General features: G+C 64.2%; 111 protein-coding genes, 5 tRNA genes and 4 pseudogenes (2 of these 120 cut by a window edge). 61 read left to right on the plus strand and 59 right to left on the minus strand.

Features of this window, described 5'->3' with window-relative positions:
- The 3 genes from ACSX1D_RS05510 to ccoM all read left to right on the plus strand — a co-directional run.
- Positions 1 to 5: the 3' end of an alpha-ketoglutarate-dependent dioxygenase AlkB family protein gene (locus ACSX1D_RS05510; RefSeq protein ID WP_439861323.1), read on the plus strand. The gene continues 598 nt to the left of window position 1, outside the view; only the last 5 of its 603 coding nucleotides appear in the window; its start codon lies off the left edge, out of view; its stop codon occupies positions 3 to 5.
- Positions 2 to 163 carry a hypothetical protein gene (locus tag ACSX1D_RS05515; RefSeq protein WP_439861324.1) on the plus strand — a complete coding sequence of 54 codons (162 nt, stop codon included), beginning with the start codon at positions 2 to 4 and terminating at the stop codon, positions 161 to 163. The genes ACSX1D_RS05510 and ACSX1D_RS05515 overlap by 4 nt, the downstream gene beginning before the upstream one ends.
- 153 nt (positions 164 to 316) lie before the next feature.
- Positions 317 to 433, plus strand: coding sequence for a cytochrome c oxidase subunit CcoM (ccoM, locus tag ACSX1D_RS05520; protein ID WP_305888806.1), 117 nt, complete (start codon positions 317 to 319; stop codon positions 431 to 433).
- 86 nt (positions 434 to 519) lie between these two features.
- On the opposite strand, the gene ACSX1D_RS05525 is transcribed toward ccoM, so the two are convergent.
- The 7 genes from ACSX1D_RS05525 to ACSX1D_RS05555 form a co-directional block, all read right to left on the minus strand.
- A complete protein-coding gene (locus tag ACSX1D_RS05525) occupies positions 520 to 1599 on the minus strand; it encodes an ABC transporter permease (protein WP_439861325.1) in 1080 nt (359 codons plus the stop codon).
- On the minus strand, positions 1596 to 2534 hold the full coding sequence (locus ACSX1D_RS05530) for an ABC transporter ATP-binding protein (protein ID WP_439861326.1): 939 nt from the start codon (positions 2532 to 2534) through the stop codon (positions 1596 to 1598). Before ACSX1D_RS05530 ends, ACSX1D_RS05525 begins: the two co-directional genes overlap by 4 nt.
- Positions 2527 to 3483 (minus strand): HlyD family secretion protein, encoded by a 957-nt coding sequence (locus ACSX1D_RS05535; RefSeq protein ID WP_439861327.1) that lies wholly within the window; start codon positions 3481 to 3483, stop codon positions 2527 to 2529. Before ACSX1D_RS05535 ends, ACSX1D_RS05530 begins: the two co-directional genes overlap by 8 nt.
- A gap of 1 nt (position 3484) precedes the next feature.
- Positions 3485 to 4117 (minus strand): TetR/AcrR family transcriptional regulator, encoded by a 633-nt coding sequence (locus ACSX1D_RS05540; RefSeq protein ID WP_208708858.1) that lies wholly within the window; start codon positions 4115 to 4117, stop codon positions 3485 to 3487.
- A 226-nt stretch (positions 4118 to 4343) separates the two neighbouring features.
- A complete protein-coding gene (locus tag ACSX1D_RS05545) occupies positions 4344 to 4850 on the minus strand; it encodes a DUF1993 domain-containing protein (RefSeq protein WP_439861328.1) in 507 nt (168 codons plus the stop codon).
- A gap of 117 nt (positions 4851 to 4967) precedes the next feature.
- Entirely contained in the window at positions 4968 to 5438 is a 471-nt protein-coding gene (locus ACSX1D_RS05550) for a MaoC family dehydratase (RefSeq protein ID WP_208708860.1), read from the minus strand.
- Positions 5435 to 6394 (minus strand): alpha/beta hydrolase, encoded by a 960-nt coding sequence (locus tag ACSX1D_RS05555; protein ID WP_439861329.1) that lies wholly within the window; start codon positions 6392 to 6394, stop codon positions 5435 to 5437. Before ACSX1D_RS05555 ends, ACSX1D_RS05550 begins: the two co-directional genes overlap by 4 nt.
- A gap of 224 nt (positions 6395 to 6618) precedes the next feature.
- On the opposite strand from ACSX1D_RS05555, the gene fadD2 reads away from it, so the two are divergent.
- Together fadD2 and fadD1 are read left to right on the plus strand one after the other, a co-directional pair.
- Entirely contained in the window at positions 6619 to 8307 is a 1689-nt protein-coding gene (gene fadD2 / locus ACSX1D_RS05560) for a long-chain-fatty-acid--CoA ligase FadD2 (RefSeq protein WP_439861330.1), read from the plus strand.
- A 392-nt stretch (positions 8308 to 8699) separates the two neighbouring features.
- Positions 8700 to 10391, plus strand: coding sequence for a long-chain-fatty-acid--CoA ligase FadD1 (gene fadD1, locus ACSX1D_RS05565; protein ID WP_439861331.1), 1692 nt, complete (start codon positions 8700 to 8702; stop codon positions 10389 to 10391).
- Between the two features lie 46 nt (positions 10392 to 10437).
- Here the strand turns inward: fadD1 and ACSX1D_RS05570 are convergent, their stop codons facing one another.
- Complete coding sequence (locus tag ACSX1D_RS05570) at positions 10438 to 11307, minus strand: LysR family transcriptional regulator (protein ID WP_439861332.1); 870 nt, start codon at positions 11305 to 11307, stop codon at positions 10438 to 10440.
- A gap of 135 nt (positions 11308 to 11442) precedes the next feature.
- Between ACSX1D_RS05570 and ACSX1D_RS05575 the strand changes: the two genes are divergently transcribed.
- From ACSX1D_RS05575 to ACSX1D_RS05600, 6 genes are all read left to right on the plus strand, one after another.
- Positions 11443 to 12495, plus strand: a complete 1053-nt coding sequence (locus tag ACSX1D_RS05575) for an agmatine deiminase family protein (protein ID WP_439861333.1) — start codon at positions 11443 to 11445, stop codon at positions 12493 to 12495.
- A gap of 5 nt (positions 12496 to 12500) precedes the next feature.
- Positions 12501 to 13448, plus strand: coding sequence for an N-carbamoylputrescine amidase (gene aguB, locus ACSX1D_RS05580; protein ID WP_439861334.1), 948 nt, complete (start codon positions 12501 to 12503; stop codon positions 13446 to 13448).
- Positions 13441 to 14541: an extracellular solute-binding protein gene (locus ACSX1D_RS05585; protein WP_439861335.1), complete on the plus strand. Its 1101-nt coding sequence runs from the start codon at positions 13441 to 13443 to the stop codon at positions 14539 to 14541. The genes aguB and ACSX1D_RS05585 overlap by 8 nt, the downstream gene beginning before the upstream one ends.
- 49 nt (positions 14542 to 14590) lie before the next feature.
- The gene (locus ACSX1D_RS05590) at positions 14591 to 16255 is read left to right on the plus strand and encodes an amidohydrolase (RefSeq protein ID WP_439861336.1); all 1665 of its coding nucleotides are present in this window, start codon (positions 14591 to 14593) and stop codon (positions 16253 to 16255) included.
- Positions 16256 to 16391: 136 nt separating this feature from the next.
- Positions 16392 to 20447, plus strand: a complete 4056-nt coding sequence (gene hrpA, locus ACSX1D_RS05595) for an ATP-dependent RNA helicase HrpA (RefSeq protein WP_439861337.1) — start codon at positions 16392 to 16394, stop codon at positions 20445 to 20447.
- Between the two features lie 18 nt (positions 20448 to 20465).
- Positions 20466 to 20990 carry a DUF3087 family protein gene (locus ACSX1D_RS05600; RefSeq protein ID WP_439861338.1) on the plus strand — a complete coding sequence of 175 codons (525 nt, stop codon included), beginning with the start codon at positions 20466 to 20468 and terminating at the stop codon, positions 20988 to 20990.
- A 580-nt stretch (positions 20991 to 21570) separates the two neighbouring features.
- Here ACSX1D_RS05600 and ACSX1D_RS05605 read toward each other — a convergent pair.
- The 3 genes from ACSX1D_RS05605 to ACSX1D_RS05615 form a co-directional block, all read right to left on the minus strand.
- Entirely contained in the window at positions 21571 to 22530 is a 960-nt protein-coding gene (locus tag ACSX1D_RS05605; protein ID WP_439861339.1) for an RnfABCDGE type electron transport complex subunit D, read from the minus strand.
- The gene (gene rsxC / locus ACSX1D_RS05610; protein WP_439861340.1) at positions 22527 to 23927 is read right to left on the minus strand and encodes an electron transport complex subunit RsxC; all 1401 of its coding nucleotides are present in this window, start codon (positions 23925 to 23927) and stop codon (positions 22527 to 22529) included. Before rsxC ends, ACSX1D_RS05605 begins: the two co-directional genes overlap by 4 nt.
- A gap of 413 nt (positions 23928 to 24340) precedes the next feature.
- On the minus strand, positions 24341 to 24805 hold the full coding sequence (locus ACSX1D_RS05615; protein WP_439861341.1) for an Lrp/AsnC family transcriptional regulator: 465 nt from the start codon (positions 24803 to 24805) through the stop codon (positions 24341 to 24343).
- 132 nt (positions 24806 to 24937) lie between these two features.
- On the opposite strand from ACSX1D_RS05615, the gene ACSX1D_RS05620 reads away from it, so the two are divergent.
- Entirely contained in the window at positions 24938 to 25837 is a 900-nt protein-coding gene (locus ACSX1D_RS05620; RefSeq protein WP_208708867.1) for a DMT family transporter, read from the plus strand.
- 24 nt (positions 25838 to 25861) lie between these two features.
- Here ACSX1D_RS05620 and ACSX1D_RS05625 read toward each other — a convergent pair whose 3' ends face one another.
- Together ACSX1D_RS05625 and ACSX1D_RS05630 are read right to left on the minus strand one after the other, a co-directional pair.
- The gene (locus tag ACSX1D_RS05625) at positions 25862 to 26434 is read right to left on the minus strand and encodes a hypothetical protein (RefSeq protein ID WP_439861342.1); all 573 of its coding nucleotides are present in this window, start codon (positions 26432 to 26434) and stop codon (positions 25862 to 25864) included.
- 84 nt (positions 26435 to 26518) lie between these two features.
- Positions 26519 to 27223: a glutathione S-transferase N-terminal domain-containing protein gene (locus ACSX1D_RS05630; RefSeq protein ID WP_439861343.1), complete on the minus strand. Its 705-nt coding sequence runs from the start codon at positions 27221 to 27223 to the stop codon at positions 26519 to 26521.
- A gap of 245 nt (positions 27224 to 27468) precedes the next feature.
- Between ACSX1D_RS05630 and ACSX1D_RS05635 the strand changes: the two genes are divergently transcribed.
- Positions 27469 to 27906 carry an HIT family protein gene (locus ACSX1D_RS05635; RefSeq protein WP_439861344.1) on the plus strand — a complete coding sequence of 146 codons (438 nt, stop codon included), beginning with the start codon at positions 27469 to 27471 and terminating at the stop codon, positions 27904 to 27906.
- A 54-nt stretch (positions 27907 to 27960) separates the two neighbouring features.
- On the opposite strand, the gene ACSX1D_RS05640 is transcribed toward ACSX1D_RS05635, so the two are convergent.
- The 5 genes and pseudogenes from ACSX1D_RS05640 to ACSX1D_RS05660 form a co-directional block, all read right to left on the minus strand.
- Positions 27961 to 31119, minus strand: a complete 3159-nt coding sequence (locus tag ACSX1D_RS05640; RefSeq protein WP_439861345.1) for a GAF domain-containing protein — start codon at positions 31117 to 31119, stop codon at positions 27961 to 27963.
- A 98-nt stretch (positions 31120 to 31217) separates the two neighbouring features.
- Positions 31218 to 31586, minus strand: coding sequence for a response regulator (locus tag ACSX1D_RS05645; RefSeq protein WP_208708872.1), 369 nt, complete (start codon positions 31584 to 31586; stop codon positions 31218 to 31220).
- Positions 31587 to 31670: 84 nt separating this feature from the next.
- Positions 31671 to 32663 (minus strand): hypothetical protein, encoded by a 993-nt coding sequence (locus ACSX1D_RS05650; RefSeq protein ID WP_439861346.1) that lies wholly within the window; start codon positions 32661 to 32663, stop codon positions 31671 to 31673.
- 155 nt (positions 32664 to 32818) lie between these two features.
- Positions 32819 to 33418 carry a hypothetical protein gene (locus ACSX1D_RS05655; protein WP_439861347.1) on the minus strand — a complete coding sequence of 200 codons (600 nt, stop codon included), beginning with the start codon at positions 33416 to 33418 and terminating at the stop codon, positions 32819 to 32821.
- Between the two features lie 167 nt (positions 33419 to 33585).
- Positions 33586 to 34194 (minus strand): annotated as a pseudogene (locus tag ACSX1D_RS05660) (methyl-accepting chemotaxis protein); the annotation flags it as partial.
- Between the two features lie 447 nt (positions 34195 to 34641).
- Here ACSX1D_RS05660 and ACSX1D_RS05665 point away from each other — a divergent pair.
- On the plus strand, positions 34642 to 35067 hold the full coding sequence (locus ACSX1D_RS05665; RefSeq protein ID WP_439861348.1) for a 3-isopropylmalate dehydratase: 426 nt from the start codon (positions 34642 to 34644) through the stop codon (positions 35065 to 35067).
- Positions 35068 to 35126: 59 nt separating this feature from the next.
- Positions 35127 to 36110: a 1-phosphofructokinase family hexose kinase gene (locus ACSX1D_RS05670; protein WP_439861349.1), complete on the plus strand. Its 984-nt coding sequence runs from the start codon at positions 35127 to 35129 to the stop codon at positions 36108 to 36110.
- Between the two features lie 61 nt (positions 36111 to 36171).
- Here ACSX1D_RS05670 and ACSX1D_RS05675 read toward each other — a convergent pair whose 3' ends face one another.
- Positions 36172 to 36588: a CBS domain-containing protein gene (locus tag ACSX1D_RS05675; RefSeq protein WP_439861350.1), complete on the minus strand. Its 417-nt coding sequence runs from the start codon at positions 36586 to 36588 to the stop codon at positions 36172 to 36174.
- 420 nt (positions 36589 to 37008) lie between these two features.
- Between ACSX1D_RS05675 and ACSX1D_RS05680 the strand changes: the two genes are divergently transcribed.
- Both ACSX1D_RS05680 and ACSX1D_RS05685 read left to right on the plus strand, forming a co-directional pair.
- On the plus strand, positions 37009 to 37257 hold the full coding sequence (locus tag ACSX1D_RS05680; RefSeq protein ID WP_439861351.1) for a hypothetical protein: 249 nt from the start codon (positions 37009 to 37011) through the stop codon (positions 37255 to 37257).
- Positions 37254 to 37544 (plus strand): annotated as a pseudogene (locus ACSX1D_RS05685) (cell division protein ZapA); the annotation flags it as partial. The gene ACSX1D_RS05680 and the pseudogene ACSX1D_RS05685, both read left to right, overlap by 4 nt.
- Positions 37545 to 37706: 162 nt before the next feature.
- Here the strand turns inward: ACSX1D_RS05685 and ACSX1D_RS05690 are convergent.
- Positions 37707 to 38021, minus strand: a complete 315-nt coding sequence (locus tag ACSX1D_RS05690) for a hypothetical protein (RefSeq protein ID WP_439861352.1) — start codon at positions 38019 to 38021, stop codon at positions 37707 to 37709.
- A 378-nt stretch (positions 38022 to 38399) separates the two neighbouring features.
- Positions 38400 to 38816 (minus strand): GFA family protein, encoded by a 417-nt coding sequence (locus ACSX1D_RS05695; protein WP_439861353.1) that lies wholly within the window; start codon positions 38814 to 38816, stop codon positions 38400 to 38402.
- 162 nt (positions 38817 to 38978) lie between these two features.
- Here ACSX1D_RS05695 and ACSX1D_RS05700 point away from each other — a divergent pair, with 162 nt between their 5' ends.
- The gene (locus ACSX1D_RS05700) at positions 38979 to 40022 is read left to right on the plus strand and encodes an IS110 family transposase (protein WP_439861354.1); all 1044 of its coding nucleotides are present in this window, start codon (positions 38979 to 38981) and stop codon (positions 40020 to 40022) included.
- A 279-nt stretch (positions 40023 to 40301) separates the two neighbouring features.
- On the opposite strand, the gene ACSX1D_RS05705 is transcribed toward ACSX1D_RS05700, so the two are convergent.
- Positions 40302 to 40793, minus strand: coding sequence for a hypothetical protein (locus ACSX1D_RS05705; protein ID WP_439861355.1), 492 nt, complete (start codon positions 40791 to 40793; stop codon positions 40302 to 40304).
- A 405-nt stretch (positions 40794 to 41198) separates the two neighbouring features.
- Between ACSX1D_RS05705 and ACSX1D_RS05710 the strand changes: the two genes are divergently transcribed.
- Positions 41199 to 42161, plus strand: coding sequence for an integron integrase (locus tag ACSX1D_RS05710; protein WP_439861356.1), 963 nt, complete (start codon positions 41199 to 41201; stop codon positions 42159 to 42161).
- Positions 42162 to 42303: 142 nt separating this feature from the next.
- Here the strand turns inward: ACSX1D_RS05710 and ACSX1D_RS05715 are convergent, their stop codons facing one another.
- A complete protein-coding gene (locus tag ACSX1D_RS05715; RefSeq protein WP_439861357.1) occupies positions 42304 to 42771 on the minus strand; it encodes a hotdog fold domain-containing protein in 468 nt (155 codons plus the stop codon).
- A gap of 56 nt (positions 42772 to 42827) precedes the next feature.
- Between ACSX1D_RS05715 and ACSX1D_RS05720 the strand changes: the two genes are divergently transcribed.
- A complete protein-coding gene (locus ACSX1D_RS05720; protein ID WP_439861358.1) occupies positions 42828 to 43472 on the plus strand; it encodes a TetR/AcrR family transcriptional regulator in 645 nt (214 codons plus the stop codon).
- 25 nt (positions 43473 to 43497) lie between these two features.
- On the opposite strand, the gene ACSX1D_RS05725 is transcribed toward ACSX1D_RS05720, so the two are convergent.
- The 6 genes and pseudogenes from ACSX1D_RS05725 to ACSX1D_RS05750 form a co-directional block, all read right to left on the minus strand.
- Positions 43498 to 43854, minus strand: a complete 357-nt coding sequence (locus ACSX1D_RS05725; protein WP_439861359.1) for a thiol-disulfide oxidoreductase DCC family protein — start codon at positions 43852 to 43854, stop codon at positions 43498 to 43500.
- Positions 43855 to 43942: 88 nt separating this feature from the next.
- Positions 43943 to 45265: a 30S ribosomal protein S12 methylthiotransferase RimO gene (gene rimO / locus ACSX1D_RS05730; protein WP_439861360.1), complete on the minus strand. Its 1323-nt coding sequence runs from the start codon at positions 45263 to 45265 to the stop codon at positions 43943 to 43945.
- Positions 45266 to 45414: 149 nt separating this feature from the next.
- A pseudogene (locus tag ACSX1D_RS05735) lies at positions 45415 to 45590 on the minus strand (cytochrome b); the annotation flags it as partial.
- A 142-nt stretch (positions 45591 to 45732) separates the two neighbouring features.
- Positions 45733 to 45809: transfer RNA gene (locus ACSX1D_RS05740), tRNA-Met, on the minus strand.
- Positions 45810 to 45932: 123 nt separating this feature from the next.
- Positions 45933 to 46009: transfer RNA gene (locus ACSX1D_RS05745), tRNA-Met, on the minus strand.
- 123 nt (positions 46010 to 46132) lie between these two features.
- Positions 46133 to 46209, minus strand: a tRNA-Met gene (locus ACSX1D_RS05750).
- Between the two features lie 310 nt (positions 46210 to 46519).
- Here ACSX1D_RS05750 and dinB point away from each other — a divergent pair.
- A complete protein-coding gene (dinB, locus tag ACSX1D_RS05755) occupies positions 46520 to 47575 on the plus strand; it encodes a DNA polymerase IV (RefSeq protein WP_439862270.1) in 1056 nt (351 codons plus the stop codon).
- A 54-nt stretch (positions 47576 to 47629) separates the two neighbouring features.
- On the opposite strand, the gene ACSX1D_RS05760 is transcribed toward dinB, so the two are convergent.
- From ACSX1D_RS05760 to ACSX1D_RS05775, 4 genes are read right to left on the minus strand one after another with little or no spacing between them, the layout of a single operon-like run.
- Entirely contained in the window at positions 47630 to 48034 is a 405-nt protein-coding gene (locus ACSX1D_RS05760; protein WP_439861361.1) for an META domain-containing protein, read from the minus strand.
- Between the two features lie 8 nt (positions 48035 to 48042).
- Complete coding sequence (locus ACSX1D_RS05765) at positions 48043 to 48468, minus strand: hypothetical protein (RefSeq protein ID WP_439861362.1); 426 nt, start codon at positions 48466 to 48468, stop codon at positions 48043 to 48045.
- A 28-nt stretch (positions 48469 to 48496) separates the two neighbouring features.
- Positions 48497 to 49492, minus strand: coding sequence for a 2-hydroxyacid dehydrogenase (locus tag ACSX1D_RS05770; RefSeq protein WP_439861363.1), 996 nt, complete (start codon positions 49490 to 49492; stop codon positions 48497 to 48499).
- A 40-nt stretch (positions 49493 to 49532) separates the two neighbouring features.
- On the minus strand, positions 49533 to 52289 hold the full coding sequence (locus ACSX1D_RS05775; RefSeq protein ID WP_439861364.1) for a response regulator: 2757 nt from the start codon (positions 52287 to 52289) through the stop codon (positions 49533 to 49535).
- A gap of 184 nt (positions 52290 to 52473) precedes the next feature.
- Between ACSX1D_RS05775 and cysM the strand changes: the two genes are divergently transcribed.
- The 7 genes from cysM to ACSX1D_RS05810 all read left to right on the plus strand — a co-directional run bounded on the left by cysM (position 52474) and on the right by ACSX1D_RS05810 (position 61447).
- Positions 52474 to 53379, plus strand: coding sequence for a cysteine synthase CysM (gene cysM, locus ACSX1D_RS05780; protein WP_439861365.1), 906 nt, complete (start codon positions 52474 to 52476; stop codon positions 53377 to 53379).
- Entirely contained in the window at positions 53379 to 54731 is a 1353-nt protein-coding gene (gene rlmD / locus ACSX1D_RS05785) for a 23S rRNA (uracil(1939)-C(5))-methyltransferase RlmD (protein ID WP_439861366.1), read from the plus strand. Before cysM ends, rlmD begins: the two co-directional genes overlap by 1 nt.
- A gap of 168 nt (positions 54732 to 54899) precedes the next feature.
- Positions 54900 to 57143 carry a GTP diphosphokinase gene (relA, locus tag ACSX1D_RS05790; RefSeq protein ID WP_208708896.1) on the plus strand — a complete coding sequence of 748 codons (2244 nt, stop codon included), beginning with the start codon at positions 54900 to 54902 and terminating at the stop codon, positions 57141 to 57143.
- Positions 57144 to 57254: 111 nt separating this feature from the next.
- Positions 57255 to 58091 carry a nucleoside triphosphate pyrophosphohydrolase gene (gene mazG / locus ACSX1D_RS05795; protein ID WP_439861367.1) on the plus strand — a complete coding sequence of 279 codons (837 nt, stop codon included), beginning with the start codon at positions 57255 to 57257 and terminating at the stop codon, positions 58089 to 58091.
- 54 nt (positions 58092 to 58145) lie between these two features.
- Positions 58146 to 58685 carry a DUF2058 domain-containing protein gene (locus tag ACSX1D_RS05800; protein WP_208708898.1) on the plus strand — a complete coding sequence of 180 codons (540 nt, stop codon included), beginning with the start codon at positions 58146 to 58148 and terminating at the stop codon, positions 58683 to 58685.
- Between the two features lie 80 nt (positions 58686 to 58765).
- Positions 58766 to 59041 carry a Rho-binding antiterminator gene (locus ACSX1D_RS05805; RefSeq protein WP_439861368.1) on the plus strand — a complete coding sequence of 92 codons (276 nt, stop codon included), beginning with the start codon at positions 58766 to 58768 and terminating at the stop codon, positions 59039 to 59041.
- 243 nt (positions 59042 to 59284) lie between these two features.
- On the plus strand, positions 59285 to 61447 hold the full coding sequence (locus ACSX1D_RS05810) for a YecA family protein (RefSeq protein WP_439861369.1): 2163 nt from the start codon (positions 59285 to 59287) through the stop codon (positions 61445 to 61447).
- 73 nt (positions 61448 to 61520) lie between these two features.
- On the opposite strand, the gene ACSX1D_RS05815 is transcribed toward ACSX1D_RS05810, so the two are convergent.
- Both ACSX1D_RS05815 and ACSX1D_RS05820 read right to left on the minus strand, forming a co-directional pair.
- Positions 61521 to 63047 (minus strand): hypothetical protein, encoded by a 1527-nt coding sequence (locus tag ACSX1D_RS05815; RefSeq protein WP_439861370.1) that lies wholly within the window; start codon positions 63045 to 63047, stop codon positions 61521 to 61523.
- Positions 63048 to 63306: 259 nt separating this feature from the next.
- The gene (locus ACSX1D_RS05820; RefSeq protein ID WP_439861371.1) at positions 63307 to 64017 is read right to left on the minus strand and encodes an endonuclease/exonuclease/phosphatase family protein; all 711 of its coding nucleotides are present in this window, start codon (positions 64015 to 64017) and stop codon (positions 63307 to 63309) included.
- A gap of 226 nt (positions 64018 to 64243) precedes the next feature.
- Here ACSX1D_RS05820 and ACSX1D_RS05825 point away from each other — a divergent pair, with 226 nt between their 5' ends.
- The gene (locus ACSX1D_RS05825; protein WP_439861372.1) at positions 64244 to 65293 is read left to right on the plus strand and encodes an IS1595 family transposase; all 1050 of its coding nucleotides are present in this window, start codon (positions 64244 to 64246) and stop codon (positions 65291 to 65293) included.
- Here ACSX1D_RS05825 and ACSX1D_RS05830 read toward each other — a convergent pair.
- The 4 genes from ACSX1D_RS05830 to purM all read right to left on the minus strand — a co-directional run bounded on the left by ACSX1D_RS05830 (position 65259) and on the right by purM (position 68294).
- On the minus strand, positions 65259 to 65753 hold the full coding sequence (locus ACSX1D_RS05830; protein WP_439861373.1) for a hypothetical protein: 495 nt from the start codon (positions 65751 to 65753) through the stop codon (positions 65259 to 65261). The two genes, ACSX1D_RS05825 and ACSX1D_RS05830, sit on opposite strands and share 35 nt — an antisense overlap.
- 107 nt (positions 65754 to 65860) lie before the next feature.
- Positions 65861 to 66577: a DUF3108 domain-containing protein gene (locus ACSX1D_RS05835; protein WP_439861374.1), complete on the minus strand. Its 717-nt coding sequence runs from the start codon at positions 66575 to 66577 to the stop codon at positions 65861 to 65863.
- A gap of 8 nt (positions 66578 to 66585) precedes the next feature.
- On the minus strand, positions 66586 to 67236 hold the full coding sequence (purN, locus tag ACSX1D_RS05840) for a phosphoribosylglycinamide formyltransferase (protein WP_439861375.1): 651 nt from the start codon (positions 67234 to 67236) through the stop codon (positions 66586 to 66588).
- Positions 67236 to 68294 (minus strand): phosphoribosylformylglycinamidine cyclo-ligase, encoded by a 1059-nt coding sequence (gene purM / locus ACSX1D_RS05845; RefSeq protein ID WP_208708901.1) that lies wholly within the window; start codon positions 68292 to 68294, stop codon positions 67236 to 67238. The genes purN and purM overlap by 1 nt, the downstream gene beginning before the upstream one ends.
- Positions 68295 to 68499: 205 nt before the next feature.
- On the opposite strand from purM, the gene ACSX1D_RS05850 reads away from it, so the two are divergent.
- From ACSX1D_RS05850 to hda, 3 genes are all read left to right on the plus strand, one after another.
- A complete protein-coding gene (locus tag ACSX1D_RS05850) occupies positions 68500 to 69534 on the plus strand; it encodes a DUF2066 domain-containing protein (RefSeq protein WP_439861376.1) in 1035 nt (344 codons plus the stop codon).
- Between the two features lie 145 nt (positions 69535 to 69679).
- Positions 69680 to 70771, plus strand: coding sequence for an AI-2E family transporter (locus tag ACSX1D_RS05855; RefSeq protein ID WP_439861377.1), 1092 nt, complete (start codon positions 69680 to 69682; stop codon positions 70769 to 70771).
- Entirely contained in the window at positions 70768 to 71472 is a 705-nt protein-coding gene (gene hda, locus ACSX1D_RS05860) for a DnaA regulatory inactivator Hda (RefSeq protein ID WP_439861378.1), read from the plus strand. Before ACSX1D_RS05855 ends, hda begins: the two co-directional genes overlap by 4 nt.
- A 62-nt stretch (positions 71473 to 71534) precedes the next feature.
- On the opposite strand, the gene ACSX1D_RS05865 is transcribed toward hda, so the two are convergent.
- From ACSX1D_RS05865 to arsC, 3 genes are read right to left on the minus strand one after another with little or no spacing between them, the layout of a single operon-like run.
- On the minus strand, positions 71535 to 71945 hold the full coding sequence (locus ACSX1D_RS05865; protein ID WP_439861379.1) for a DUF2069 domain-containing protein: 411 nt from the start codon (positions 71943 to 71945) through the stop codon (positions 71535 to 71537).
- Positions 71938 to 72543 (minus strand): NAD(P)H:quinone oxidoreductase, encoded by a 606-nt coding sequence (gene wrbA / locus ACSX1D_RS05870; RefSeq protein ID WP_439861380.1) that lies wholly within the window; start codon positions 72541 to 72543, stop codon positions 71938 to 71940. The genes ACSX1D_RS05865 and wrbA overlap by 8 nt, the downstream gene beginning before the upstream one ends.
- Complete coding sequence (gene arsC / locus ACSX1D_RS05875) at positions 72540 to 72893, minus strand: arsenate reductase (glutaredoxin) (protein ID WP_439861381.1); 354 nt, start codon at positions 72891 to 72893, stop codon at positions 72540 to 72542. Before arsC ends, wrbA begins: the two co-directional genes overlap by 4 nt.
- 119 nt (positions 72894 to 73012) lie before the next feature.
- Here arsC and ACSX1D_RS05880 point away from each other — a divergent pair, with 119 nt between their 5' ends.
- Entirely contained in the window at positions 73013 to 74230 is a 1218-nt protein-coding gene (locus ACSX1D_RS05880; RefSeq protein ID WP_439861382.1) for a virulence factor BrkB family protein, read from the plus strand.
- 144 nt (positions 74231 to 74374) lie between these two features.
- Positions 74375 to 74572: a hypothetical protein gene (locus ACSX1D_RS05885; RefSeq protein ID WP_439861383.1), complete on the plus strand. Its 198-nt coding sequence runs from the start codon at positions 74375 to 74377 to the stop codon at positions 74570 to 74572.
- Here ACSX1D_RS05885 and ACSX1D_RS05890 read toward each other — a convergent pair.
- Entirely contained in the window at positions 74569 to 74973 is a 405-nt protein-coding gene (locus tag ACSX1D_RS05890) for a hypothetical protein (protein WP_439861384.1), read from the minus strand. The genes ACSX1D_RS05885 and ACSX1D_RS05890 overlap by 4 nt on opposite strands.
- 125 nt (positions 74974 to 75098) lie before the next feature.
- Complete coding sequence (locus ACSX1D_RS05895) at positions 75099 to 76508, minus strand: PilZ domain-containing protein (protein WP_439861385.1); 1410 nt, start codon at positions 76506 to 76508, stop codon at positions 75099 to 75101.
- 30 nt (positions 76509 to 76538) lie between these two features.
- Here ACSX1D_RS05895 and ACSX1D_RS05900 point away from each other — a divergent pair, with 30 nt between their 5' ends.
- Both ACSX1D_RS05900 and ACSX1D_RS05905 read left to right on the plus strand, forming a co-directional pair.
- On the plus strand, positions 76539 to 77018 hold the full coding sequence (locus ACSX1D_RS05900; protein ID WP_439861386.1) for a TlpA disulfide reductase family protein: 480 nt from the start codon (positions 76539 to 76541) through the stop codon (positions 77016 to 77018).
- A gap of 3 nt (positions 77019 to 77021) precedes the next feature.
- Complete coding sequence (locus ACSX1D_RS05905) at positions 77022 to 77297, plus strand: acylphosphatase (protein WP_439861387.1); 276 nt, start codon at positions 77022 to 77024, stop codon at positions 77295 to 77297.
- Between the two features lie 36 nt (positions 77298 to 77333).
- Here the strand turns inward: ACSX1D_RS05905 and ACSX1D_RS05910 are convergent, their stop codons facing one another.
- From ACSX1D_RS05910 to ACSX1D_RS05920, 3 genes are read right to left on the minus strand one after another with little or no spacing between them, the layout of a single operon-like run.
- Positions 77334 to 77906 carry a lytic transglycosylase domain-containing protein gene (locus tag ACSX1D_RS05910; RefSeq protein WP_439861388.1) on the minus strand — a complete coding sequence of 191 codons (573 nt, stop codon included), beginning with the start codon at positions 77904 to 77906 and terminating at the stop codon, positions 77334 to 77336.
- 7 nt (positions 77907 to 77913) lie between these two features.
- Positions 77914 to 78867: a hypothetical protein gene (locus tag ACSX1D_RS05915; RefSeq protein WP_439861389.1), complete on the minus strand. Its 954-nt coding sequence runs from the start codon at positions 78865 to 78867 to the stop codon at positions 77914 to 77916.
- 24 nt (positions 78868 to 78891) lie between these two features.
- Positions 78892 to 80607 carry a proline--tRNA ligase gene (locus ACSX1D_RS05920; RefSeq protein ID WP_439861390.1) on the minus strand — a complete coding sequence of 572 codons (1716 nt, stop codon included), beginning with the start codon at positions 80605 to 80607 and terminating at the stop codon, positions 78892 to 78894.
- Between the two features lie 114 nt (positions 80608 to 80721).
- On the opposite strand from ACSX1D_RS05920, the gene ACSX1D_RS05925 reads away from it, so the two are divergent.
- Positions 80722 to 81132 carry a PaaI family thioesterase gene (locus tag ACSX1D_RS05925; protein ID WP_439862271.1) on the plus strand — a complete coding sequence of 137 codons (411 nt, stop codon included), beginning with the start codon at positions 80722 to 80724 and terminating at the stop codon, positions 81130 to 81132.
- 93 nt (positions 81133 to 81225) lie between these two features.
- On the opposite strand, the gene ACSX1D_RS05930 is transcribed toward ACSX1D_RS05925, so the two are convergent.
- On the minus strand, positions 81226 to 82488 hold the full coding sequence (locus ACSX1D_RS05930) for an OprD family porin (protein WP_439861391.1): 1263 nt from the start codon (positions 82486 to 82488) through the stop codon (positions 81226 to 81228).
- 727 nt (positions 82489 to 83215) lie between these two features.
- Between ACSX1D_RS05930 and ACSX1D_RS05935 the strand changes: the two genes are divergently transcribed.
- Both ACSX1D_RS05935 and ACSX1D_RS05940 read left to right on the plus strand, forming a co-directional pair.
- The gene (locus ACSX1D_RS05935; protein WP_439861392.1) at positions 83216 to 83638 is read left to right on the plus strand and encodes an HIT family protein; all 423 of its coding nucleotides are present in this window, start codon (positions 83216 to 83218) and stop codon (positions 83636 to 83638) included.
- A 3-nt stretch (positions 83639 to 83641) separates the two neighbouring features.
- Complete coding sequence (locus ACSX1D_RS05940) at positions 83642 to 83848, plus strand: SlyX family protein (protein WP_439861393.1); 207 nt, start codon at positions 83642 to 83644, stop codon at positions 83846 to 83848.
- 56 nt (positions 83849 to 83904) lie between these two features.
- On the opposite strand, the gene ACSX1D_RS05945 is transcribed toward ACSX1D_RS05940, so the two are convergent.
- The 5 genes and pseudogenes from ACSX1D_RS05945 to ACSX1D_RS05965 form a co-directional block, all read right to left on the minus strand.
- The gene (locus ACSX1D_RS05945; RefSeq protein ID WP_439862272.1) at positions 83905 to 84162 is read right to left on the minus strand and encodes a cold-shock protein; all 258 of its coding nucleotides are present in this window, start codon (positions 84160 to 84162) and stop codon (positions 83905 to 83907) included.
- A gap of 72 nt (positions 84163 to 84234) precedes the next feature.
- A pseudogene (locus ACSX1D_RS05950) lies at positions 84235 to 84507 on the minus strand (cold shock domain-containing protein membrane protein); the annotation flags it as partial.
- Between the two features lie 169 nt (positions 84508 to 84676).
- A complete protein-coding gene (locus ACSX1D_RS05955) occupies positions 84677 to 85744 on the minus strand; it encodes a diguanylate cyclase domain-containing protein (RefSeq protein WP_439861394.1) in 1068 nt (355 codons plus the stop codon).
- Between the two features lie 112 nt (positions 85745 to 85856).
- Positions 85857 to 86327: a Dps family protein gene (locus tag ACSX1D_RS05960; protein ID WP_439861395.1), complete on the minus strand. Its 471-nt coding sequence runs from the start codon at positions 86325 to 86327 to the stop codon at positions 85857 to 85859.
- 131 nt (positions 86328 to 86458) lie between these two features.
- Positions 86459 to 87577, minus strand: coding sequence for an HD domain-containing phosphohydrolase (locus ACSX1D_RS05965; protein WP_439861396.1), 1119 nt, complete (start codon positions 87575 to 87577; stop codon positions 86459 to 86461).
- A gap of 296 nt (positions 87578 to 87873) precedes the next feature.
- Here ACSX1D_RS05965 and aspS point away from each other — a divergent pair, with 296 nt between their 5' ends.
- The 16 genes from aspS (at position 87874) to nadA (ending at position 101092) form a co-directional block, all read left to right on the plus strand.
- Complete coding sequence (aspS, locus tag ACSX1D_RS05970; protein WP_439861397.1) at positions 87874 to 89649, plus strand: aspartate--tRNA ligase; 1776 nt, start codon at positions 87874 to 87876, stop codon at positions 89647 to 89649.
- Positions 89650 to 89731: 82 nt separating this feature from the next.
- Positions 89732 to 90481, plus strand: a complete 750-nt coding sequence (locus tag ACSX1D_RS05975) for a YebC/PmpR family DNA-binding transcriptional regulator (RefSeq protein ID WP_439861398.1) — start codon at positions 89732 to 89734, stop codon at positions 90479 to 90481.
- Positions 90482 to 90656: 175 nt separating this feature from the next.
- The gene (gene ruvC / locus ACSX1D_RS05980) at positions 90657 to 91181 is read left to right on the plus strand and encodes a crossover junction endodeoxyribonuclease RuvC (protein ID WP_439861399.1); all 525 of its coding nucleotides are present in this window, start codon (positions 90657 to 90659) and stop codon (positions 91179 to 91181) included.
- A gap of 21 nt (positions 91182 to 91202) precedes the next feature.
- Positions 91203 to 91808: a Holliday junction branch migration protein RuvA gene (gene ruvA, locus ACSX1D_RS05985; RefSeq protein WP_439861400.1), complete on the plus strand. Its 606-nt coding sequence runs from the start codon at positions 91203 to 91205 to the stop codon at positions 91806 to 91808.
- 150 nt (positions 91809 to 91958) lie between these two features.
- Positions 91959 to 93011, plus strand: coding sequence for a Holliday junction branch migration DNA helicase RuvB (gene ruvB / locus ACSX1D_RS05990; protein ID WP_439861401.1), 1053 nt, complete (start codon positions 91959 to 91961; stop codon positions 93009 to 93011).
- A 50-nt stretch (positions 93012 to 93061) separates the two neighbouring features.
- A complete protein-coding gene (gene ybgC / locus ACSX1D_RS05995) occupies positions 93062 to 93514 on the plus strand; it encodes a tol-pal system-associated acyl-CoA thioesterase (protein ID WP_439861402.1) in 453 nt (150 codons plus the stop codon).
- 2 nt (positions 93515 to 93516) lie between these two features.
- Positions 93517 to 94212: a protein TolQ gene (tolQ, locus tag ACSX1D_RS06000; protein WP_439861403.1), complete on the plus strand. Its 696-nt coding sequence runs from the start codon at positions 93517 to 93519 to the stop codon at positions 94210 to 94212.
- 30 nt (positions 94213 to 94242) lie between these two features.
- Positions 94243 to 94695, plus strand: a complete 453-nt coding sequence (gene tolR / locus ACSX1D_RS06005; RefSeq protein ID WP_439861404.1) for a protein TolR — start codon at positions 94243 to 94245, stop codon at positions 94693 to 94695.
- Positions 94692 to 95681: a cell envelope integrity protein TolA gene (gene tolA / locus ACSX1D_RS06010; protein WP_439862273.1), complete on the plus strand. Its 990-nt coding sequence runs from the start codon at positions 94692 to 94694 to the stop codon at positions 95679 to 95681. Before tolR ends, tolA begins: the two co-directional genes overlap by 4 nt.
- Positions 95678 to 96979: a Tol-Pal system beta propeller repeat protein TolB gene (tolB, locus tag ACSX1D_RS06015; protein WP_208708929.1), complete on the plus strand. Its 1302-nt coding sequence runs from the start codon at positions 95678 to 95680 to the stop codon at positions 96977 to 96979. The genes tolA and tolB overlap by 4 nt, the downstream gene beginning before the upstream one ends.
- 49 nt (positions 96980 to 97028) lie before the next feature.
- Positions 97029 to 97526, plus strand: coding sequence for a peptidoglycan-associated lipoprotein Pal (pal, locus tag ACSX1D_RS06020; RefSeq protein WP_208710192.1), 498 nt, complete (start codon positions 97029 to 97031; stop codon positions 97524 to 97526).
- Between the two features lie 6 nt (positions 97527 to 97532).
- Positions 97533 to 98345 carry a tol-pal system protein YbgF gene (ybgF, locus tag ACSX1D_RS06025; protein WP_439861405.1) on the plus strand — a complete coding sequence of 271 codons (813 nt, stop codon included), beginning with the start codon at positions 97533 to 97535 and terminating at the stop codon, positions 98343 to 98345.
- A gap of 118 nt (positions 98346 to 98463) precedes the next feature.
- Positions 98464 to 99111: a 7-carboxy-7-deazaguanine synthase QueE gene (queE, locus tag ACSX1D_RS06030; RefSeq protein ID WP_439861406.1), complete on the plus strand. Its 648-nt coding sequence runs from the start codon at positions 98464 to 98466 to the stop codon at positions 99109 to 99111.
- A 2-nt stretch (positions 99112 to 99113) separates the two neighbouring features.
- Complete coding sequence (gene queC, locus ACSX1D_RS06035) at positions 99114 to 99788, plus strand: 7-cyano-7-deazaguanine synthase QueC (protein ID WP_439861407.1); 675 nt, start codon at positions 99114 to 99116, stop codon at positions 99786 to 99788.
- 57 nt (positions 99789 to 99845) lie between these two features.
- A tRNA-Lys gene (locus tag ACSX1D_RS06040) sits at positions 99846 to 99921 on the plus strand.
- A gap of 112 nt (positions 99922 to 100033) precedes the next feature.
- Entirely contained in the window at positions 100034 to 101092 is a 1059-nt protein-coding gene (nadA, locus tag ACSX1D_RS06045) for a quinolinate synthase NadA (RefSeq protein WP_439861408.1), read from the plus strand.
- Positions 101093 to 101147: 55 nt separating this feature from the next.
- Here nadA and ACSX1D_RS06050 read toward each other — a convergent pair whose 3' ends face one another.
- A complete protein-coding gene (locus tag ACSX1D_RS06050) occupies positions 101148 to 102581 on the minus strand; it encodes a M48 family metalloprotease (RefSeq protein ID WP_439861409.1) in 1434 nt (477 codons plus the stop codon).
- A 106-nt stretch (positions 102582 to 102687) separates the two neighbouring features.
- Between ACSX1D_RS06050 and ACSX1D_RS06055 the strand changes: the two genes are divergently transcribed.
- The gene (locus ACSX1D_RS06055; protein WP_208708935.1) at positions 102688 to 102939 is read left to right on the plus strand and encodes a sulfurtransferase TusA family protein; all 252 of its coding nucleotides are present in this window, start codon (positions 102688 to 102690) and stop codon (positions 102937 to 102939) included.
- 40 nt (positions 102940 to 102979) lie between these two features.
- Positions 102980 to 104053, plus strand: a complete 1074-nt coding sequence (locus tag ACSX1D_RS06060) for an AI-2E family transporter (protein ID WP_439861410.1) — start codon at positions 102980 to 102982, stop codon at positions 104051 to 104053.
- A 46-nt stretch (positions 104054 to 104099) separates the two neighbouring features.
- Here ACSX1D_RS06060 and ACSX1D_RS06065 read toward each other — a convergent pair whose 3' ends face one another.
- A complete protein-coding gene (locus ACSX1D_RS06065; protein ID WP_439861411.1) occupies positions 104100 to 104573 on the minus strand; it encodes a peroxiredoxin in 474 nt (157 codons plus the stop codon).
- Positions 104574 to 104585: 12 nt separating this feature from the next.
- Entirely contained in the window at positions 104586 to 105143 is a 558-nt protein-coding gene (locus ACSX1D_RS06070; RefSeq protein WP_439861412.1) for a glycine cleavage system protein R, read from the minus strand.
- Between the two features lie 227 nt (positions 105144 to 105370).
- Between ACSX1D_RS06070 and dapA the strand changes: the two genes are divergently transcribed.
- From dapA to ACSX1D_RS06090, 4 genes are all read left to right on the plus strand, one after another.
- Positions 105371 to 106249, plus strand: a complete 879-nt coding sequence (gene dapA / locus ACSX1D_RS06075) for a 4-hydroxy-tetrahydrodipicolinate synthase (protein WP_439861413.1) — start codon at positions 105371 to 105373, stop codon at positions 106247 to 106249.
- Between the two features lie 17 nt (positions 106250 to 106266).
- Complete coding sequence (bamC, locus tag ACSX1D_RS06080; protein WP_439861414.1) at positions 106267 to 107385, plus strand: outer membrane protein assembly factor BamC; 1119 nt, start codon at positions 106267 to 106269, stop codon at positions 107383 to 107385.
- Between the two features lie 105 nt (positions 107386 to 107490).
- Positions 107491 to 108360: a phosphoribosylaminoimidazolesuccinocarboxamide synthase gene (locus ACSX1D_RS06085; RefSeq protein WP_439861415.1), complete on the plus strand. Its 870-nt coding sequence runs from the start codon at positions 107491 to 107493 to the stop codon at positions 108358 to 108360.
- Between the two features lie 193 nt (positions 108361 to 108553).
- Positions 108554 to 108643 (plus strand) — tRNA-Ser (locus ACSX1D_RS06090).
- Positions 108644 to 108856: 213 nt separating this feature from the next.
- Here the strand turns inward: ACSX1D_RS06090 and ACSX1D_RS06095 are convergent.
- The 3 genes in view from ACSX1D_RS06095 to ACSX1D_RS06105 are tightly spaced (at most 13 nt apart) and all read right to left on the minus strand, a layout consistent with a single transcriptional unit that may run on beyond the window.
- The gene (locus tag ACSX1D_RS06095) at positions 108857 to 109201 is read right to left on the minus strand and encodes a YdbL family protein (protein WP_208708942.1); all 345 of its coding nucleotides are present in this window, start codon (positions 109199 to 109201) and stop codon (positions 108857 to 108859) included.
- Between the two features lie 11 nt (positions 109202 to 109212).
- Positions 109213 to 109404: a YnbE family lipoprotein gene (locus ACSX1D_RS06100; protein ID WP_208708943.1), complete on the minus strand. Its 192-nt coding sequence runs from the start codon at positions 109402 to 109404 to the stop codon at positions 109213 to 109215.
- 13 nt (positions 109405 to 109417) lie between these two features.
- A protein-coding gene (locus ACSX1D_RS06105; protein WP_439861416.1) for an intermembrane phospholipid transport protein YdbH family protein crosses the window boundary here: on the minus strand, positions 109418 to 109555 show its 3' portion. 2472 nt of this gene lie beyond the right edge of the window; the window shows 138 of its 2610 coding nt (coding positions 2473-2610); the start codon falls outside the window, past its right edge; its stop codon occupies positions 109418 to 109420.

Consider the following 109555-nt stretch of genomic DNA (forward strand, 5'->3'; position numbering starts at 1 on the left):
CATGAGCAAAGACGAAAACCTGATCGATTTCAGCGCCGAGCGCGACAAGCGCATCCATGACCTGCACGACAAGCGCCTCGACGAGATGCGCCACAAGTTCGAGCAGGTGCTGCCCTTGGCCAAGGCCAGGAAGAAGGCCAAGGGCAAGCCGAAGAAGCGCTGAGGCGCCGCGTCAGCCAAGCCGATCCGTTGATCTGGATCAGCTTTTCCCCGCCTGTTGTTATCCCGCCTCACGGGCCCTTGACCTGGATCAAGGATCGCCCTGCTGCCCCTGCTAACTTGCCGTCATCGCGACAGGCCAAGACAGGAGGCCAGCATGTTCATCGATGTGGTAGTTCTCGCCGGAGTCGGCACCGTCGGCCTGATGCTGGCCTTCTTCGCCGGCGTCGGTTATTTCATCTGGAAGGATTCGCACGGGCGCAAGCAGGGCTAGTTGCGCCGAAGGGGCACAGGCACGCAAGGCAATTCGGGCGACTCAGGTCGCCCTTTTTTTGTTGCCGGGCAATGCCGGCTCTTCCGCTAGTCGAGGCGCTTGCTGACCCGCAGCACCGCGACGCCCAGCATCAGCACGGTGAATGCCAGCAGCGCCAGCATTTCCGGCCAGAGTTCCAGCAGGCCGGCGCTGCGCAGCATGATGCCGCGCGCCAGGCGCAGGAAGTGGGTCAGCGGCAGCAGCTCGGCGAACCACTGGGCGGCCCGGGGCATGCCGGCGAAGGGGAACATGAAGCCGGACAGCAGGATCTGCGGCAGGAAGGTGAAGAAGGCCATCTGCATGGCCTGGAACTGGGTGCGCGCCAGGGTCGAGAGGAACACCCCGAGGGCCAGGCTGGCGACGATAAACAGCAAGGCGGCGCCGTACAGCTGCAGCAGCGAACCGCGCACCGGCACGGCGAACAACAGGCCGCCGACCAGCAGGATCACCGTCACCTGAATCAGGCCGATGCCGACGAACGGCAGGACCTTGCCCAGGGTCAGTTCCCAGGGCGACAGCGGCGTGGCGATCAGCATCTCCAGGTTGCCGCGTTCGCGCTCGCGCACCAGGGCGATGGCGGTGAACATCACCAGGGTCATGGTGAGGATCACCCCGATCAGCCCCGGCACCGTATTCAGCGCGGCCCGCCGCTCGGGGTTGTAGAAGTTGACCACCTCCACCGCCTGGCGGTGGTCCCAGCCAGGCAGCGAATAGGCCGCCAGTTGCCGGGCCGAGGCCTGCACACTCTGGTCCGAACCGTCGACCAGCAGCTGCAGCGGCGCTCGCTCGCGGCGCTGCAGGCGGGTCTCGAAATCCGCCGGCAGCACCAGGGCGGCGCTGATCTTGCCCTGGCGCAGCAGGTCGTCCAGCTGCTGCGGGCTGTGGGCCCGATAGCGCAGCTCGAGCACCTGGCTGGAGCCGATCTCCGCCACCACCTCACGCGCGCGCGCCGTGCCGGCCTGGTCCAGCACGGCGGCGTCGATGCCGCGCACGTCCATGTTGATGGCATAGCCGAACAGCACCAGCTGCAGCAGGGGGATGCCGACGATCATGGCGAAGGTCAGGCGGTCGCGGCGCAGCTGGCGCAGCTCCTTGATGACGATCGCACTCAGCCGGCGCAGGTTCATCGGCGTGCCTGCACGGGTTGCTGGGTGACGCTGACGAAGACGTCCTCGAGGTTGGCCGGGGCCTCCTGCAGGCGGGCGTCGATCCGCGCGTCGTCCAGGCGCGCGGCAACCGCGGCGCGGGCGTCGGCGCTGGCCACCAGCACCCGCAGGCTGGCGCCGATCTGCGCCATGGCCAGCACCTGCGGACAGCCCTGCAGCGCGCGCTGGGCCTGGCGCGGCTGCGCGCACTGGATCAGCAGCGGCCGGCCTGGCAGGGCGTCGAGCAGCTCGCGCGGGCTGCCATCGGCGACCAGGCGGCCGTCGTCGAGGATACCCAGGCGGGTACAGCGCTCGGCCTCGTCCATGTAGTGGGTGGACACCAGCAGGGTGGTGCCGGCCTCGGCCAGCTCGAACAGCGAATCCCAGAACTCGCGGCGCGACTGCGGGTCGACCGCGCTGGTGGGCTCGTCCAGCAGCAGCAAGTCGGGCTGGTGCAGCACCGCGCCGGCCAGGGCCAGGCGCTGCTTCTGCCCGCCGCTGAGGGTGCCGGCCATCTGCCGGCGGCGGTCGGCCAGCCAGTAGCGCTCCAGCAGCTGCTCGATGCGCGGCCGTGCCGCAGCCTTGCTCAGGCCCTGGACGGCGGCGAGAAACTGCAGGTTCTCCAGCACGCTGAGGTCCTCGTACAGCGAGAACTTCTGGGTCATGTAGCCGATGCGCCGCTTCAGCGTCTCGGCGTCGCGGGGGATCTGGCAGCCGAGCACCTCGATCTCCCCGGCGCTGGGCAGCAACAGGCCGCAGAGCATGCGGATGGTGGTGGACTTGCCGGAACCGTTGGGGCCGAGGAAGCCGAACACCTCGGCGCGGCGCACCTCCAGGTCGAGCTGGTCGACCGCGCTCAGGGTGCCGAAGCGCTTGCTCAGGCCGCTGCAGCGGATCACCGCTTCGGCGCTACTCATGGTGCTGGCGCTCGGCGCGCAGGGGTAGGCCGGCCGGCAGGCGGCGTGCCGCCTCGCCCTGCAGGCGCAGTTCGGCGCGGTACATCAGGCGGCTGGCGTCGTCGCCGCTGAGGGCGAAGTAGGGGGTGAAGCTGGCCTCGCTGCGGATGCTGCCGACTATGGCGGTGAACGGCTGGGCGACGCCCTCGACCCGCACCTGCAGGCTGTCGCCCAGGGCGATGCCCGCGCGCTGGCTGGCGGGGATGTAGACCCGCGCGTAGGGCTGCTCGCCGACCAGCAGGCTGACCAGTTCGGCGCCACGCGGCGGCTGGTCGCCGGGCTTGAACGGCAGGGCGTCGACCCGGCCGGCGCGTGGCGCGTGCAGGCGCAGGCGCTGGGCCTCGAGCTGCTGCAGCTCCAGGCTGGCGCGGGTGCCCTGCAGGCGCGCGGCGGCCTGTTCCAGCTGTTCGGGGCGGGTGCCGTTGCTCAGTTCGCGCAGCTGGGCGTCGGCCGCACGGCTGGCCGCGCGGGCCTGGTCGCGGCTGGCGCGGGCGCGATCCAGCTCGGCATCGGCGAGCAGGCCGCGCCGGTGCAGGGTGGCGCTGCGCTGGAAGCTGCGTTCGGCATCGACCTGGGCGGCGCGGTTGCGCGCCAGGCTGGCCTGGGCCGCCTCGATGCTCTCCAGCCGCGCGCCATTGCTCAGCTCGCGCAGGCGGGCCTCGGCGCCGGCGACTTCGGCGCGGGCCTGGGCGATGCGCGCGTCCTGGCGCCGCGGGTCCAGCTCCAGCAGCAGCTGGCCGGCCGCGACCCGCTCGCCCTCGGCCACGTGCCAGCGCAGCACGGGTTCCGATAGCTCGGCCGGCAGGCCGATACGGTCCCATTCCAGGGTGCCGAGCAGCACCGTCTCGCCCGCGCGCTCGCAGCTGCCGAGGAGGGTGAGCAGCAGCAGGCCCGGCAGCAGTCTGGGCATTTCAGGCCTCCATCCCGCGTTCGAGCAGGGCCAGGGTGTGGGCGACCAGCGCCTCGTCACCGATCTGCGGGTTGGCGAAGATGCCGCGCCATAACGGCGCGGCGGCGTAGGGCAGCATGGTCAGGCCGATCAGCGAGACCACCAGCAGGCGCGGGTCCAGGTCCGGGTTGAGGGCGCCGCGGGCCTGGGCGGCGGCGAAGCGCTGGGCCAGCAGCAGGGGGATCAGCGGGGCGATGCGTTGGCTCAGCTGTTCGCGCAGCATGCCGCCCTCGCAGAGAATCTCGCGCACCCACAGCGGCGGAATCCACGGGTGCTCGATCACCATCTCGCTCATGCCGCGGACGAAACGCCCGACCAGCTCGCGAGGGTCGTCGCCAGCCTGTTGCAGGCCGCTGGCGACGCCGCGGATTAGCGGCAGGAAGCGCTCCTCGATCATCGCCTCGACCAGGCGCGTCTTGTTGCCGAAGTAGTAGTTGACCAGGGCCGGGGTGACCCCGGCCTGCTCGGCGATGCCGCGCAGGCTGGAGGCCTTGATGCCGGCATGGGCGAAGGCCTCCACGGCGGCATCGAGCAGGCGTTCGCGCTGCTGGGGGGCATCGCCGCTGGGCCGGCCGGGTGAGCGGGGGCGGGACATGCGCGGCTCCGGGGTCGCGGCGTTTATTTAAATATAAGTTTAATTAAACGCCGCAAACGGGCCGGGTCATCTGCCGAACGGCAGCCTGCGCGCCTTGGGCACGATCAGGCAGGGGAAGGGCAGGCGACTGGGCACCCCGCCAGAGGTGTCCAGCCGGGGGGGGCGCCCAGCCGGGGGCGCCTAGCCGGGGACGCCCAGTCGGGGACTAGGCGCCCCCGGGAACGACTCAGCGGGTGCCGAGGAAGTCGCGCTTGCCGACCGCGACGCCGTTGTGGCGCAGGATGGCGTAGGCGGTGGTGTAGTGGAAATAGAAGTTGGGCAGGACGTGGTCGAGGAGGAAGGCCTGGCCCTGGAAGTGGGTTTCCTTGTCGCGGCGCTTGAGGGTCACGGTGCGCTCTTCGCTGCCGTCGATCTGCTCGGGACTGACGGCCTGGAGGAACTCCAGGGTCTTGGCGATGCGCGCCTGCAACTCGGCCAGGGTGGTTTCGTCGTCGGCATGGCTCGGCGCTTCGACGCCGGCCAGCAGGGCGACGCCGGCCTTGGCGCCGTCGCAGGCGATCTGCACCTGGCGGCTCAGGGGAAACATGTCGGGCGCCAGGCGCGCGTTGAACAGCACGCTCGGGTCGAACTTGCGCGCCTCGGCGTCGGCCGCGGCGAGGCCGAGAATGGTCGACAGGTTGTTAAGCTGGCGGACGAAGACCGGGATGGACGCTTGGTACATGGACAGGGACATGGAGCTCTCCAGGGAGGTGCGTGGGATGCGGCGAGGAAGAAGACAGACCGCCGTTGTGGCGGTCTGTCGGCAGGTGTGCGGGTTAGACCGGGAAGTTTGCCCCGGGTTGCCCGCAGGCTAGCCGATGTGGATCGGCGGCAGTTCGGTCAGCTCCACGGTCTGCTGCTTGCGCGGGGCGAGAATCTCGGCCTCGCCATCGACCACCAGCTCGTCGCGCTGGTTGAACACCCGGGTGGCGATGCGCACGCGGAACTTCGGCAGTTTCTCGAGGATTTCCAGGCGCACGGTGAGGGTGTCGCCGAGTTTCACCGGCAGGGTGAAGCGCATGGTCTGGCCCAGGTAGATGGTGCCGGGGCCGGGCAGTTCGCAGGCCACCGCCGCGCTGATCAGGGCGCCACTGAACATGCCGTGGGCGATGCGCTCCTTGAACATGGTGCCGGCCGCGTACTCGGCATCCAGGTGCACCGGGTTGTGGTCGCCGGACATCGCGGCGAACAGCTGGATATCGCGCTCCTCGACGGTCTTGCTGTAGCTGGCGGTCTGGCCGACCTCGAGGGCTTCGTAGGGCGTGTTGCTGGTCTGGGTCATGAGATCTCCTTGGCTTTGCGTGTGCGGTGGCGGCTGTGGGTAAGGGCTTGGTCCAGCCAGCCGATCAGGTAGGCGGTCACCTCGTCGCGGTTGCGCTCGTTGAGCAACTCGTGGCGGGCGTCCGGGTAGGTTTTCAGCTGTACCCGCTTGAGGCCGGCCTGCCGCAGGGCTTCGGACAGGTCGTGCAGGCGCTTGCCGGCGCTGACCGGGTCGTGATCGCCGCCGATCACCAGCAGCGGCAGGTCGCTGTCGATCTGCTCGAGGTGCTGGGTCTGGCTGATGTGCTGCAGGCCGCCGAGCAGATCGAGCCAAAGCTGGTTGGTGCAGAGGAAGCCGCACAGCGGGTCGTCGATGTAGTTGTCGACCTCTCTGGGGTCGCGGCTCAGCCAGTCGAACGTCGTGCGGTTGGGCTTGAAGGCCTTGTTGAACGAGCCGAAGGACAGCAGGTCGATCAGCCTGCTGCGGCCATGGGCGCCCTGGCGCCAACGCTCGAAGCGCGCCACCAGGCGGGCCAGGCGATAGAGCCAGATCGGCTGGTAGTTGGAGCCCGAGAGTATGGCGCCCTGCAGGCTGCAGCTGTGGTGCATCAGGTAGGCCTGGCCGATGTAGCTGCCCATGCTGTGGCCGAGCAGGAAGATCGGCGTCTGCGGGTGGCGCTGGCGGATATGGTGGTTGAGGCAGGCCAGGTCGCCAATCACCAGGCTCCAGCCGTTGTCGTCGGCATAGTGGCCGAGGCGGCCGTGGCTGGCGGTCTGGCCATGGCCACGCTGGTCGTGGGCGAACAGCTCGTAGCCGGCCGCCGTCAGCGCGCCCCCCAGGCGGTCGTAGCGGCCGCTGTGCTCGGCCATGCCGTGGGCCAGCATGATCACGGCTTTGGGCGGCGCCTCCGGCGACCAGCGGTTCACGTACAGGGGCGTTGCATCGCTGCTGTTCAGCCAGAATGCTTCGTGGTGCATGGCGAATCCTTGAGCCTGCGGGAGTCGGCATTGTAGAGGCAGGCCCCGGGCTTTCCCAGCCGCACGAGCGGATCGAGGATTCACGCGATCTATGACGATCGTACCAGTCTTTCCGCGCCGTACTGGAACTGTTAAGTTCGACGCAGATCCTGGCGTGACTCGGCAAGTTCTTGCGCGGTCCCGCTTGGCAGGGGAAATCATCTCGAGGAAGAGGACAATAATAAATGCAGCCTGATTTCTGGAACGACAAGCGCCCGGCCGGCGTACCCAGCAATATCGATCTGGACGCCTACAAATCGGTGATCGAGGTGTTCGAGCGCTCCTGCAAGAAGTTCGCCGACCGCCCGGCCTTCACCAACATGGGCGTGACCCTGACCTATGCCGAGCTGGACCGTCTGTCCGCCGCCTTCGCCGGCTACCTGCAGAAGCACACCGACCTGCAGCCCGGCGACCGCATCGCCGTGCAGATGCCCAATATCCTGCAGTACCCGGTCGCCGTGTTCGGTGCCATGCGCGCCGGGCTGATCGTGGTCAACACCAACCCGCTGTACACCACCCGGGAGATGCGCCACCAGTTCAAGGACGCCGGCGTGCGCGCACTGGTCTACCTCAACCTGTTCGGCAAGCTGGTGCAGGAGGTGCTGGGCGATACCGAGATCGAGTACCTGATCGAGGCCAGGATGGGTGACCTGATGCCGAGCCTGAAGGGGTGGCTGGTCAATACCCTGGTGAAGAAGGTCAAGAAGATGGTGCCGGACTACCAGCTGCCCCAGGCCGTGCCGTTCAAGCAGGCGCTGGCCGAGGGGCACGGCTATGACATCAAGCCGGTGAAGGTCGGCCATGACGACATCGCGGTGCTGCAGTACACCGGCGGCACCACCGGGGTGGCCAAGGGCGCGATGCTGACCCACGGCAACCTGGTGGCCAACATGCTGCAGGTCAATGCCTGCATGTCGCAGCTTGGCGCTGACGGTGCGCCGCTGATGAAGCCGGCCCAGGAGGTGATGATCGCGCCGCTGCCGCTGTACCACATCTATGCCTTCACCGCGAACTGCATGTGCATGATGGTCAATGGCAACCATAACGTGCTGATCACCAACCCACGGGACATCGCCGGCTTCGTCAAGGAGCTGGGCAAGTGGAAATTCTCCGCGCTGCTGGGCCTCAACACCCTGTTCGTCGCCCTGATGGACCACCCGAAGTTCAAGGATCTGGATTTCTCCCACCTCAAGCTGACCAACTCCGGCGGCACCGCCCTGGTCAAGGCCACCGCCGAGCGCTGGCAGGCCATGACCGGCTGCGCCGTGACCGAGGGCTATGGCCTGACCGAGACCTCGCCGGTGGCCAGCGCCAATGGCTATGGCGACAAGGCGCGCCTGGGTACGGTCGGCGTGCCGGTGCCGGGCACGGCGTTCAAGACCATCGATGACGAGGGCAACGAAATGCCCATCGGCGAGCGCGGCGAGCTGTGCATCAAGGGGCCGCAGGTGATGAAGGGCTACTGGCAGCGCGAGGAAGCCACCGCCGAGGTGTTGGACGCCGACGGCTGGTTCAAGACCGGCGACATCGCGGTGATCGACCCGGACGGTTTCGTGCGCGTCGTCGACCGCAAGAAGGATATGATCATCGTCTCCGGCTTCAACGTATATCCGAACGAGATCGAGGACGTGGTCATGGCCCATCCCAAGGTCGCCAGTTGCGCGGCCATAGGCGTGCCCGACGAGAAGTCAGGCGAGGTGGTCAAGCTGTTCGTGGTGCCGCGCAGCGGCGACCTCAGCGTCGAGGAGCTCAAGGCCTACTGCAAGGAAAACTTCACCGGCTACAAGGTGCCCAAGCACATCGTCTTCAAGGACGCGCTGCCCATGACACCGGTCGGCAAGATCCTCCGTCGCGAACTGCGCGATATCGCCTGATCCCTCCCAGGCTGGCGCCACCTGCGGGCGGCGCCAGTTCACCCCCGTCCGCTTTCGTTGCGCCAAGTCTCGATCAGGTTGGTCGGCTCTGCCTGCCGCAAGCGTCTCGGCGCGAGCAGTCCGGTATTCGGCCGGCTGGGGATTCGTCCGGCCGGCATGGCGGACAGGGCGGCGATTGTCGGGCAATCTGGCAGTCTTCTCGAAAAGTGACTGAAATGCGTTAGCTTGGTCACTTATGGACCTCTCGGGCTGATTTCGGTGCTAGTCGGCCCCTGGTAAAGCTGCTACTCTCGGCTCGCCTTGAGGCCGCCTGCACGGCGGAAAGCAGGCCAAAACAACAAACAACCGCCTTCGCGCGGTGCAGATCAGCTGTCGCTTAGGAGTGGGCTTCCATGACCGAGAATTTTTGGAAGGATAAGTATCCCGTTGGCATCGCTGCCGAGATCGATCCCGACCAGTACCCGAACATTCAGGCGGTACTGCAACTGTCCTGCCAGCGCTTCGCCGACAAGCCCGCGTTCAGCAACCTCGGCAAGACCCTGACCTACGGCGAGCTGTACCAGCTGTCGGGCGCCTTCGCCGCCTACCTGCAGCAGCATACCGACCTCAAGCCGGGCGATCGCATCGCCGTGCAGCTACCCAACCTGCTGCAGTACCCGGTGGTGGTGTTCGGTGCCATCCGCGCCGGCCTGGTGGTGGTCAACACCAACCCGCTGTACACCGCGCGGGAAATGGAACACCAGTTCAACGACTCCGGCGCCAAGGCCCTGGTCTGCCTGGCTAACATGGCCCACCTGGCCGAGCAGGTAGTGCCCAAGACCGGGGTCAAGACGGTCATCGTCACCGAGGTCGGCGACATGCTGGCGCCGCTCAAGCGCCTGCTGACCAACAGCGTGGTCAAGTACGTGAAGAAGATGGTGCCGGCCTATAGCCTGCCCCACGCCGTCAAGCTCACCGACGCCCTGGCCAAGGGCCGGGGCCAGGCGGTCACGGAAGCCAACCCGGCCAGCGGCGAAGTCGCCGTGCTGCAGTACACCGGCGGCACCACCGGGGTGGCCAAGGGCGCCATGCTGACCCACCGCAACCTGGTGGCCAACATGCTGCAGGTCAAGGCGCTGCTGGGGGCCAACCTCGTCGAGGGCAACGAAGTGGTGATCGGGCCGCTGCCGCTGTACCACATCTATGCCTTCACCTTTCACTGCATGGTGTTGATGCTGACCGGCAACCACAACGTGCTGATCACCAACCCGCGGGACCTGCCGAGCATGGTCAAGGACCTGGCCAAGTACCGGTTCACTGCCTTCGTCGGCCTCAACACCCTGTTCGTCGCCCTGTGCAACAACGAGGCGTTCCGTGCCCTGGACTTCTCCGCCCTGAAGCTCACCGCATCCGGCGGCATGGCCCTGCAGCAGGCTGTCGCCGAGCGCTGGAAGGAGGTCACCGGTTGCTCGATCTGCGAAGGCTACGGCATGACCGAAACCAGCCCGGTGGCTTCGGTCAATCCGGCGGCCAACATCCAGATGGGCACCATCGGCATTCCGGTGCCCTCGACCCAGTGCAAGGTCATCGACGACGCCGGCAACGAACTGCCGCTCGGCTCGGTGGGCGAGTTGTGCGTCCAGGGGCCGCAGGTGATGAAGGGCTACTGGCAGCGCCAGGAGGCCACCGACGAGATCCTCGACGCCGAGGGCTGGCTCAAGACCGGCGATATCGCGCTGATCCAGGACGACGGCTACATGCGCATCGTCGACCGCAAGAAGGACATGATTCTGGTGTCCGGCTTCAACGTCTACCCGAACGAGCTGGAAGACGTGCTGGCGACCCTGCCGGGGGTGCTGCAGTGCGCGGCCATCGGCGTGCCGGATGAGAAGTCCGGCGAGGCGATCAAGCTGTTCGTGGTCGCCAAGCCAGGCGTGACCCTGACCAAGGAACAGGTGATGGAGCACATGCGCAGCAACGTCACCGGCTACAAAATGCCCCGGGCCGTGGAGTTCCGCGAGGTGCTGCCGACCACCAACGTCGGCAAGATCCTGCGTCGCGAACTGCGCGACGAGGAGCTGAAGAAGTTGAAACAGGCCAGCTGATCCGCCGCACCCTGCGCCGAACAACGCCACCTACGGGTGGCGTTTTTTATGCGTCGCTGTTTTCCCTCAGGGCGCCGCGCAGCCAGGCGCAGAAGACGAGGGTCAGCGGGCTGTGTTCGCTGTCGCGGTGAATCAGCCAGGCCCAGTTGGGGCCGCGCACTCGATGTTCGGCCAGGGGTTGCAACAGGCCGCCGGCTTGCGCCTGCGCGGCCAGCAACTGGCTGACCAGGGCTATGCCCAGGCCCTGGCAGGCGGCGTCCAGCAGCAGGCCGGGGTCGGAGAAGTTCAAACCGTGGCCCTGCTGGCCGACATCGATGCCGGCCTCCACCTCCCAGTGACTCCAGTCCATCTCCCGCTCGCCGTGCAGAGTGTTGCGCGCGGCCGTCGGCATTTCCAGCAGTCTGGGGTGGCAGGCCGGGTAGAGGCGATCGCGCAGCAGTACCTGGAAGCTGCACTCGGCCTGGGCGGCGATGTCGTCGCGCACGGCGATATCGATGGTCTGGCTGGCCATGTTCGGCGCCTCGTCGGTGGTGAACAGCCACAGATCGATCTCGGGATGGCGGCGCTGGAAATCGCCCAGGCGCGGCAGCAGCCAGTGGCGGGCGAAGGCCGGCGTGGTGTTGACCACCAGCTGGTTGGGCTTGCGGTACTGCTCCAGACGGCGAATGCCCACGGCCAGTTGTTGCAGCAACGACTGGGTGGTGCTGAGCAGGTCGTAGCCGGCGTCGGTCAGGCTGACGCTGCGGCCGCTGCGATGGAACAGCGGCTGTTCCAGATAACCTTCCAGGCTGCGGATCTGCTGGCTGATGGCCGACTGGGTGAGGTGCAGCTCCTCGGCGGCCCTGTGGAAGCTGCCCAGGCGGGCGGCGGCTTCGAAGCCGCGCAGGGCGTTCAGCGGTGGCCAGTGCTTGAGCATGTTTGATAAGTCCTGCTAATCATTTGTGGGCAAAATCCATCGTTTGTTCTGTGATTTTTAGAGGCCTAGCATGGGTGTCATGGCCGCTTTGGCGGTTTTCAGTGATAACAACTACTTAACTGAAAGGCACTCGTCATGCAACAGAACGACACGCAGCAGAACGCCTGGTACATGCCGGCCGAATGGGTTCGGCACGCCGCTACCTGGATGGTCTGGCCGCATAACCAGGCGCTCTGGGAGAACACCTGGGGGGTGACCCTGGGCCAGGTGCAGGAGGACTTCGCCCGGGTGGCCAACGCCATTGCCCGCTTCGAGCCGGTCAGGCTGGTGGTCGACCCCGGCGCCCTGGCGTCCGCCCGGACGCTGTGCGGGCCGGGTGTCGAACTGGTCGAGCTGGCGGTCAACGACAGCTGGTGCCGCGACAGCGGGCCGAGCTTCGTCTGCCATCCGCAGCTGGGCCTGGCCGGGGTCAGCTGGCGTTTCAATGCCTGGGGCGGCAAGTCGGCCCATGACCTGGACGAGAGCCTGGCCCGGCGCGTGCTCAACGGCCTGGGCCTGGAGTGCTTCGGCACGCCGCTGGCCAACGAGGGCGGCGCCATCCATGTGGACGGCGACGGGACCCTGATCACCACCGAGTCGGTGCTGCTCAATCCCAATCGCAATCCTGGCCTGAGCAAGGCCGAGATGGAGGCCATCTTCGCCCGCCTATTGGGCGTGCAGAAGACCATCTGGCTGCCGGGCGATCCCGACCATGTCACCGGCGACATGACCGACGGCCACGTCGACGGCGTCTGCGCCTTCGCCCGGCCCGGCGCGCTGCTGGTGGATGCCACCCATGACCAGTCCTCGACCTATGCCGAGGTGGTGCGCGAGAATCGCCGCGCCCTGGAGCTGGCCACCGATGCCCGCGGCCGGAAGTTCGAGCTGCTCGAGCTGTTTGATGCCAGCGATGCGCTGGACAGTGCGGCCGAGGTGTTCTGCGCCTCCTACACCAACTTCTACATCGCCAACGGCGCCGTGATAATGCCGGCCTACGGCATCGCCGCCGATCGGGTGGCCGGCGAGACCCTGGCCATGGCCTTCCCGGGGCGTGAAGTGGTGCCGGTGCGGATCGACCACCTGGCCCATGGCGGCGGCGGGGTGCACTGCATCACCCAGCAACAGCCGGCCTGGCCGCTGAAGGGGTGAGGGGCATGAGCAAACTGTGCATCGCCACCACTCAGTTCGCCTGCAGCTGGGAGCTCGGGCGCAATCTCGACCAGGCCGAGCAGCTGGTGCGCCAGGCGGCCGCCCAGGGCGCCCAGGTGATCCTGCTGCAGGAGCTGTTCGCCACGCCCTATTTCTGCATCGAGCAGGACCACAAGCACCTGGCGCTGGCCGAGGAATACGGCAACAGCCGGGTGCTCAAACGCTTCGCCGCCCTGGCCAGGGAACTGGGCGTGGTCTTGCCGCTGTCCTGGTTCGAGAAGGCCGGCAATGCCTATTTCAATTCTCTGAGCGTGGCCGACGCCGATGGTCGCTTGCTCGGTGTCTACCGCAAGACCCACATTCCCAACGCCATCGGCTATCAGGAGAAGGAGTATTTCAGCCCCGGCGATACCGGTTTCCGGGTCTGGGACACCGCCTTCGGTTGCCTCGGGGTGGGCATCTGCTGGGACCAGTGGTTCCCCGAGACCGCCCGTTGTCTGGCCCTGCAGGGCGCCGAGGTGCTGCTGTTCCCCACCGCCATCGGCTCCGAACCGGGCGTCGCTACGTCGGGGGCCGCGACGCCGGGCGTCGGTACGCTGGACTCGCGCGATCACTGGCAGATGTGCATGCGCGGCCATGCCGCCGCCAACATCCTGCCGGTGGTCGCCGCCAACCGCGTCGGCCGCGAGGTGGCGAGCAACGACCCCGAGCTGACGATGAGTTTCTACGGCTCGTCGTTCATCACCGATCACAAGGGCAAGAAGCTGGTCGAGGCCGACCGCGATTCGACCGGCGTACTGGTGCAGACCCTGGATCTGCCGGCCATGCGCGAAGAGCGCCTGACCTGGGGCATCTACCGCGATCGCCGCCCGGAGATGTACGGGCCCCTGCTGGGCCTGGACGGTCGTCAAACCCATGTGCGCTGGACGGCGCGAGGAGTTCACGATGAATGAGCACAGCAAACCACTGGCCGCGTTGGCCCTGGGCCTGGGGCTGCTGACCCAGCCGCTGCTGGCCGAGGAGAAGGTGCTGCACCTGTACAACTGGGCGGACTACTTCGCCGAGGACACCCTGACCAAGTTCACCGCCGAGACGGGTATTCGCGTGGTCTACGACGTGATGGACAGCAGCGAAACGCTGGAGGCCAAGATGATGTCCGGCGGCAGCGGCTACGACCTGATCTTCCCCGGCGACACCGTGGCCGAACGGCTGATGCGCGCCGGCGCCCTGCAGCCGCTGGACAAGGCCAGGCTGACCGAGCTGGACGACATCGAGCCGGGCCTGCGGGCGCTGCACGCGCAGTACCCCAACTCCTGCGATGCCACGGTGCCTTACACCTGGGGCACGGTCGGCCTGACCTACAACGCCGAGATGATCCGTCAGCGGGCGCCGGGCGCGCCGGTGAACAGTCTGGATATGTTGTTCAAGCCGGAGCTGGCGGCCAGGTTCGCCGACTGCGGGATCTCCCTGATCGACTCCCCCGACGAAGTGCTGGCGGTGGCGCTGCACTACCTGGGGCGCGACCCGTGCAGCGCCAAGCCTGAGGACCTGGATGCGGCGCAGGCCCTGCTGATGCGGCTGCGCCCCCATGTGACCAAGCTGCAGTCGCAGCCGGTCACCGACCTGGTCAACGGCAACCTCTGTCTGTCGCTCGGCTACAGCGGCGACATGACCCAGGCCCAACGCACGGCAGACGCCGCCGGCAAGCAGGTGGACTTCCAGTACCGCATCCCCAGCGAGGGCTCCGCGGTGTGGATGGACACCATGGCGATCCCCGTGGACGCCAAGCATCCGGAGTACGCCTACGCCTTCATCAACTTCGTCATGCGCCCAGAGAACATGGCGGCCATCTCCAACTTCACCGGCTACCCCACCTCCAACGCCAAGGCGCGTGCCGCCGTCGATCCGCAGATGCGCGACAACCCGGACATCTACCCGAGCGAGGCGAGTTACGCGCGGCTGTTCCCCGGCAAGGACATCCCGCAGCGCGACATGCGTGCGCGCATGCGCACCTGGACCAACTTCAAGACTGCCTCGGTGCAGTGACCGTTGGGCGGCCGGACTGGCCACCGCTATCTATCGACGAGGCTTTCGTATGCGTTTCTCCCTGACCCTCACCGGCCTGCTGATGCTGGCCAGTTGCGCCCTGCAGGCCGCCGAGCCGGCGGCCACGCTGTTGCACAACGGCAAGATCTACACGGTGAACGAGCAGCAGCCCTGGGCCAGCGCCCTGGCCATCGCCGAGGACGGGCGGATTCTCGCCGTGGGCGATGGCCAGGCGCTGCAGGCCTATGTCGACGCGCAGACCGAGCGGGTCGACCTGCAGGGGCGCCTGGTGCTGCCGGGCTTCCAGGATAGCCACGCCCATGTGCTGGATGCTTCCTCGGAGGCCCAGGGCGACTGCAGCCTCAGTCCCGGGGATGGGCTGGAGCAGTGGCTGGAGCAACTGGAGGTCTGCAATGCCGAGGACGAGGGTGACTGGCTGGTGGGTTGGGGCTTCGCCCTGCATGCCCTGCTGGAGGAGGACGAAGCCCCGCGCGACCTGCTCGACGCCGTGGTGGCGGACCGTCCGGTGATCCTGATGGAGCAGACCTCGCACGCCTACTGGCTCAACTCCATGGGCCTGGAGCTGGCCGGCCTCGATGCCGACACCCCCGATCCGGTCGGCGGCGTGATCGTGCGCGACGAGGACGGCCGGCCCGCCGGCCTGGTGCTGGACAATGCCGGCGACCTGGCGCTGGACCAGGCCCTGCCGCCGTCCAGGGCGCTCGCAGAGGTCTATTACCAGGCGGTGCTGGCCGGCCAGGACGAACTGGCGAAGAACGGCATCACCTCGGTGGCCGATGCCCGGGTGTTCTGGCGCCGGGGCCATCTCGAGGCCTGGCAGAAGGCCGCCGAACGCGACGAACTGAAGGCGCGCACTTCGCTGGGCCTGTGGGCCTACCCGTCGCTGGACGATGAGCAGCAGCTGGCCGAACTCAAGTCCCTGTATCGACCCGGCGACGAGCACAGCCTGCTGCGGGTCAACCAGATCAAGTTCTACGTCGACGGCATCATCCACAACACCACCGCCCGGCTGCAGCAGCCCTACCGCCAGAGCCTGCCGGGGGTCGAGCGCAAGGGGCTGTACTACTTCGGTCCCGAGCGGCTGCGGCGCTATGTCGGCGAGCTGTCCGAGGCAGGCTTCGATATGCATATCCATGCCATCGGCGATCAGGCGGTGGGCGATGCCCTGGACGCCATCGAGGCCGGCGGCGGCCAGGGGCGGCACCGCCTGACCCACGTCGAGCTGGTGGACCAGGCCGACCTGCCGCGTTTCCGGCAGCTGAACGTCACCGCAGATTTCCAGCCGAGTCGTTACTTCGCGCCGTCTTTGCTCAAGGACAACGAGCCGCTGATCGGTCAGCGCGCCTATCGACTGCTGCCGCTGGGCCAGCTGCATGACAGCGGCGCGCGGGTCACCCTGAGTTCCGACTGGGACGTCAACCCGCTGTCGCCCCTGGGCATCATGCACAATGCCCTGAGCCTGGGCGAGCGCAGCCTGCCCAGCCTGGAGGCGGCGGTACGCGCCTACACCCTGGATGCCGCCTACAGCCTGCGCCAGGAGCAGGACACCGGTTCGCTGGAGGCGGGCAAGCAGGCCGACCTGGTGGTGCTGGACCGTGACATCTTCCAGCTGCCGCTCGCGCAACTCGGCAAGACCCGGGTGCTCTGGACCCTGCTCGGTGGCGAGGAGGTCTACCGCGCCCGGGGCTTCTGACGGCCTGAGGTCTTGGCCGGGGCGGTGTCGGCCCGGGCGCATGCGGCGGGGAAATCTGCGACAATCGCCGGCTAATTTTCCCGCTGGGAGTGGGCGCCGTTCGCGCCCACTCCGGCATGACTGCATCACGGCCCCGATGACCGACCAGACTCCCGCCTTCGACCTCCTGCTGAAAAACCTCGATCAGGCGCTGATCGCCGATCGCCATCGCCTGCGCCGCCAATTGCATGAGTTGCGCAAGCAGGCGCAGCCGGACCAGGCCAGGCTGGCGCAGTGGCTCGAACGCTTCCAGGCCTCCGCCGCCAAGGTCGAGGCGCGCCGCCTCAGCGTGCCGAGCATGCGCTACGACGAGGCGCTGCCGATCGCCGCCAAGCGCGAGGAGATCAAGGCCGCCATCGCCGCGCATCAGGTGGTGGTGATCGCCGGCGAGACCGGTTCGGGCAAGACCACCCAGCTGCCGAAGATCTGCCTGGAGCTGGGCCGCGGCACTCACGGGCTGATCGGTCACACCCAGCCGCGGCGCCTGGCGGCGCGCAGCGTGGCGACGCGGGTGGCCGAGGAGATCGGCACCAAGCTGGGCGAGCTGGTCGGCTACCAGGTGCGCTTCGAGGACCAGAGCAACGAGCGCAGCCTGATCAAGCTGATGACCGACGGTATCCTGCTGGCCGAGACCCAGCACGACCGTTTCCTCGACAAGTACGACACCATCATCGTCGACGAGGCCCACGAACGCAGCCTGAACATCGATTTTTTGCTCGGCTACCTGAAGACCCTGCTGGCCCGCCGCCCCGACCTGAAGCTGATCATCACCTCGGCCACCATCGACCTGGAGCGTTTCTCCAAGCACTTCAATGGCGCGCCCATCGTCGAGGTGTCCGGGCGCACCTATCCGGTGGACACCTGGTACCGGCCGCTGACCGCCGAGCAGGACGAGGAGGGCAACCGGGTCGAGGAGGACCTCAGCGTCGACCAGGCGATTCTCGCCAGCCTGGACGAGATCGCCGCGTTCGAGAAGAGCGAGGGCAAGCGCCCCGGCGACGTGCTGGTGTTCCTCCCCGGCGAGCGGGAGATCCGCGATTGCGCCGAGGTGCTGCGCAAGGCCAACCTGCGCCTGACCGAGGTGCTGCCGCTGTATGCCCGGCTGACCCCCGCCGAGCAGCAGAAGATCTTCCAGCCCATGGGCGCACGTAAGATCGTCCTGGCCACCAACGTCGCCGAGACCTCGCTGACCGTGCCCGGCATTCGCTACGTGATCGACAGCGGCACCGCGCGCATCAGCCGCTACAGCTACCGCGCCAAGGTCCAGCGCCTGCCCATCGAGGCGGTGTCCCAGGCCAGCGCCAACCAGCGCAAGGGCCGTTGCGGGCGGGTCGAGCCGGGTATCTGCATCCGCCTGTACAGCGAGGAGGACTTCCTCGCCCGCCCCGAATTCACCGACCCGGAGATCCTCCGTACCAACCTGGCGGCGGTGATCCTGCAGATGCTCCACCTGCGCCTGGGCGAGGTCGATGCCTTCCCCTTTATCGAGCCGCCGGACGGCAAGGCCATCAGCGACGGCTACACCCTGCTGCAGGAACTCTCGGCGGTCAGCCGCGACGGCCAGCTCACCCCCCTGGGCCGCCAGCTTGCACGCCTGCCGGTGGACCCGCGCCTCGGCCGCATGGTGCTCGAAGGCGCCAGGCAGGGCAGCCTGGAAGAAGTGCTGATCATCGCCAGCGCCCTGTCGGTGCAGGACGTGCGCGAGCGGCCGTCCGACCGTCAGCAGGCCGCCGACCAGGCCCATGCGCAGTGGAAGGATGTCGATTCCGACTTCGCCGCCCTGGTCAACCTCTGGCGCGGCTTCGAGGAGCAGCGCCAGGCCCTGGGTTCCAACGCCCTGCGTAGCTGGTGCCGGAAGAACTTCCTCAATTACCTGCGCCTGCGCGAGTGGCGCGATGCGCACCGCCAGCTGGTGCTGATCGTCCGCGACCTGCAACTCGCCGACAGCCGCAAGGTGGATGGCTCCGGTCAACCTAGGGTGGCAGACGCGCGCAGCAAGGGCAGGGTGGACAACGCCGCAGGCCAGTCCAGCAGAGCCGACGACGGCAATCGTGCGCCCGCGCAAGCGGCCAAGGACGAGGCCCAGCAGCGCAGCATCGATTACGCCAAGGTGCACAAGGCCATCCTCTCCGGCCTGCTCAGCCAGATCGGCCAGAAGACCGAGGACGGCGACTACCTCGGCGCGCGCCAGCGGCGTTTCTGGGTCCATCCCTCCTCGGGGCTGGGGCGCAAGCGCCCGCAGTGGATCATGACCGCCGAGCTGGTCGAGACCAGCAAGCTGTTCGCGCGCATGGTGGCCAAGATCGAGCCGGACTGGATCGAGCCGCTGGCCGGCCACCTGATCAAGAAGAACCACCTGGAACCACACTGGGAGAAGAAGCGCGGCCAGGTGGTGGCGTACGAGCAGATCACCCTCTATGGCCTGATCGTGGTCGGCCGCCGTCCGGTGCACTATGGGCCGATCGATCCTGTGGTATCGCGCGAGCTGTTTATCCGCGAGGGCCTGGTCGGCGGCGAGATGCATTCCCGCGCCCGCTGCCTGACGGCCAACCGCCAGCTGCTGGAGAAGCTCGACGAACTGGAGGCCAAGGCCCGCCGGCGCGACATCCTCGCCGACGAGGAGACCCTGTTCGCCTACTACGAGGCGCGTCTGCCGGCGGAGATCTACCAGAGCGCCAGCTTCGACAGCTGGTACAAGCGCGAGAGCGCCCAGGACCCGCAGCTGCTGATCATGCGCGAGGAGGACGTGCTGGCCCGCGACGCCCGCGAGGTCACCGCCGCCCAGTACCCGGACAGCCTGCGCCTGGGCGAGCTGCAACTGCCGCTGTCCTACCACTTCGAGCCCAATCACCCGCGCGACGGGGTGACCCTGCGGGTGCCGGCGCCGCTGCTGCCGCAGCTGCCGGCCGAGCGCCTGCAGTGGCTGGTGCCGGGCCTGCTGGAGGCCAAGTGCATGGCCCTGGTGCGTGGGCTGCCCAAGGCGCTGCGCAAGAACTTCGTGCCGGTGCCGGATTTCGTCGGCGCCGCCCTGGCCAAGATCGGCTTCGCCGTCGGCAGCCTGCCCGAGGCCCTGGGCCGCGAGCTGCTGCGCATGACCGGCGTGCGCGTGCCGGAGGAGGCCTGGGCCGAGTCCGACGCGCAGCTGGCACACCACCTGCGGATGAACCTCGAGGTGGTCGACAGCCAGGGCAAGCCGCTCGGCGAAGGCCGTGACCTGGCCGAGCTGTGTGCGCGCTTCAGCGCCGCCAGCCAGGCCGGGCTGGCCCTGCCGCAGAGCGACAAGAGCCAGAAGACGGTGGAGGCCAAGGCCTTCGCCCAGGTCGCCGAGAAGGCCCAGCAGCAGGTCGCCGGTCTGTCGATGACGGTCTACCCGGCGCTGGTCGAGGAGGGCGGCACGGTCAAGGAAGGCCGCTTCCCGACCCAGGCCGAGGCCGAGTACCAGCATCGCCGTGCCCTGCAGCGCCTGCTGTTGCAGCAACTGGCCGAGCAGGCCAAGTTCCTCCGCGGCAAGCTGCCGGGGCTGACCGAGCTGGGCCTGCTGCACCGCGAGATCGGCCGGATCGAGGCGCTGGTCGAGGACATCCTGCTGGCCAGCCTGGACGCCTGCATCCTCGAGGGCGAAACCAGCCTGCCGCGCGACGGCGCCGCCCTGGCCGCCCTGGCCGAGCGCAAGCGCGGCGACTGGACCGCCCACGCCGAGCGCCTGGCCCGCCTGGCCCTGGAGATCCTCAAGCTGTGGCACGGCCTGCAGAAGCGCTTCAAGGGCAAGATCGACCTGGCCCAGGCCATGGCGCTCAACGACATCAAGCAGCAGCTGGCCAACCTGGTGTATCCCGGCTTCGTGCGCGAGACCCCGGGCGAATGGCTCAAGGAACTGCCGCGTTACCTCAAGGCCATCGAGCAGCGCCTGGACAAGATCGGCGCCCAGGTGCAGCGCGACCGGGTGTGGAGCGGCGAGCTGGCAGGCTACTGGGAGCAGTACCAGGCGCGTTTGGGCAAGCACGCCCAGGAAGGCAAGCGCGACCCGCAGCTGGTGCTGTACCGCTGGATGCTCGAGGAGTACCGGGTGTCGCTGTTCGCCCAGCAGCTGGGCACCAGGATGGCGGTATCGGACAAGCGCCTGAGCAAACAGTGGAGCGCGGTCGAAGCCTGACCGCGCCGGGAGTCCCAGATGTTCGAAATCCAGCCCATGAGCCCCGAGCACTACCGCCGGCAGACTCGCCGCAGCACCCTGGTGATCGCGCTGTTGTTTCTGCTGCTGGCCCTGCTCTGCGCCACGGCCAGCAGCCAGCTGCTGGGCACCCCCGGCGGCGACAACTTCAGGTGGAACCTGATCGGTGTGCTGGCCGGCCTGGCCCTGACCGTCGCCTTCGTGCGCCTGCAGCTGTGGTCGCGGCCGTTTATGGTGGCGGCGGTGTATGGCTGGCACCTGAAGCGCAGCCTGATGCGCGTGACCAACCAGATGCACCAGGTCAAGGCCGGGGTGGCGAGGGGCGACGCGCAGGCCATGAAGCTGTTGCGCTTCTACCACCTGGGCCTGATCCAGATGCACCAGTTGGACGGCAACAGCGGCGAGCTGAGCCAGCTGGTGCGCGAGATCGACAGTCACCGCGAGGCCATGCAGCAGCGCGGCCTGGAGCCGGAGCAAAGCCGACTCGATCCGGCCTGGCTGGAGGCGGTCAAGCGCCATTCTTAAGCGGCGGGCTTCCGCGATTGCATTGAGCTGGCGTGCTCCCGTCGCGCAATTGGGTCAGGCCGCGCCCCGATGCCATCAGTAGCAGCGGAAGGCCGGCAGCCGGTTGTGACAGGCGGCCAGCGACCCTAGATGCCTTACGCGACTGGCCCAAACCGGCCAGTAGCGGCCCTTCGACAAGGGTGCTTCCGCCCCATTGCGGTCGCTCGCAAAGCTGGTGGACAAGAAAGGCGTTGTCCACCTTACATAGCCATCGAGTCCGTGTAGGGTGGAAAACCGCGAAGCGTTTTCCACCAGTGGTCACCCGGGCCAGCTCGCCGAGATGATGCGAATCCGCCGGCAGAGGGGCGAGTATCCGTTCGGAACCCCGATAGAGCTGGAGGGGTGCCACCGATTTACGAAAAGGCCCCGTCCATTGCAGGCGGGGCCAGGTGATGGGCATCGCTGCCTTCAAGCCTGGGCCGGCTCGACCGGGTGGAGGGCCCTCGCGCGGTGCCGCTGTCCAGGTCGCATTATGGCCTGACTATCCAGGCCTGGACCGGCTCGGCAGATGGCGCGTGACTCTCGACCCTGCGATAAGCGGTTATCCCGCCAGTACGGTGCGCTCGTGATACCAGGGCTGCTGCGTGCGTTGCACCAGGCGATCGATCTGCGGCACCAGCAGGTTGGCGGCCAGGACGGCGAAGCACAGGCCGTCGGCGTACAGGCCGAACTCGCGAATCAGTTCGGTCAGCACGCCGATGGTGGCGCCGAACAGGATGCGCCCGCCACGGGTATCGGGGCTGGTGACCGGGTCGGTGGCGATGAAGAAGGCGGTGAACAGGCAGCCGCCGAGGCTGAGGCTGTACAGGCTTTCCTGCAGGCTGTGGCCGGCGGCCAGGGCCAGCAAGGCCGTGCTGCCGAGCATCGCCAGGGGAATCTCGATGCGGATCACCCGCAGGGCCGCCAGGATCAGGCCGCCGGCCACATAGCCGTATCCGGACAGGTTGGGGGTGATCGGGTTGTACTCCCCGAGGGCCAGCTGGGTGGCGCCGACGAAGGCATCCAGGCTCAGGCGCGGCGCCAGTTGCAACTGCTGCAGCAGCACCTCTGTGGCGTTCAGCTCGAGGGTCCAGGGCGCCTGGTTGGTCGGCGCCGGGTAGAGCTGCTGGTAGAAGCAGATGGCGATGATCCCCAGGCCTACCATGGCGGGGTTGAGACGATTGCGGCCCAGGCCGCCGCTGCCGTGCTTGCACAGGGCGAGGGCGGCCAGGCTGGCCACTGCCATCATCCACAGCGGTACCAGCAGCGGCAGCGCCCGCGCCAGGATCAGGCCGAACACCAGCCAGCTCAGGTCGCTCAAGCCCGCGCGCACAGCCTGCCCGCGCAGGTGCAGCAGACCGGCTTCGAAGCCCAGGGCCAGCAGCACGCACCAGAAGGTCTGCAGCCAGACCACGGGGCCGAATTGCCAGGCATAGAGGACGGTGCCCGGTAGCAGGCACAGGCTGACCAGCAGCATCAGGGTGCTGAGTCGACGTGGGGTCGGACTATGGACCAGGCTCATCGGCGCATCTCCCTCTTGCTCTGGCGGAAGCTGTCGCGCAGCGGCAGGTTGCTCGGGCAGGTGCTGCTGCAGCTGCCGCATTCGATGCAGGCGTCCAGCCGCAGCGCCTGCAGGCTGGCTTGGTCCTGGTTCTGGGCGGCGCTGTAGAGGGCCAGCGGCCGTAGCGACATCGGGCAGACGTCCACGCAGCGGTTGCAGCGGATGCAGCTGGCCGCGGGCCCGGCGGCCGGCAGGTAGCGCTCGGCGCCGAAGATCAGGCAGCTGCTGGTCTTGCTGATGACGGCGGCGGGGTCCGGTAGGGGCTGGCCCATCATCGGGCCGCCGACCTGGGTCATCTGGCCCTCGGGGAAGGCCTCGGCCACCGCGCGCAGGGCAATGACCGGATAGCCGATCGGCACCTCGACGTTGCCGGGCTGCGCGCAGCCGCCGGTCAGCGTCAGCACCCGGGAGATCAGCGGCTCGCCGTGGAACACCGCGCGGCCCAGGGCATAGAGGGTCGCGACATTGAGCGCCAGCACGCCGACATCGGCAGGGCGGGCGCCGGGCGCCAGGTTACGGCCGCTCAGGCTCTTGATCATCAGCGGTTGGCCGCCGGCCGGGTAGCGGGTCGGCAGCGGACGGATCTCGACCTGGGTGCGGGCCTGGCGGGCGGCAGCCTGCAAGGCCGCCATCGCCTCGGGTTTGTTGGTTTCGACACCGAAGCGGGTCTGCGCAATGCCCAGCAGGGTGGCCAGGTAGTCGGCGGTCTCGATCAGCGCCGCGGCGCGCTCGCGCATGAGGCGGTCGTCGCAGGTCAGGAAGGGTTCACATTCGGCCCCGTTGATCAGCAGCAGGTCGGGCTGCTCGGCGCCGGCCAGCTTCAGGGCAGTGGGGAAGCCCGCCCCGCCCAGGCCGACGATGCCCATCTGCAGGGCCAGTTCGACCAATGCCTCGGGGCTTTGCGGTGGCGCCGGCACGGGGCGCTCGATCCATTCGTCCAGGCCGTCTGCGCGCAGGGTAACGGCCAGCACCGGCTCGGCCGAGTCGGCCGCGAAGGCGGGCCCGATCTGTTGTACGGTGCCGGAGGTGCTGGCATGCACCCAGGGGGTATTGCCATCGCCCTGGCCTATCACTTCGCCCTTGCGCACACGCTGACCCGGCTGCACGCAGGGCTGGGCGCAGCGGCGACCGCGCTCGAGGGGGATCGCCAGCAACAGGTGCCCGGCCGGCAGCGGGACAATCGGCGTGGCGTTGGAAAGCTGTTTGTAGCCCTTGAGCTTGATCCCGCCGCGCCAGCTATGGGGGGCCGGTGTGGCGATGGCGATCAGGCGCCGCCAGAAGGGCGGCTGTTGGGCCTGGCGCTGGGTGCGGAGGGCAGGCGGGATGCGCTCGACGCTCTGCAACGAATGGCTGGACATTTTCCGTCCTCCAGTTTTTGGACACGGCCCTCCCTGTGCGGCGTGCACACAAGAGAGTCATGCTCCAGGGGCTTTGAGGGAAAAACGAGGCGGGACACTCGATCACTCACTAGGTGAGTCAGAGCGCCAGAAGGGCGATTTGTTCGTTTATTGAACAATTCCGCCGACAGGCGGTAGCGCAGCGGCCGGCCAGGATGAGCAGCAGCACAAGCACGCGAGGCCCCGGGAGCCATGCCTGAATGAGGAGGGGACGGTGTTATCAGCCATGAAGCGACGCCCCTTCGGCCCGGCGCTCGTCACCGGCCTGCCGGGCCCGACGAGAGCCCGGGTCTGCCCGGCCCCGAGCAGCGGTCCTGGGGTAACTGTCCCCGATATTCCCGCCGCGGCGAGCGGTGCGGCTTAGATAGACGTGCTTATTTCGCCGCCACGGCCGCCCCTCGCAGGCCGAGGCCAGGTGGACGGCGCTTGATCGGCTGGGATTTGACGATCGCCGTGCTGGTCTGCGCCTTGTCGGCGATGCGGTCGAGGATGTGGTCGAGCTGGTCGATCGAGCGCAGGTGCAGGCGGGCGATGAAGCAGTCGTCGCCGGTGACCTTGTCGCATTCGCAGAACTCGGCGGTGTCCTCGATCAGCTTCTGCACCGTGTGCAGCATGCCCGGCATGGGCTTGATCCGCACGATGGCCTGCAACTGGTAGCCCAGGGCCCTGGGGTCTATCTCGATGGTGAACCCGCGGATCACCCCGCGCTCCTCCAGCCGGCGCACCCGTTCCGAGGTGGCGGGCGAGGACAGGCCGACCTGGCGGGCCAGTTCCTTGAGCGATACCCGCGAGTCCTGCAGCAGCATTTCGAGGATATTCTGGTCGAGTTCGTCCAGCATTTTCGCTACTCCATAAAAAGTGCAAGTTAACCTTATAAAGTTAGGTTTATCTTGTTTTTAGCCTTTTTCAAGTCATGTGAATTGGCCTGGCTCCATAATATCTTAGCCTCTGACAACTGACGGAGGTGCTCCATGAACAGCACGACGCGTGGCTCGGTCGAAATGACCGCCGCAATGATAATTTCCGGGACCATTGGCTGGTTCGTTCTCTACTCCGGGCAGCCGGCCATGGACGTGGTGTTCTGGCGCTGCGCCATCGGTGCGCCGGTGCTGCTGGCCGTGTGCGCCGCCCTCGGCCTGCTGCGCGGCCAGTTGACGCCGCGCCTGCTGGCGTTCGCCGCGCTGGGCGGGGTGGCCATCGTGCTCAACTGGCTGCTGCTGTTCGCCGCCTACCCACGCGCCTCCATCTCGATCGCCACGGCGGTGTACAACACCCAGCCGTTCATCCTGGTGGGGCTCGGTGCGCTGTTCCTCGGCGAACGCCTGACCGCGAACAAGCTGATGTGGCTGGGCCTGGCCTTCGCCGGCATGCTGCTGATCGTCCAGGCCAAGCCGAATGCCGGTTACGTGGGCAGCGACTACCTCGGCGGCGTCCTCCTGGCCCTGGGTGCGGCGTTCTTCTACGCCCTGGCCGCGCTGGTCGCCAAGAAGCTCAAGGGTACGCCGCCGCACCTGATCGCGCTGATCCAGGTGTGCGTCGGCACCCTGATGCTGGTGCCGTTCGCCAACCTGGCGCAGCTGCCCAGCGATGCCGCCAGCTGGGGCGCCCTGGTGACCCTCGGCGTGGTGCATACCGGGCTGATGTACATCCTGCTGTACGGCGCCATCCAGAAGCTGCCGACCCACCTGACCGGGGCGCTGTCGTTCATCTATCCGGTGGTGGCGATCCTGGTCGACTACCTGGCCTTCGACCATCGCCTGCACCCGCTCCAGCTGGTCGGCACCGCCGCCATTCTCCTGGCCGCCGCCGGCATGACCCTGGGCTGGTCGTTGTGGAAGAAGGCCGAGCAGCCGGCGAACGCCAACGGTTGAGCGGCTGAAGCGTAGCGCTGGCGGTTATTGCAGGCCGAAGCCGGCCAGCTCCTGAGTCGAGAGCACGCGCATCTTATGCGGTTCGATGCGCTGCATCTCGTCCGCCAGGCGGCCGGGAAGGTTCATTTCGCGGAAGTAGGCACTCGGGCTGTAGCGTTCGCCCCGGTGGACGGCCTGCGCCAGGGCCGAGTCGCCACTGGGGAAGCGCGGCCGGTGCAGGCCGACGTGGCCGCGTACGGTCTTCTTGTGGCCGGCGGCGAGCAGGTAGATGCAGCTGCCCTGGCAGACGCCGCGGCTGGGCACCAGGGCATCGAAGCCGGTCTCGCGCAGCAGGCGGCCCATGCGGATGGCTTCCGGGGCACTGCCTCCGATGCTGTCGAGCAGCAGGATCTTGCCGGCGAAGCGGCCGGGATTGGCCCGCAGGCCCTTGAGCAGGGCCTCGTAGTCGCCGGGGGCGATGTCCTCGGAGACCTTGGCGATCAGCAGCGGGCCGAGGCGCTTGTGCTGCGCCGCTTCGATCTCGACCCTGGCCAGGGTGGCGGTCGAGCAGAGCGCTGCGGCGAGCAGCAGGGCGGCCTGGATAAGGGCGGTGGTCATGGGTTGGCGCGGTCCTGGAAAGCGGCGGTGCGCAGAAGATACCCGCCGCCGCGGTTCTGCGCACCAGGCGCCAGACAGCGTGCTTCAGTCGCGCTTGGGGATGGCCAGGCCGCGGATCACCGCCGGGCGCGAGAGGAAGGCGTCCAGGGCGCGGTTGACGTGGCTGAAACGCTCGATCTGCACCAGCTCGCCGGCCTCGTAGAAGCCGACCAGGTTGCGCACCCAAGGGAAGGTGGCGATGTCGGCGATGCTGTAGGCCTCGCCCATGATCCAGGCGCGGCCGTCCAGGCGCCGGTCGAGCACGCCGAGCAGGCGCCTGGCTTCCTCGACATAGCGCTGCAGCGGGCGCTTGTCCTCGAAGTCCTTGCCGGCGAACCGGTTGAAGAAGCCGACCTGGCCGAACATCGGGCCGACGCCGCCCATCTGCCACATCAGCCACTGCAGGGTTTCATAGCGTGCGGCGGCATCCTTGGGCATCAGCTGGCCGGTCTTGTCCGCCAGGTACAGCAGGATCGCGCCGGACTCGAACAGCGCCAGCGGCTGCCCGCCGGGGCCGTTGGGGTCGAGGATCGCCGGGATCTTGTTGTTCGGGTTGAGCGAGAGAAACTCCGCCGACAGCTGTTGGTTGCGCTCGAAGCTGACCAGGTGGGGTTCGTAGGCCAGGCCGGTTTCCTCCAGCATGATCGACACCTTGACCCCGTTGGGCGTGGGCAGCGAATACAGCTGCAGGCGTTCGGGCTGGCTGGCGGGCCATTTGCGGGTGATGGGGTAGGCGCTGAGGTCTGACATGGGGGCTTCCTTTCAACTGGCGATGGCACGGATCGCTCGCCCTGGCTGGCCCGGGCGAGCGGCTTGGGCCCGCCCCGCGGATGGGGCTGGCAGGCTGCGAGCAGACCACAACCGGGGCCACGGCGAAAATCGATCGTCCTGCTGGTGGCCATCGGGCTGGCTGACGGCCACCTGGTAGCGGGTTTTCCGCGGCCCTGCGAGCGGGTATCGTGCGCGCATCTTTGCACCGGTAATGGAGAACTCCGATGAGCCTGCATGGCGATTATGACCCGCAGAATATCTTCGCCCAGATCATTCGCGGCGAGGCCCCCTGCTACAAGCTGTACGAGGACGACGACGTGCTCGCCTTCCTCGACCTGTTCCCGCAGGCCCTCGGCCACACCCTGGTGATTCCCAAGCGTGCGGCGGCGCGCAACATCCTGGAGATCGATGCGCAGGCGCTGGCCAAGGTCATGGCGACGACCCAGCTTCTGGCCAGGGCGCTGGTCGACGAGTTGCAGCCGGACGGCGTGCAGGTGGCGCAGTTCAATGGTGGCCCGGCCGGGCAGACCGTGTTCCACCTGCACATGCACGTGATTCCGCGTTTCGCCGGCCAGGGTCTGGGCATCCATGCGGCCAACAAGGCCGATCCGGCCGAACTGGAGGCGCTGCAGGCGCGCCTGGTCAAGCGCCTGGCGGGTTGAGGCCAGGCGTTCCCGGCGCCTGCCGCCCGGGCGGCGGCAGAGGCCGGGGAGTGGTCAGCTGGCCAGGGCGAACGCCTGCTTGAGGATGCACCATTCGGCCGGCAGGCGGATCAGGGTGGTGAAGGCGCGGTAGTCGGCGTGCTCGTCGCCGGCATCCAGGCGAACCTCGATGCCGCCGCCGGCTGACTCGAGGAAGTCGCGCACGGCGTCCATGCCGACCCCGCGACCCGACACCTCGGTGACCTGGTCGGCGGTGGAGAAGCCGGAGGCGAAGATCAGGTTGGCGATCTCGCTGGCCGCCGGGCGCGGCGCATCGGCCGGATACAGGCCCGAGGCCACGGCCTTGGCGAAGATCTTGCTCAGCGCCACGCCGCGACCGTCATCGCGCACCGCATAGGTAATGGCGCCATCCGCCTCGATGGCATCGATGCGGATGCAGCCCTGCGCGGCCTTGCCCTTGGCCAGGCGCTCGTCCGGACCTTCGATGCCGTGGTCGACGGCGTTGCGCAGCACGTGCATGAAGATGTTGCCGAGCATGCCGCCGGCCTCCTTGCGAATGTGCGCCTCGTGATCGGCGATCAGCACCGTCGGCGCCGGCTTGTCCAGCTCATTGGCCAGCGACTGCACCGAGTCGAGGACATCGGCGATCACCTCCTCCAGCGGAGCGGATTCGAGGGTGGCCAGGCTGTGGTAGGTGGCCTTGACGATGCTGCTGACATTGCCCGGCAGCTCGGCCTCGCACAGCGCCGCCATGTTGTCGAGCAGGCGCTTGAGCTGCGCGCGATCGATCTGCATGCCGCCGCTCACCTGGCGGTCACGGCCCAATTTGTCCTTGAAGATGCTGCGGTAGAACTGCAGGGCCCGTTCGGCGTAGGCCAGCTCATCGAGCAGGTCGGCCGGTTGCCACGGCATGTCGTCGTTCTTGCGCAGCTGGTCGAAGGTGTTCTCGACCTGGTGCACGGTGTCGGTGATGTGCTTGAGGCCGTAGGTGCGGGCATTGCCCTTGACCGTGTGGATGTTGCGGAACAGTTCGGCCAGCTTGCCCTGGTCCTTCTCCTCGGTCTGCTCGATGATCGCCCGGCACTTCTCGACCAGCGTCGAGGAACCGTCGATAAAGGCGCTGAACTTCTCCGCGTCGACCGCGAGGATCTCGCCGATGATCATCAGTTCCTGCTTCTGCCCCTCGGCCTCGGCCTGCAGGGCCTTGAGCGCGGTGACGTCGCGCACGGTGACCATCAGCTTGGTGACCACGTCCTGGTCGTCGACGATCGGGTCCCAGTCCAGTTCGATCAGTTTGTGCGGGCGGCCCGGGAATTCCAGGGTCAGCTCGCCGATCAGCAGGTGCGAGTTGAACTCGTACATCATCGCGTCTTCGCCGACGATGGACGCCACCGCCGTGGAGATGCCGTCGATCATTTCGGCGTTCAGGGTCGAGCGCTTGAGCATGAAGTCGACGAAGTTGCGGTTGGCGATCTCCTTGGTCTCGAAGATGGTCTCCAGGTAGGTCGCGTATTCCGGGTGGATCAGGCCGTTGTCGACGATGGTGAACAGGCCCTGGTGCATGTTGGAGAACATGTTGGCGATGTCCTCGTTCTTCTGCTTGAGGGCGGCGGTGCGTTCCTCGACCTTCCGCTCCAGGGTACGGTTGTGCTCCTCGATCACCTCGACCATGCGGATGTTCTTGATGGTGGTGACCAGCGAGCGCGCCACGGAGGCGACGAACTCGTAGTCGCTGTCGGCGAAGTTGACCTTGTCGACCTCGCCGGAGACGTTCATCACGCCGATCAGGATGTCCTTGTCCAGTAGCGGCACGCAGAGCAGGGCCTTGGCCTTCTCCTGCTCGCCGGCCACGTAGGTGCTGTCGCGGCTGGTGTCGGGCACGAAGATCACCCGCTTCGAGGCGGCCGTGCGACCGATCACGCCTTCGCCCAGAGTGAAGGTGATGGCGGCCGGGGCGCCGTCCATCTGCTTGGGCGGCAGGAAGGCCTTGGCTTCCAGCGCGTTGTCCTTGTTGAACAGGTAGACCGAGCCGCGCTCGATGCCGATCTTCTCGCTCATGGCGTGCAGCACCAGGTCCAGGGCAGTGTCCTGGTCCCGGGCGGTGGCCAGGGTGCCGCCGATGCGGTTGAGCTTGGCCAGGTCGACCATCTTCTTGCGGATCGCCAGGCGCATGGAGTTGAAGTTCTGCGAGGCCAGGGCGAGGAGGATGATCATCATCACCAGGGTGCTCTTGAAGCCGAAGCTGACGCTGTCGCCCAGCTCGCTCTGCAGGCGCTCGAACTGCGAGTTGGCGGCGACCAGCACCTGGTCGAGGCCGTCCACCGCCTTCTGCACCGCGGCCTTGGCGCTGTTGAGCTGTTCCCAGGCGGCCTGCGCCTGGGTCAGTTGCTCGCGTTTGTGCTCGATCAGGCTGGGTTCGGTGTTGAGCACCTGGCGCAGGGCGTCGACGCTGGCGTAGGTACTGTCGACGACACCGGCGCTGTCCATCGGCTTGAACAGCCGCGCGGCCATGTCGAAGCGCGACATCGAGTCATTGATGATGAACTCGAAATCCTCCCGCGCACTGTCCAGGCGCGCCAGGTCGTTGCTGGCCTGTACTTCCTCCGCCATCTTGACCACCCCGGCCATCAGGCCGTCCGCCTGGTTGGCGAAGCCCTGGGCCAAGGCCAGGTCTTTTTCCATGTCCTTGCTCGGCGCGCGGGCGTTGACGATCTCCATGAAGGAGAAACCGATGTCGTCGGAACGCTCCATCACCACCGCCACTTCATCGTCCACGGCCTGCTTGGCGACCAGTACCGCCAGCTTGGCCGCGAACATCTGCCGCACCGCGGCGGTGTAGAGGCTGAAATTGTCCTGGATGTCGGCCACCACGGCGGCCATCTGCGGGTCGGACTGGGCCAGCGCCTCGAGGCGCTGAAAGCCCTCGGCGAAGGCCGCGGCGCCTTTCTCGAAGTCGTCGCGGTAGGGGCGGATCGCCTCTTCGCTGCCGGCGTTGAAGCCCAGGGCGCTGAGGTTGGCCAGCTTGAGCAGCTGGATCTGCACCTTGTTGACTTCCGTCACCACCGGCACCGCCTGTTCCTGGACGCGCTGGTTGGAGCCGCTGATGTCGTTGAGATTCCACAGGGACATGCCCCCCGAGATCATCAGCAACGCGAGAATGACGGCAAAGCCTAGGGCGACCTTGTGGTTGAAACTGAGTTTGATTCTGGGCATGTCACACCTGCCTGGGCTTATTGTTTTTGTTGTGCGAGGGGGCTCAGCGGGTGCCGACAGGCTGCCGCAGCGGCAGCCTGGATCCTTGGCGGCTGCGGCTACCCGGCAACCAGCTTCTGGATGGCGCCGATGGCGTTGGCGCCATTGAACGGCTTGACGATCCAGCCCTTGACCCCGGCGGCCTTGCCGCGGGTCTTCATGTTGGGGTCGTTCTCGGTGGTCAGCATGATGATGTTGACGGTCTGGTTGCCCAGCTCGCTGCGCACCTTCTCGGCCATGGTCAGGCCGTCCATGTTGGGCATGTTGACGTCCGAGATGATCAGCTTGATGTCGCGGTTGCCCTTGAGCTTGGTCAGGCCGTCCTTGCCATCGACGGCGGTTTCCACGCTGAAGTTGTGGGACTTGAGGAACGCGGTGACTTCGTTGCGAATGGCCGCGCTGTCGTCGACTACGAGAATCTGTGCCATGAGGTTCTACCTTCTATTTATTCGGGAATCGGTGTTGTCGTTCGGGTATTCGGGGTGTCGCGAGTCGGCCCTGCCGAGGCCGGTTCAGAACAGTTCCAGGCAGCCGCTCTCCACCAGGTCCTCGACCTTGTTTTCATCGGCCTCCAGGTACTCCTCGGGGGCCCAGCGGATGTTGAAGATGAACTTCTGATAGAGGGTCACCGGGGCCAGCTTGTCGTGGCGGTCGCGCAGGGTGTACTTGAAGCACAGCTGCGAGCGGTCGGTGCCGAAGGAGATGTATTCCTTGTAGTGGTTGACCGTGATCGGCACGCTGATGCGCGAGGTTTCGCTGACCACCGGCGGGTGCAGCGACAGCAGGCGGGTGCGCAGCCCGCCCCAGGCCAGGTTGGTGATCTCGCTGAGCATGCCCATGACGTCGCGGAAATCGACGTCGTGGCTGGCGATCGCGGTGCGCCCATCCTTGATCATCTCGACCATCGGCTGCTCTTCGGACTGCACCATCATGTAGCCGCAGAACCAGGGCGACTCGACCGGCAGCAGGCTGAGGATGTCGCCGTAGGTGAGCTTGTCCTTGACCAGGTAGGGCAGCTCGCAGCTGACCTCGACATCGCGGAACAGCGCCGTCAGGGAGGCGAGGGTGACCTCTTCCATGCGGCGGATCAGCGAGATCGGGTATTCGGTGTTGGCCAGGTACTGGTCGAGCAGCAGCTTGAGGCTGTCCGGGTGCTCGATGTCGTAGGCGCCGGCGATGCCGATGGTCTGGATGGGCTCCAGGTCGTGCAGATCGGCGCGGCCTTCGCGGCGCATGAAGATCGGCAGCTCCCGGCGCAGTTGATGTATGCGCCGGGCCAGTTCGAAGCCGTTCTCGATGCCGGCCGCCGGGTCGGCGCTGTGCTCGGAGATCAGCACGGCGCCCAGGTCGATATTGGCTTCCAGCATTTGCATGGTCGAGCTGTTGGACTGCTTGAGGCCGATCAGGCCATGTTCACTGCAAAATGCCTTGATCTTTCCCTGGGCACTGGCGTTGTCCTCGAAGATCAGCACCTTGCTGACGAGGCGTTTCTCGAAACCGATCATGGTGACGTTTCTCCGCTGCTGGAACGCGCGTCTTTGTGCGCCGCCAGCCCGGAGAAGGACCAGCGGCCGTTTATTGTTATTACCGTCCCTGGGGTGTGCGGGGTGCTGGCGGCATCGTCGCTGATCCCGCCTGGTACTCGCCGGTTGGCGGCGTCCTAGAAGAGCTCCAGTTCGCCGGAGCCATCGGCCTCGTCCACATCGCTGTGGACCGGCTCGTGGTAGTGCTCGAGCTGGAAGTCACCGGCCTGGGCGACGCTGACCATGACGCTGGCGGCGAACAGCGCCGGCTCACTGCTGTTCACCTGCGCCTTGGCGTGGGCGCTGTGCAGGGGCTTGATCGATTCGTAGTGGGCGAGGCTGGAACGCTCGATGAAGTTGGGGGTGGACATGCCCAGTGGCGGGCAGCTGCTCTGCAGGTGGCGCTTGAGCGTGCCGCAGAAGCTGTTGCTCAGCTCCAGCAGGTAGTCCTTGAACACCGACTCGTCGAGGCTCTCGGCGCGCGCGGCGGTGGCCTCGCCGACGAACTGGCGGGTGGTCTGGTCCATGGAGACATGCAGCAGGCAGATGATCCTGAACTTGAACGAGGAGATGGTCAGGACGATGCACTGCTCCTGGCGCACGTCGTCGAGGTTGTCGACCCGGGAAATGACCCAGGGCGTGCTGGCCGAGCAGCCCTTGAGCGTCTGCTCCAGGGTGGCCTGCAGCAGCTTGCCGAGGGTGAGGTCGACCATGTGGTTGGCTGAGCGCATGGTCATGCGCCTTCCAGTGCTTGACCCAGGGTGCGGATCTGGCTCTGCACGCCGTGAATCGCCGTGACGATCATGTTGCCGCCGGCCTGGATGTCCTGGAACGCCAGGGTGGTGACCAGGGTGTTCTTGTTCAGGTTGCTGCGGTAGTCCTCGTTCAGCGCGTTGGCGCTGGTCGACAGCTTGCGCACCTCGTCGGCCACCACGGCGAAGCCGCGACCCGATTCGCCGGCGCGGGCGGCCTCGATGGCGGCGTTGAGGGAGAGGATGGCGATCTGCCCGACGATGTTGCGGAAGTCGCCGATCTGCTTCTGCATGATGTTGTTGTGCACCATGATGCTGCTCATGCCGTCGTGCCAGCGCTCGATGGTGGCGGTGATCTCCAACAGCTCCTGGACGGCGTTTTCCAGCAGGGCCATCTTGCGCGCCATGTCCTGCAGGCTGGCTTCGCGGGCGCTGTTGAGCTGCTGCAGTTCGCGCTCGAGGAAGCTGCGGCTCGTCTCGTGCTCCTGCACCATGGCCTGGCGCTCTTGCTGCTGGCGCTGCTGGCAGTCGGCCAACGCCTGCTGCAGCGCCTGCTGCTGCGCCGCGCCGTCGGCGCGGCACTGTTCCAGGACTGCGGCCGACACCATCTCGCGGCGTTGCCGCTCGCTGTCATTCAGGGCCTGCTGCAGCGCGGCGATGGCGCGTGCGTGCTTGGCGCTGAGGATCCAGAACACCAGCCCGCCGACCAGCGGTACCAGGACAAGGTTGGCTACAAGGAGCAGAGAAGCGTCGCCGATCATGATGATGTCCAAGTGGCGCGGCCTGTCGCCGCGCCAAGCAGTAGGAAGACAGACTTGGCATTCGCCGGGTGAGCCCTGGATTCGCAAGGGGCATGATCAATGTCCGGTGCAGAAGCTCCAGTAGCGCCCAGTGTCGCCAGCCGCATCCCTGCGAGGTACTCGGTCAGAAACCGTGATACTGGGGCCGGAACAGTGACGCCAAATATCTAACGGCGAATCTACTCTCAGGTCAGCAGGGAAAGCCATCAACCAAAAGGGTGAGTTGCATCATATTTTTTGATGGTTCGCGCTGACTCATGTGACTTTCTCCTATCGCTGCACGCCCCGCAGTCCTGCTCGACTCGAGCGCCAGGGCGATGCGCTGAGGCACGATTGCCTTCTGCGCTTGAGCCCTGGCCAGTCTGCGCCAATACTCAGGCGGCATTCTTTGCGCCCATGGAGGGCTCCATGCGATTGATTCTTGCCGTAATGCCACTGCTGGCGCTCGCCGCGTGCTCGTCTTTTCAGGCGCACCCGGACAAGGTCAGCCCGGTGCCCGAGGAGCGTCTGCTGGCCTACCAGCAACCTGTCGCCGGCGGCGGGGAACTGGTGGTCAATCGTGACCTGGGCATGCTCGGCGGCGGCTGCTACGTGGCGGTGCTGGTCGACCGCCGGGTGGCGGCGCGCATCGGCGTCGGCGAGAGGGTGCGCCTGCAGGTGCCCAGCGGCACCCGGGTGCTGGGTATCGGCGTCGACAAGCAGGATGACACCCTGTGTGGCATGGGCCGCCTGCGCCGCGAGCTGGCGGTGCCGGTCACGCCGGGTCAGCGCCAGCACTTTCGTATCGTCAGCGAGGCCAAGAGCGGATTCGATATCCGCCCGGTTACGCCCTGAGCGCACGCCGGCGCAGCGGGCGCCGGCAGTCACCCCCGGGCTCGCCTAGGCTTTAGCCCATGGCCACTCCCGCACGCGAACCTGAAAGCCCGGCCGGCGACCGGGCGTCCATCGTCACCCTGACCCTGAGTCCGGCGCTGGACATCGCCACCCACATTGACCGCCTGTGCGCGGATGCCAAGCTGCGCTGCGCCTTGCCCGACTACGCCCCCGGCGGTGGCGGCATCAACGTCGCGCGGGCCATCCACCGCCTCGGCGGCAGCGCCCTGGCGCTGTATCCCGCCGGCGGTGCCAGCGGCCAGCAGCTGATCGAACTGCTCGACGCCGAGGGCGTGGTCAGCCAGCCCCTGGCGATCGCCGCGCGCACCCGCGAATGCCTCAACGTGGTGGAACGGGCCAGCGGCCAGCAATATCGCTTCGTCCTGCCCGGCGCGAGCCTCAGCGTCGCCGAACAGCAGGACCTGCTGGCGGCCGTGGAGGCGCTGCCGGGGCCGGACTACCTGGTGATCAGCGGCAGCCTGCCGCCGGACCTGGCCGTCGACTTCCTGCCGCGTCTGTTGCTGGGCGCCGGCCAGCGCGGGGTGCGCTGCATCCTAGACAGCTCCGGCGAGGCGCTGTGTCAGGCCCTGGAAGTGGGCGGGATATTCCTGATCAAGCCCAACCTCAACGAGCTGAGCCGCCTGGTCGGCGAGACGATCTGCGGGCCAGAACGGCTCGCCAGCGTCGCCCAGGGCCTGGTGGACCGCGGCAGTTGCGAACATGTGCTGGTATCGCTCGGTGCCCAGGGCGCGCTGCTGGTCGGCCGGGGCATGAGTGAACGGATCGCCGCGCCGACCGTGCAGCGGCGCAGCACGGTCGGCGCCGGGGACAGCATGGTGGCCGGGGTGACCCTGAAGCTGGCGAGCGGCGCCGGCTGGCGCGAAGCGCTGCGCTACGGTGTGGCCGCCGGCAGCGCGGCGATCATCTGCGATGGCAGTGAACTCTGTCGACTGAGCGACACCGAGCGCCTGTTCGCCTGGCTGCAGACCCACGGGCACGGCTGAAGGCGCGGTGCCAGCTGGCTGCAATCGGGTAGCGCGGCATTGTTCGCCAGCGGCGCGAGGGTCAGGCGGTCTTGCCGAAGCTGCCCAGCTGATCGATCAGCAGGTTGAGGACATGGCGGCGGGTGACCACACCCAGCACCTTGCGCCTGGCGTCTACCACCGGGTAACTCTTGGGCTTGTCGCCGAGCATCTGCTGGGCCAGTTCGAGCGGATCGTCATCGAGCTTCACGCACAGCACGTCGGTACGCATGATGTCGCGCACGGTGGCCACGCGCTGGTTGTGGTAGACCACCTGGATGCTCACCTGCAGGCACTCCTGCTCGGAGATCCAGCCCAGCAGCAGCCCCTCGCCATCGACCACCGGGCCGCCGAGCATGGCGTGCTTCATCAGTTTGGCGGATGCAGCCACCACCGGCATGTCGGGGTGGATGAGGGCGAAGTCTTTGCTCATGCAGCGGGCGATAGAGGCAGAAATCACGGCGGTACTCCAGTTCGGGGCGGATGGCCTTGCTGAGCGCGGTTGGTGAGGCAGCAAGGCTTCAGGGGCCTGGGATGGTGCGGGCCGGGTCGAGCCCAGCAAATTTCAGGCCGGGGGACTGGCGGGCGTGCATTCGTTGGGGTCGGCGCCTGCGATCTGGTCGCTCGATACATGTCGCGGCTTCATGGCGGTGCGTCACCGGGCCAATCTGGTGCGCGCCACCGCCGCTTGTCTTCACTGGCGCCAGGGCAGGGGGGAACTCCCATGGCGCTGGGCAGTCGGAAAGCGGCTGGTCGCATCCGCAGGCCCTGGGAGCGCGCCCAGCAACGCGCGTCGGTGGTCGCCGGGCAGCGCCTTGTCTGGCTTCTGTCGACGCTTTTCTTTATTGTGGCGCCCCGCCGAAAATCCCGAGTAATCAATATGTTGGAAAACAATCTGAGTCAGTTGGAAGAACTTGTCAGTGCCCTGGTGCAGGAGAACAAGGCGCTGCAGGAGGCGAACCAGCAGATTCGCGCCGAACTGGCCCAGCTGAAGGACGAGAACGAAGCCCTGCAGATGAGCGCCCTGGAGCAGGAAGAGCTGCACAGCGCCACGGCGGCGCGCATCCAGGCCCTGGTCGAGCTGGCCAGCCGCAGCCCGAATGCCGCCCCGAGTATTGCCCAGCAATGAGCCGCGACGGGGAGACGGTCACGGTCATTTCCATTCTCGGCAATGACTACTGCATCAAGGCGCCTGCCGGTAAACAGCAGGCCCTGAACGAATCGACGCAGCTGCTCAAGAAGCTTCTGGCGGAGACCAAGGCTGCCTCGCCGTCCTTGATCGGCGACCGCTTGCTGGTACTGACGGCGTTGAAGCTGTGTGCCCAGCAGGCCGAGATGGAGCAGCGCCATCGCCAGGAGCTGCAGCAGCAGGAAGAGCGCCTGAGCAACCGGGTGGCCGACATCGCGAACCTGATCCCGAGAATTGTCGAGGATACGCTGGCCGCGCCGGACGAAGCCGCGGTGGCGCTCCCTGGGCGGGCGCGCTAGGCCCGGCGGGCAGCAGGCGCCCTTGACTGCGCCCGCTCGACTGTTGCGCGCCACGAGCGGCCGGCGCGGCTGCGCCTGAGGCCGGAGCTGTTACATCTGGATGATCTCGGCGAGCTCGATACTGCCGCCGGCCGCCAGGATCGGGCAGCGCTGCGCATGCTCGATGGCCGCTTCGGCCGAAGCCGCCTCGATAATGCTGTAGCCACTGGCCGGATTGCTGCCGCCGTTGTGGGTGACCGAACCGTCGCTGTTGACCGTCGTCGACAGGCCAACCGGGTTGCCAGGGTCGCTCACCGCCGCGCCCATGGAGGCAAACCATTCTCCCCAGGCCTGCATTGTCTGGGTTACCTCCTCGGGGGCATTCGGCATGCTGCCGCCGTGATACACGAACAAATACTTGGCCATCTGCAACCTCCTGCTGAGCCCAGATTTGCTGGGCGCTATGTCCATACTCTAGTCGAGCGTCAGGCGGTCGAATCGCCAGATGTCGCGCAGCCTTGCCGCGCGAGGCGCATGACAATCCGAGAATCGGAGAGCGTTGGAGGCAGATCGTGGGGATCGATCGAAACAGGCGAGTCCTGCAGCGGAACAAGGCCGATAACAATCATGATCCTCGGGATCGATTGAACGCTGGGCCCCCGCTGCGCGAACTACAGAGTGGCCAGGGCGATGCTGCCCATGACAGGCCGGATATACGCATGCAACCGCACTGACGACAGGCTTGAAAAGCGATTCCTCATCTACTTGTGGGGAGCGTCCATATACGCATTGTTATATGTGAACTCACATTTTTGGTGCGAAATGAGCCATTATCTCGGCTGTCGTCATCTCTTTTGTTTTGTTTGAGAAGCAATAGTAACCTGGTCGCATATCGATAAAATACTGCATGTCCATTTCCAAGTCGTTCAAGTTTGGAAACATGCCGACTGGCATATTGTATTCTCCGCTTTCTTTGAATTTAAAAAATAAGTGAGTTCCACACTCTATACAGAACCCGCGAGATGCCCACGGGGATGATTCATACATTTTAACTTTATCATTGCCTTCAATTTGTACTTTAGTGCCGCACTTGACCGCAAAAAACGGTGCGCCACCCCAGGTTCTACATGATTGGCAATGACATACTGTAAATTTAGGATTAATTTCTTCTGCGGTGATTTGTACGGCACCGCAAAGGCAGTTTGTTTTTGAATGGGACATTTTGACCGTGCCTTACTGGATGAGCATATAACGTTTGGTTAAGGGGCCGGCGTTAGCCGGTCCCGAGTGAGCGGAGCGAACGGCTTGAATGCTGTAATGGACGCTCCCCGCGCCACGGTTCTATACCCACAACGGTGGTGACTGTGCATTGGGAGAGGTGTGATGAAACGCATAGCAGTTGATCTGGCCAAGTCCGTTTACCAAGTTGCCGAGAGTGTCCGTGCCGGCGTGGTGAGTCAGCGCAGGCGGCTGAGTCGTGAGGCGTTCGGGCGATATATACAGGAGCAGGCCGAGGCGGTCGAGTGGCTGATGGAGGCCTGTGGCACGGCGCACTACTGGGGGCGGTTGATGCAGGCCCGTGGGCACCGGGTGATGCTGCTGCATCCACGCTATGTGCGATCGTACCGGCGGCGTAACAAGACCGACCGCAACGACTGTGAGGCGATGCTCGAAGCGGCGCGCTGTGCCGGCCTGCATCCGGTGCCGGTGAAGAGCCACGAGCAGCAGCAACTGCAGCAGTTGCACGGCCTGCGCGAGACCTGGAAGAAGAGCCGCACCCAGCGCATCAACCTGCTGCGTGGCATCCTGCGCGAAGCGGGTATCGAGGCGCCAGCCAGCACCGCGGCCTTCCTGCGCCGGGCCAACGAACTGATCGAGCGCCCGGAGCTGGCGCGCCTGCGCGGCCTGCTGCAGATCGTCCTGGGCGAGGTCAATCTCTATCAGCAGTGCATGGCGGACTGCGAGCGGCAGCTGCAGCAATGGCATGCCGAGGATGAAATCGTGCGCAGGCTGGACGAGGTCAGCGGCATCGGCCTGCTCACCGCCAGCGCCCTGAAGACCGCGGTTGGCAATCCGCAGCGCTTCGCCAGCGGCCGCCAACTCAGTGCCTGGCTGGGGCTGACCCCACGCGAGTTCAGCAGCGGCAACCGGCGCAAGCTGGGCCACATCAGCTGCCAGGGCAACGTCTACGTGCGTACCTTGCTGGTCCACGGCTCCCGCGCCGCCTTGTTGGCGGCCCAGCGCTGCCTGGCCAACACGCCGGAACGACTGACCGCGTTGCAGCGCTGGGCCACGCAAACGGCGGCGCGCATCGGCCACAACAAGGCGGCGGTGGCGTTGGCCAACAAACTGGTACGGATCTGCTGGGCGGTGTGGTGCCACGAACGACGTTTCAGCGGCAACTGGCAGAGCGTAAGGCCCGCCTGACGGCGGGAGTAATCAGGAGGGAATGAAGGTTTTCGGGTGGTTGTGGTGAGACGCGAGACTGTCGGAACAGGCGAGTCCTGCAGCGGAACAAGGCCGATAACAATGCTGATCTATGTGATCGACTGAACGCTGGGCCCCCGCTGCGCGAACTACAGAGTGGCCAGGGCGATGCTGCCCATGACAGGCCGGATATACGAATGCAACCGCACTGACGACAGGCTTGAAAAGCGATTCCTCATCTACTTGTGGGGAGCGTCCATATACCAGTTGTTATGTGATTCACTTAATACTTCTATACAGGTTTCTAAGCATGGATTTCTCTTCTTCATCTTCAGTGGTTAGCCCTTTTAGTGTTATGTATGCCAGTTCTTTGACTTCATCTAGCGTTTTTCCAGAGGCGCGCACTATATCTTTGAAGTGATGAAATTTTCGCCCTTTCTCTTTCAGTGCAACTTGAAATGCATACCCGCCATCTTGGCCATATATACGAATTAAATCATGGCCGTGCTGTGCTCCTACGTATGGTTTGTCTGATTTTGTTTTGCCTTTATACCAGCTTGAGCCGTGAACAAATGAGCTAATGTTTCGGTAGCAAGCCAGCACCTTTGCGCTAAGATTTTTATCTTTTTTAGTTAGATGCTCAATGCATGTGCTGCCGACTATTTTGTAGCCCCACTCCGGGTGATAAGTGAGATGCTCGTACCTTATATCGTTGCCACATCCCTCTCGTTCGCAAGTGCCGATAAGATCACCTAAATCATCAATAGACATCAGGAACCAGCCACTGTTTGGCTCTACATGCCCATGCTCCCGAGCATGACATCCTTTGCAAAGTGTTGTGCAGTCACTTAAAGCATATTCCCAAGGTTTTTTATTAGGTACATATATTTCATGGTGAACTTGAAGCACTACGCTGGGAGGTGATCTGTGGCATTTTAAGCACTTATTCCCATCCCTCAGCTGCACTCGCAGAGAGAAGTCGAACCACCTGTCGTTTGTGTATAAGTTCTTCTGTTTAGCCATGAAGGTGATCTGAATTCACATAACTAAAATTAGACACCAAGCGGTGCGTTTAAACGCACCATTTGGTGGATAACGTTCCTTGTTGCCTTTGGCTTTCCTTGTCTATTCTGGGGGTTCCAGCGGGTTGCTGGGATCAGAAGGGAGTTATACACCATGGACGGCAAGCCCAAACTGCTCGATCAACTGCGCGAGCAGATCCGCGTACGACATTATTCGTTTCGTACGGAAACTGTCTATCTGCACTGGGTCCGGCAGTTCATCCGATTCCACAAGTTGTGCCACCCGGCGGACATGGGCGCGGAGGAGGTCGAGCAGTTCCTGTCTTATCTGGCGGTGCAGCGTACGGTGTCGGCGTCGACGCAGAACCAGGCGTTGGCGGCGCTGCTGTTTCTTTACAAGCAGGTGTTGCGCATCGAGTTGCCCTGGCTGGATGGGGTGGTGCGCGCCAAGCGGCCCGAGCGCCTGCCGTTGGTATTGAGTCGCGAGGAGACGCAGCGTCTGTTGGCGCAGTTCTCCGGCGAGGTGGGCCTGATCACTGGCCTGTTGTACGGCTCGGGCATGCGCTTGATGGAGGCGGTGAGACTGCGGGTCAAGGATGTGGATTTCCAGCGCCGCGAGATTCTGGTGCGCGACGGCAAGGGCATGAAGGACCGGGTGACGCTGCTGCCGGACACGCTGCGCGACGGGCTGCAGGCGCATCTGGCCTGGGTCAAGGCGCAACACGAGCGGGATCTGGCCGAGGGCTTCGGCGAGGTCTATCTGCCGTTCGCCCTGGCGCGCAAGTATCCTGCTGCGCCGCGCGAGTGGGGTTGGCAGTATGTGTTTCCGGCATCGCGTCGTTCGGTTGACCCGCGCTCCGGGGCGGAGCGTCGCCATCATTTCGATGAGCAGCGGGTGCAGCGCGCCTTCAAGCCGGCGTTGCGGGCGGCGGGGATCATCAAGCCGGCCACGCCGCATACCTTGCGTCACTGCTTCGCCACCCATCTGCTGGAGAGCGGTCAGGATATCCGCACGGTTCAGGAGCTGTTGGGCCACGCCGATGTGAAGACCACGATGATCTATACCCATGTGCTCAATCGCGGCGGGCTCGGGGTGTTGAGCCCGCTGGATCGCTGAGGCACCGTCTTTAGCCCTGGTGGGTAGCCCGCAAGGCCGGCAGTGCCGGCAGAGGCGAGGGTCGAGGTCGGTGAGGTCGCGCAGCGGAGCTGGCGTCGGCTGCGCGATGTTGGTGCGCGGCAGTGGTGCGAAGCCCGCGCGGCTAGGCCGATTTAGGCGTCACCCACATGGTGATCGCTGCCCGAAAGACGGCCTGTCCTGCTCGGTCCTTGACCTCTACGTTGACCTTGTAGTCGCCTGGCACCGACCAGTCCGGCTGCGATTCGGGGGTGGCGACAGCGGTCAGGTCGGACGTGGCTTTCTTCAGGTATTCGACCGTCATGCCCTTGGGTATCCAGCGGTGCGTTCGCGGGACTGTCACCTCGGTCATGGTTCCACCAGCCAGTTCAGCCATGTTGCACATGGCAATGGCATGCACGGTGCCCAGGTGGTTGAGCACGGCGCGGCGTTTAGGGATCGATACTTCGCAGTACTCGGGCCTCAGTGCCTCGAACCGAGGGCGAATGCTGGCAAAGTAGGGCGCCTTGAAACACAGGAGCCGGGAGAAGGCCCATTTGCCAGCGGGCTTGCTGGAGAAGCGTTGCCAAATCGCCAAGGTACCTGTACTCATCGCCACGCGCTCTATGTAAAATATGGAATATTATTCTAGAGTATTGTTCTATGTCTGTGTCAAGCCACGATTACTCAGCCGCGCTGGCGGCTTTGGAGCGCGTCGAGCCCGGCGATCGCCGATCGAACAAGCGGCACATCATGGCCTGTGCCCTGGCGTGCTTCGACGAAATGGGCCTCGAGTCGACCAAGATTGAGGACATTCGCCAGCGCGCGGAAAGCAGCATCGGCTCGATCTATCACCATTTCGGCAATAAGGAAGGTCTGGTGGCGGCACTGTACTTTGCCGCGCTGGACGATCAGCTGGCCCTGGTGCAGCCCCGCATAGAGGGTGCCGGTACGCCGCGCGAGGCGGTTGAGGCCTTGATCCGGACGTACCTGGCCTGGGTCGAGCAGCAACCGGAGCTGGCCCGCTTTATTTCTCAGGCGCGCCATGCGGTGGCTTCGGGGCCGCGCCAGGACGACCTGGCCGCGCGCAACCGGCGCCGCTATGGCGCCTTGCTCGACTGGTTGGGTAAAGGGGTGGATGCCGGGGTGATCCGCAAGCTACCCCGCGAGGTTTATGCTTCGCTGTTGATCGGCCAAGCGGAAAACTACTGTCGTGCCTGGTTGTCGGGACGGGTCAAAGGCGCTCCCACCGTGCACGCGGATATCTTTGCCGATGCCGCATGGCGCTCGATTGCCGAGGCCGTGAGTGGCTAGCTCGCTGGGGCGCAGGGCGCGCCGTCTATAGCCGCCCTTGGCGGCGCAGGCGGTGCAACACCCAACGTCGATAGCACCAGGACAGCAGTGGTTTGAGGCCGGGAAGGCCGAGCAGCCAGGCCAGCGGACGCAGCCTTGGCGTGCGCCTCATCAGCAGGATATAGGCGTCGAGCTCGCGGTGGATGCGGCCCTGGTCATCCTCTACATGCAGTTCGGTGAGGGCGCGGTAGGGGTCGATGCCGGCGGCGCGCAGCTGGTTCTCCTGGCCGGTGATGTCGACCCATTCGACGCTGTCGTCGTGCTGCGCGAGTCGTTCGTAGCGGCGGCGGTCGGCCACGCAACGCGGGCAGGCGCCGTCGTAATAGACCTTGAGTCGGGCCATGGGCGTGGTCTGGTGGCGGGGCTTGTTTTAAGTCTAGCGGGGGCGGGGTGGGCAAGCCCCTTCCCGTGATGGGAAGGGGCGGGGCAAGTCAGATCAGGTCGGCCCACATGTCGTATTCGTCGGCGTCGACGATGCGTACGCGCACCTTGTCGCCGGGCTTGACCGCGGTGCTGGCGATGAACACGCTGCCGTCGATTTCCGGGGCGTCGGCGTAGCAGCGCGCGACGGCGCCCTGGTCGTCGACCTCATCGATCAGCACCTCCATTTCCTTGCCGACCTTCAGCTGCAGGCGGGCGCTGCTGATGGCCTGCTGGTGGGCCATGAAGCGGTCCCAGCGGTCCTGTTTGACCTCGTCCGGCACCGGGTTGTCCAGCAGGTTGGCCGGGGCGCCGTCCACCGGCGAGTACTGGAAGCAGCCGACGCGGTCGAGCTGGGCCTCGGTCAGCCAGTCGAGCAGGTACTGGAAGTCTTCCTCGGTTTCGCCGGGGAAGCCGACGATGAAGGTCGAGCGGATGGTCAGCTCCGGGCAGATCTCGCGCCAGGCCTTGATGCGGGCCAGGGTCTTGTCCTCGAAGGCCGGGCGCTTCATGGCCTTGAGCACCTTCGGGCTGGCGTGCTGGAAGGGGATGTCGAGGTAGGGCAGCAGCTTGCCGGCGGCCATCAGCGGGATCAGCTCGTCGACGTGCGGGTACGGGTAGACGTAGTGCAGGCGCACCCACACGCCCATGGAGGACAGCGCCTCGCACAGTTCGGTCATGCGGGTCTTCACCGGCTGGCCGTTCCAGAAGTCGGTCTTGTACTTCATGTCGACGCCGTAGGCGCTGGTGTCCTGGCTGATCACCAGCAGTTCCTTGACCCCGGCCTTGACCAGGCGCTCGGCCTCGCTGAGCACTTCGCCGACCGGGCGGCTGACCAGCTTGCCGCGCATCGAAGGGATGATGCAGAAGCTGCAGCTGTGGTTGCAGCCCTCGGAAATCTTCAGGTAGGCGTAGTGGCGCGGCGTCAGCTTGACGCCCTGGGGCGGCATCAGGTCGATCAGCGGGTTGTGCTCCTTGCTCGGCGGCACCACTTCGTGCACGGCGTTGAGCACCTGCTCGTACTGCTGCGGGCCGGTGACTGACAGCACGCTGGGGTGCACGTCGCGGATCGCACTCTCTTCCACGCCCATGCAGCCGGTGACGATGACCTTGCCGTTTTCGGCGATGGCCTCGCCGATCACCTCCAGGGACTCCGCTTTGGCGCTGTCGATGAAGCCGCAGGTGTTGACCACCACCACGTCGGCGTCTTCATAGGTCGGCACGACCTCGTAACCTTCCATGCGCAGCTGGGTCAGGATGCGTTCGGAGTCCACCAGGGCCTTGGGGCAACCCAGTGAAACGAATCCGACTTTTGGCGTGGCAGGGGTGGACATGCGGCTGACCTCAGGCTTTGGAGGATGGGCGCGAAAGGCGCCGTTGATCAAAAAGTGCGCAATTCTAGCGGCGGATCGCCTGCTTGACCAGCGCCGCGAGCGATTGCGCGTCGTGGCTGATCATAAGAGGGCGGCCGCTGAGCGGCTCCGAAGGTCGCCAGGCCCAGCATGAAGTGCCATTGCATGAGCAGGGGGCGGGCGTCGCTGCCCTTGGGAAGTAGCCCTTGGACTCGATGCAGGCGTAGACCGCCGCGATCGGCAGCATCAACCAGTGCAGGGCAATCGACAGGCTGCCGTAACGGACTTCGGTGTTTTTCCAGGACATGGACTCTGCGTCTCCTGTTCCTGTGGTTGGGGAGCAGAGGCTAGCGGGGAGGAAGTCGGGAAATCGTCAAGGAGGTGTTGCGGGATTGTGGCGAGCGCTGAAACGAAAAAGGCCACTCGATTGAGTGGCCTTTTCGGGTATTTGGTTGCGGGAGCAGGATTTGAACCTACGACCTTCGGGTTATGAGCCCGACGAGCTACCAGACTGCTCCATCCCGCGCCGGCTATTCTATATAGATACGCGCTTCTGTCAATCGATTTCTATATTTCAATCAATTACTTAAATAGCTAAATCGGACGCAAACGAAAAAGGCCACTCGATTGAGTGGCCTTTTCGGGTATTTGGTTGCGGGAGCAGGATTTGAACCTACGACCTTCGGGTTATGAGCCCGACGAGCTACCAGACTGCTCCATCCCGCGCCGGCCATTCTATATAGATACGCGCTTCTGTCAATCGATTTCTATATTTCAATCAATTACTTAAATAGCTGAATCGAACGCAAACGAAAAAGGCCACTCGTTCGAGTGGCCTTTTCGGGTATTTGGTTGCGGGAGCAGGATTTGAACCTACGACCTTCGGGTTATGAGCCCGACGAGCTACCAGACTGCTCCATCCCGCGGCGGCCATTCTATAGTTTAGAGGCAGGCTGTCAACCTTTAGTTCGGTTAAAAACTGTTGTTTGTTCATACGCTTAGCGTTGGCGAGCGCTCCAGAAAGCGCTGTCGGCTTGATCTGCCGGGCCTTTGCGGGAGGATTTGACGGGGCGCGGCCGGGTCAGCAAAGCCGACATTTATCGGCTGTCTGGCTGACCGGCGTAGCCGATGGCGTCGCGCTTGGGCTAGAGTCCGGGGCTATTCGGTCTAACCCTCGGCGCCGCTCGACCTGTTGTCCGTCCGCCACACCTTGAGTTACAGATTCCGTCCATGGCAATCCGCAAGATCATCCATGTCGATTGCGACTGCTTCTATGCCGCCATCGAAATGCGCGACGACCCCAGCCTGGCGCGCAAGCCGCTGGCGGTGGGCGGGGCGGCGGATCGTCGTGGGGTGATCGCCACCTGCAATTACGAGGCGCGTGCCTATGGGGTGCGTTCGGCGATGGCCTCCGGGCATGCGCTGAAACTGTGCCCGGACCTGCTCATCGTCAAGCCGCGGATGGAGGTGTACAAGGCGGTTTCGCGCGAGATTCACGGGATCTTTCGCGACTACACCGAGGTCATCGAGCCGCTCTCCCTGGATGAGGCCTATCTGGATGTGTCGGACAGCCCGCATTTCGCCGGCAGCGCCACGCGCATTGCCCAGGAGATTCGCCGGCGGGTCTCCCAGGAACTGCACATCACCGTCTCGGCCGGCGTGGCGCCGAACAAGTTTCTGGCCAAGATCGCCAGCGACTGGAAGAAGCCCAACGGCCTGTTCGTGATCACCCCGGAGCAGATCGAGGCGTTCGTCGCCGAACTGCCGGTCAGCAAGCTGCACGGCGTGGGCAAGGTGACCGCGGACAAGCTTGGGCGCCTGGGCATTCGTGACTGCGCGGATCTGCGCCAGTGGCACAAGCTGGCGCTGGTCAAGGAGTTCGGCCACTTCGGCGAGCGGCTCTGGGGCTTGGCGCGGGGCATCGATGAGCGACCGGTGCAGACCGACAGCCGCCGGCAGACGGTCAGCGTGGAGACCACCTTCGACCACGACCTGCCGGACCTGCCGGCCTGCCTCGCGCAGTTGCCGCAGCTGCTCGAGGAGCTGGCCCGGCGCATGGCGCGCCTGGACGCCAGCTACCGGCCGGACAAGCCCTTCGTCAAGATCAAGTTCCACGACTTCACCCAGACCACCCTGGAGCAGGCCGGCGCGCGTCGCGACCTGGACAGCTACAAGCTGCTGCTCAGCGCCGCGTTCGCCCGCGGCAACAAGCCGGTGCGGTTGCTCGGGGTGGGGGTGCGGCTGCACGAGCTGCGCGGCCGGCATGAGCAGCTGGAGTTGTTCGCGCCGTAGGGTGGATGTCACCTTTCACATCCACCGTTGGGGGATGCGGGCAGTCTGCGTCAGCTAGCCCTCGAGCGGCCAGAGGCGCAGCGGTTTGCCGGTCTCGGGCCACAGGCGCAGCTGATCGAGGGGCGAGACATCCCAGCGCTGCACCTTGCCCAGGCTGTCGAGAAAGCGCGCTTCCTGCTCCATCAGCGCCGGGGCGCACAGCTTGCGGGTGCTGCCAGCGGGACCGAAGCGCAGGGCCTGTCCCTCCCGCTCATAGGGGGCGAACCAGTGGTTGCAGCCGGCATTGCCGTAGGCGCGGCCGTCCTCGCCCAGGGTGATGCTCAGGTGGCTACGGTCCAATACCGGACGTTCGCCTATCCACTCGATCCGGTAGCTGCGCTCGGTTTCCAGCTGCGACGGGGGGCTGGCGCAGCCCAGCAGGCTGGCGCCGAGCAGGGCGATTATCAGGGCGTGACGCATGCTTGGGCCTATGGGCACTTGGGGCACAGGTGGCGGCCGTCCTGGCTGCGCCAGCCCAGCTCGCGGATGCGCGCTTCGGCCGCCGGAGCCTGGGCCTTCTTGCCGAGGGCGGCGTCGACGGCGAACTCGAAGTCCAGCTGGCTGGCGCAGCCGTCGCACTTGACCTGCCAGTTGAAGATCGCCAGCTCGCCGAAGGCCGGGCCGTGGGCGACGGCGACCCACTGGCCGCGTGGGTTGATCAGGTGGCGCACCTTGTCGACCTGCAGGCGCATGCTCAGATCGCGGCTGCCCTTGAGGGTGACCAGCAGGCCGTCGCCGCTGTGAATCGAGCCGCCGTTGCCGGTGACCTGGTAGCGGCCCGGCGCCAGCGCGCGGCATTCGATCAGGGTGTGCTCGGGGTTGAGCAGGTTGTAGCGAAAATCGTGTTCGGCCATGGCTCCTCCAAAATTGCCGCGCATGCTATCACGGGCCGGGGGGCAGCCGATTGACCGGCGCGCCGGCCGCCCAGGCGGCGATGTTGTCCAGGGTGGTGCTGGCGATCGCGGTCAGCGCCTCGTGGGTGAGGAAGGCCTGGTGGGCGGTGACGATGACATTGGGAAAGGTCAGCAGGCGCGCCAGTACGTCGTCCTGCAGCGGCTGGTCGGAGCAGTCGTCGAAGAACAGCTCGGCTTCCTCCTCGTAGACATCCAGGCCGAGATGACCGAGCTGGCCGCTCTTCAGCGCATCGATCAGCGCGGGGGTGTCGACCAGGGCGCCGCGCCCGGTGTTGATCAGCATCGCGCCGCGCTTCATCTGCCCCAGGCGCGTCGCGTCGATCAGGTGGTGGCTGCTTTCGTTCAGCGGGCAGTGCAGGCTGATGATGTCGCTCTCGGCGACCAGTTGGTCGAGTTCCACTTGCTGGCCGCCCAGTTGTGCCAGGTCCGCCACCGGAAAGGGATCGTAGACCAGCACCCGGCAGCCGAAGCCGGCCATGATGCGGGCGAAGACCCGGCCGATGTTGCCGCAGCCGACAACGCCGACGGTCTTGCCGTGCAGGTCGAAGCCGGTCAGCCCATGCAGGGAAAAGTCGCCCTCGCGGGTGCGATTGAAGGCGCGGTGGATGCGCCGGTTCAGGGCCAGGATCAGCGCCACCGCGTGTTCGGCCACCGCGTGGGGGGAATAGGCCGGCACCCGTACGACCTCGAGGCCGAGTTGCTGCGCGGTCTTCAGGTCGACATGGTTGTAGCCGGCCGAACGCAGGGCGATCAGGCGGGTGCCGCCGGCCGCCAGGCGCTGCAGCACCGGCGCCGAGAGGTCGTCGTTGATGAAGGCGCAGACCACCTCGCAGTGCTGCGCCAGGGCGGCGGACTCGAGCCCCAGGTGGGCCTCCTGGAACTGCAGCTGCCAGGCCTCCGGGCGCTTGGCGGCGAGAAAGCTGTCGCGGTCATAGGGCTTGCTGCTGAACAGGATGATGCGCATGGCGGCTCCTCGTTGCGGGTTCTCCGGTGGCGCTGTGGCCTCAGGCGCTGACCTGAGTTTCGTTGGCCAGCCGGTCGATGGCCGCGTCCAGCTCGTCCAGGGCGTGCTGGGCGGCCGGGTCGTTCTGTTTCAGCAGGGTTTCGCTGCGCTGGCAGGCAGCGCGCAGTTGCGGCACGCCGCAGTAGCGGGTGGCGCCGTGCAGGCGGTGGACCCGCTCGATCAGCGCCTTGCGCTCGCCGGACTCGCGGGCCTGGCGGATCGCCTGGCGATCGCCGGGCAGTCCGGCCAGCAGCATGTTCAGCATGTCGCTGGCCAGGTCGGCCTTGCCGGCGGCCAGGCGCAAGCCCTCGGCGGCATCCAGCACGCTCAGCTGGCTGGCGCCGGCGCCAGTCTCGGCGGGGTGCTCCGGTGCCTGGCTGCGCAGGGCCAGGCCGGTCCACTTGAGCACCACCTGGGCCAGCTGGCGCTCGCTGATGGGCTTGGTCAGGTAGTCGTCGAGGCCGCTCTGCAGCAGGGCGCGGCGCTCGTTGGCCAGGGCGTGGGCGGTCAGGGCGATGATCGGTACCGGCGTGCGCTGGCGCTCGGCTTCCCACTGGCGGATCGCCTCGGTGGTCTGGCGCCCGTCCATGCCGGGCATCTGCACGTCCATGAAGATCAGGTCGAAGCTGTCGTGCTGCACCTGCTCCAGGGCCTGGTAACCGCTGCTGGCGCTGCTCACCGTGGCGCCCATGTCCTCGAGCAGGGTGCGGACCAGCAGCAGGTTGGCCGGGTTGTCGTCCACGCACATGATGCGCGCGGCCCGGCCCGGGACCGGCGGGTCGGTTTCCCTACGCAGCGGCAGGCGGGGGCTGATCAGTTCGGCCAGGGCGCGTTGCAGCTTGCGGGTGCAGGCGGGCTTGGCCTGCAGCTGGCTGTAAGCATCGGGCAGGGCCTCGTGGTAGAGCGCCTGCTCGGTGGTCGGGCAGAGCACCACGGTCTTGCAGGCGAGGCGCTGCAGGTCCCAGATGCGCTGGCCCAAGGTGTCCGGCGGCAGGGCCTGGGCGGTGACGCCGAGCACCGCCAGGTTGATCGGCTGCTCGCCATGGCTGGCCTGGCCGACGGCCTCCAGCAGGCTGTCGAGGTCGGCGAAGGCGCTGACCTTCAGGCCGCAGTCCTCCAGTTGGTGCTCCAGGGCCTGGCGCGCCAGGTCGTGGCTTTCGAGGAGCGCCACGCGCCGCCCCAGCAGGGGGGGGCGCGGCAGGTCCTCGGCGTCGTCGCGGGCCTTCGGCAGGCTCAGGCTGACCCAGAACTCCGAACCCTCGCCGGGGCTGCTGTCGACGCCGATCTCGCCGCCCATCTGCTCGATCAGGCGCTTGGAGATCACCAGGCCCAGGCCGGTGCCGCCGGCCTGGCGCGACAGCGAGTTGTCGGCCTGGCTGAAGGACTGGAACAGCGCGCGCAGGTCCTCGTTGGACAGGCCGATGCCGGTGTCCTGCACGCTGATGCGCAGCTGCGCGTGGTCGGCGCTCTCGTCCTCGAGCATGGCGCGCAGGACGATGCTGCCCTCGCGGGTGAACTTGATCGCGTTGCTCACCAGGTTGGTCAGCACCTGCTTGAGGCGCAGGGGGTCGCCGACCAGGGTCATGGGGGTGTCGCGGTAGACCAGGCTGAGCAGTTCCAGCTGCTTCTCGTGGGCCGCCGGGGCGAGGATGGTCAGGGTGTCCTGGAGCAGGTCGCGCAGGTTGAACGGAATGCTCTCGAGCACCAGCTTGCCGGCGTCGATCTTGGAGAAGTCGAGGATCTCGTTGATGATCCCCAGCAGGCTGTCGGCGGATTTCTCGATGGTGCCCAGGTAGTCCTGCTGGCGCGGGCTCAGCTCGCTCTTCTGCAGCAGGTTGGTGAAGCCGAGGATGCCGTTGAGCGGGGTGCGGATCTCGTGGCTCATGTTGGCGAGGAACTCGGACTTGATGCGGCTGGCCTCCAGGGCCTCCTTGCGCGCGAAGTCCAGTTCGATGTTCTGGATCTCGATGGTCTCCAGGTTCTGCCGCACGTCCTCGGTGGCCTGGTCGATGCTGTGCTGCAGTTCTTCCTGGGCGTTCTGCAGGGCCTCGGCCATGCGGTTGATGCCAGCGGCCAGCTCGTCCATCTCATGGCTGCCGAGCGCCGGCAGGCGGGTTTCCAGGTGGCCGTCCTGGAGCAGGGCGACGCTGTGCTTGATGCGCCGCAGGGGGGCGTTGATGCTGCGGCTCATGCGCATGGCCAGCAGGGCGGTGACGATCAGCCCGGTGGCGATCAGCAAGAGGCTGGCGAACAGGCTGCGATAGCCGCTGAGCAGGGTACCGTGGTGCGACAGCTCCAGCTCCACCCAGCCGAGCAGGCGCTCGCCGGGGCCGTCGATCGCCGCCCCGGTCAGGTTCAGGTGCTGCTCGAATACCGGCAGGAGGAAACGCGTGGCGTCCTGGCCGGTGCGTCGCGCGGCCTGCAGTTCGCCGCCGCTGGGCGCGGCGTTGAGCATGCTGGGTCCGGCGTGGGCCAGGTGTTCGCGCGCCGCGGCGAGGAAGCGCACCGCGCGCACGTCCGGCTGCTCCAGGGCCTGGGTGGCGATGCGCTGCAGCAGGGTGGCGTCGCCCCGCAGCAGGGCGGGGGCCGCCAGCGGGGCGAGCTGCTCGGCGATCATCTGTCCGCGCTGCAGCAACTGGGCCTGCAGGCCGGACAGTTGCACCCAGGTGAAATAGCCACCGAGTACCAGCGCCAGCAGGCTGGTCGGCAACAGGGTGAGCATCAGCACGCGGCCTTTGATGCCTAGATCCTTGAACACTCGCTTTCTCCTGCCCGGCCTATCACTGTCCTCAGTGCGCCAGTGTAGCGGCTGGCCTCGCGGGAATGACAGGCCCGCCCGCGTCTAGCCGATGCGCCCGGGTAGATCATCGTCGCGTTATGGCCGTCGCCGGTTTGCCGTTATCATGGGTGCCCCTTCTTGCCGTCTGGATTCGAGCGACGCCATGACCCTGCAGTTTCCCACCATCGCCGATTGCATCGGCAACACCCCGCTGGTGCGTTTGCAGCGCCTGCCGGGCACGACTTCCAACACCCTGCTGGTCAAGCTGGAGGGCAACAACCCGGCCGGCTCGGTGAAGGACCGCCCGGCGCTGTCGATGATCACCCGCGCCGAGCTGCGTGGCGATATCCGCCCCGGCGATACCCTGATCGAGGCCACCAGCGGCAATACCGGCATCGCCCTGGCGATGGCGGCAGCGATCAAGGGCTACGAACTGATCCTGATCATGCCGGACAACATGAGTGCCGAGCGCAAGGCGGCGATGACCGCCTACGGCGCCGAGCTGGTGCTGGTGTCGCGCGAGGACGGCATGGAAGGCGCCCGCGACCTGGCCGAGAGCCTGCAGCGCGGCGGCCGCGGCAAGGTCCTCGACCAGTTCGCCAACGGTGATAACCCCGAGGCCCACTACAGCGGCACCGGCCCGGAAATCTGGCGCCAGACCCAGGGCCGGATCACTCATTTCATCAGCTCCATGGGCACCACCGGCACCATCATGGGGGTGTCGCGCTACCTCAAGGAGCAGAACCCGCAGGTGCAGATCGTCGGCCTGCAGCCGATGGAGGGCGCGTCGATTCCCGGCATCCGCCGCTGGCCGCAGGAATACCTGCCGAAGATCTATCAGGCCGAGCGGGTCGACCGGATCATCGACATGGCCCAGCGCGAGGCCGAAGACACCATGCGCCGTCTGGCGCGCGAGGAGGGGATCTTCTGCGGGGTGTCGTCCGGCGGTTCGGTGGCGGCCATGCTGCGCCTGTCCCAGGAAGTGGAGAACGCGGTGATGGTGGCGATCATCTGTGATCGTGGCGACCGATACCTGTCCACCGGCGTGTACGACACGCCCCACGACTGATGGCCAAGAAGAGCGGTGGGCTGCGCTTTCAGCCCAGCGGCGGCGCGCGTGCGCCCCAGGTGCCGGTGGGCAAGAAGCAGCGCCTGAGCATCGAGCGCCTGGCCAATGATGGCCGTGGCATCGCTTTCGTCGAGGGGCGCACCTGGTTCGTCAGCGGCGCCCTGCCCGGCGAGGAGGTCGAGGCCCGCGTGCAGGGCGCCCGCAGCCAGGTGGTCGAGGCCCGCGCCGAGCGCATTCTCGGCGCCAGCCCGCAGCGCCGTCCCGAGCCCTGCGTCCATGCGCGAACCTGCGGCGGCTGCAGCGTGCAGCATATACCCCACGCCGACCAGCTCGAGCTCAAGCAGCGCCAGCTCGCCGAGCAGTTCAGCCGAGTGGCCGGGGTGCAGCCGCAGCGCTGGGCAGCGCCGCTGGTCGGCCTCGAGTTCGGCTACCGGCGTCGCGCGCGCATCGCCGTGCGCTGGGACGCCAAGGCCCGGCGCCTGGACGTCGGCTTTCGCGCCGCGGCCAGCCAGGACATCGTCACCATCGACGACTGCCCGGTTCTGGTACAGCCCTTGCAGCCTATCCTGCGGGCCTTGCCGAATGTGCTGAGGAGCCTGGACAAGCCCCAGGCCATCGGCCACGTGGAGCTGTTCCATGGCACCGCCAGCGCTATCTTGGTGCGTCACACCTCTGCCCTGGGCGAGGCCGACCTAGCGCGCCTGCAGGCGTTCTCCATGGCCCAGGACGCGCAGCTGTGGCTGCAGGGCGGTGGCGAGCCCGAACCGTTCGCCTCGGCGCCCGAGCTGGGCTATCGCCTGGAACGCTGGAACCTGCAGCTGAGCTACCGGCCCGGCGACTTCGTCCAGGTCAATGCGCTGGTGAACGAGGCGATGGTCGCCCAGGCCTTGGAGTGGCTGGCACCCCAGGCTGATGAACGGGTGCTGGACCTGTTCTGCGGCCTGGGCAACTTCGCCCTGCCGCTGGCCCGCGAGGTGCGCGAGGTGGTGGCGGTGGAAGGGGTGCAGGCGATGGTCGAACGGGCTGCGCAGAATGCCGCCGGCAATGGCCTGGACAACGTGCAGGTGGTGCGGGCCGACCTGGCCGAGCCCCTGGCCGACGCCGGCTGGGCCCAGGGCGGTTTCGCCGCCGTGCTGCTCGACCCGCCGCGCGACGGTGCGCTGCAGGTGGTCCGGCAGATCGGCGCGCTGGGCGCCCGGCGCCTGGTGTATGTCTCCTGTAATCCGGCGACGCTGGCGCGCGACAGTGCCGAGTTGCTGGCGCAGGGCTACAGGCTGAGCCAGGCGGGCATCCTCGACATGTTTCCGCAGACTGCCCATGTCGAGGCGATGGCGTTGTTCGAAAAGCCGTAGGTCGGGATCTACCCCGCGCAAGGCGTCTTGTTTTTGCGTTGGGGTAACCTTATCTAGGTTCAACAGGGTGGGCAGGGAGCGCACCTCAAGCAGTTAAACCGACTGGCCCGGAGAAGGCCGGCGATCGTTCGGGGCGCCGCATGCGCACCGTAAGGGAAGGTAAGCAGTATGGTTCAGGTGAGAGCGCATCAGCCGATCAACGATGACGGCAGCATCAATCTCGAGGCCTGGCTGGAGCATGTGCTCAGTGTCGATCCGGCGCTGGACCGCGAGGCCTTGCACGACGCCTGCGAGTTCGCCCGTGAGGCCGAGCAGCAGGCCAATGCCGCGCAGAATCTGTGGGCCGAGGGCGCGTCGAGTTTCCGCGCCGGCCTGGAGATCGCCGAGATTCTCGCCGACCTCAAGCTCGATCAGGACTCCCTGGTGGCCGCGGTGATCTACCGTGGCGTGCGCGAGGGCAAGGTGACCCTGGCGGCCGTGCATCAGCGCTTCGGCCCGGTGGTGGCCAAGCTGATCGACGGCGTGCTGCGCATGGCGGCGATCAGCGCCAGCCTCAACCCGCGCGATTCCCTGGTGCTCGGCTCCCAGGCCCAGGTGGAGAACCTGCGCAAGATGCTGGTGGCCATGGTCGACGACGTGCGCGTGGCCCTGATCAAGCTGGCCGAGCGCACCTGCGCGATCCGCGCGGTCAAGGAAGCCGACGACGAGAAGCGCCAGCGCGTGGCGCGCGAGGTCTTCGACATCTACGCGCCGCTGGCCCACCGCCTGGGCATCGGCCATATCAAATGGGAGCTGGAAGACCTGTCCTTCCGCTACCTGGAGCCCGACCAGTACAAGCAGATCGCCAAGCTGCTGCACGAGCGGCGCCTGGACCGCGAGCAGTACATCAACGATGCGATGGACCACCTGCGCGCCGAGCTGGAGGCCACCGGGATCAAGCCCGACATCAGCGGCCGGGCGAAACACATCTATTCGATCTGGCGCAAGATGCAGCGCAAGGGCCTGCAGTTCAGCCAGATCTACGACGTGCGCGCGGTGCGCGTGCTGGTGCCGGAGATGCGCGACTGCTACACCGCGCTGGGCATCGTCCACACCCTCTGGCGGCACATCCCCAAGGAGTTCGACGACTACATCGCCAACCCCAAGGAAAACGGCTACCGCTCGCTGCATACCGCGGTACTGGGGCCCGAGGGCAAGGTGCTGGAGGTGCAGATCCGCACCCACGCCATGCACGAGGAGGCGGAGCTGGGGGTGTGCGCCCACTGGCGCTACAAGGGCACCGACGTCAAGTCCGGCTCCAATCACTACGAAGAGAAGATTTCCTGGCTGCGCCAGGTGCTCGAGTGGCACGAGGAACTGGGCGACATCGGCGGCCTGGCCGAGCAGTTGCGAGTGGATATCGAGCCCGACCGGGTCTACGTGTTCACCCCCGATGGCCACGCCATCGACCTGCCCAAGGGCGCCACGCCACTGGATTTCGCCTACCGGGTGCACACCGAGATCGGCCACAACTGCCGTGGTGCCAAGATCAACGGGCGCATCGTGCCGCTCAACTACAGCCTGCAGACCGGCGAGCAGGTGGAGATCATCACCAGCAAGCACGGTACGCCGAGCCGCGACTGGCTGAACAGCAACCTGGGCTATGTCACCACCTCGCGGGCGCGGGCGAAGATCGTCCACTGGTTCAAGCTGCAGGACCGCGACCAGAACGTCGCCGCCGGCAAGGCCATGCTCGAGCGCGAGCTGGGCCGCCTGGCCCTGCCGCAGGTTGAGTTCGACGCGCTGGCCGAGAAGGCCAACCTGAAGAGTGCCGAGGACCTGTTTGCCGCCCTCGGCGCCGGCGACGTGCGCTTGGCCCACCTGGTCAACCTGGCCCAGCAGCTGGTGGAGCCGGAGCGCGGCAGCGAGCAGCTCGAGCTGATCCCGCGCAAGGCCCTGGGCTTCCGCCCGGGCAAGCGCGGCGACATCCAGATCCAGGGCGTCGGCAACCTGCTGACGCAGATGGCCGGCTGCTGCAAGCCGCTGCCGGGCGACCCGATCGTCGGCTACATCACCCTCGGTCGCGGGGTCAGTATTCACCGCCAGGACTGCGCCTCGGTGCTGCAGATGGCCGGCCGCGAGCCGGAGCGGATCATCCAGGTCAGCTGGGGGCCGGTGCCGGTGCAGACCTACCCGGTGGATATCGTCATCAAGGCCTACGATCGCTCCGGCCTGCTGCGCGACGTGACCCAGTTGCTGCTCAACGAGAAGCTCAACGTGCTGGCGGTCAATACCCAGTCGAACAAGGAAGACAACACCGCGTCGATGTCGATCACGGTGGAGATTCCCGGGCTGGATGCACTGGGACGCCTGCTCGGACGCATCTCGCAGCTGCCCAATATCATCGAGGCCCGGCGCCAGCGGCCGTCCTGAACCGCCCGCGCGCCAGCCCTGGGGGCGCCGCTTCATTCGTCCACCGGCGTGCCGAAAGCCCGCCGGTGGACGGGCAAGGCGTCATCCACCCTACGTCGATCGGAGCTTCGCATGTATCAACTCGACGACCTGTTGCACCTGATGGCCCGCCTGCGGGACCCGCAATATGGCTGCCCCTGGGACCTCAAGCAGTCCTACGCTAGCATCGTGCCGCACACCATCGAAGAAGCCTATGAAGTGGCTGACGCCATCGAGCGCGGCGACTTCGAGCATCTGCCCGGCGAGCTGGGCGACCTGCTGTTCCAGGTGGTGTACTACAGCCAGCTGGCCAGCGAGGAGGGGCGCTTCGCCTTCGCCGAGGTGGTCGACGGCATCACCCGCAAGCTGGTGCATCGTCATCCCCATGTGTTCGTCGATGGCGACCTGTACGGCGCCCCCGATGCGGCCAGGCTGGAAGAGGCGGCGGTCAAGCAGCGCTGGGAAGAGCTCAAGGCCGAGGAGCGGGCGCAGAAGGCCGTCGCGCCGGAGCAGCTGTCCCTGCTCGACGACGTGCCCCTGGCCCTGCCGGCCTTGAGTCGCGCCACCAAGTTGCAGAAGCGCGCCGCCCAGGTCGGCTTCGACTGGCCCGCGGCCCTGCCGGTGGTGGACAAGGTGCGCGAGGAGCTGGACGAGGTGCTCGAGGCCATGAGCGAGAACGACCCGGAGGCGATCGCCGAGGAGATCGGTGATCTGCTGTTCGTGGTGACCAACCTGGCGCGGCACCTCAAGGTCGATCCGGAATCGGCCCTGCGCGCCGCCAATGGCAAGTTCGAGCAGCGCTTCCGTTTTATCGAGCAGGCCTTGCGCGAAGCGGGTCGGGCCATCGAAGATTGCCCCCTGGAAGACCTGGACGCGCTCTGGGGTGAAGCCAAGAAACTGGAAAAGCGCGACAGGCCGTCGGCCTGCTAGGCAGGTTCGAGCGCGGCTCGTCGCATATTAATGTTCGTCGGTTAAAGGTAGGTTATGGCTCTTTCACTACGCGACCAGTTGCTCAAAGCCGGGCTGGTCAACGAGAAGCAGGCCAAGCAGGTCAGCAAAGAGAAGCAGAAGCAGAAGCGCCTGGAGCACAAGGGCCAGGTCGAGAAGGACGAGTCGCAGAAGCTCGCCGCCCAGCAGGCCATGGCCGAGAAGGCCGCCCGCGACCAGGAGCTCAATCGCCAGCAGCAGGAGAAGGCCGAGCAGAAGGCCCGCGCCGCGCAGATCAAGCAGCTGATCGAGGTGTCCCGTCTGCCCAAGTTGACCACCGAGGATTACTACAACTTCGTCGACGACAAGAAGGTCAAGCGCCTGTCGGTGAACAAGCTGATGCGCGACAAGCTCAGCTGCGGCTCGCTGGCCATCGTCCGTCACGGCGGCGGCTACGAGGTGATCCCGCGTGAGGCGGCGCTGAAGATCCAGGCCCGCGACGCGCAGCGCATCGTCCTGCTCAATACGCCGACCGAGGCGCCGGACGCCGACGACCCCTACGCCGCCTATCAGGTGCCGGACGACCTGATGTGGTAATGCTCTCTTTATAAAAGCCGGGCCCGTCCCGGCCTTTTTATGGCGGCGAACTGCACGTCTGCACAGGTGAGGAATGGCAGATGGACGACAGCTACCAGCCACTGAACTGCGATCTTCATGACTACCTGGAGATCGCCTGCCTGCATCACTACCGGCTGCGCATCGAACTGGTGGATGGCGGGCAGCTGGACGCTGAGGCGTTGACCACGCAAACCACGGCAAGCAAGGAAGAGTTCCTGAGCGTGCGAACCGACGCTGGCGAGCAGCGCCTGCGTCTCGACCGCCTGCTCGCGATCACGCCGCTGACCCCGGGGGCCAGCTTCGCCCGCGTGCTATTGAGCGGGGATCTTTGCTGAGGCCATCGCTATTATGCACCAGGCGCACAATACTTATTAAATCAATGGCTTACGAAAGCCATTGCCGACTGAGAACGCATGACGGTTTGTCTGTTCGGCTAATGACTTTATTTTCAGTCATTAGTCGCTATTTTTCAATTCAATGACTTTAAATGCAGTCATTGCAGTCTTGATATCCTTGAATTGGATCTGCACGATCATGTAGAAATCAGTGACTGCGATACTGATCTAGGGATGGCCTGTATGTTTACAACCGCGCGAAGCGAAGCTGATATTTTTGCTGATTTGATTAGCCTCACAGCTCAGCCAGGGTATATCCACGCAATAGCAAGCATCTGCTATCGCGACAACTTCGTTGCGATTCATGGTGAGCACAAGGCTGCTGACATCAGCCATCTCTTTGACACCAAGCGACTCAACAGGAATGAAATTACGACCTTGTTGGGTCTTGTAGTGCGCCAGCCGCTCGACCTATCAGAGCCGGATACAGGCACGCTCAGCAGCTACATAGCACGCACCGACGAACTAATGGCTGAACTCCATGACTCTATGAGCAGTTCTGCGTTCGGAAAGTTAATAAGTGAGGCAAAAGCTGGCGGTGACTTAGATAATTTCTGGCAAGGCAATGCCATGAGAGAACCAATCTTTTATGGAACAGAGTCTGCCTACAGCTTCCAATATCGGGATTTTTTTGTTGAAAAGCACGCTTGTGATGATGATTGGTTGCAAGCCGCAAAGGGATTCACGAGTGCTCAGGCGCAACGGGTAGCACAAGCAATGTGCTCTCTGATGGATGCTAGGGCTACAAACGAAGCCCCTTCGCATCCTGACCACAAGCCTAGATATCTTCCGAAAGGCTTGATACTGCCCAATTTTGAATTCACGCCGACAGAGATAGCCCAACGTACTGGGCTTGACCTCTATGTTGTTGAAGCGGTTTTCCGAGCGCTTATATTCACTGGAGATAACGCACAATTCAAAGAGCTGGGCGACTTCAATTCTGTGGCCGCCACACCTTTGCTGCCTACCGGGCGCGGCTCTGTATTGTTGTTTTCGCACTACGCTATCTATGAAGCGCTGTATGAGTCGCCTTTTTTCTGGATGAACGAAGATCCAGCATACAAACAACAAGCGTCTGATAACCGAGGGGCATTCGCAGAAAAATTCTCACATCGACGCCTCTCTGCTGTCTTCGGCGCAGCGAAAGTACATACGAACGTAAACCTATATGAGGGTAAAAGAACTGTCGCTGAGGCCGATGTCTTGGTCGTCTTTGGGGACAGAATCATCATTGTTCAGGCGAAAGCGAAAAAGCTCACCCTAAGTGCTCGAAAAGGTAACGATGGGCAGTTAAAGGCAGACTTTGCTGCCGCGATTCAAAAGGCGTATGACCAAGGCTTAGAGTGTGCTAATGGCATTCTTTCAGGTAAATGCCGTCTGGAAAATGATCAAGGACTGGAGGTTAAGCTTCCAGAAACAATCAGAGAAATCTACCCATTCTGTGTGGTTTCCGATCATTACCCAGCATTGGCGTTTCAGGCTAGCCAGTACCTCAAGTACGAGTCAAGCAAGGTTGTTCAGCCTCCATTCGTGATGGACGTTTTCCTCCTTGATGTTCTTGCTGAAATGCTGGACAGCCCGCTTCGTTTCCTGAGCTATGTCCGAATGCGCTTGGCGGCCACTGACAAAATCATGATTGGGCATGAACTTACGGCTCTTTCGTACCATCTCCGACGCAACTTGTGGTTAGACCCTCAATACAACATGGTCATGTTGGAAGATTCGATTGCAGCAGATTTGGATGTTGCCATGACTGTGCGTCGAGAGGGATTGCCTGGTCAAAGAGTACCACCAGGAATTTTGACCGTTATGCGGGGTACTCTTTACGAGCGGTTGATTATCCAGATCGAACATCGCCCTGACCCAGCAGTTTTAGAATTAGGGTTCACACTCTTGTCTATGGAGGAGGACTCATGCAAGGCCGTTCATAAAGGGCTAGAGAGTATCACCTCCCTGGCCAAGAAGGATTTAAAACGTCATGACTTCACGCTTGGTATGAGTGAGGGTAGAACGGGGATTTGCTTTCACTGTAATCCTGTACCAAGTGAGGCCGTGATTAGTGATCTGCAACTGCATTGCGAGAAGCGAAAGTACAAGGAGCAAGCGCCTACCTGGTTTGGAGTTTCAATCAGCCCTGACTGCGAGATCCAGTTCGGTGTGACTCTGGATTTTCCATGGGTGCAATCCGCTGATTGGGATGTGATAACACAAGGAATGAAGACTTCATCGCCAATGAGCGTGGCACTGAAGTCCATGGAGCGAAGCCTGCGCCCTAGTAAGCATGGTCGTAACGAGCCATGCCCTTGTGGTAGTGGGAAAAAGTACAAAAAATGCTGTCTTTTGTGAATTTTTCAGGCTTAACCTGCAAGAGAGCCTTTTGCTTTATGGGCTGCATAAATAGAAGTGATAGAGACCTAAATTAAATTTTGGGGGATCTTTTTTCATTTTTAATATTATGCAAAGCATGATTAGCTATCTGCTGCTCTTTTTTTAGGCTTTCTATTTTTTGGTTAGCCTCTATGTTCATGCCTACAGACAGCATTTCCGGATTTGAAATGTATAAATCAATAGATGGCATAAGGTAATCAATTCTGCCTTTCCCGATAGGGATAGTTTCTGTCTTTATCTTAGTTCCTTTATAATCAAAAACCGAATAGAAACCCAAGCAATAAATAGAAGGGTCTTCTGTCGGCTTGAATTCGGGAATTACCTTGGATCCTTCATTCATTTCGGCAGAAATTATTTTACAGAGTTCATTAATTCTATTCTTGAATCTCAAATGAGCGAGAACATGCGGATTTTCTTTAAGTTGATCAATTTTACGTGACATCACTCCAAATGCTTCCCAGATAGTAACATCTTTAAATCCTTCAAAAACATTAGCACTTTCATTTTCTTCAGAATTATGAATTAGAGTGTACAGGCCTGAGTTGATACATAAGCCAGCATCCTCACCTGTCAAGCTATTATATTTTTTTATCTTTTCCTCTAGTAATGCCACTGATACTTTACTTTCTAAACCAAACTCCCGAGAAGCAACAACTCCAATTGTTCTCCCCAAAAGCGCCTTGTCATGCGCATCTGGCTTTGATTTAAATTTGCCAGAAACTGCATTTTCAAGTTTGCGCATGCTGAATTCGAAAGTTTTTTCGTCAAATGAAATTTCTTTCCCGTTAGCTTTTATGAAAATGTTTTCATTAACCTTAATTAGCTGTATTGAATTTATTGCCTGCATGCAATTTCTGAAGGTCTCCATATGCTCATTTTTGTATTGCTCTGAAAATCTTGGAGTATTCAAATCAGCATAAAGGTCAATGTATATTGACTGCCTTGCAATCTCTCGCAGTACATTTTTTAATGGGCTTAAAATTTCCTCGCTTATATCGATTTGATTTCCATGCGGATCCAGAATTTGCTCCACTACCGGTTCTCTTGAATACTTATGCTTCCAGCTAAAAAATTCCCCGACAGTGTCATTAAAATATTTGTTTGGGTCATTTATTACTTCCACGTAAGCCTTAATCTTGTTTTCGATGCATATATCAACTCTAACCTTTTGAGTGGAAAGCGGTTTTCCATCTAAAAAATCGACATCTGTCAATCCGCCACAAATGCACACTCCATTTTGCTTAACGAGTGCATGGTTATTGGAGTCAGAAATAATTCCATCGACAAGCTCTTTTTGCTTTCTTTCAGATGCTTCGCGCTCTATTTTCTCCTGCTCTAGTCGTTCTAATTCCATAGCGATCTTCTGCTCTTCGGCAGCCTTTACCTCATTTTTCTCTCGCTCCATAGCGGCGAGTTGTTCTTCTCTTGCTTTTTTCTCGGCGGCTTTCCTTTCATCTTCCGCTATCTGCTCTCTCGACTTATCGCCAACGTCTCTTGAGGCTAGATATCTTGAGGCTAGATATTTTAACTCTTCAGAAATTTTATTTATTAGGCTCATCACTATCCCCCTTTTTGTTTATGGTGAAGCAGTGCGCTTAGCCATGTAAACTTGAACTATTGTAGTTTTTTGTTATATTTGATTTTGCGGAGGTGTTTTTCTGATTTTCGTTCGCGGTTAGCCAGATCAAAGTCAGCGGCCTGGATAATTGCAGAGTCAGACCTTTAGAGGGAAGCTAGGAAGTGCGCTTCCTATTATGCCGAGATAGCGAGTTTTTACCGCTATTATTCAGGGATAAAAAGAGGAGTGTCTGGAGGTCTTATTTATTAATGCCTGACACAATATCGACTATGAGTGGCAGATGATCACTGTGCTCTAGCCAGTGCTCAGCAGCACCGATTGATATGCGGGCGCCGATCTTAAGCATTTCGGACAGAAATGCGTAATCGATGTGATAAGGCTTCTCCAGCTTTCGATGCAAGAAGAATGTTGGCTGGGTTTCGGCCCCTTGAGACTCCCCAGCTTGAGAATGGTAGAGGCTATGAAGCCCAAGACTCTCAAGTTCTTTAACCACATCCGAATGGTTCCACCAACGATCCCAAACATCCCAACAGGCATTGCTGTTGAGGTCTCCGATGACGACAGCCTTCGGTGTGGCCAAATGAGCTTTGTGTGATTGAAGCCATTTGTAGAGCTGGCCGATGTATTTGAACGTCGGTGAGCCAGCCTCTTTCGTCCAAACTGCTAGCAGCGTGATGTCATCGACCATAAGCGGCAAAAACAACTGCAAGCGCCCCGAGTCAAGATTCAGGGGTTCTAGCCGAACGTCTGGCTTAGCAAAAACGCCAAGCCCTTTGTTCTTGTTGTCACCGGCCCACAGGTGATTATTTGCCCATTGTTTGTAGTGGGCATCTCGACACTGAACTGGATCTTCACATTCCTGGATCACAAGGACGTCTGCGTTCAACTCCTCCAGCAGATGGAGTTTTTTTCGAAAAGCACCGTTGCAGTTCCAGCTCACAATACGCATTCAGACGGACATTCCCTTGGCGTGAAGAATCGCGTGGATGAGTCTATCACTGACACTGATTGATTAATTTTTGTAGCACAAAAATACCCCGAAATGCCCGTGATAGAGCGCTTTTAGCAGGCTTGCGCATTTTGCTTTTAGCGGTAGACTCACCACTGTATACATAGACAGTGGTGTTCTGGTGGCAGCATATTTTTGGCTCAAGAAGGAGGCCCTGACGACCTCGATGAGCGACCTAGATGGTCTCTCAGAGGCGCAGGCGCATGCCTTCCTGGCAGGAATGCGCTGGCAGTCAACAGATCATCAGGTGTGCCCCGACTGCGGCGCTCACGACAAGCATTACTTCCGCAGTTCACGCCTGCAATGGAGCTGTAAGCACTGCTTCAAGACGTTCTCCGTGACCAGCGGAACCGCCTTCCATGGTCACAAGCTCAAATACCATGTGCTGCTCAAGGCTCTGTTTTACTTCGCCATCAATCAGAAGGGGCTTTCTGCGCTGGCGCTCCGGCGCTACCTAGGGGTGCAGTACCGCACGGCCTACCTGCTGATGCACAAGATCCGCGAAGCCATCATGCTGAACACCGAGGTAAAGCCTCTATCAGGGCATGTAGAAATCGATGGCGGTCACTTTTCAGGCAAAAAGCGAAAGCCGAGAAAGGCGGCGGAAAAAGAGCTGCCGAAACTGGCTAAGAAGTACCAGCATCGGGATAAAGTCGGCCCTGCGGAAAATCCCTTCCATGAAAACCGCCGCATAATCATCGTCTTTCGGGAGTGCGATACCCGCCCCCTCGATAAAGGCGGTCGCCCAGGTGCTATCCGCACGCTCACTGCTATCTGCAACGCCGAGGATAGCCAAGTTGTCCCGCTCGTTGAGAAGCATGTGAAAAAAGGCAGCAAGGTCTACACAGACGAACTGCCAGCGTACCGGAAACTCCAGTACATCGGCTTCAGCCACGAAACTGTCAATCACTCACGGGAATTCTCCACCGATGACGGTGTGAACCAGAACCAGGCCGAGAGCTATTTCTCCCGGTTGCGTCGGGCGTTCATTGGCGTTTTCCATCGGATCACACCGCGCTACATGCTGGACTACAGCTGTGAGATGAGTTGGCGTGAGGACATGCGTCGGACGGACTTGCTAGGTCAGGTTACCGACCTCTTTTACAAGGTGGCCAACACCCCGCACTCCAAGGATTGGCGAAACTATGTCCGGGGCAACAAACGTGAAGGCGAACTCAGGACTATTCCTGGTTTTGACCAATCCAGCGCCATGTAGCTGGCTGCCCCCTAGCTCCAGAGTCATGCCGGATTACCACGCCATAGGTGCTGATCGTCCTGATGTCGCGCCCGATCTTATCAAGCGCATCCCGCGTTGACTCGGGCAGGTTTATCCGTGAATCGTTTAACTCTCGAAGCACGTCCAGAATCGTGGCAGTTGTGATCGGGCCACCAGCTTCCTTCAGTATTTTGACCAAAGTGCCACGGAACGCCCCATGCGTGCTGCCTGACTTTCTTGGTGTGGCTCGAATACCTCGCACCTCGTCCGGGTCAATCTCAAAGGCTTCGATCAAGGCGTTCAGTTGCTGGATGCCTTGCTCCACATCACCTTTTTCACGCCGCACTGCTTCCAAAGCTTGAAGAAGCTCATCCTCGCGCTTTTCCAGCGAGGCGAGCTCACCTTTGCGGTATGAAATGGATTTTGCTAAAGCGGCAAGCTTGGGGTGATGGTTGGCCATCTAGGGAGGAGAGCACATGACGACCAGGCTGTCATGTGCTTGTGGTGCATAATAGCGGAGGCCATGAAAAAGCCGGGCGTTGCGCGGCTTTCCTGGTGCGATCGCGCTTAGTCGCGACGGCCTTCGACCGGCTTGCCGTCGACCGTGCCGTCCTCGAGCATGATCTGGTATTCCTTGCCGTCCTTCTCCACCTGATGCAGGCGCACCAGAAGGTAGCTCCAGTCCTTGGCGAACCAGAGGATGGTCTTGCGCTTGCTCTGGGTCGGGTCGCGCACGCGCTCGACCTTGATCGCATCGATCAAGCCGGCGCGGGTGCGCACGGTTTCCTCGCCGAGCACGCGGAAGTCGTAGGTCTCGATTTCGTCGCCATCGACCACCTGGTAGCTCATGCTCTTCTTGCCGGCGGCGACATCCTGCTGCAGTACCAGCTGGTAGGTCGACTTGTCCTGCAGGCCGCGGTTGAGGGCGAAGCGCACCGGTTCGCCGCGGTCGCTGCCCAGGACCTGCTTGCTGCTCCAGTCGAAGTCCTGTTCGACCACCTTGCCCTTGCCCAGCCCGCTGCGTTCGAAGCGGTAGGTCTGCGGCAGGAAGGCGCCGTTGTCTACGCGGAAGGTGCTGGTCTCGCTGAGGCTGGCCACCAGCATGGAGGCCTCGAAGCTGAGCTGCCAGCGGCCGTCGTCCAGCGCCTGCAGGCCGCGCTCGGCCGAGCCGCTGACCGGCACCTGCTTCCAGTCGGCGGTATAGCTGGCGGAGAACGGCTTAAGCTCGACGGCGAAGGCCGGCAGGCAGAGTAGGGCGAGGGCGAACGTTAAGGCGCGACGCATGGTGTCTCCTAGGTTCGGAATAGGTGGCCGGTGCTCGGAAGCGGTTGGCCGTCGAGCATTGCCCCGTGCTCACCAAGGTGCAAGCGCCCCTCGGCGAACCAGCGCACGGCCAGCGGGTAGATCAGGTGTTCCTGCTCGTGGACCCGTTGCGCCAGGCTGGCTGCAGAATCGTCCGCCTGGACCGGGATCACAGCCTGTACGACCAGCGGCCCGCCATCGAGTTCCTCGGTGACGAAGTGCACGCTGCAGCCGTGCTCGCGGTCGCCGGCCTCCAGCGCCCGCTGGTGGGTGTGCAGGCCCTTGTACTTGGGCAGCAGCGAGGGGTGGATGTTCAGCAGGCGTCCGGCGTAGTGGCGGACGAAGCCAGGGGTAAGGATGCGCATGAAACCGGCCAGCACCACCAGTTGCGGGGCGAAGGCGTCGATGGCTTCGATCAGTGCCGCATCGAAGGCATCGCGACCGTCGAAGGCCTTGTGGTCGAGCACCCGGGTGGCGATGCCGGCGGCTTGCGCCCGCTCCAGGCCGTAGGCATCTGCGCGGTTGGAAATCACCGCGCAGATGCGCGCCGGCTGCTCGCCGGCGCGGGTGCTGTCGATCAGCGCCTGCAGATTGCTGCCGGAGCCGGAGATCAGCACCACTACATTGCAGGCGGACGGCATCAGTGCTGCTTCAGGTTGTTCAGCACGACCCGCTCGGCACCCTCGGCGGCCGCGGCGATCTGGCCGATCACCCAGGGCTGCTCGCCGGCCTGGCGCAGGCAGGCGAGGGCGCCGTCGACCTGATCCTGGGCGACGCAGATGACCATGCCGACACCACAGTTGAGCACGCGGTGCATTTCATGCTCGTCGACGTTGCCTTGTTCCTGCAGCCAGTCGAATACCGCCGGGCGCTGCCAGCTGGCCACGTCGAGCACCGCCTGGGCGCCTTCCGGCAGCACCCGCGGGATGTTGTCGAGCAGGCCGCCACCGGTGATGTGGGCCATGGCCTTGACCGCGCCGGTGTCCTTGATCAGCTGCAGCAGCGGCTTGACGTAGATGCGCGTCGGCGCCATCAGCAGTTCGGTCAGCGGCTGGCCATCGAGCTGGATGGCTTCGATGTCGGCACCGGAGACTTCGATGATCTTGCGAATCAGCGAGTAGCCGTTGGAGTGCGGGCCAGAGGAGGGCAGGGCGATCAGGGCGTCGCCGGTCTGCACGCGGGAGCCGTCGATGATCTCGGCCTTCTCCACCACGCCGACGCAGAAGCCGGCCAGGTCGTAGTCCTCGCCTTCGTACATGCCCGGCATTTCCGCGGTCTCGCCGCCGACCAGGGAGCAGCCGGCCAGTTCGCAGCCGGCGCCGATGCCGGTGACCACGGTGGCGGCGACGTCGACGTTGAGCTTGCCGGTGGCGTAGTAGTCGAGGAAGAACAGCGGCTCGGCGCCACACACCACCAGGTCGTTGACGCACATGGCCACCAGGTCCTGGCCGATGCTGTCGTGCTTGTTCAGGTTCAGCGCCAGGCGCAGCTTGGTGCCGACGCCGTCGGTACCGGACACCAGTACCGGCTGCTTGTAGCCGGCCGGGATCTCGCAGAGCGCGCCGAAGCCGCCCAGCCCACCCATGACTTCCGGACGTGCGGTGCGCTTGGCCACGCCTTTGATGCGCTCGACCAGGGCTTCGCCCGCGTCGATGTCTACACCTGCGTCCTTGTAGCTGATGGAGGGTTGCTTGCTCATAGATCCAGGCCTTTGAAGGGGGAAATCGGATGTGCGCCGGCGCTGCAATGGCCGGCCTGCGAAGGCGCGCGATTTTATCAGGCTTGCCGGGCAGCGGCCAGCCGCCGCGGTTGCCGGGGCGCGGGCGGCTGTTTAAGGTAGGAGGCTCCGCGCGCCGCCCGCCAGGCCATAGCGCGCCGCCTTCCGCCCGTCGAGAGCCCATTCCATGCCCCTGATCGCTCGCCTGCTTGTCCTGTGTCTGTCGCTGTTTAGCCTGCCGGGGCTTGCGGCGACCTTGAGCGACCTCTACCAGGTGCGCGAGCCGGTCGCCAGCCAGCAGCCGGAGGCGCGCGATGCGGCCCTGGGGCGCGCCCTGGAGACCCTGGTGCTGCGCCTGACCGGCAGCCGCGCCGCCGCGCAGAGCGAGGTTTTGGCCGACCTGCGCAAGGATCCGCAACAGATCGTCGCGCAGTACGGTTACGAGGGTGGCGACCTGTTGGTGGACTTCGACCCGCTCAGCACCGATCGTCAGTTGCGCCAGGCCGGCTTGTCCCTGTGGGGCAGCAACCGGCCGGCGATCATGGCCTGGTGGCTGAATGAGGGTGTCGGCGGTTCCAGCCTCGTGGGCGATGGCCAGGACAGCGCCGCCGCCCTGCGCCGGGCGGCTCAGCACCGCGGGCTGCCATTGCGCCTGCCGCTGGCGGATCTCGACGAGCAACTGCTGGCGACGCCTGAAAGCCTGGCCGCCAACGACCCGCAGACCTTGCGTTCGGCGTCCGAGCGCTACTCGGCCGATGCGCTGCTGGCGGTGTCGGCCCGTGAAGTCGACGGCCAGTGGCAGGCGCAGTGGCGCCTGTGGCTGGGCGAGGGGCGGGAGCAAGGCAAGGCCCAGGGCGGCGACCCGCTTGCCCTGGCCGATGCGGTGTTCCTGGCCGTCAGCGAACGCTTGGCGCCGCGTTTCGTGGTGGCGCCCGGCGCCGCCACCAGCCTGCTCCTGGAGGTCGAGGGCGTCGATGTGGCGCGGTTCGCCGAGCTGCAGCGCCTGCTCGAGCCACTCGGCGCGCAGCTCAGCCAGGTACAGGGCGACCGCGTGACCTACCGGGTCAATGCCAGTCCCGCGCAGCTGCGCGCGCAGTTGGCCTTGTTGCGCCTGCAGGAAGTGCCGGCGCAGGCCGCGCCTATCGACGCCAGCCAGTCGCCGGCGGAGCAAGCGGCGCCGCAGCTGTTGCCACGTACCGAAATCCTGCGCTTTCGCTGGTAGACTGGCGCCCCGTAACGCGCGACCCCGCACCAGTGCCGCCTGTTCGGCAACGGCGGGGCGGCGGACGGCTGCAGAGTGGGGCCATGGGCACTCTTCGGCTGCGGCCATGTCCCAGGCAGTGCATTTCGCCAACTGAGGGCTGAGGATGATCGATTCACGTCGCTGGCTATGGATAGCCGGGCTGTTGCTGCTCGGCTGGTTGCTGTACCTGTTGCACCCCATTCTCACGCCCTTCCTGATGGGGGTTCTGCTCGCCTACCTGGGCGATCCCCTGGTGGATCGGCTGGAGCGCTGGAAGCTGTCGCGCACCTGGGGGGTGATCCTGGTGTTCGTGTTGTTCGGCCTGATCCTGGCACTGATGCTGCTGGTGCTGGTGCCGATGCTGGGCAAGCAGCTGATGCGCCTGTATGAGCTGACCCCGCAGATGCTCGACTGGGCCCAGCACGATGCGCTGCCCTGGGTGCAGGCGCAACTGGGCTTGAGCGACGGTTTCTGGCGCTTCGACCAGCTCAAGGCCGCGCTGTCCGGGCACCTGGGCAAGACCACCGATATCCTCGGCCTGCTGCTCTCGCGTGCCACCGCCTCGGGCCTGGCGCTGGTGGCCTGGCTGGCCAATCTGCTGTTGATCCCGGTGGTGACCTTCTACCTGTTGCGCGACTGGGACCTGATGATCGCCAAGCTCCGTGGCATGCTGCCGCGCAACCGCGAGGGCGTGGTGGTGACCCTGTTCGCCGAATGCCATGAGGTGCTCGGCGCCTTCCTGCGCGGGCAATTGCTGGTGATGCTGGCGCTGGGGCTGGTGTATGCCGCCGGTCTGATGGCGCTGGGCCTGGAGCTGGGCCTGCTGATCGGCCTGCTGGCGGGGCTGGCCAGCATCGTGCCCTACCTAGGCGTGGTGGTTGGCGTCGTCGCGGCGCTGACCGCCGGGCTGTTCCAGTTCGGCGGCGAGCTCTATCCGCTGCTGGCCATCGCCGCGGTGTTTGCGGTCGGCCAGCTGCTCGAAGGCATGCTGCTGACCCCCTGGCTGGTCGGCGACCGCATCGGCCTGCATCCGGTGGCGGTGATCTTCGCGATCATGGCCGGCGGCCAGCTGTTTGGCTTCAGCGGCGTGCTGCTGGCCCTGCCGATCGCCGCGGTGATCATGGTTTTGCTGCGCCATGCCCATGATTTCTATAAACTTTCCGCTCTTTACGGAGAGTCCCCCCGCGGCTCCGACGAACCGCAGAGTCCTGCATGACGCCCATTCAATTGCCGTTAGGCGTTCGCTTACGCGATGACGCCACCTTTGCCAACTACTATCCGGGGGCCAATGCCGCCGCGCTCGGCTATGTCGAGCGCCTGTGCGAGGCCGAGGCCGGCTGGACGGAAAGCCTGATCTACCTGTGGGGCGCCGACGGCGTAGGCTGCAGCCACCTGCTGCAGGCGGCCTGCCTGCGTTTCGAGCAGCGCGGCGAGCCGGCGGTGTATCTGCCGCTGGCGGAGGTGGTGGAGTACGGGCCGGATCTGCTGGACAATCTCGAGCAGTGCGAGCTGGTGTGCCTCGACGAGCTGGATGCCGTGGCCGGACGAAGCGACTGGGAGGAGGCGTTGTTCCACCTGTTCAATCGCCTGCGCGACAGCGGCCGGCGCTTGTTGCTGGCGGCCGACAAGTCGCCACGGGAGCTGGCCATCAGGCTTCCCGACCTGCAGTCGCGGCTGACCCTGGCGCTGGTCTTCCAGTTGCACGAGTTGTCCGACGAAGACAAGTTGCGCGCCCTGCAGCTGCGCGCCTCGCGCCGTGGCCTGAACATGAGCGATGAGGTCGGCCGGTTCATCCTCACCCGCGGCGAGCGCAGCATGAGCGCCCTGTTCGAACTGCTCGAGCGCCTCGACCAGGCCTCGCTGCAGGCCCAGCGCAAGCTGACCATCCCCTTTCTCAAGGAAACCCTGGGCTGGTAGGTCCTCGGGGCACCTGACTCGCCTGGCGGGAGTCAGGTGCGAGGGGGGGGGCTGGCCGTCGCTCAGCTCTCCCCGGCCAGCCTGCGGTTGTACTGGAAGCACCAGCGGGTATAGAGCAGTGCGGCGCAGAACAGGCTGAAACTGAGCAGGGTCTCCAGCCAGCCGAACAGCGCTTTGGATGGATCGAAGGCCGCCAGCACGCCCTGGATGAAGTACAGGTTGACCACGAAGCAGGTCCAGGCGTGGGCGCGGGCATTGCCGAGCAGCATGCCGGGGGCCAGCAGCAGCAGTGGCAGCAGCTGGAACGCCAGGATCACCCAGAGCAGCTTGTCCGGCAGGTCAGCGAACGCCAGGTTCCACACCAGTAGCAGAATGGCCAGGGCCAGGAAGCTGAACAGGCTGATGGCGCGGCTAATCGCCAGGCGCGGCTTCAGCCATTCGAGGGCCGGCAACGGCTTGGGGGTCCTAGCCACGGGCACTCTCCAGTTTCATTGCGGTCTGTGCCAGGCGCTGGCCGAGCGTGCGGCACAGGCTGATCTCGTGTTCGTCGAGGGCGCGCTTGCCGTCGGCGCCGGCATGGTGGCTCGGCCCGTAGGGCGTGCCGCCGCCACGGGTTTCCAGCAGGGCCGATTCGCTGTAGGGCAGTCCGGTGATCAGCATGCCGTGGTGCAGCAGCGGCAGCATCATCGACAGCAGGGTGGTTTCCTGGCCGCCGTGCAGGCTGGCGGTGGAGGTGAACACTCCGGCCGGCTTGCCCACCAGGCCGCCGCTGAGCCACAGGCTGCTGGTGCCGTCGAGGAAGTACTTCAGCGGCGCGGCCATGTTGCCGAAGCGCGTCGGGCTGCCCAGGGCCAGGCCGGCGCAGTGCTTGAGGTCGTCGAGGCTGACATACAGTGGGCCGTCCTCGGGAATGTCCGGCGAGACCGCTTCGCACTCAGTGGACACGGCCGGTACCGTGCGCACACGGGCTTCCAGGCCGCCCATCTCGACGCCGCGGGCAATCTGCCGGGCCATCTGCGCGGTGGCGCCGTGGCGGCTGTAGTAGAGCACCAGGATGTAGGCGCCGCTCATGACAGCAGCTCCAGGACCTTTTCCGGTGGGCGGCCGATCACCGCCTTGTCACCGGCGATCAGGATCGGACGCTCGATCAGCTTCGGGTGGCTGACCATGGCCTCGATCAGCTGCGCTTCGCTCAGGCCTGGCTCGGCCAGGTTGAGGGTGCGGTATTCCTCTTCACCGCTGCGCAGCAATTGCCGGGCGCCGATGCCGAGCTTGCCGAGCAGCTCCTGCAGTTGCGCGGCGCTGGGCGGATTTTCCAGATAGCGCACGATGCTCGGCGTCAGCCCGCGCTCCTCGAGCAGTTGCAGGGCGCCGCGGGATTTCGAGCAGCGAGGATTGTGATACAGGGTCAGGTCGGTCATGGGCGGGTCGCATCTTGGATCGAGTGGCGGCTATTCTAACCGCGTCGGGGCTTGAGTCTGAACTGCTCGGCGTTTCGACGGCCGGATCGGACCAATAGGCCATTCGCTAAGGAGAGGGCATGGGGCAGCGTTTCACTGATTGGCTGGAGTTCTGGCGTTTTCTGCTGCAGCGCTTCCATGCCGATCGCGGCGCCAACAATGCCGCGGCCTTGACCTACACCACGCTGTTCGCCGTGGTGCCGCTGATGACCGTAACCTTCTCCATGCTCTCTGCGGTGCCGGCCTTCCAGGGCAGCGGTGAGCAGATTCAGAACTTCATCTTTCGCAACTTCGTGCCCTCGGCCGGCGAGACCGTGCAGGGTTATCTGCGCGACTTCACCGCTCAGGCCCGGCAACTGACTTGGATCGGCGTGGTGGTGCTGGCGGTCACGGCGTTCTGGATGCTGGTGACCATCGAGAAAGCCTTCAATACCATCTGGCGGGTGCGCCAGGCCCGGCGCGGGGTGTCGAGCTTTCTGTTGTACTGGGCGATCCTCAGCCTGGGGCCGATTCTCCTGGGTGCCGGTTTTGCGATCAGCACCTACATCGCGTCGCTGTCGCTGATTTCCGGTCCCGACGCGCTGCTCGGCGCCGAGACCCTGCTGGGCGTCATGCCGCTGACCTTCAGTGTGGCGGCCTTCACCCTGCTCTACGCCTCGGTCCCGAACGCGCGCGTGCCACTGCGCCACGCGTTCCTCGGCGGGCTGTTCACCGCTGTGCTGTTCGAGGTGGCCAAGGCGCTGTTTGGTCTCTACGTGCGCTTGTTTCCGGGCTATCAGCTGGTCTATGGCGCCTTCGCCACGGTGCCGCTGTTCCTTCTGTGGATCTACCTTTCCTGGTTGATCGTGCTGTTCGGCGCCGAGCTGGTCTGCAACCTGGGGGCGACCCACCAGTGGCGGCGCCGCGCCGTGCCACGGCTGTTGGTGGCCCTGGGCATCCTGCGGGTGTTCCATGAACGTCAGCAGTCCGGGTTGAAGGTGCGTCATCGGGATATGCCCGGCCAGGGCTGGCCGCTGCCGGAGCATGAATGGGATGAGGTGCTGGCGTTTCTCGAGCGCCAACATCTGGTCGTACCCACAGGTGCGGGTGGCTGGGTGCTGAGCCGCGACCTGGCCCACTACAGCCTGCAGCAGTTGCTGTCCCATTGCCCCTGGCCGCTTCCGCGACTCGGCCAGCTGCCGGAGCAACTCGACGAGCCCTGGTATCCGGCGCTGCGCAGCGCTTTGGAGCGATTGCACGAAGAACAGGCGACGCTGTTTGGCGAGAGCTTGGCGGACTGGTTGCATCCGCGAAACTGACGAAAAGCGTCAGTTTGCGGCGCAACCCTGATTGCGGGGCACAGTGGTGGAAGGTATAGCGCGTGGGGATGCGGGCCCGAGGTGCTGGCACGTTTCTGGCTTGAGCCTGAAGGGGGCAGGGACCGTTCAGGGGGAAGGCCGGTTATGACGACGAGCAAGGGTGAGGTGATCCACCTGCATGAGCGCGATCAGCAGGCGGCACTGCAGCGGCTGAACCGAATTACCGGGCTGAGCTTTGTGCGCTGGCCGGAGTCGCTGGTGCGGGCGGTGGAGGTTGAAACGCCGCCGGCGCCGCGAGAGCAAGCCGGCTCCGTGGTGAGGCTCGACGCGCAGTCCAGCTAGGTCAGGCTGCCTGCAAGCGGACGGCTGTTGGTGCTGACGGCTGTCTCGACGGCCTGGACGAACAGCTCTTCGACGACCAGGCTCTGCGCCGGCACCGCGGAACGCAGCCGTACCTGCATGTCTTCGATCTTCTGCTTGACCGGCAAACGGGCGATCCCGGACAGGAGGATCTTGCTGTGCGCGCTGACTTTGCCGTGGTCCACCGCCACCTCGCGACGCTTGTCGCCGTCGCGGTAGTTGATCAGCAGCGACACGGGCAGGCTGGCGAGGCCCGGAAGCTGCAGCCAGGCGGCGACGTTGTACTCGGCCACGCGCCCCTCGTAGGCGGTGACCTGCGGGCGGGCTACTTCGACGATGCGCGCGGGCACGGGGCCGATCAACTTGTCGTGGGCTTGGGTCATGGTCGCTGTCGTCCGGCTGATGGCGGTTGAGTCAAGTACGAGCCGGGAAATTATAGGCAGGACATGGCCAGCGAATCTGTGTACTCGGCCCCCGTGCGGCGTGATCCTTCTCGCAGTTTCTTTCTCTAGGCCAATTGCAGCGGATAGCGGGCGATCGAGCAGGTGGCGAGGTTGGCGGTCGGCAGTGGCAGGATCGCCTGATTGTGCATGCCGGGTAGCTGCAGCCAGAGATGCTCGCCTTCGGCAAATTGGCCGTTGGGCAGCCAAAGGCCATGATGCCAGCCATTGCCCGGCGCCGGCGTGCTCTGCAGGACGCCGGGATGGGTCTGCGCGCTGGGTGCGCGGCGCAACCAGGCCGGGCGCGGCAGGCCCTTGAGGTAGCGCAAGCCCAGGTGCAGGCCCTCTTCGTTGAGATGGCGCCAGCGCACCAGGGCCAGGATCGGAGTGCCGCTGCCGGTAAGCAGGAGCGCCAGTTGGCCGACGGCCAGTTGTGTGGCCTGATCCGGGTTGCACAGCAGGCGCGCTCCGCCGGGGCTGTTATCGAGCATCCGCGCCGGGGTGCGCGGGGGCAGTTGCTCCAGGAGCTGGGCATGAATGGCCGGCAGGCCGATCACCAACTCGCAGGGTGCGGCCTGCTCGGTGCGCGGGTGCCGTCGCTGCTGGCGGCCCAGCCAATGGTGCTGTACCTGGTCGAGCAGGCGGCGCTCCTCGGCGCCTTGCAGGGGGGCGGGCTCGTGCAGGGCAATCAGCAGGGCGCCGAGTTCGAGATGACGCAAGTTGGCCTGGTCGCCCTCTGGTTTCTGGCTGTAGCTCAGGCAGGGCTGCGATTCGGTCAGATCGACGACCGGACCCTCGGCGTCGCCTTCTACGTCCCATGGCAGCAACCGTGCGAGTTCGGCCAGCGGCGCGAGGGCGCCGAAGAGGCGCGGGCATTCACCTTCGACGAGATGGAAGGGATTGCTCAGGGCCAGTAGCAGCATCTGCTGATAGAGCCCGCGCAGGGTATTGGCCGGCCTTGGGCTGAACGTGGCCGCCACCTGTTCGTCCAGGCACTGCTGGTGTTCGCCGATCCAGTACAGCAGGTGGCTGTCGCGCCACAGGCTGGGTGGTGGTTCCTGGTAGCGCTGGTAGTGACGTAGCAGGCTCTGCGCCAGGAAGTGCAGGGCCATATACAGGCACCAGGCCAGGTGCGGGCGGGACGGCTGGCGGCCCTGCAGTATCTGCAGCAGCAGGCGCTTGAAGCCGATCGCCAGTTCGCCGCACAGGCGCACGAACAGCGCCGGCGGCGCCGCGTTGCCCTGGTAGGCCGTGGCGTAGTGCCGGTACTGGTCGCTGAAGCTTTGCAGCGCCCGCTGCCTTTCGAGTAAGGTCATGCCACTGCGGTTGATTCGAAACAGCAGGCTCAGGACCTGCTGCAGCGCGGTGTCTTGAAGCTGCAGGCGGGCCTGAGTCAACTGCTCGTTTAGATCGGCCAGCGAGACGGCGTCTTCTTCGAGGATGTCCGGTACTTCCAGGCGCAAGGCATCGAGCGTCATATCAACCCTGGGTGGACGAGGATCGAATGCATGGGAACGCGACTCCAGGCTGTTGTGCGTGCGGTTATGGGGCTCTGCGCCGGCCTGATCCTGGCCGGCTGCTCCGATGACGCGGGCGTCGATCAGCATGGTCGAAAGGTAGCGGTTGAGCAGCTCGAAGGCCAGTGGTTAGTAATTAATTACTGGGCGGAGTGGTGCGCGCCGTGCCGCAGCGAGATTCCCGAGCTGAATGCCCTGGCCAGGCAATTGCAGGAACTGCCGGTGCGAGTGGTGGGGGTGAACTTCGATGGATTGCAGGGAGAAGAACTCAGCAAGGCCGCGCAGGCCATGGGGATCGAGTTCATCGTGCTGGAGCAGGACCCGGCAACGCGCTACCAGTTGCCGCGCAACGAGGTGCTGCCGGTCACCTATATAGTCGATGACCGTGGACAGCTGCGTGAGCGCTTGTTGGGCGAGCAAACGGCAATCGGGCTGACGGCCCGCCTGAGTGAATTGCGCAGCGGAGGGTAGTCAGTGGCACGGATATGTTTGCACGGGTACGTCAGTGGCCTGGTACAGGGCGTGTACTTCCGCCAGAGCACCGTCGAGCAGGCCGAGCAGCTGCAACTGAGTGGCTGGGTGCGCAACCTCGATGACGGGCGGGTCGAGGTATTGGCCGAGGGCGAGGAGGCGGCGGTGCACACCCTGGCTGCCTGGTTGGAGCGCGGTCCGAGCGGGGCCCAGGTGAGCGCCGTGGAGCTGCAGGGGCAGCCCCTGCAAGGCATCGCAGGGTTTGTCCTGCGCCGCTAGACGGCTGCCGTCGCCAATCTAGTCGGCGCGTGCGGGCTAGGGCTTGACGAACCAGAAGTCATGCCAGAAGCCGATCACCCTGGCCGGGTAGCGCTGCTGGCCGAGGCTGCCGTTGTAGCGCGCCAGGGCACGGGTCAGGTTGCCGTTCTCCTTGCGCAGATAGAAGCTGAGGATGGTACAGCCGTAGCGCAGGTTGGTGGCGATGTCGGTGAGGTTGTCCTGCGGTCGACCGAGTTCGGCCTTCCAGAACGGCATCACCTGCATCATGCCCTGGGCGCCGGCCGGCGAAATGGCGAAGCGGTCGAAGTGGCTTTCGGCATGGATCAACGCCAGCACCAGGTCCGGCCGCAGCCCAGCCTTACTGGCCTCTCGATGCACCAGGCGGAGCAGGTTAAGACGCTGTTGCGGTGCGGGCACATAGCGCGTCAGGCGGGTGGACATGTCCAGCAGCCAGACTTCGGCGTCGAAGCGATCCTGAAAACTGTCGGCTTCGGCCACCGTGCGCTGCAGCACGTCGCGCAGTTCGGGCTCCGGGGCCTGGCGCAGGGTGGCATGGCTGGCTGTGCACAGGCACAGCAGCAGCGTCACCAGGGCCAGGCGCAGAGGCATGGCGAAGTCAGTCGGCGCCGGGATCGGCGACCAGGCGACCGGCGTCCCGGGTCAGGGCCTGGAGAAAGCTTTCCTGTAGCTCGGGATCGTTACGCGTCAGTTCGATCAGGCTCTGTTCCAGCTCGCTGGCTTCCTCCTCCAGGCCCAGTTCGGACAGGCGCTTGACCCGGTGCACCCACTGTTCGACATCGTCGTCTTCCAGGTCGTCGTAGATCAGCCCGTGGGCCTCCTGCAGCTTGCTGCGCAGGGTGCGGCTGACCAGCAGGGTGGCTTCCGCGCGTGCGGAGCCCTGGGGATCTTCGACCTGCAGGAGCAGGGTGCCGATGCGGTTGACGTCCTGTTCGGCGAAGGGGCTGTCGAGCAGGTTGAGGCGCAGCACGCCGTTGCGGTCGGTAAGCAGCTCATGGGTCTGCTCGCCGGCCTTGACCAGCACCGGGCGTTCGGCCCAAGGCAGGCTGGAGTACTCCATGCGGGCGTCCTGGCGCTGTTCCTCGAGGCTGGCGAGGTTCTGCTGTGAGCGGCCATTGGACTCTGCGTTCATGGCCGGATTGAGGCCGGCAAAGCCGTAGCTGATCCAGTCCTTGGTGGCGCTGTCGGGCAGGCGCCCGAGCATCACAACATTGAGTGCATTGGCGCCGATACCGGCAACCAGGGCCAGCGCGCCGAGCGGTACCTCGTAGAGCTCGCGCCAAGCCTGGTACGGCGTGTAGCGGTCATAGCGGCGGGTGACCTCGAATGCGGTGACCTCGAAGGTCTTCTGTTCCTGTATGCGCACGCGGCGTTGCGGCAACTCCAGCACGCCGGACTCGCCGGCATCGATCTGCAGGCTGTGGGCCAGCAACTTGCGTTCGATACGCTCTTCATGCTCGCTGCGCTGCGGCAACTGGTTGGCGCAGCCACTGATGAAGACAGCGCCGCAGACTGCGGCGCCGACGAGGCGGAGGGAGCTTCGCTTGAACATGATGGCTCTTGATAAAGGCTGAAATCAGCGGCTGATGCGTGCCTGGATAAACGGCAGGATATCGGCGACGGGCACTGCTTGTGCGTCGGTTTCCCGCCGGCTCTTGTACTCGAGGTTGCCGTCGGCCAGGCCGCGATCGCTGACCACGATGCGATGCGGGATGCCGATCAGCTCCATGTCGGCAAACTTGATGCCCGGGCTGGTCTTCTTGTCACGGTCGTCGAGCAGTACTTCGTAGCCGGCGGCGGTGAGTTCGGCGTACAGCTTGTCGGTGGCTTCACGTACCGCTTCGGTTTCGTAGCGCAGCGGCACCAGGGCAATGTGGAAGGGCGCCAGGGCGTCGTTCCAGAGAATGCCGCGCTCGTCGTTGTTCTGCTCGATGGCGGCCGCTACCACGCGCGAGACGCCGATACCGTAGCAGCCCATGGTCAGGGTGACCGGCTTGCCGCTCTCGCCCAGTACCTGGCAGTTCAAGGCTTCGCTGTACTTGGTGCCGAGCTGGAAGATGTGCCCGACTTCGATGCCGCGCTTGATCACCAGGGTGCCCTGGCCGTCTGGGCTCGGGTCGCCGGCCACCACGTTGCGCAGGTCGGCCACCGCAGGCAGCGGCAGGTCGCGCTCCCAGTTGACCCCGAAGTAGTGCTTGTCGTCGATATTGGCGCCGATGGCGAAGTCGCTCATCAGGGCGACGGAACGATCGACGATGCACGGCAGCGGCAGGTTCAGCGGGCCGAGGGAGCCGGCGCCGGCGCCGATGGCGGCGCGCAGCTCGGCTTCGGTCGCCATCGTCAGCGGGCTGGCGACCTGCTCCAGGTTGGCGGCCTTGATCTCGTTCAGCTCATGGTCACCGCGGATGATCAGGGCGATCAGGGTGCCAGGCTCGGCGCCATGCACCACCAGGGTCTTGATGGTCTTCTCGATCGGCAGGTCGTAGCCTTCCACCAGGTCGTTGATGGTCTTGGTGTTGGGGGTGTCGACCAGGCGCAGCTCTTCGCTGGCGGCGCCGCGCTCGGTCTCCCGCGGCACGGCTTCGGCCTTCTCGATGTTGGCGGCGTAGTCGGAGCTGTCGCTGAAGGCGATATCGTCCTCGCCGGAGTCGGCCAGGACATGGAACTCATGGGAGCCGGTGCCGCCGATCGAGCCGGTGTCCGCCTGCACCGGGCGGAAGTTCAGGCCCAGGCGGGTGAACACGTTGCAGTAGGCCTGGTGCATGCGGTCGTAGGTTTCCTGCAGCGAAGCCTGATCGACATGGAAGGAGTAGGCGTCCTTCATGATGAACTCGCGGCCACGCATCAGGCCGAAGCGCGGGCGAATCTCGTCGCGGAACTTGGTCTGGATCTGATACAGGTTGATCGGCAGCTGCTTGTAGCTGTTCAGCTCATTGCGCGCCAGGTCGGTGATCACTTCCTCGTGGGTCGGGCCGGCGCAGAAGTCGCGGCCGTGACGGTCCTGCATGCGCAACAACTCGGGGCCGTACTGCTCCCAGCGTCCGGACTCCTGCCACAGCTCGGCCGGCTGAATGCCGGGCATCAGCACCTCGAGGGCGCCGGCGGCGTTCATTTCCTCGCGCACGACCTTTTCCACCTTGCGCAGCACGCGCAGGCCCATCGGCAGCCAGGTATACAGACCCGAAGCGAGTTTGCGGATCATCCCGGCGCGCAGCATCAGCTGGTGACTGATCACCACGGCATCGGAGGGGGTTTCTTTCAGGGTCGAGAGCAGGAACTGACTGGTACGCATGATTGGCCGTTTTGTCGGTTGCAAGGGCGTTTGATAGGCCGGCATTGTACGGTGCCTGTACGGTGGCGTACAGGTTGCAGAGGAGTCGCTCGATATGGAGGAGCTATGTCGAAACTGACGGCGCAGGAGGTCCAGGCGCTGATACGGGCCGGATTGCCGATGGCCGAGGACATCGACCTGTGCATCGACCGGCTGGATGAAGTCGGCGTGCTGGCGCGGGTGCCGTTTCACAGCAAGCTGGTGCGTCCGGGCGGCACGATCTCGGGCCCGACCATCATGGCGCTGGGCGATGCGGCCATGTACGCGGTGGTGCTGGGTCGTCTGGGGCGGGTGGAGATGGCGGTGACCTCGAACCTGAACATCAACTTTCTGGTCAAGCCCCGGCCGGTGGACCTGTTGGCCGAAGCACGGATCCTGCGCCTGAGCCGGCGCCAGGCCGTGTGCGAGGTATCGCTCTATTCGGCAGGTAATGAAGATGAGTTGGTCGCCCACGTTACCGGGACCTACGCCTTGCCGATGACATAGATTTTGGGGTGGTTGGGTCGCGATAAGTGTTGTAGAAAAGAAAAAGCCCGGCAGAGCCGGGCTTTTTCGTATTGCTATCGAACTAACGCTGGCTTACAGCACGTTCAGCGGGTATTCGACGATGACGCGGAAGTCATTGCGATCGCTGGCGTAATTGGCGTTGTGAGAGCTGTTGGCGCGATAGATCGCACTACGCACGCGGACCATCAGATCCTTGGCGGCGCCTTCCTGAACAGTGTAGCGACCTTCGAGGTCCCACTCGTGCTCTTTGCCTTCCTCGACACCTACGCCATGGTCAACGTTGTCGCCGGTGACGTAGCGGGTCATGAACTTCAGGCCAGGAACGCCATAGGAGGCCATGTCCAGGTCGTAGCGAACCTGCCAGGAGCGCTCGTCGGCCTGATCGAAGTCGGAAACTTGAACCGAGTTGGACAGCCAGATGGTGCCGTTACCGTCGATGCCGTAGACATAGCCGGTATCACCGCTGGAACGCTGGTGAGCCAAAGTGATGGTGTGTGCGCCAATGTTGTAGGCTGCGGCCAGGGACCAGATCTTGTTGTCGATCTCGTTCGGGTTGCTGCCGGTATCGTTGGTCTTGTAGCCGTTGAAGTCGAAGTTCAGGGACTGGGACTCGGCCAGGGGCAGGTTGTAGTTCAGGTTGATGTATTTCTTGGTGAACTGGTCTGCGACATCGGAGGCGTGGATGGCGCCGCTGAAGTTGTCGGTAAAGCTGTAGCTTGCGCCAACAATGTTGGCGGATTCCAGGCCGAAGGTGTCGCGGTCTGTGCTGACCTGGCTGCTCAGGGCGGTGAAACGACCGGCAGTCAGTTGCAGGCCTTCGATCTCGTCGCTGGTCAGCAGGGTGCCGGTGGCGACTTCCGGCAGGATGCGGCTGTCGTCGGTGGAGAATACCGGGCTGGCGACCATCTGATTGCCGTGCTTCAGGACGGTGTCAGAGATGCGGAACTTGATGGCGCCGCCTACTTCGGTCTGGGTGTCTTCTGCTCGGCCTTCACCGTTCCTGTCGAACTGGCCAAGACCTACGCGGCCCCTGCCGGTGTCCAGCTTGATGCTGGACAGGGAGTGAGCGTCGACGCCTACGCCAACGGTGCCCTGGGTGAAGCCGGATTCGGCCAGCAGTCGGATGCCTAGGCCGAACTCTTCGCGGTAGCCCGGCTTGCCGGCAGCCTGGGTTTCATTTTTGAAATCGCGGTTGTGGTACAGCGCGCGGTTGAAGATGTTGAACTTGGCGTCTTCAACGAAGCCTTTGGATTCGGACTGGCTCGAGGCGAAGGCCAGTTGGGTGGTGCCCGCGGCTACTGCCAGGGCGATTACGCTCCACTTCATCACTTGCATCGTGATTGCTCCTTTGGTTTAGAAGAGTTGCGCTGCCCACTAAGTTGTTGTATGGGCGGCTCTTTCTTTTTGTGTCGGCGCTAACTTATAGCACGCAGCCAAAGTTGGCGATAGTTGCAATCTATTCCTTTCGCGTTCATCGAGGTGCTGTCGCAAATGCCTATGATGAATGTCGCAAATCTGTAGATTGTTCCCGGCGGCCTCTAGCGTAGACAAAATTCAGCGTTTCGGTTGCGAGCAACCAAGCCGTGCCGGGCGCACTCAGGCGGTCCGGGCACGGGCGAAGCATAAAGCAAAACCCGTGCTCAAACTGTATACGACTCGTCATACGTGAACTTCCAACTTCCCAAGTGGCTGTCATGACGCCTGGAAGATCGGCGCCAGGTGCAGTGTTGGGGGGGTGGAGTACTAGATAGGGCAGATGACTAGGCGGAGCGTCCGCTGTTTGCTTCGTTGCGGGCCGGTGCGGACGTGCCTTCTGATCGTTCCGGCGGTGGGGGTAGCGGTAACGCAGGCGCAGTATGTATTACGGGAGGAAACATTATGGTGCGCGCTCAGTGTGACTGTGTGGTCAGTGGCTTGCGGTGGTGCGATGCTGCGGGCTGGGTTGGCGGATGTGAAGCCGCAGCTTTTCCCACGTATCCTGTGCGCGTGCACGCTTGGTGCGCCCGTTTGGGGTTTCTGGCGCTAAGCTGTTCCTATTAACTGGTCGAGCGGAGAGGCTTGAATGTTTGCCTTGGATTCACGTCTGCAGCAGGACACCCTGGTAATCGGAGATTTCCCCCTGTGCAGGTTGCTGCTGATGAACGATGCGCACTACCCGTGGTTCATTCTGGTGCCGCGTCGTGAGGAGGTCAGCGAATTGTTTCAGCTCGATGCCGGCGATCAGCGGGCGCTCTGGCAGGAGGCCACCTTGTTGGCCGAAACGCTCAAGGACACCTTCGCTGCCGACAAGATGAATATCGCGACCCTGGGCAACGTGGTCAGTCAGCTGCATATGCATGTCATAGTGCGGCGACGTGGCGACGCGGCCTGGCCAGCGCCGGTATGGGGCAGAAACCCGGCTCTACCATATGGGGATGATCAGGTGGCGGCGATCAAGGCTAAGTTACGCTTGGTGCTGACCGACAACTTCCGCTTTGAGGAGTGACCGATGAGTGTAGAAGCGCGCATTACAGAGTTGGAAAGCCGTTTGGCGTTCCAGGATGACACTATTCAGGCCCTCAATGATGAATTGGTGGCGCAACAGCGTGTACTTGAGCGCGTGCAGTTGCAATTGGAGGCCTTGGCCAAGCGCCAGGAGGAAATCGGTGGGCAGCTCGATACAGCCGATGACGAGGCGCTACCACCGCATTATTGATAGGTGCGCCAACAAAAAAAGCCCGCATTTCGCGGGCTTTTTTGTTGGGTGTCGGCTCAGCGGCGGGCGGGCAGGGCGGCGATGACGTCTTCCGCCTGCAGGCCTTTGTCGCGCTGCATCACGGAGAACTCGACGCGCTGACCTTCGACCAGTACCCGATGGCCTTCGCCACGAATGGCGCGAAAGTGCACGAAGATATCGTCGCCCGAGTCGCGGGAGATAAAGCCGAAGCCCTTGGAGGTGTTGAACCACTTCACCGTGCCGGTTTCGCGGTCTGCGCTGCTGGCTGTCGAGCTGTGGGTGCGTGCTTGCAGGCGCAGGTTGGTGCCCAGGTGCAGGAGTACGGCGGCCAGGATGCTGAGCAGGCCGAACAGGGCGGCGGGCAGGTTGGCGATCATTGGAAGTGGGGCAAGCAGGATCAGCGCTTGCAGCAAGGTACCCAGTATCAGCGCGGCGGAAACCAGGTTTTGCAGCTGATGGCGCAGGCCGGCGTGCCAGATGGGCAGCTGTGGTGCCAGGAGCAGGTTGAGCAGGCCGAACAGGGCGAGGCAGAGGGCGTCAGGATGCTGCAGAAATGGCTGGGCAGTGCTATCGAAGCTGGGCGTCAAAGACAGCAGCAACGCAGCCGTGCCCGTCAGAAGGTGAACAATTTTCAACATGTTTGAGGAGCTCGCTTTAATAAAAGAATCGCAAGGAAGAGCTGGCCCTGCATGCTTGGCCGTGAACGAGGGGCTTTGAAGATGCGTGCGGGTTCAGCCTATGCGCCGACCCGTAGGCTCGGGGCAGCAGCACCGGGCGTATTTAACAGCAAAGAGGTGGGCTACTCAATCAGGCGCTAAGTTCGGCTTTGGTGGGGCCCGGCTGGGCCTGGTTGCGGCCGTTGCGCTTGGCTTGATAGAGCGCGTCGTCGGCACGGGTCAGCAGGCTTTCGACTGTGTCACCGGCTTCGGCAAGGGCGAAGCCGAACGAGGCGGTGATGCTGTCGAGGACCTGGTCGGTTCGCCTAACCTTGATTCGCAGGGACTGGATCTTCAGGCGCAGTTGTTCGGCGAAGGCGCCGGCGCTTTCCAGGTCGAAACATTCGCGCAGGATGATGCAAAACTCTTCGCCGCCATAACGGGCGGCCATGGCGCGGGGGGGCAGGGTGTCGCGCAGCAGTTGGCCGATCGTCTGCAGTACGCGGTCGCCCAGCGGGTGACCGTACTGGTCGTTGAACTGCTTGAAGTGGTCGATGTCCAGCATCACCAGGGCGACGCCCCCGTGGTCGCCGCTCAGTGTCTGTTCGAGCAGGCGAGTAAAGGCGTGGCGGTTGAATACGTGGGTCAGGCTGTCCAGGGTGGCGGCCAGGTGGGCGCGCTCGAGCTGGCTGCGTAGGTGCTGGATCTCGTCCTGGGCGGCGCGCAGGCGGTAGAGGAATTTCTCGTGCTGGTCCTGCATCTGCTGGGTGCTGTGTTGCAGGTCGGTCAGTACGTGGGGCAGTTCATCGATCAGCGGCTCGTGGAGCGCCGCCAGGCCCTGTTCCAGGCTGAGTTGGTAGTTGCGGCTGCCGGCCACGCTGCGCGAGATATCGCCTTCTATGTCGTCAACCAGTTCTATGACCTGCTGCTGGCCGGCCCGCGCTTCTTCCAGTTCGCCGCGAATGATGAAGTCGCGAAAGAGCTTGGCTGCGGTTTCAGGGGGGAAGCTGTCGAAGTCGTTGACGATCTTGTCCAGGCGGCGATTGAGTTCCGGCTCGTCGCCCTTGCTGTAGGTGTACCAAAGGGCGTAATGCAGCGGGCTGGGCGGGATGTCGTGGCGCATCATCAGCGGCACCGCCTGCTTGAGGAGTTTGGCTGATTCGCGGGTTCCCTCGGGGTAGAGCTCTAGGATGGTAGGCGCTTTGCTTGGCTGGCTCATGCACGTCACTGTGACAGGCTGCGAATGGCCCAAGCATAGAACAACGCCGTGCCCTGCGCCTAGCAAAAGGCCCGCCTGCGAGGGTGGGCCCCTTGCCGGCGACCGGCCTGGCTCAGGCGTCCAGCAGGCTGCGCAGCATCCAGGCGGTCTTCTCGTGCACCTGCATGCGCTGGGTCAGGAGGTCGGCGGTAGGTTCATCGCTGACCTTGTCGAGCAGCGGGAAGATGCCGCGGGCGGTGCGGATCACGGCCTCCTGTCCCTGAACCAGTTGCTTGATCATGTCCGGCGCGCTCGGAACACCTTCTTCTTCCTTGATCGAGGACAGGCGCGCATAGGCTGCATAGGTGCCCGGAGCCGGGAAGCCCAGTGCGCGGATGCGCTCGGCAATCTGGTCGACGGCCAGCGCCAGTTCGCCGTACTGCCCCTCGAACATCAGGTGCAGGGTGTTGAACATCGGGCCGGTGACGTTCCAGTGGAAGTTGTGGGTTTTCAGGTACAGGGTGTAGGTGTCGGCAAGCAGTCGCGACAGGCCCTCGGCAATCGCGGCGCGATCTTGCTCGGCTATTCCAATGTTGATCTCCATACCCTCTCTCCTTTCACTTGGCTGGGGGCGGGCTCGCCCTGAAAAGAACGGCAGCCTAGCATGGGGTTGGCGGCACTCGCCCGTAGTCTCTATTAATGAAGGCGATAGAGTGACAGCGCTCGATACGGGGATCAGCGATGACCCAGTTCGGGCTCCTGGTGCAGGGTGCGATTGAAAGCGTCGACCCAGTGGGCGCTGAACTGGCTGCCGGCCAGTCCGTTGATCTCCAAGATGGCGCGCAGCAGCGGTCGTTTGCTCAGGGTCTGGTGGGCTCGCTCATGGGTGCGGGCATCGAAGGTGTCGACGATATTGAGGATCAGTGCGCCGGGGCGAGTCTCATTCTCCGTGAGCCCCTTGGGGTAACCGCTGCCGTCGGCGTGCTCGTGGTGCTGCTGGACTATCTGTGCTGCCATGCTCCAGGCAGGCATGCGCCTGAGCATGTCGTAGGCGACGTCGGGATGTGCTTGCATATGGGAGCGTTCTTCGTCGCTGAGGCGGGACTTCTTATGCAGGATCGACAGTGGCAGAAAGGCCATGCCCAGGTCATGCAGGCAAACGGCTGCGGCTAGCTGAGCCGGGTCTTCGGGAGTGTCGCCGAGGCGATTGATGCTCAGGGCCAGGTCCAGTTGGCGCATGCCGCGACCTTGCCAGTAGTGCGAGCGGTGTTCGCTGGCCTGCATCAGTTCGAGGAAGAACATCAGGTCCGCATCGAGCGCCAGTCCGTGGCGCTTTGCCAGCTCTGCGGCGGGCAGGTCGCCCGGTTCGGCGGGGGCGAGCAGGCTGGTGCTGGGGTCTAGTTGTTCGAGCAGCGCGCGGCGCACGCCCGTCTGGCGCTCGGTTGGCGCGACTGCCAGTGCGCGCAGGGTCAGGCTGAGGGCGTCGACTTGCTCGCTGCTCAGGCGTGCCGGCCGGCCGCTGTAGGCTTGCTCGAGCAGTTCTTTAAGGTGGTCCAGGCTGAGCAGTAGGATATCGCCTAGCAAACTGTCGAACTCGAGCTGTGTCTGGCGCAGTCGGTCCAGCACGTCCTCCAGCGCCTGCGGCAGGGGGATCAGGGCACTGAGGCCGACGATGCCGAGATTGCCCTTGAGGGTGTGGACCTGGCGAAACAGGTCGCGCAGTCGCTCCGCGTCATCTGGCGCATGCTCCAGTTCGATCAGCAATTGCTCGCAGCGCTGGAATTGCTCGGTGGCTTCCTGGCGGAAGTCGTCCAGTTGGTCGCTGCTCATTTCGGCGATGCGTGGTGTTGCCATGATCGATCTCCCCCGGAATCCGCTTTGAGTATAGAAAGGCTTGGCAGATGCGCGCGGGCTGGCGGCTGCATGTCACCGCCTAACCATATATAATCTCGCGCTTTGCCGCAGCATTCCGGTCGAAGGCTGTCTGGCGCGCGGGTGGTGCTGACACATTCGGGCGCCGGGACTTCCGAGCGTGCTGCGTTCACCTGCAGGTTGGGCTTACCGGTCGTCGGCAAGCCACCGGAATGATCAAGCGCGCCGCAGGACCTGCGGCTCAACGAATTCAAGACTCAAGAGAAGCGACTACCACCATGATGCGCAGCCACTATTGCGGCCAACTGAACGAGAGCCTGGACGGACAGGAAGTTACCCTTTGCGGCTGGGTGCACCGCCGTCGCGACCACGGCGGGGTGATATTCCTCGATATTCGCGACCGTGAAGGCCTGGCCCAGGTGGTATTCGATCCGGATCGAGCGGACACCTTCGCCACTGCCGACAAGGTGCGCAGCGAGTACGTGGTCAAGCTCACCGGCAAGGTGCGCCTGCGTCCGGCCGGTGCGGTGAACCCGAACATGGCTTCCGGCGCCATCGAGGTGCTGGGCTATGAGCTGGAAGTATTGAACGAGGCGGAGACCCCGCCATTCCCGCTCAACGAGTACACCGACGTCGGCGAGGAGACGCGCCTGCGCTACCGCTTCATCGATCTGCGTCGTCCGGAAATGGCGGCCAAGCTGAAGCTGCGCTCGAACATCACCACCAGCATTCGTCGCTACCTCGACGACAACGGCTTCCTCGACGTGGAGACGCCGATCCTCACCCGCGCTACCCCGGAAGGCGCGCGCGACTACCTGGTGCCGAGCCGCACCCACGCCGGCAGTTTCTTCGCCCTGCCGCAGTCGCCGCAGCTGTTCAAGCAGCTGCTGATGGTGGCCGGCTTCGATCGCTACTACCAGATCGCCAAGTGCTTCCGCGACGAGGACCTGCGCGCCGACCGCCAGCCGGAGTTCACCCAGATCGACATCGAGACCAGCTTCCTCGATGAGCACGACATTATGGGCATCACCGAGAAGATGATCCGCCAGCTGTTCAAGGAAGTGCTGGACGTGGAGTTCGGCGAGTTCCCGCACATGAGCTTCGCCGAGGCCATGCGCCGCTACGGCTCGGACAAACCGGACCTGCGCATCCCGCTGGAGCTGGTGGATGTGGCCGACCAGCTGCAGCAGGTCGAGTTCAAGGTGTTCAGCGGCCCGGCCAACGACCCGGCCTGTCGCGTCGCCGCGCTGCGCGTGCCGGGCGGGGCGAGCATGCCGCGCAAGCAGATCGACGACTACACCAAGTTCGTCGGTATCTATGGCGCCAAGGGCCTGGCCTACATCAAGGTCAACGAGCGCGCCAAGGGCGTCGAGGGGCTGCAGTCGCCGATCGTCAAGAATATCCCGGCGGAAAATCTCGAAGTCATCCTCGATCGCGTCGGCGCGGTCGATGGCGATATCGTGTTCTTCGGCGCGGACAAGGCCAAGGTCGTCAGCGAGGCCCTGGGCGCGCTGCGCATCAAGCTGGGTCACGACCTGAACCTGCTTACCTGCGAGTGGGCGCCGCTGTGGGTGGTCGATTTCCCGATGTTCGAGGAGAACGACGATGGCAGCCTGACCTCGCTGCACCACCCCTTCACCTCGCCGAGCTGCACGGCCGAGGAGCTGGAAGCCAATCCGGCCGTCGCCCTGTCGCGCGCCTACGACATGGTGCTCAACGGCACCGAGCTGGGCGGTGGTTCCATCCGTATCCACGACAAGGGCATGCAGCAGGCGGTGTTCCGCGTGCTCGGCATCAGTGAAGACGAGCAGCAGGAGAAGTTCGGTTTCCTCCTCGATGCGCTGAAGTTCGGTGCGCCGCCGCACGGTGGCCTGGCCTTCGGCCTGGATCGCCTGGTGATGCTGATGACCGGCGCCCAGTCTATCCGCGAAGTGATCGCCTTCCCGAAGACCCAGAGCGCGGCCTGCGTGATGACCCAGGCGCCGGGCGAAGTGGACAACAAGGCGCTGCGCGAGCTGCACATCCGCCTGCGCGAGCAACCCAAGGCGGAATAAGCCGTGCCGACAGGAGCCTGGTTATGCCAGGCTCCTTGGTTTTGGGGCGTTCAATCCGATTCGAAGCAAGATGGAGTGAAATATGGCTGGTCATTCCAAATGGGCCAACATCAAGCACCGCAAGGGGCGTCAGGACGCCAAGCGCGGCAAGATTTTCACCAAGATCATTCGCGAGCTGACCGTGGCGGCCAAGCACGGCGGCCCGGTGCCGGCGGATAATCCGCGCCTGCGCCTGGCGGTGGACAAAGCGCTGACCGCCAACATGTCGCGCGACGTGATCGACCGCGCCATCGCCCGCGGAGCGGGCAATAACGAGGCCGACAACGTCGTCGAGCTGAGCTACGAGGGTTACGCGCCGAGCGGCGTGGCCATCATCGTCGAGGCCATGACCGACAATCGCAATCGCACCGCCGCCGAAGTGCGCCATGCCTTCAGCAAGTGCGGCGGCAACCTGGGCACCGATGGCTCGGTGGCCTACATGTTCGAGCGCAAGGGGCATATCAGCTACGCCCCGGGTGTGGACGAGGATGCGTTGATGGAGGCGGCGCTGGAAGCCGGCGCCGACGATGTGGTGGTCGGCGAGGATGGCTCCGCCGAGGTCTACACCCCCTTCACCGATTTCCACACGGTCAACGAGGCCTTGGCCGACGCCGGGTTCAAGGGCGAGGAGTCGGAGATCGCCTGGATTCCCTCGATCGCCGCGCCGATTGAGGATCTGGAAACAGCGCAGAAGGTCGTCAAGCTGATCGACATGCTGGAGGATCTCGATGACGTGCAGAACGTCTACCACAACGCCGAGATCCCCGACGAGATCATGGAACAGCTCGGCTAAGCCGCGCCGGGGCGAACGGCCGGAGGTTTTCGGGTAAAGCGCGCCCGGGGGCTTCCGGCTTTTTTATGGGCGATTGCCGGGTGACGGGGTGCGGCGCTGTCCCTATACTCGCAAGCTGGATAAATAGACAGTATGGTTACCGGCAATGGCCGGCGGCACGGGTGGAAGGCAGGTCATGACGCTGATCATCGGCATCGATCCCGGCTCCCGCATCACCGGCTACGGCGTGGTGCGGGACACCGGGCGCAATTGCGAATATGTCGCCTCCGGTTGCATCCGCACCGGCAGTGGGTCGTTGCCCGAGCGCCTGCAGATCGTGTTTCGCGGCGTGCGCGAGGTCATCGAGCGCTACGGCCCGGTGACTATGGGCATCGAGCAGGTGTTCATGGCGCGCAATGCCGACTCCGCGCTGAAGCTCGGCCAGGCGCGCGGCGCGGCGATCCTCGCGGGCGTCGAGGCGGGCCTGGAGGTGGCCGAGTACACCGCCACTCAGGTCAAGCAGGCGATCGCCGGCAGCGGCGGGGCGGACAAGGAACAGGTGCAGATGATGGTGATGCATTTGCTCAAGCTGGTGCAGAAGCCGCAGATCGACGCGTCGGATGCACTGGCCATCGCCCTGTGTCACGCCCATCACCGGCAGAGCCTGATCCCTCATGGCCTGTCCGGCGCGAAGCGGCGCAGCGGCCGCCTTCGTTTGTAACGTTATTCAAGGAAAACTTCGGTGATCGGACGTTTGCGCGGCACCCTGGCGGAGAAGCAGCCGCCCCATGTGATTGTGGATGTGAATGGCCTGGGCTACGAGCTGGAGGTGCCCATGACCACCCTCTACCGCCTGCCTGCGGTGGGCGAGTCGTTGACCCTGCACGCCCATCTGGTGGTGCGCGAGGATGCCCACTTGCTCTACGGCTTCTACGAGAAGCGTGAGCGCGAGCTCTTTCGCGAGCTGATCCGTCTCAATGGCGTCGGCCCGAAGCTGGCCTTGGCCTTGATGTCTGGCCTGGAGGTCGATGAGCTGGTGCGCTGCGTGCAGGCCCAGGACACCTCGGCCCTGGTCCGGGTGCCGGGGGTAGGCAAGAAGACCGCCGAACGCCTGCTGGTCGAGTTGAAGGGGCGTTTCAAGGCTTGGGAGGCCGTGCCCGGAATGGCCACCCTGGTGGTGGAACCACAAGGCATCGCAGCAGTCTCAAGCGCGGAGAACGATGCGGTCAGCGCGTTGATTTCCCTGGGCTACAAACCCCAGGAAGCCAGTCGCGCGGTATCAGCCGTCAAGGAAGACGGGCTGAGCAGTGAAGACCTGATCCGTCGCGCCCTCAAGGGCATGATCTAACGTGCGACCTGGCTCACGCCGAGCGATGGAATTCGTCGGCGCCTGGGTACCGCCTCTTGATTTGCCGAATCACGGCGTCCAGTGTGGCCGCTTCATGGCCCGCACGGCATTTGCAGTGACGCCCCAACCTATTCCGATACAGAGCCGCTGATGATAGAAGCCGACCGTCTGATCACCGCCAGCCCCCGCGAACGCGAGGAGCAGGTGGATCGTGCTATTCGCCCGTTGAAGCTGGCCGAGTACATCGGCCAGCCGAGTGTGCGCGAACAGATGGAGCTGTTCATTCAGGCGGCCAAGGGCCGCGCCGAAGCGCTCGACCATACGCTGATCTTCGGCCCGCCCGGCCTGGGCAAGACCACCCTGGCCAATATCATCGCCCAGGAGATGGGCGTGTCGATCAAGAGCACCTCCGGTCCCGTGCTTGAGCGTCCCGGTGATCTGGCGGCGTTGCTGACCAACCTCGAACCGGGCGATGTGCTGTTCGTCGATGAAATCCATCGCCTGTCGCCGATAGTCGAAGAAGTGCTGTATCCGGCGATGGAGGACTTTCAGCTCGACATCATGATCGGCGAGGGGCCGGCGGCGCGTTCGATCAAGCTGGATCTGCCGCCCTTCACTTTGGTCGGCGCCACCACCCGCGCCGGCATGCTGACCAATCCGCTGCGCGACCGCTTCGGCATCGTCCAGCGTCTGGAGTTCTACAGCGTCGAGGACCTGGCGACCATCGTCGATCGTTCGGCCGGTATCCTCGGCCTGCCGATTGAGGCCCTGGGCGCCTTCGAAATCGCCCGGCGCGCACGCGGTACGCCGCGTATCGCCAACCGCCTGCTGCGTCGCGTGCGCGATTTCGCCGAGGTGCGCGGCAAAGGCGAGATCACCCGGCAGATCGCCGACCTGGCGCTCAATCTGCTGGATGTCGATGAGCGAGGCTTCGACCACCAGGATCGCCGGTTGCTGCTGACCATGATCGAGAAGTTCGATGGCGGCCCGGTCGGCGTCGACAGCCTGGCGGCGGCCATCAGCGAAGAGCGCCATACCATCGAGGATGTGCTGGAGCCCTACCTGATTCAGCAGGGCTACATCATGCGCACGCCGCGCGGGCGCGTGGTGACCCGGCATGCCTATCTGCATTTCGGCCTGAATATCCCCAAACGCATGGGCGAAGCGCCGGTGGCGGACTTATTCGATGGCGGTGATGCGTGAAAAAATACTTGCTGCACCCGATTGGCAAGAGCAGGAGCTGAGACTAGAGTATGCGCGCGCAAAACGGAGTTCAGCCGTTCGCTCATCGTTGTCGTGTTTACTACGAGGACACCGATGCCGGCGGCATCGTCTACTACGTCAATTACCTCAAGTTTATGGAACGGGCCCGCACCGAGCGGCTGCGCGACCTGGGCTTCGCCCAGTCGACGCTGGCTGGTGAGGGCCTGTTGTTCGTCGTGCATTCGACCGAGGCGCGCTATCACGCGCCGGCTCGCTTGGACGACGAGTTGCTGGTGAGCGCCGATGTTATCGATTTGAACCGCGCCAGCCTGCGCTTTCGTCAACAAGTCAGGCGGGTGGTGGATGATGTGCTGCTCTGTGAGGGGCAGTTTTTGGTGGCCTGTGTGCGCGCCGACAATTTGAAACCCCGGGCCATTCCCGAAACGCTGCGAGCGGCCTTTGCCGAGACGGGCGGCACCGGTCCATCTAAAGCAGGAGAGTAAGCGTGGAAGCCAACGCCGTTGACCATATGTCGATGTGGAGCCTGATCAGCAACGCCAGCCTGGTGGTGCAGCTGGTGATGCTGACCCTGGTGGCCGCCTCGGTCACCTCGTGGGTCATGATTTTTCAGCGCAGCACCCTGCTGCGCGCGGCCAAGCGCGCCCTGGACATGTTCGAGGAGCGCTTCTGGTCGGGCATCGACCTGTCCAAGCTGTATCGTCAGGCCGGTAGCAACCCCGATCCGGACTCGGGTCTGGAGCAGATCTTTCGCGCTGGCTTCAAGGAGTTCTCGCGCTTGCGTCAGCAATCGGGCGTCGATCCGGATGCGGTGATGGATGGCGTGTCGCGGGCCATGCGCGTGGCCATCTCGCGGGAAGAGGAAAAGCTCGAGCAGAGCCTGCCGTTCCTTGCCACCGTCGGTTCCACCAGCCCCTATATCGGCCTGTTCGGTACCGTGTGGGGCATCATGAACTCCTTCCGTGGCCTGGCCCAGGTGCAGCAGGCCACCCTCGCCACCGTGGCGCCGGGTATCGCCGAAGCGCTGATCGCCACGGCCATCGGTCTGTTTGCCGCGATTCCGGCGGTGATCGCCTACAACCGCTTCTCCGCCCGCGGCGAGATGCTGATCGGTCGCTACTACACCTTCGCCGACGAGTTCCAGGCGATCCTGCACCGTAAAGTGCATACCACCGACGACTAAGCCTCAGGCGTTCAGGATAGGTTTCAGGCCATGGCCAGAATTCGCAACAGACGCAAGCCCGTCGCCGAGATGAACGTGGTGCCCTACATCGACGTGATGTTGGTACTGCTGGTGATTTTCATGGTGACCGCGCCGATGCTCAATCAGGGGGTCAAGGTCGACCTGCCGAAAGTCAGCAGCGAGGTGTTGCCGCAGGATAACGACGCCCAGGTGCTGACCATTTCGATCAAGGCCGACAAGTCCTACTACTGGAATATGGGCACCGAAGTCGATGTCGACACCGCTCAGGACCAGGCGCTGACCCTCGAGGAGATGGTCCGGGCGGTCACCGCCATCCTCAACCAGAGCCGCAGCCAGGGCAAGCAGGTGCAGGTCTTCGTGCGCGGCGACAAGGCCGTCGATTACGGTTCCGTGATGGCGGCCATGAGTGGCTTGCAGCAGGCCGACGTGGGTAACGTCGGGCTGATCACCGAGGCGCCCTGATGCAGCAGCGCGAGCGCTCTCCTTCGGAAAGCCTGTTCTGGCCGGTGGTCTGGGCCGTGAGTCTGCACGTCCTGATGTTCGCCATGCTGTTCGTCAGCTTTGCCTTCGCCCCGGACCTGCCGCCGGCCCGGCCGATCGTCCAGGCCACCCTGTATCAGTTGAAGTCCCAGAGTCAGGCGACCACCCAGACCAATCAGAAGATTGCCGGTGAGGCGAAGAAAACCGCGGCGCCGCAGTACGAGACCGAGCAGCTGGAGCTGAAGAAGGCCGAACAGCAGAAGCAGGCGGCGGCCAAGGCTGCGGAACAAAAGAAGGCCGAAGAGGCTCGAAAGGCCGAAGCGCTGAAGAAGGCCGAAGCCGCTAAGCAGGCCGAGGCAGCCAAGGCGGCCGAGCAGAAGAAGCTGGCCGATATCGCCAAGAAGAAGGCGGCAGAGGAAGAGGCGAAGAAGAAGGCGGCCGAGGACGCCAAGAAGAAGGCCGCCGAAGAGGCTAAAAAGAAAGCCGCCGAAGAGGCAAAGAAAAAGGCAGCAGCGGAGGTCGCGAAGAAGAAGGCCGCCGACGATGCCAAGAAGAAGGCAGCCGAGCAGGCGCGCAAGGCCGTCGAGGACAAGAAGGCGGCGGCATTGGCCGAACTGCTTTCGGATAATGTGGAGCGCCAGCAGGCGTTGGCCGAGACCCATGGCGACCAGGTCGCCGGTAGTCTCGATGACTTGATCGTCAGGCTGGTGAGCGAGCAGTGGCGTAGGCCGCCTTCGGCGCGTAACGGCATGAGTGTGGAAATTCTCATCGAGATGCTGCCCGATGGCACTATCACCAACGCCAGCGTGACCCGCGGCAGTGGTGATGCGCCCTTCGACAGTTCCGCCGTACAAGCAGTGCGCAACGTAGGGCGTATCGTCGAGATGCAACAACTTGATCGCGCCACGTTCGACCGGCTTTACCGGCAGCGTCGCGTCATCTTCAAACCGGAGGATTTAGGTCTGTGAACACCTTGATGCGTATCGTCCTGTTGGGGCTGACTTTGTTGGTCGGCAGCGTACAGGCCGCTGATCCACTGGTGATTACCAGTGGTACCGATCGCGCCACGCCGATCGCCGTGGTGCCCTTCGGCTGGCAGGGCGGCACCGTGCTGCCGGAGGACATTGCCGAGATCGTCGGCAACGACCTGCGCAACTCCGGGGTGTTCGAGCCGATTCCACGGCAGAACATGATCAGCCTGCCGACCCAGGCCAGCGAGGTCATCTACCGCGACTGGAAGGCCCTCGGCGCCCAGTACGTCCTGGTCGGCAGCATGGTGCCAGCCGGCGGTCGCCTGCAGGTGCAGTTCGCCCTGTTCAACGTGGCCACCGAGCAGCAGGTATTGACCGGCAGCGTTGGCGGTGGCGTCGACCAGCTGCGCGACATGGCCCACCATATCGCCGACCTGGCGTTCGAGAAACTCACCGGGGTAAAGGGCGCGTTCTCCACCCGCATGCTCTATGTCACCGCCGAGCGTTTCGCGGTGAACAACACCCGCTACACCCTGCAGCGTTCGGACTACGACGGCGCCCGCGCGGTGACCCTGCTGCAATCGCGCGAGCCGATTCTGTCGCCGTCCTTCGCGCCGGACGGCCGTCGCATCGCCTACGTGTCGTTCGAGCAGAAGCGCCCGCGTATCTTCGTGCAGCACATCGATACCGGTCGTCGCGAGCAGATCACCAATTTCGAGGGCTTGAACGGCGCGCCGTCCTGGTCGCCGGATGGCAGCCGCCTGGCTTTCGTGCTGTCGCGTGATGGCAATCCGGAGATCTACGTGATGGACATGGGCTCGCGCCAGCTGCGCCGCGTGACCAATCACTACGCCATCGATACCGAGCCGTTCTGGGGCAAGGATGGGCAGACCATCTACTTCACCTCCGATCGCGCCGGCAAACCACAGATTTACAAGACCAACATCAGCAGCGGTGCGGTGGATCGAGTGACCTTCGTCGGTAACTACAACGCCAATCCGAAGCTTTCCGCTGATGAAAAGACCCTGGTGATGATCCATCGCCAGGATGGTTTTACCGTGTTCAAGGTAGCTGCCATGGATCTGGCGCGCGGTGGGGCGCCGCGCATCCTTTCTGATACGAGTTTGGATGAATCTCCCACTGTTGCACCTAATGGCACCATGCTAATCTACGCCACCCGCCAGCAGGGTCGGGGAGTCTTGATGTTAGCGTCCATCAACGGACGTGTGAGGCTCCCTCTTCCTACCGCTCAAGGCGAAGTTCGAGAGCCTTCCTGGTCCCCCTACCTGAACTGATGCGGCGTTTTACCTTTAAACTTTTGCTTAACACATTTGGGGTTACATGATGGAAATGCTGAAATTCGGCAAATTTGCTGCTCTGAGCCTGGCTTTGGCCGTGGCTGTAGGTTGCTCCTCGAAGGGCGGTGACGCTGCTGGTGAAGGCGCGATTGATCCGAACGCCGGTTACGGCGCAAACACCGGTGCCGTTGATGGCAGCCTGAGCGAAGAAGCTGCTCTGCGCGCTATCACCACCTTCTACTTCGAGTACGACAGCTCCGACCTGAAGCCGGAAGCCATGCGCGCTCTGGACGTTCACGCCAAGGACCTGAAAGGCAACGGCGCTCGCGTCGTTCTGGAAGGCCACGCTGACGAGCGCGGTACCCGCGAGTACAACATCGCCCTGGGCGAGCGTCGTGCCAAGGCCGTTCAGCGCTACCTGGTGCTGCAGGGCGTTTCCCCGGCTCAGCTGGAACTGGTTTCCTACGGCGAAGAGCGTGCGATTGCCACTGGCAACGACGAGCAGTCCTGGGCTCAGAACCGCCGCGTCGAACTGCGCAAGTAATTTGCCATGCGTAGTAGCCGTCGTGTTGTGACCGTTTTGGCCCTCTGCCTGCCGCTCGCGGCCTGGGCCGAGGTTCCCGTGGTGGATAACGATGCCGCTTATGGCGGCAGCTATCCGCCGGCCGGTTACGGCACGACTGGCGCCTACGTCGGGGGAGGGGCGGAAGCCCCTGCCTCGGCGCAGGGCATGATGTTCACCCAGCTGCAGCAGATGCAGCAGGAGATCGCGCAACTGCGTGGTCTGCTCGAAGAGCAGCAATACGAAATCCAGCGTTTGAAGCAGGAAAGCCTGGAGCGTTACCAGGATCTTGATCGACGCTTGAGCAGTGGTTCCGCAGGTGCTGCGGCCGCCCAGAATTCCCCCTCCGCCGGCTCCCTTGGAGCCGGTGGCGTATCTCAATCCCCTATTGGTCAGGCGCCCGCGGCCAGCGGACCCGCCGATCCGGAGAAGGAAAAGCTGTTTTATGACGCTGCCTTCGACCTGATCAAGGCCAAGGACTTCGACAAGGCCAGTCAGGCCTTCGGCGCCTTCTTGCGCAAGTATCCGAACAGTCAGTATGCCGGCAATGCCCAGTACTGGCTGGGCGAGGTGAACCTGGCCAAGGGCGATCTGCAGGCAGCAGGCCAGGCTTTCGCCCGGGTCAGTCAGGCCTACCCGCAGCACGCCAAGGTGCCGGATTCGCTGTTCAAGTTGGCCGATGTGGAGCAGCGCTTGGGTAATGCCGACAAGGCCAAGGGCATCTTGCGCCAGATCATCGCCCAGTATCCCGGAAGTTCGGCTGCTCAACTGGCGCAGCGCGATCTTCAGCGCTTGCCCTAGAAGCTGAATCGTCGATCAAGAAAACCTGCGCCTGGCGCGGGTTTTTTCGTTAGAATCGGCGCCCCCTTTCCCGCAACGGAGGCGGATGGCCTGTTTAGCCGTCACGCCCGTGGCTGATATGCAAGAAACCCTGCGAATTACCGAGATTTTCTACTCGCTGCAGGGGGAGACGCGCACTGCCGGCTTGCCGACCGTGTTCGTACGCCTCACCGGCTGTCCCCTGCGCTGCCAGTACTGCGATACGGCCTATGCCTTCAGTGGTGGCGAGATCGTGTCCCTGGACACCATAGTCGAGCAGGTCGCGCGCTACAAGCCGCGCTACATCTGCGTGACGGGCGGCGAGCCGCTGGCGCAACCCAACTGCATCCCCTTGCTCAAGCGCCTGTGCGATGCCGGCTACGAGGTGTCGCTCGAGACCAGCGGTGCCCTGGATGTGTCGGCGGTCGATCCGCGGGTCAGCAAGGTGCTTGATCTCAAGACGCCAGGCTCGGCCGAGGTGGGGCGCAATCGTTACGAGAACATCCAGCTGCTCACGCCGAACGACCAGGTCAAGTTCGTCATCTGTTCGCGTGAGGACTATGACTGGGCGGTGTCGAAGCTGATCCAGTACCGTCTGCATGAGCGTGCCGGCGAGGTGTTGTTCTCGCCCAGTCATCACGAGCTGGATGCGCGCGCACTGGCCGACTGGATAGTCACCGACAACCTGCCGGTGCGCCTGCAGATGCAGCTGCACAAGATCCTCTGGAACGATGAGCCGGGACACTGAGCATGAGCGATAAGAAAGCCGTCATTCTTCTTTCCGGTGGCCTGGATTCGGCCACCGTGGTGGCACTGGCCAAGGCCCAGGGCTATGCCTGCTACAGCATGAGTTTCGACTACGGTCAGCGCCATCGCGCCGAACTGCAGGCAGCCGAGCGGGTGGCCAGGCAGCTGGGTGTGATCGAGCACAAGGTCATAGGCCTCAGCCTCAACGGCATCGGTGGCTCGGCACTGACCGACAGCAGTATCGAGGTGCCGGAATCGCCCACCGAGGGCATTCCCGTTACCTATGTCCCGGCGCGCAATACGGTGTTCCTGTCCCTGGCCCTGGGTTGGGCCGAGGTGCTGGGTGCGCGAGATATCTTCATCGGGGTCAACGCGGTGGACTACTCCGGCTACCCGGATTGTCGGCCCGAGTTCATCGAGGCTTTCGAGCGCCTGGCCAACCTGGCGACCAAGGCCGGGGTGGAGGGGCAGGGCTTCCGCATTCAGGCGCCGCTGCAGGACATGAGCAAGGCCGAGATCATCCAGGCTGGCCTGCGGCATGGCGTGGATTACGCGCTGACCGTGTCCTGCTACCAGGCCGATGCCGATGGCCGCGCCTGTGGCAAGTGCGACAGCTGCCGCCTGCGCGCTGCGGGCTTTGTCGGCGCCGGCGAAGCCGATCCCACCCGCTACTGCTAAAAAGTTTTCGCGAGGTGTTGTTTTTCTGAATTAAATCAGTATTATACGCCTCGCGTTGGGTCGTTAGCTCAGTTGGTAGAGCAGTTGGCTTTTAACCAATTGGTCGTAGGTTCGAATCCTACACGACCCACCAACCTCCTTCCTCGTAATGCCTCCCCGTGTTCCCGTCCTGTCTGCTCTCGCATCGTCCATCGGCGGGTATACTAGAACTCCGCTCTGAATAGACCTTCACAGGGCCTTATGACATGACGCAGATTTCCGAACGCCTCCTGGTTCAAGCTCATCTCGATGCCAAGCAGCCCAAGCCGCTGACGCCCGAGCAAGAGTCCTTCTATCGCGCCGAGATCGCCGCCGAGCTGAAAAAGCAGAACGCCGTGCTGGTCGCTCACTACTACTGCGATCCGGTGCTGCAGGCGCTCGCCGAGGAGACCGGTGGTTGCGTCTCCGACTCCCTGGAGATGGCCCGTTTCGGTAATCAGCACTCGGCGCAGACCGTGCTGGTGGCCGGCGTCAAGTTCATGGGCGAGACGGCAAAGATCCTAAATCCGGAAAAGCGTGTGCTGATGCCGACGCTGGAGGCCACCTGCTCCCTGGATCTGGGTTGCCCGGTGGACGAGTTCGCCGCGTTCTGCGATCAGCACCCGCAGCGCACCGTGGTGGTCTATGCCAATACCTCGGCAGCAGTGAAGGCGCGGGCCGACTGGGTGGTGACCTCCAGTTGCGCGGTGGAGATCGTCGAGCACCTGATGGACAACGGCGAGAGCATCATCTGGGCGCCGGATCAGCACCTGGGGCGCTACATCCAGAACAAGACCGGGGCCGACATGCTGCTGTGGGACGGTGCCTGCATCGTTCACGAGGAGTTCAAGGCCAAGCAGCTCGAAGACATGAAGGCGCTGTACCCGGACGCCGCGGTGCTGGTACACCCGGAGTCGCCGACCGCGGTGATCGAACTGGCCGACGCGGTGGGCTCCACCAGTCAGTTGATCAAGGCGGCGCAGACCCTGCCGAACAAGACCTTCATCGTCGCCACCGACCGTGGCATCTTCTACAAGATGCAGCAGCTGTGCCCGGACAAGGAATTCGTCGAGGCGCCGACCGCCGGTAACGGCGCGGCCTGCCGCAGCTGCGCGCACTGCCCGTGGATGGCGATGAATACCCTGGAGCGGACCCTGGCCTGCCTGCGTGAAGGCAGCAACGAGATTCATGTCGATCCGGCGTTGATCCCGCGGGCGATCAGGCCGCTCAAGCGCATGCTGGACTTCACCCAGGCGGCACGCCTGAAGCTGGCCGGCAACGCCTAACGGCAACGCAGCAGGTACAAAAAAGCCCGGTGAATCCGGGCTTTTTGCTGTCTGCCTAGCGCAGCATCTGTTCGATCATGCGCTGATCTTCCATCAGTTCGCGCTGCCGGGCGTCGATGCGTGAAGCCAGCTGGAAGTTGTTGCTGGCGCGGCGCTTGGCAAAGTCGAGCTGTTCGATGGCCTCGTCGAAATCGCCGACCAGGGCGAAGTACTCGGCGCGGGCTTGGTGCAGGCCGACGGTGTTGCCGCTGAGGCCGCGAACCTCGGCGACCAGGTACCAGATATCCGGATCCTTGGCGCGGCTCTTCAGCAGTTCGTCGAGGGCGCGCTCGGCGTCCTGCGCGCGCCCCTGCTTCAGCAGCAGGTCGACACGGGCCTGCTGCAGCGGGTAGCTGTTCGGATACAGCGCGAGCAGCCGCTCGATGCGCCCCTGGGCCTCATCGAGACGGCTGGCGGCGATGTCCAGCTCGATCTGTGCGAGGTTGTAGGTCGGATCGTTCGGCTCGTTCTGCAGCAGCGGCTGCAGCGTCTCACGCGCCTGCTGGTGTTGGCCGCCCTTGATCTGCGCCAAGGCCAGGCCGTAGCGCGCCGCGTCGAGCTTGGGGTTCTCCTCGAGCATGCTGCGAAAGCGCTTGGCGGCAAGGCCAGGAGTGCCTTCGTAGATCAGGCTGACCCGCGCGCGCATCAGCTGGTAGCGCAGGCTGTCCTTGATGCCGCCGCCGGCATGCTGCTCGGCGCGGTTGCGCGTATCGGCGATGCGCGATTCGGAGACCGGGTGGGTGAGGAGGAATTCCGGTGGCTTGCGGTCGTAGCGGTACTGGCGCATGAGGCGCTCGAACATGCTCGGCATCGCCCGCGGATCGAAGCCGGCCTTCTCCAGGTTGACTAGGCCGATGCGGTCGGCTTCCTGCTCGTTCTGCCGGGAAAAGCGCCGTTGTTCCTGGATCGCCGCCGCCTGCGTCGAGGCGATGGTGGCGATGCCGACGTCACCGGCGCCGGCGGCGGCGGCGACTATGCCGGCCAGCATCGCTGCCATCATCGGTACCTGCATGCGCTGCTGGGCTTCCAGGCCGCGGGCGAAGTGGCGCTGCGACAGGTGCGCGAGTTCGTGGGCCATGACCGAGGCGTACTCAGCTTCGGTCTGGGCATAGAGGAACAGTCCGCCGTTGACCCCGATGATTCCGCCGGGCGCGGCGAAGGCGTTGATCTGCGGGCTGTCGAGCAGTACGAACTCCAGGCGGCGGTCCTGCAGCTGGCTGGTTTCGCTGAGGCGGTAGACGCTGCTCTCGACGAACTCCTTGAGTTGCGGGTCTGACAGCTGGCTGATCTGTCCGCGCAGCAGGCCGAGCCAGGCGCGCCCGAGCTGGTGTTCTTGCTGGGGCGAAACCAGCGAGGAGCTGGCATCGCCGAGCGACGGCAGGTCGCTGGCGGTTGCCGGCAGGGCGAGCAGGCAGGCGAGCGTCAACAGGGTAGGGCGCAGAACATTCATGCACGGGGCTCTTGGCGGACAAAGGCGATACTGTAGCCGCGCAGGTGTTCGCCTGGCCAGGGCTGTGCGGCCTTCGGTATCCTATGGGTCTATCTCGGAGGGTGGCATGAACGAAACGCAAGAGTGGCTCGAGACCTGCGACGCGGAGCTGGATGCCAGTGGCTTGAACTGTCCGTTGCCGCTGCTCAAGGCCAAGTTGGAGCTGAACAAGCTGGCCAGCGGTGCCGTGCTCAAGGTCATTGCCACGGATGCCGGCTCGCAACGCGACCTGCGCGCCTTCGCGACGCTCGCCGGGCATTGCCTGCTGCACGAGGAAGTCGAGGGCGGTGTCTATCGCTACTGGTTGCGCAAGGCCTGACGCACTGTCTGCGCGGGTCGTTTCTATTTAAGGAATCTTGATGGTTAAGGTGTTACGCGACTGGCTGCACCGCTACTTCTCCGATGAGCAGGCCGTGGTGCTGGCGGTGTTACTGATCCTGGGTTTTGCCGTGATCCTGACCCTGGGCGGGATGCTTGCGCCGGTGCTAACCGGGCTCGTGCTGGCGTTCCTGATGCAGGGGCTGGTCTCTGCCCTGGAGCGCCTGCGCCTGCCGCAGTTGGCCGCGGTGTGGCTGGTGTTCGCCCTGTTCATGGGACTGCTTGGGCTGTTCCTGTTGGTGCTGATGCCGCTGCTGTGGCGGCAGCTGAGCAACCTGTTCAATGAGCTGCCGCGGATGCTTGGCGAGTGGCAGGCGCTGTTCCTGCTGCTGCCGGAGCGCTACCCGAACCTGATCAGCGACGCCCAGGTGCTGCAGCTGATCGAGGCGGTGCGTGGCGAGCTGGGCCAGTTCGGTCAATGGGCGTTGTCCTTCTCCCTGGCCAGCCTGCCGCTGCTGGTCGGGGTGATGATCTACGTGGTGCTGGTGCCCATCCTAGTGTTCTTCTTCCTCAAGGACCGGCAGCTGATCGGCGAGTGGTTGCGTGGCTACCTGCCCCGCGAGCGCGCCCTGATCACCCGGGTGGCGCAGGAGATGAATCAGCAGATTGCCAACTATATCCGCGGCAAGTTCATCGAGATCCTCATCTGCGGCGGCGTCACCTACGTCGCCTTCGCCGCGCTTGGTCTCAACTACGCGGCGCTGCTGGCGCTGGCGGTGGGTCTGTCGGTGGTGGTGCCCTATATCGGCGCGGTGGTGGTGACCGTGCCGGTGGCGCTGATCGCGTTGTTCCAGTGGGGCTTTAGCGATCAGTTCCTCTACCTGATGGTGGTCTACGGCGTGATCCAGGCGCTGGACGGCAACGTGCTGGTGCCGCTGCTGTTTTCCGAGGCGGTCAACCTGCACCCGGTGGCGATCATCTGCGCGGTGCTGCTGTTCGGCGGTCTGTGGGGGTTCTGGGGGGTGTTCTTCGCCATTCCCCTGGCCACCCTGTTCAAGGCCGTATTGAGCGCCTGGCCGCGGCGCGAGCTGCAGGCGCAGATACAGGAAGAGTAGAAAGAAAAACGGCCGCATCGCGCGGCCTTTTTCATGCAGTGGTCGATTAGCCCTGGTTCAGCGCCTGGGCTGCCGCCAGCACGGCGTCGACGTGACCGGGTACCTTCACTCCGCGCCATTCATGGCGCAGCACGCCAACCTTGTCGATCAAGAAGGTGCTGCGGTCCACGCCCATGTACTCCTTGCCGTAGAGCTTCTTCAGCTTGATCACCTCGAACAGCTGGCAGAGTGCCTCGTCCTTGTCCGAGATCAGCTCGAACGGGAAAGCCTGCTTGGCCTTGAAGTTCTCATGGGACTTCAGGCCGTCGCGCGATACGCCGAAGATCAGGGTGTTGGCCGCCTGAAAGGCCGGATACTGGTCGCGAAAACCCTGGCCCTCGGTGGTGCAGCCGGGGGTGCTGTCCTTCGGGTAGAAATAGAGCACGACCTGCTGGCCGCGCAGAGCCAACAGCTGGATCGATTGGCCACTGGTGGCGTGCGCCTGGAAGTCGGGAACGGCTTGGTCGACGGATACGGCCATGGTCGGGGCTCCTTATGGGTTCTGCGGGCGCCAGGGCTCGATCAGTGCGTCGAGGTTCAGGGCGTCGGCGAAGTCGAGGAACTGATCGCGCAGCCAGCTGATCTGGGTGCCGGCCGGCAGGGTCACGGTCAGGGTGGCGTTGAGCATGGTGCCGCCGGTCTGAGGTGCCTGGTAGGTGTCGCAGGTCAGGTTCTCCAGTTCGACGTGGTGATCGATGAAGAACTGGCACAGCTCGTTGAGGATGTCCGGGCGATAGACCGAGCTGACGTAAGCGACGTAGGGCAGTGCCTGGGGGCGGTTGTCCGCGGCGCCGCTGCGAGTGACGTTAACCGAGAACGAATGCTTCTTGGCCAGTGCCGGCAGGCTGGACTCCAGGCGGGCCAGGGCATCCCAGCTGCCGGAGATCTGCAGGACCAGCGCGCTGAATTCACCGTGGCGGCTCAGGCGGGTGCTGACCACGGCGCAGCGGCTTTCGTGGCTGGCGCGGCACAGCACATTGGTCAGCTCCATGGCGTTGGGGCCGAGTGCACTGATGACGAGGAATTGTTCGCGAACTGGGGGGGTGGACATGCAGCCTTCCTAAAACGATGAACGGTCGGTCCGCAGGTGCGGTGCCGAGCAAAGCCGGAAGGGTAGCGAAAAGCGCCGCCCAGGGGAATGCTCGGGGTCGGCGCACGCACGGAATATTCCATGGTGTGCGCTGGCTATCCACTTGCCCTTAGGCCTTGTCCTTCGCTTGTGCAAGCCAGGTGGCGCCAGTACCATTACGGCTCTCATTTTCCAGCAGGAGCGGTTGCATGATTGCGGGCAGTATGGTGGCACTGGTCACGCCCATGGATGCACAGGGTGGTCTCGACTGGGACAGCCTGAGCAAACTGGTGGATTTCCACCTGCAAGAGGGCACCAACGCCATCGTCGCGGTCGGCACCACGGGTGAGTCCGCCACGCTGGAAGTGGCCGAGCATATCGAGGCGATCCGTCGCGTGGTCGACCAGGTCGCCGGGCGCATCCCGGTGATCGCCGGCACCGGTGGCAACTCCACCCGCGAGTCGGTCGAACTGACCCGCGCAGCCAAGGATGTCGGCGCCGACGCCTGCCTGCTGGTGACCCCCTACTACAACAAGCCGACCCAGGAAGGCCTGTACCTGCATTTTCGCCACATCGCCGAAGCGGTGGCGATTCCACAGATTCTCTACAACGTGCCGGGCCGTACTGCCTGCGACATGCTGCCGGAGACCGTCGAGCGGCTGTCGAAGATCGACAACATCATCGGCATCAAGGAAGCCACCGGCGACCTGCAGCGTGGCCAGGAAGTGCTGGATCGGGTGAGCAAGGACTTCCTGGTCTATTCCGGTGACGATGCCACCGCCGTCGAGCTGATGCTGATGGGCGGCAAGGGCAATATTTCGGTCACCGCCAACGTCGCCCCCCGGGCGATGAGTGACCTGTGCGCCGCGGCCATGCGTGGCGATGCGGCCCTGGCGCGGGCCATCAACGACCGCTTGATGCCGTTGCACAAGACGCTGTTCATCGAGTCCAACCCGATCCCGGTTAAGTGGGCCCTGCACGAAATGGGCATGATGCCGGAAGGCATCCGCCTGCCGTTGACCTGGCTCAGTCCGCGCTGTCATGAGCCGCTGCGTCAGGCCCTGCGCCAGTCCGGCGTATTGGTTTAATCGAGGAAATACTACGCATGAAGCGACTGGCCGGACTCTCTGCACTTGCCCTGATCATCTCCAGCACCAGCGGTTGTGGCTGGTTGTGGGGGGAAGATGGTTATTTCCGCGATCGGGGTAGCGACTACCTCACCGCGCGGCAAACCGCCCCCATGCAACTGCCGGCAAACGTCGAGGCCAAGCGCCTCGACCCCTTGTTGCCGGTTCCGCAGCAGGTGGCCAGCAGCACCGCCGAGGGTGAGTTCGAGGTGCCGCGCCCACAGTCCCTGGCCGTGCGTGGCGATGCCAGCGAGTTCAGCCTGCAGAAGAGCGGCGAGTCGCGTTGGCTGGTGGCGCAGCGCGTGCCGGCGGAAGTCTGGCCGGTGGCCCGCCAGTTCTTTGCCGACAATGGCTTTCGCATCGCCGAAGAACGCCCGCAGACTGGTGAATTCAGCACCGAGTGGCAGCGTCTCGACGGTCTCTCCAGTGCCTTGGCGCGCCGCCTGAGCAGCCGCGCCCCGGGCGTGGCGGCAGACGCCGAGACCCGTGTGCGGGTGCGCATCGAGCCCGGTGTTCAGCGCAATACCAGTGAGATATTCGTGGCCAGCGCCGAGCGTCCGGCCGGTAGCAGTGCCGACGTGGCCTTCACCAGCCGCGGCGCCAACTCCGCTCTGGATGCCGCCTTGCTCGACGAGATGCTGGCGAACATGGCGCGTAGCGCCGAGCAGGGTGGTTCGGTATCGCTGCTGGCCGCCCGCGATTTCGACGCGCCGAGCCGGGTCAGCCTGTCGGAAGACGGCAACGGCAATCCGGTGCTGAACCTCGGCGCCGACTTCGATCGTGCCTGGTCCGGTGTCGGCCGTTCCTTGGAGTTGGCCGACGTGCGCGTCGACGACCTCAATCGCAGTCTCGGGGTCTACTACATCAACCTGGCAGAGGGCACCAAGAAGAAGGGCGAGAAGCCCGGCTTCTTCGGTTCGCTGCTCGGCGGCGAGGCGGACAAGGAAGAGATCGAGGCCCGGGCCGAGCGTTATCAGGTGCGCCTGACGCCGGTGGGTGACAGCGTCCAGGTCACCGTGGAAAAGGACCTCAACACCGTGGCGCCAGCCGATGTCGCGCGCCGGGTACTGGGCCTGATCCAGGAAAACCTCGGCTAGAAACCGAACCAGTGGCCCGCACCGCAGCGGCGGCGCGGGCGAAAACCAATAGGCGAAACCCACCCGGTTTCGCCTGTTTCGTTTGCTAAAGGCGGAAATCCCGATATGACCACTCCTGCGACCCTGAGCCTGAAGAAGATCTACTCGGGCAAAGTCCGCGATCTCTACGAAATCGATGACCAGCGCATGCTGATGGTCGCCACCGACCGCCTTTCGGCCTTCGACGTGATCCTCGCCGAGCCGATTCCGGACAAGGGCAAGATCCTCACTGCGATTTCCAACTTCTGGTTCGACAAGCTCGCCGACGTGGTGCCCAACCACTTCACCGGCGACCGCGTCGAGGATGTCGTGCCGGCGGCCGAACTGCCCTTGGTCGAGGGTCGTGCGGTGGTTGCCAAACGCCTTAAGCCGGTTGCCGTGGAAGCCATTGTGCGCGGCTATATCGTCGGCTCGGGGTGGAAGGAGTACCAGCAGAGCGGCACCGTCTGCGGGATTCAGCTGCCGGCCGGCCTGCAGGAGGCCGCCAAGCTGCCGCAGCCGATCTTCACCCCCTCGACCAAGGCCGCCGTGGGCGATCACGACGAGAACATCTCCTTCGAGCAGTGCGAAGCCATCATCGGCGCCGAGCTCGCCGCCCAGGTGCGCGACACGGCGATCGCCCTGTACAGCAAGGCGGTGGAATACGCCGCGACCCGCGGCATTATCATCGCCGACACCAAGTTCGAGTTCGGCCTGGATGAGCACGGCAGCCTGACCCTCATGGACGAAGTGCTCACCCCCGATTCCAGCCGCTTCTGGCCGGCGGACAGCTATGTCGTAGGCAAGAACCCGCCGAGCTTCGACAAGCAGTTCGTGCGCGACTGGCTGGAGTCCACCGGTTGGAACAAGCAGCCACCGGCACCGGCCGTGCCGGCCGAGGTGGCGCAGAAGACCGCCGACAAGTACCGCGAAGCCCTGACGCGGCTGACGGCCTGAGCGCCGAGCGGACCGAAGTGAAGAGGCGCCCAGGCGCCTCTTTTTCTTTTGCCGGCGGGTTGAAAGCGCTGCCGCGCGCCGCGTTCTGCCCTTGCCGGGCCGAACAGAATTCGCAAGCATCTGAAACTGTGCGAAAAAATCGCTCAGTGGGCTTCGCCAAAAGCGCATGTGCTGTTATCATGCGCGCCGCCACGGGAAGATGCCGGAGTGGCCGAACGGGACGGATTCGAAATCCGTTGTATCAGCGATGGTACCTAGGGTTCAAATCCCTATCTTCCCGCCATATCGCAACACCTGAGCCCCTGTATTTCCTCGTGAAGTCAGGGGCTTTTGCGTTTCCAGGGCTTGGCATTGTTGAGGCGGGCCCGCGTGAGCATGCATTGCCAGCCTTTGCGCTGTGGCCAGGTTTGCCTTCATCGTCGATTCTGCTTGCGCCAGAAACAGAAAACCCCCGAAGCCGAAACTTCAGGGGTTGTCTATTTCTGCGGCTATAGCTCTATTTGCGTCGCCATTGCCCCTGGAGCTGGATGTACTGGCCGGGCGGGGTCTTTTCCAGGGCTTTCTGCCCGGCGATGGCTTCCACGTCGCCGAGCTTGATGCCGTTCTCGTTGGCCAGGCGCTGGTATTCGGCGCGCCGGGCCTGGTTGATCAGCCGGGCGATTTCGCTGGCCTGGCCCCCGGGCTTGACCACGCCGAGGTAACCGTTGGCCATCTCGCCGAGCTGGCCGCTGGCCTTGGCCGGGCCGAGGGCGGACATGGCTTCGTTGAGGCTCAGGGCCATGGCCGGCAGGCTCAGGCTGAGCAGCAGTAGCAGGCTGGCAATGCGTCTAGGCAGGTTCATGACGGCGCTCCTCAAAACAGTCCGCTGGACTCGCTGAACATGTCGTCCAGGGCTTTGTCCACCTTGATGTAGATTTCGTGTTCGATCTTCACGTTGAGATTGATGTTGATTGGCTCCTTGGGCGCCGTCAGCTGCACGGTCGGGGTGCAGGCTGCGTTCAGCAGGCCCAAGAGCAAGATCGCTAGACAGATCTGCACGCGCATGGCGCGTCCTCCTTCAAGGCTCCAGTGGAGCGGCTTTGGCGTTGCGTTTCAGTATGCGTTGCTGCACTCGCCGACGGATGATTTCGTTCACCTTATCGGTCAATTGCAGGCTGGCCAAGAGCGAGGGGATGTCTTCTTCCAGGTTGATGTT

Source organism: Pseudomonas sp. MBLB4136, from assembly GCF_051904765.1.
Lineage (GTDB): Bacteria > Pseudomonadota > Gammaproteobacteria > Pseudomonadales > Pseudomonadaceae > Aquipseudomonas.

Coding starts and splice junctions, on each gene's coding strand:
- arsC (WP_439861381.1), bottom strand. CDS start 72,893: ATGACCGACCTGACCCTGTATCACAATCCTCGCTGCTCGAAATCCCGC.
- ACSX1D_RS05935 (WP_439861392.1), top strand. CDS start 83,216: ATGTTTGCCTTGGATTCACGTCTGCAGCAGGACACCCTGGTAATCGGA.
- ACSX1D_RS06100 (WP_208708943.1), bottom strand. CDS start 109,404: ATGCGCGTGCAGATCTGTCTAGCGATCTTGCTCTTGGGCCTGCTGAAC.
- hda (WP_439861378.1), top strand. CDS start 70,768: ATGACGCCCATTCAATTGCCGTTAGGCGTTCGCTTACGCGATGACGCC.
- ACSX1D_RS05800 (WP_208708898.1), top strand. CDS start 58,146: ATGGCTCTTTCACTACGCGACCAGTTGCTCAAAGCCGGGCTGGTCAAC.
- ACSX1D_RS05620 (WP_208708867.1), top strand. CDS start 24,938: ATGAACAGCACGACGCGTGGCTCGGTCGAAATGACCGCCGCAATGATA.
- rlmD (WP_439861366.1), top strand. CDS start 53,379: ATGGCCAAGAAGAGCGGTGGGCTGCGCTTTCAGCCCAGCGGCGGCGCG.
- ACSX1D_RS05605 (WP_439861339.1), bottom strand. CDS start 22,530: ATGAGCCTGGTCCATAGTCCGACCCCACGTCGACTCAGCACCCTGATG.
- bamC (WP_439861414.1), top strand. CDS start 106,267: ATGAAGCGACTGGCCGGACTCTCTGCACTTGCCCTGATCATCTCCAGC.
- ACSX1D_RS05665 (WP_439861348.1), top strand. CDS start 34,642: ATGCGATTGATTCTTGCCGTAATGCCACTGCTGGCGCTCGCCGCGTGC.
- purN (WP_439861375.1), bottom strand. CDS start 67,236: ATGCCGTCCGCCTGCAATGTAGTGGTGCTGATCTCCGGCTCCGGCAGC.
- ACSX1D_RS05930 (WP_439861391.1), bottom strand. CDS start 82,488: ATGCAAGTGATGAAGTGGAGCGTAATCGCCCTGGCAGTAGCCGCGGGC.
- ACSX1D_RS05570 (WP_439861332.1), bottom strand. CDS start 11,307: ATGCTCAAGCACTGGCCACCGCTGAACGCCCTGCGCGGCTTCGAAGCC.
- ACSX1D_RS05515 (WP_439861324.1), top strand. CDS start 2: ATGAGCAAAGACGAAAACCTGATCGATTTCAGCGCCGAGCGCGACAAG.
- ACSX1D_RS05650 (WP_439861346.1), bottom strand. CDS start 32,663: ATGATCGGTTTCGAGAAACGCCTCGTCAGCAAGGTGCTGATCTTCGAG.
- ACSX1D_RS06050 (WP_439861409.1), bottom strand. CDS start 102,581: ATGAATGTTCTGCGCCCTACCCTGTTGACGCTCGCCTGCCTGCTCGCC.
- relA (WP_208708896.1), top strand. CDS start 54,900: ATGGTTCAGGTGAGAGCGCATCAGCCGATCAACGATGACGGCAGCATC.
- ACSX1D_RS05885 (WP_439861383.1), top strand. CDS start 74,375: ATGACGACGAGCAAGGGTGAGGTGATCCACCTGCATGAGCGCGATCAG.
- ACSX1D_RS05835 (WP_439861374.1), bottom strand. CDS start 66,577: ATGCGTCGCGCCTTAACGTTCGCCCTCGCCCTACTCTGCCTGCCGGCC.
- ACSX1D_RS05900 (WP_439861386.1), top strand. CDS start 76,539: ATGGGAACGCGACTCCAGGCTGTTGTGCGTGCGGTTATGGGGCTCTGC.
- ACSX1D_RS05810 (WP_439861369.1), top strand. CDS start 59,285: ATGTTTACAACCGCGCGAAGCGAAGCTGATATTTTTGCTGATTTGATT.
- fadD1 (WP_439861331.1), top strand. CDS start 8,700: ATGACCGAGAATTTTTGGAAGGATAAGTATCCCGTTGGCATCGCTGCC.
- ACSX1D_RS05625 (WP_439861342.1), bottom strand. CDS start 26,434: ATGACCACCGCCCTTATCCAGGCCGCCCTGCTGCTCGCCGCAGCGCTC.
- ACSX1D_RS05590 (WP_439861336.1), top strand. CDS start 14,591: ATGCGTTTCTCCCTGACCCTCACCGGCCTGCTGATGCTGGCCAGTTGC.
- ACSX1D_RS05640 (WP_439861345.1), bottom strand. CDS start 31,119: ATGCCCAGAATCAAACTCAGTTTCAACCACAAGGTCGCCCTAGGCTTT.
- ACSX1D_RS05550 (WP_208708860.1), bottom strand. CDS start 5,438: ATGACCCAGACCAGCAACACGCCCTACGAAGCCCTCGAGGTCGGCCAG.
- ACSX1D_RS05615 (WP_439861341.1), bottom strand. CDS start 24,805: ATGCTGGACGAACTCGACCAGAATATCCTCGAAATGCTGCTGCAGGAC.
- rimO (WP_439861360.1), bottom strand. CDS start 45,265: ATGTCCACCCCTGCCACGCCAAAAGTCGGATTCGTTTCACTGGGTTGC.
- ACSX1D_RS05545 (WP_439861328.1), bottom strand. CDS start 4,850: ATGTCCCTGTCCATGTACCAAGCGTCCATCCCGGTCTTCGTCCGCCAG.
- ACSX1D_RS05895 (WP_439861385.1), bottom strand. CDS start 76,508: ATGACGCTCGATGCCTTGCGCCTGGAAGTACCGGACATCCTCGAAGAA.
- mazG (WP_439861367.1), top strand. CDS start 57,255: ATGTATCAACTCGACGACCTGTTGCACCTGATGGCCCGCCTGCGGGAC.
- ACSX1D_RS05555 (WP_439861329.1), bottom strand. CDS start 6,394: ATGCACCACGAAGCATTCTGGCTGAACAGCAGCGATGCAACGCCCCTG.
- ACSX1D_RS05965 (WP_439861396.1), bottom strand. CDS start 87,577: ATGGCAACACCACGCATCGCCGAAATGAGCAGCGACCAACTGGACGAC.
- queE (WP_439861406.1), top strand. CDS start 98,464: ATGCAAGAAACCCTGCGAATTACCGAGATTTTCTACTCGCTGCAGGGG.
- ACSX1D_RS05695 (WP_439861353.1), bottom strand. CDS start 38,816: ATGTCCCATTCAAAAACAAACTGCCTTTGCGGTGCCGTACAAATCACC.
- ACSX1D_RS05715 (WP_439861357.1), bottom strand. CDS start 42,771: ATGAGTACAGGTACCTTGGCGATTTGGCAACGCTTCTCCAGCAAGCCC.
- ACSX1D_RS05825 (WP_439861372.1), top strand. CDS start 64,244: ATGAGCGACCTAGATGGTCTCTCAGAGGCGCAGGCGCATGCCTTCCTG.
- ACSX1D_RS05530 (WP_439861326.1), bottom strand. CDS start 2,534: ATGAGTAGCGCCGAAGCGGTGATCCGCTGCAGCGGCCTGAGCAAGCGC.
- pal (WP_208710192.1), top strand. CDS start 97,029: ATGGAAATGCTGAAATTCGGCAAATTTGCTGCTCTGAGCCTGGCTTTG.
- purM (WP_208708901.1), bottom strand. CDS start 68,294: ATGAGCAAGCAACCCTCCATCAGCTACAAGGACGCAGGTGTAGACATC.
- ACSX1D_RS05630 (WP_439861343.1), bottom strand. CDS start 27,223: ATGTCAGACCTCAGCGCCTACCCCATCACCCGCAAATGGCCCGCCAGC.
- ACSX1D_RS05645 (WP_208708872.1), bottom strand. CDS start 31,586: ATGGCACAGATTCTCGTAGTCGACGACAGCGCGGCCATTCGCAACGAA.
- ACSX1D_RS05770 (WP_439861363.1), bottom strand. CDS start 49,492: ATGCGCATCATCCTGTTCAGCAGCAAGCCCTATGACCGCGACAGCTTT.
- ACSX1D_RS05880 (WP_439861382.1), top strand. CDS start 73,013: ATGGGGCAGCGTTTCACTGATTGGCTGGAGTTCTGGCGTTTTCTGCTG.
- ACSX1D_RS05815 (WP_439861370.1), bottom strand. CDS start 63,047: ATGAGCCTAATAAATAAAATTTCTGAAGAGTTAAAATATCTAGCCTCA.
- ccoM (WP_305888806.1), top strand. CDS start 317: ATGTTCATCGATGTGGTAGTTCTCGCCGGAGTCGGCACCGTCGGCCTG.
- ACSX1D_RS06065 (WP_439861411.1), bottom strand. CDS start 104,573: ATGGCCGTATCCGTCGACCAAGCCGTTCCCGACTTCCAGGCGCACGCC.
- ACSX1D_RS05575 (WP_439861333.1), top strand. CDS start 11,443: ATGCAACAGAACGACACGCAGCAGAACGCCTGGTACATGCCGGCCGAA.
- dapA (WP_439861413.1), top strand. CDS start 105,371: ATGATTGCGGGCAGTATGGTGGCACTGGTCACGCCCATGGATGCACAG.
- ACSX1D_RS05635 (WP_439861344.1), top strand. CDS start 27,469: ATGAGCCTGCATGGCGATTATGACCCGCAGAATATCTTCGCCCAGATC.
- ACSX1D_RS05805 (WP_439861368.1), top strand. CDS start 58,766: ATGGACGACAGCTACCAGCCACTGAACTGCGATCTTCATGACTACCTG.
- ACSX1D_RS05960 (WP_439861395.1), bottom strand. CDS start 86,327: ATGGAGATCAACATTGGAATAGCCGAGCAAGATCGCGCCGCGATTGCC.
- ACSX1D_RS05585 (WP_439861335.1), top strand. CDS start 13,441: ATGAATGAGCACAGCAAACCACTGGCCGCGTTGGCCCTGGGCCTGGGG.
- ACSX1D_RS05535 (WP_439861327.1), bottom strand. CDS start 3,483: ATGCCCAGACTGCTGCCGGGCCTGCTGCTGCTCACCCTCCTCGGCAGC.
- ybgC (WP_439861402.1), top strand. CDS start 93,062: ATGCGCGCGCAAAACGGAGTTCAGCCGTTCGCTCATCGTTGTCGTGTT.
- ACSX1D_RS05725 (WP_439861359.1), bottom strand. CDS start 43,854: ATGGCCCGACTCAAGGTCTATTACGACGGCGCCTGCCCGCGTTGCGTG.
- ACSX1D_RS05710 (WP_439861356.1), top strand. CDS start 41,199: ATGGACGGCAAGCCCAAACTGCTCGATCAACTGCGCGAGCAGATCCGC.
- ACSX1D_RS05850 (WP_439861376.1), top strand. CDS start 68,500: ATGCCCCTGATCGCTCGCCTGCTTGTCCTGTGTCTGTCGCTGTTTAGC.
- ACSX1D_RS05690 (WP_439861352.1), bottom strand. CDS start 38,021: ATGGCCAAGTATTTGTTCGTGTATCACGGCGGCAGCATGCCGAATGCC.
- ACSX1D_RS05910 (WP_439861388.1), bottom strand. CDS start 77,906: ATGCCTCTGCGCCTGGCCCTGGTGACGCTGCTGCTGTGCCTGTGCACA.
- ACSX1D_RS05855 (WP_439861377.1), top strand. CDS start 69,680: ATGATCGATTCACGTCGCTGGCTATGGATAGCCGGGCTGTTGCTGCTC.
- ACSX1D_RS05920 (WP_439861390.1), bottom strand. CDS start 80,607: ATGCGTACCAGTCAGTTCCTGCTCTCGACCCTGAAAGAAACCCCCTCC.
- ACSX1D_RS05820 (WP_439861371.1), bottom strand. CDS start 64,017: ATGCGTATTGTGAGCTGGAACTGCAACGGTGCTTTTCGAAAAAAACTC.
- queC (WP_439861407.1), top strand. CDS start 99,114: ATGAGCGATAAGAAAGCCGTCATTCTTCTTTCCGGTGGCCTGGATTCG.
- ACSX1D_RS05760 (WP_439861361.1), bottom strand. CDS start 48,034: ATGCGTCACGCCCTGATAATCGCCCTGCTCGGCGCCAGCCTGCTGGGC.
- ACSX1D_RS06085 (WP_439861415.1), top strand. CDS start 107,491: ATGACCACTCCTGCGACCCTGAGCCTGAAGAAGATCTACTCGGGCAAA.
- ACSX1D_RS05670 (WP_439861349.1), top strand. CDS start 35,127: ATGGCCACTCCCGCACGCGAACCTGAAAGCCCGGCCGGCGACCGGGCG.
- ACSX1D_RS05700 (WP_439861354.1), top strand. CDS start 38,979: ATGAAACGCATAGCAGTTGATCTGGCCAAGTCCGTTTACCAAGTTGCC.
- ACSX1D_RS05525 (WP_439861325.1), bottom strand. CDS start 1,599: ATGAACCTGCGCCGGCTGAGTGCGATCGTCATCAAGGAGCTGCGCCAG.
- ACSX1D_RS05705 (WP_439861355.1), bottom strand. CDS start 40,793: ATGTCTATTGATGATTTAGGTGATCTTATCGGCACTTGCGAACGAGAG.
- nadA (WP_439861408.1), top strand. CDS start 100,034: ATGACGCAGATTTCCGAACGCCTCCTGGTTCAAGCTCATCTCGATGCC.
- ACSX1D_RS05940 (WP_439861393.1), top strand. CDS start 83,642: ATGAGTGTAGAAGCGCGCATTACAGAGTTGGAAAGCCGTTTGGCGTTC.
- ACSX1D_RS05890 (WP_439861384.1), bottom strand. CDS start 74,973: ATGACCCAAGCCCACGACAAGTTGATCGGCCCCGTGCCCGCGCGCATC.
- ACSX1D_RS06055 (WP_208708935.1), top strand. CDS start 102,688: ATGAACGAAACGCAAGAGTGGCTCGAGACCTGCGACGCGGAGCTGGAT.
- ybgF (WP_439861405.1), top strand. CDS start 97,533: ATGCGTAGTAGCCGTCGTGTTGTGACCGTTTTGGCCCTCTGCCTGCCG.
- cysM (WP_439861365.1), top strand. CDS start 52,474: ATGACCCTGCAGTTTCCCACCATCGCCGATTGCATCGGCAACACCCCG.
- fadD2 (WP_439861330.1), top strand. CDS start 6,619: ATGCAGCCTGATTTCTGGAACGACAAGCGCCCGGCCGGCGTACCCAGC.
- ruvB (WP_439861401.1), top strand. CDS start 91,959: ATGATAGAAGCCGACCGTCTGATCACCGCCAGCCCCCGCGAACGCGAG.
- aspS (WP_439861397.1), top strand. CDS start 87,874: ATGATGCGCAGCCACTATTGCGGCCAACTGAACGAGAGCCTGGACGGA.
- tolR (WP_439861404.1), top strand. CDS start 94,243: ATGGCCAGAATTCGCAACAGACGCAAGCCCGTCGCCGAGATGAACGTG.
- ACSX1D_RS06060 (WP_439861410.1), top strand. CDS start 102,980: ATGGTTAAGGTGTTACGCGACTGGCTGCACCGCTACTTCTCCGATGAG.
- ACSX1D_RS05830 (WP_439861373.1), bottom strand. CDS start 65,753: ATGGCCAACCATCACCCCAAGCTTGCCGCTTTAGCAAAATCCATTTCA.
- ACSX1D_RS05680 (WP_439861351.1), top strand. CDS start 37,009: ATGTTGGAAAACAATCTGAGTCAGTTGGAAGAACTTGTCAGTGCCCTG.
- rsxC (WP_439861340.1), bottom strand. CDS start 23,927: ATGTCCAGCCATTCGTTGCAGAGCGTCGAGCGCATCCCGCCTGCCCTC.
- ACSX1D_RS05975 (WP_439861398.1), top strand. CDS start 89,732: ATGGCTGGTCATTCCAAATGGGCCAACATCAAGCACCGCAAGGGGCGT.
- ACSX1D_RS05600 (WP_439861338.1), top strand. CDS start 20,466: ATGTTCGAAATCCAGCCCATGAGCCCCGAGCACTACCGCCGGCAGACT.
- ACSX1D_RS05540 (WP_208708858.1), bottom strand. CDS start 4,117: ATGTCCCGCCCCCGCTCACCCGGCCGGCCCAGCGGCGATGCCCCCCAG.
- ACSX1D_RS06070 (WP_439861412.1), bottom strand. CDS start 105,143: ATGTCCACCCCCCCAGTTCGCGAACAATTCCTCGTCATCAGTGCACTC.
- ACSX1D_RS05915 (WP_439861389.1), bottom strand. CDS start 78,867: ATGTTCAAGCGAAGCTCCCTCCGCCTCGTCGGCGCCGCAGTCTGCGGC.
- ACSX1D_RS05955 (WP_439861394.1), bottom strand. CDS start 85,744: ATGAGCCAGCCAAGCAAAGCGCCTACCATCCTAGAGCTCTACCCCGAG.
- wrbA (WP_439861380.1), bottom strand. CDS start 72,543: ATGAGCGGCGCCTACATCCTGGTGCTCTACTACAGCCGCCACGGCGCC.
- ruvC (WP_439861399.1), top strand. CDS start 90,657: ATGACGCTGATCATCGGCATCGATCCCGGCTCCCGCATCACCGGCTAC.
- ACSX1D_RS05655 (WP_439861347.1), bottom strand. CDS start 33,418: ATGACCATGCGCTCAGCCAACCACATGGTCGACCTCACCCTCGGCAAG.
- ACSX1D_RS06095 (WP_208708942.1), bottom strand. CDS start 109,201: ATGAACCTGCCTAGACGCATTGCCAGCCTGCTACTGCTGCTCAGCCTG.
- ACSX1D_RS05765 (WP_439861362.1), bottom strand. CDS start 48,468: ATGGCCGAACACGATTTTCGCTACAACCTGCTCAACCCCGAGCACACC.
- hrpA (WP_439861337.1), top strand. CDS start 16,392: ATGACCGACCAGACTCCCGCCTTCGACCTCCTGCTGAAAAACCTCGAT.
- aguB (WP_439861334.1), top strand. CDS start 12,501: ATGAGCAAACTGTGCATCGCCACCACTCAGTTCGCCTGCAGCTGGGAG.